Here is a 112,584-nt window from a genome sequence, read left to right as displayed (position 1 = left end):
ATCGGCAGGAACAGGATCGTGAGCATGGTCACGATGCCGGCCGCAAAGAAGGCGTCCGCCCCGAATCGGCGGGGGCTGGGCAGGCTAGCAGCTAACGTATCGGCCATGGGTCACCGGCAGAGGGTCCGCCCCGTAATCTGCCGCGCAAAGCTTACGCGAGGGTGGTGGCCGCCTCGCGGCTCAGAAGCCCCGCTCGATATGCGAATAGACCATCTCGGTGAAGGTGGAGAGATGGGCGCCGATGAACGAGCCGGAGACGGCGACGACCACGAGAATGACGATGATCTTCGGAACGAAGGTCAGCGTCACCTCCTGGATCTGGGTCAAGGCCTGCATCAATGCAATGATGGTGCCGACCAGCATTGCCGCGCCGACCGCAGGCCCGGAGGCGACGATGATGGTCCAGATCGCCGCCTGGACGATGTCGAGGGCGTCGCGCTCGTTCATGACTGGCTGATCGTGAGACCGGGCCCGACGGCGACCTTCGTGCCGTTCTCGAGGGTCGCGATGGAGCCGTCGCCGTTGATGGAGATGGACTTGACCTTGCCGGAGAAGGTCGCGCCGGTCGAGTCGGTGAAGCTGACGGTCTTTCCGATCAGTGCGTCGGCCTGCGACAACGACTGCGAGGACAGCAGCGCGTCCAGCTTCGTATTGGTCTGCATGGCCTGCTCGACCGTCGAAAGCTGGGCGAACTGGCTCATATATTGCGAGGTGTCCATCGGATTGGTCGGATCCTGGTTCTTCATCTCGGCGACGAGAAGCTGAAGAAAGGTATTGTAGTCGACGCTGTTGCTCGACGTGGTCGTCGTGGTGCTGGTCGACTTGCTGGTGCTGTCGGTCGCGCTGGTGACGTTCATGTGCCTCTCCGCTGTCAGGCAGCCTGGAATGGGGAAACGATCGTGGCGCCGGCCAGGATGGCCTGCTCCACCGGGAACAGCGCCCGGATCCGCTTGAGGGCCTCGAAATAGCGTGTCGCCTCGACCAGCTCGTCGACCGCGGCGAGCCCCTCCAGCATCTCGCGGCTTTCGCACACCGCGACCAGGGCCGCGTGGTGCTGCGCGTAGAGCGCCGAGGCGTCGCGGACATCAGTCGGGTTCATCAGCATGAGCTGAACGATGAAATAGAGCTGCCGCATCGCAGTAGTGGCGTCGGACGCTTGCATGATCTGCCCTTCGAGCAGGAACATGACGTCGTTGACGAGCTCGACGGAGACCTTGCGGTCCACGCGCAGCACCGCGCCGTTGATGTAGATCCGTTCGCCCGCCCGCAAGGATATCTTCATTAGAGCGCGTCTCGGATCAGGCGGTTGATTTCGATGAGCTGCGCGACGTCATCCGACCTCTCTTCGCGAAGGCGATCGGCCTCCTTGATGACCCACAAGCCGATCGAGATGATCTCCGCGCGCAGCTTCTCGGGAAGCCCGTTTTCCGGATGCGAGAGATCCTCGATGAAGATCGTCCACAGCCGCCGCACATAGAGCAGGCTCTGGACGTGATCCTCGAAACTGTAGCGTCCCTTCTGAAGCCGCTCGAGGCGATCGATGCCGAGACTGAGCGCCTGGCGCTCGCGGCCTCTCGCCTCATAGCCGCTCTCGTCGACGACCGATGCATAGGCTTCAAACGTCATCAGGACCACTCTGCGCAGGAAACGGAATAACAAGACAAGGGTCGTGAACCTCGAAAAAGCGAGCTTGGCTCAGAGATAGTTGATGAGGCTGATCTTCTGAAGCTGTGAGGTCAGCGCCAGCGCCGTCTGGATCTGGGTCTGCAGGGTGTTGACCCGGACCGAGGCTTCCGTCGGATCGACCTTCTCCATACCGACGATCTGATTGTTCAGAATGTCCTGCTGCGTCTTGAGCTTGTCGGTTGCGGAGGTGATCCGCTGCTGGACCGTGCCGACGCTGCCGCCGAGGGTCGCGAGATCAGAAATTGCGCTGCCGACGAGGCCGATGGCCTTGTCCACGACGACCTGGAACGTCTCCTGGCTCAGCTTCGCGTTACCGAGATCCGCCATCATGGTGTAGGCCTCGGCGAGCTTGCGGAAGCCGGGCTGGTTGGCGCTGACGGACGTATCTGCGATCTCGGTCGTGGAGATGCGGCTTTGCATGACCTGGTCGGTGGCCGATGACCAGTTGGTGTTCCAGGCCGGGCTCGCGAACTCGGCATCGAAGGTGGTGTTGAGGAACGTCTGCATCTGTGCGGGGGTTATGCCGCTCACGCTGGCCGAGGATTGCGAGAAGCCGAAGGTCGCAAGGAAATCGGCGTCGACCCGGTTCTTGCTGGCCGAGCCCGTGGCATAGGGCGTGACCGGCTGGTTCTGCGTGTTGACGCCCGAGAAGAGATACGAGCCGTTATAGGAGACGTTCAGCGCGCCAATCAGATCCTGCAGGTTGGCGGACGCAGGCGGCAGAACGATCCGGCCGCCGTTGTCGGTGCTGCGAGCCGCGATCAGGTCCTTGAGGAAGTCCGTTGCGGTCGTGCCGAGCTGGGTGATCCGGGCTTGCGTCACGTCGAGGCGTCCCGAGACGAGCTCGTTGGTATCGACGAGCTGATCGGCGAAGCTCCAGTCCGCCCGCAGGGTGAGGTCGCTTCCCGTCGTGGCCCCAAGCTCGAGGCCCACATCGTAGAAACGGCCGGTGGTCGCTTCCGTCGACGCCTTGCTCAGCGCGGCCTGGTTGTTCGTGATTGACGTCCTCAACGACGAAGACAGCATCAAGGTCGAGATGTAGTTCGCGCTCATCATGGCTTAATTCCCCACGGCAGCCAGCAGGCTCTGCAACATTTCGTCGACGGTCGAGATGATCTTCGACGAGGCCGAATAGGTGCGCTCGACCTGAAGCATCAAGGACATCTCGTCGTCCATGTTGACGCCGCTGACGTTCGACAGCGCCGCGGTGCTGCGGTCGAGCAGCGTTTTCTGGTAGGTGACGTTGGAGTCCGCGGTCTTCCGCTGGTTTTCGATCCAGCTCGTCGACGACGACGCATAGTCGATCAGGCTGCCGTTCGGCTTGCCTTGCGTGGTTGCATCGAACGGCTGCGCCGCATCCATGCCGCCGATGAGCTGCTGCAGCCGGGCCGAGTAGCCGCCATTGCCAGCGGTGTTGTATCTGTATGCAGGGTTGCCGCTGATCGCGCCGTCGCGCAGCAGATTGGGATTGCCGCCCAGCGCCGGATCGACTGACGCCGCGACGCTGATCAGGCCGGCAAGTCCGACCGAGACGGTGGCGCTCGCCGGCATCGCCGGCGCGCCGGGATAGGTGAAGAGACCGGGAACATCGGGCAGCGCCGCAGCGGTCTGATCGCTCTCCCTGAAGGTGTTGATCAGGCCGCGCGCGATTTCGTCGAGCTGACTCTGATAGGTGACGGTGTCCTGGTCACGCAGCTGAGCGAGACCAGCAAGCTTGCCCGACTTCAGCGGCATCACCGAATTGGCGCCGGTCACCGGGACGCCGTCGATGACGACCGCGTTGCCCGTGGTGCCGGGCGAATAGATGTTGGTCGCCGTGAAGCTGACCGTTCGCGCCGTCTTGTCGAACAGCACGACGCCGCTGTCGGTATAGAGCGCAGCATCGCCGTTGGTGCGGATCGACATCGAGACGCCGACCTCCTCCGACAGCTTCGAGACGATGCTGTCGCGCTGGTCGAGATAGTCGGTGACGTCGTCACCGGCAATCGTCCCCCTCACGATCGCATTGTTGACCTTGTCGAACTGGGAGAGGAGCTGGTTGATGTTGGCGACCGAGGTCGCCATGTCGGCATCCGCTCCCTCGCGAACCGATTGCACGGTCTTGGTCGCCTCGTTGAGCGAGGTCGCCATATCCTTGGCGGACGTGACCGCCGCCTGAGCCAACGTGGTGTTGTCCGGGGCGTTGGCATATTGCTGCAGCGCCTTCTTCAGCGCATTGAGCTGCGAGGTCGGCGACTGGTCGAGCTCCGGATCGTCCACCGTGGCAGTTGCGATCTTCTGGAGACCGTCATAGATCGCGCTTTGCTTGGCCGACGACGAGGTCGCGGTCAAGACGTTGTTGTAGAGACCCGAGCTGGCGGCGCGCTGGATCGCCGCCACATAGACGCCGGCCCCGGGCAGATTGTCCAGCACCGCGATCTTGCGCGAATAGCCGGTGGCGCTGGCACCGGCGATGTTGCGCGAGATCGTCGAGGACTGGATGCCCGACGCCATGAGTGAAGCGCGGGCGGAGTCGAGAGCGGCGGTAAGGGACATGATTTGCTCTTGCCCGGAACGGGCGCTGGAGAATTCAGCGCTTCAGGTTGACGACGACGTCGAGCAGGTCGGCGCCGGTCTGGAACGATTTCGAGTTGGCGGTGAAGCCGCGCTGGGCCTCGATCATCCCGGTGAGTTCGTCCGCGAGGTCGACGTTGGAGTCTTCCAGGGCGCCGGACTGGATCGTGCCGAGGCCGCCGGTACCAGCATTCCCGGCCTGCGCGTTGCCGGAATTCATGTTGGTGGAGTAGACGTTGCCCGGCTCGGGCGTCAGATTGTCGGGGCTCGCGACGTCGGCGAGCATGATGGTGTAGAGCGTCATCTGCTGCCCGTTCTTGAGCACAGCTGTCACGTACCCGTTCTCGTCGACGTCGACCTTGTCGATGGCCGATGGAGCGCTGCCATTGACGGTCGCCTTGAAGCTGAAGTCGGTTCCGGTCTGCGTCATGTTCGACAGATCCAGGGTCGTCGCCGCACCGCCGGGGACGGTGAAGGAGAGAGTCGTCGGGCTCGCCGCAGCCAGCGCGCCTTTGCCGGTTGCGGTCGTATCGAAGGTGAAAGTGGTGGCGGCGCCGACCGACGCACCCGTCGCGGAGTTGTAAGCCTGAATCTGCCAGGTGTCCGAGCCGGCGGCCGTCGCCGTGTGGGACATGTAGACGTCGAGCGTAACGGCCTGGCCGATATTGTTGTAGGCCACGATCGAGCTCTTCGACGAGTATGACGCCGGTCCGGGCGGACCGGCGATCACAGCCGCTTTCGGATCCAGATTGCCGGTCGTGAGTGTCCCCGCCGTCGTCGGCACGGGCACTTGCGAAACCTGGGCAATGTTGACGATCTGCATGCCAGACAGGCTGTTCTGCGAGAAATTGGTCACCTTACCGGGCCGACCCAGAAGGTAGTAGCCGGCCGCGTTGACCAGATTGCCCTGGGCGTCCGGCACGAACGAGCCGGCGCGCGTCAGATATTGCTGCGTGTTGTTGGCGTTCGACACCACGAAGAAGCCGTTGCCCTGGACGGCGAGGTCCGTGGTCGACGTGGTGAACTGCGTATGCCCGGCGTCGCTGATGGCGTAGCGCACCGTCGTCTCGACGGCGCCGGAATCGTAATTGCCCGAACCGCTCTTCAGGATCAGCGAGGAGAATTCGGTCGAAGCCCGCTTGTAGCCCGTCGTGTTGACGTTCGCGATGTTGTCCGAGACCGTCGACAGCTTGTTGGATTGCGCAGACATGCCGGAAACGCCGGTGCGCATAACACCATACAGGCTCATGAATTGGGCTCCTTTGGTAGGTTGCAGCTACAATGAGGGTTCTTGCTTGCGCGGGGCTGATGGTCGGGAACCATGCACAACTTCATGTTGTCAGGTCGTTTTCGGCTGACAGAACGAGCGCGCCTTGTCGGTCCAGGCCCCGAAGCCGCTCGATACGAGATGAGCGACGATGTGACAGACATAGCGCTTCTGCGCCGGCTGGTTGTTGGGGCCCGCATTGTAGCGGGCGACCGCCATGGTCCAGCTGCCCTCGCGCTGCTTCAGCTCCTTCAGGAAGCGCGCGGCGTATTCGACATTCTTGGCGGGATCGAACATCGCCTGCACGGAGGCGAACTTGTCGCCATGATAATAGTGGTTGATCTGCATGCAGCCGAGGTCGATCAGCTTGATGCCCTTGGCTCGCATCGCCTCGAAATTCGCGATCGCATCGGTCATGTCCTTGGCGAACACGGTCTGACCGTCGGCGCCGAGCGCATAAGGATGGAGCGCCCCGCGCCGTCCGGTCTCGGTGAGGCCGACGGCGTAGAGAATGCCGAGCGGAATGCCGTGCTGCTGGGCTGCACGCGCCATCTCGCGCTCGCAGGGGCGTGCGCTGTCGGCGGCAGCCTCCGCGGCGCCCGCGTTACAGATAAACAGGGCCGCGACGAATCTGCGGCGCCACGTCCTGGTCATGACGCGTCTCCTGGTTGGACTGGCGCTCCTGCCGGGCCTGTCTCGCATCGCCGTCCGATTGTCCCGACGACGTGCTGGCGCCGTCGAACGTGCCTTGCTGCTGTGAGGATGACTGCTGCTGGCCCGAGGGCTGTGGCTGCGGCTGCGACTGGCCGGAGCCGCTCTGAAAACCATCGAGCGAGCCGTGCTGGACGGGTGCGACGTCGGCGACGTAACCGGCCGACTGCATCAGATCGCGGATCGAGTCGCGCTGCTGGTCCAGCATCTGGCTCGTGTCCTTGCGTTCGGCCGCGAGGTGGATCGAGACCTCCGAGCCGACCAGGCGGAGGCGCACGGTGACATTGCCGAGCGCCGGCGGCTCCAGGTTGACGGTCAGGATCTTGAGCGGCTGGTCCGGCGCATTGTTCTGCGCCCCGGCGAGATCAGGGGTTGCGGACGACGCCGTCGGCACTGAGGATTCCTTCAGTTCCGCGACCACCGCATTGGCGACCTGTTGCGGGGCGTTGAACTGCGCCGGGGGCAGATGGGTCTCCTGCTGGACCACGGTGACCTTGGTGGCCTCGGGCAATGCGTCCCGGGCCGAGGCCTTGACGGCGCGTTCGACATTGGCCGTGACGGCCTCGAAGCCTGACGTTGCGGGCAATGCCTTTGACGGAGCCTCGTTGTCCTGCTGCGCGGCGACTGCCGCCTGCGAACGCGCGCCGATCGGGGCGGCGGCGGGCGGCGCGGGATCAGCGGCGGCAATCTTCGCCGCGCCCGCAGCCTGAACCTCGCGCTTCGACGTGGAGGAGCGCTCGTCGCGCGCGGAGGCGTCCTTCCCGTCACCCGCCTGCGATTGCACCTGCGACCTCACGGCTGGTACGGCGGCGAGCTCCTGTCCGACGATCGCGGGCATGCTCGACCGGTTCGAAACGTCCGTCTTCGCGGCATCATCGACCGGACCTTGGGTCTGCGACGCGTGGTCGGTCTTCTGTCCGGACGACTTGTGACCGGAGCTGGCCTCGTCGACCACCTCGGTGCGTTCCTGCCCCGTTTCGTCCTTCCCGGCCTGATGCGCCAGGCGCGCGCGCAGCGTTCCGGCTTTCACGGTCGTGCTGCTGGCCTCATCGTTGAGCGCCCGCTTTGCCAGGTTCGAGACGGTGTGAAGCAGATCGTTGAACGACGAATCCGCCTGCGATTTCGTCCCTGCTGCTTTTGCCGAGCGCGATGTACCGCGCATGTTGAGGCTCTCGGCGAGGCCTGAGAAGAGCTGTCCGGAGGTTCCGCTGAGTTTGGTCATGGGCGGCGATCCTTGGCGAGGAGTTCGAGTTCGCCGAGCTGCTTCTGCGCGCGCGCGAGTATCGCGTTCGATGATGCGAGATCGAGGCGCGCCGGCGTCACCGGAGGCTTGTCGGCGGTGGCGGCGGGGCCGCCTGCAAATGGTTTGCGAACGTCGAGCGCGAGCTGCAACGTCGCATTCAGGAGAGCAACATCGCGCTCGGGCAGCTTCGACCGATCGAGCGCCTTCAGCTCGGCGAGACCGCCGTCATATTCGTCGGTGAGCGCCCGCGAGGCGCCGCGGAAGAAATGTGCGCGCTCGCGCTCGGCGGAGGCATCGGCGCTGAGCGCCAGCGCACGCTCGGCCGCGAGCCGGGTCACGGGCATCAGTCCACGCAGCATCGCGTTGCGCGCGATCATGAGATGCAGCTTGATGCGGCTGGCGCGGTCGATCTGGTCCAGCAGGGTGACGATGCGCGCAAAGCGGCGCTCGTCGAGAGCCAGGCTCGATTGCGTCAGGCCCGTGGAGAAACGCTGCCAGAAATCGCCGGCATAGATCGAGTTGCGATAGTGACGGATGTAGGCCAGCGTAAGGAACTCGAACTTGTCGAAATCCTCGGCCTGCCCGACCAGCAGGATCTCGCGCCGCAGCGCCGCCTCTTCCACCAGCGTGCCGGGCAGGAGCAGACGCGCATCGTCCAGTCGCTCGATCGCAAGCGATGCCTCGGTGCGTGCGAACAGCGCGCCCTGCACCAGCGCGACCTGTCCGCCCAGGCCCGACGGAAGCGTGCGCGGCTTGACGTCCTTGAGCAGCTCGCGCGCTTCGTCCTGACGGCCCTCGACATAGGCGAGCGCGCCGTCGAACAACCGACCGTCGACGCTCATCTTGTCGCGTGGCAGCTTGCGGACCAGTTGCGGCGCGCCGCCGCTGAGCAGGTAGATGACGACGGCCTGACCGTTCTGCGGATTGCTCCACACATTCGCATCGGCGGCAAGAAACTTCTCGCCGATCTGCCGGATCAGCGCGATGTGACTGCCATGCGCCGCGGTGTCGCCGTTGGCGATGCCGTCCTGCACGGCCTGCAAGGCACGCACGAGCTCATACGGTTCGCTTGACGTCGCGGCAGCGACCGGCGCCGGATCGGCAAGCGCGGGCGCCGCCGTCGGCGGCAGCACCATCAACAGGGCAGCGCAGAGGAGCGGCCTGATCACGGACGCTTCTCCCGGATCAGGATCTCGATCCGGCGATTCTGTGCGGCTGCCGGGTCGCTGGGAAGTTTCGGCCGCCGGTCGGCATAACCTTCGACATGTTCGATTCGCAGTGCATCGACGCCGGAGCGGACCAGCATGTAGTAAGCCATCTGCGCACGGGCGGTCGACAGCCGCCAATTGTCGTAGTTCTCTGACTTGTACGGCCGATTGTCGGTGTGGCCGCGGACGATGATCATGCCGGGACGCTTCGCCAGCAGCGGCCCGATCTTGTCGATCACCCGGATGAGCTCGGGCCGCGGCTCGGCCGAGCCGACCGCGAACATGCCGAAGCTCGCATCGTCGGTCAGGCTGACCAGCAGGCCTTCCTCGACCTGACGCACCTCGGCGACCGGTCCCGCACCGGCCTTGATGTCCGACAGCGCATCCGCGATCGCGGACTGCAGCTGCTTGACGGTGGGCTGCTGTGTTTGCGCGGCCTCGCGCGGTTCGGAATCCTTCTTCGCGTCGTTGGGACGCGCCTGCGCGCCGGACTGCGCGTTCGCCTGGGCGCTGCCCTCGCGCGATGACTGCGACGGCGCGGGCCCCGGCGGCAGCAGGGGCGACAGGCTCGCGGACGATGCATCGGCGTTCGGAGCGATGCTTCCGCCGGCATCGTCCGTCTTGGCGCGGCGCGCCTGCGGCTCGCCTTGACCGGCGCCCGACATGTTGTCGCGCGCGGACGGATTGGGCTTCGGCTCGCTCTCGATGATGCGATCCGCGTCCTTCGATGCCTGCGGCGCCAGCTTCCAATAGCCGGGATCGAAGGGATCCCGATAAGCGTCGCCGCCCTTGAGACCGTCCTCCTCCGCGGAGGTCAGCGAGCCGGCGCGGCGCTGGCCCGAGGCCTCGTTCGCATTGTTTGCGATCTCGGCAAGCGTCGCATAGGGATCGCGGAACAGGACCTTCTCCTCGTAGAACGGCGGCTTCTCGGCCGTCGGGGAGTCACCGCGACGTTCCTCGCTCGGCCCCCCCGGCTGACGCCGGCCCTCCTGACCGTCGAACGTGGTCGGCTCCTTCTTGGTGAGATCCTTCAGACCTTTCGGTGCCGGCGCATTCTCGGCGAGCTTGATCGGGTTGAAGTAGCTCGCGACCACCTGCTTCTGGTCCTGGTTGAGCGCGTTGAGCAGCCACATGACCAGGAAGAACGCCATCATCGCGGTCATGAAATCCGCATAGGCAATCTTCCATACGCCGCCGTGATGCGCCTCCTCGGCGAAGGCGCTGCGCCGGCGGACGATCACGAGCTCCTGCTTAACCTCTTCCACCATGGCTGCTACCGGCGCGCTTCCTTCAGGCGTTCGCCCCAGGCTGTGATCTGCGTCTCGATCACGGTCTGGTCGGCGACGACGCGGACCTCAGAAGTCTCGGCAACCTCGTACTCGACTCCCGTGCGCCTGCTAGCCTCGAGCTGGGTCCTCACGAGGTCGAGCAGCTCGCTCGGGCCGGTGACCTTGAACACCGGGACCGGCGAATTGCCGGTCAGCGCAGCGATCTGCTCGACAAGCGATCCAACCGCCTTGTCGCGGACCGCATCGGCGAGGAAAGGCAGCAGGATGCGCGCGACGGAGCTCGCGATGTTGGTCTCGATCTCGCGGCAAGCCGCCTCGAAGCCGCCGACGATCGCGACCGCCTGCTGGTCGGACCACTTGGCCCGCTCCTCGCCGAGCCGGATCGCGCTGCGGACGCGCTCCTCGGCGACCCTGGCATCGCCCTCGGCAACGCCGGCGGCATGGCCGCGACGATAGGCATCGTCGAGAAGATTGACCGGTGGAGCTTCCGCCTCGGGCGCCGGCGGCGGCGACTGAAGCTGCGGCTGCGATTGGGGCTGACGCTGCGGCTGGGCCGGCGGTTGCGGCTCGCGCCGCGCCTCCTTTGGCCTCGTCAGCACGTCCTGGATCTTGGGCGGCGGTGGCGGCGGTGGCGACTTGATCCGGCCGTTCGCGTCGAACTGCGTCAGGAGTTTTCCGATTGCCGCGTTCATGCCGCCTCCTCGCGTCGCATCCAGTCTTTAAGGATCGCTGCCGCTTGCGTCTGATCGAGCCGGACGATCTGCTCGAGCCGCTTCTGCGGTGTTCGCTGCATCTTGCCTTCGAGATCTTCGACGAGGTTGAGCTCGGGATCCTGACTCTCGGCCAGCGCAAGGGCCGCGGCGGCTTCGAGCTCGGCAGCCTCGGCCGCCTCGGTCTGCTCCTGCGCCGCACGATGGGTCAGAATGCCGTTGACCGCGGGCCGAAGCCCGAACCAGACCAGCATCGAAGCGACCGCCAGGATCGTCACCGCGTTGATGACGCTGCCGAGCTGCTTGTTGATCATCTCGACGAAGCTGATCGGCGGCACCGGCGCGAGCTCGCGCGAGCCTTCGATGAAGTCGACGGCCGTGACCTGGATCTGGTCGCCGCGTGCCTTGTCCAGCCCGCCGGCCGTGGCGGCGAGCGCGCTGATCTCGGCGAGCTTGCTGTCGACGATGGCCTGGTTGCTCTTGTCGCCGAGATCGGCGACGAGCCGCGCACGGTTGACCAGCACGGCGATGAAGAGCTTCTTGACCGAATAGCCGTCGCTCACCGTTGTCGTGGTCTTGGACGAGACCTCGAAATTGGTGACGTCCTCGCGGCGGGTCTTGTCCTCGCTGGAGTTCTTGGTGCCGCCGGCGTTCACCTGCTGATCGGGCAGGTTCTGCTGCACCGTGGTCGGCTGCGAACGGTCGGCGTTCTGCGATGATTCCTTCTCGCGCACGTTTCGCACCGAACGCTCGGCGCGTCCCTCCGGATCGTAGACGGTCTCGTTGGTCTGGCGCTTGTCCGTGGAGAGCTGCGGGGCGACGCTGACCTCGAAATTGTCGAGGCCCAGATACGGCGTCAGCGCCTTGCGGATGTTCTCCTGCACCATCCCGCCGACCGTCTTCTGCAGGCTCGCCATCTTGGTCGGCGCGGCGCTCGCCTCGTCTTCCTCGGCGAGCAGCATCGAGCCGTCGGCATCCAGCACCGTCACCTTGTCGCGGCTCATGCCGGGGATGGCCGCCGCGACGAGATGACGGATCGACTGCGCCGTGCGCGCCTCGATCGCGCCGTCGGTGCGCAGCACGACCGATGCCGAAGGCGGCTGCTGGGTCGCGCGGAACGAGCCGCGCACCGGCAGCACGATGTGCACGCGCGCCGCCTTCACACCCTTCATCAGCTGAACGGTGCGCGCGATCTCGCCCTCGAGCGCGCGCAGCTTCGTGACTTCCTGCATGAACGAGGTCAGGCCGAGCGAGCCGATCTTGTCGAACAGCTCGTAACCGGAATTGGCGCTGGTCGGCAGGCCCTTCTCGGCAAGCAGCATCCGCGCCTGCATGGTCTGGCTCGGACGCACCGAGACGGCGTCACCGGCGGTATTGACGTCGAATGCGATGTTCTGCTCGCGCAGCGCAGCGCCCATCCGCGTCACGTCTTCGCGGGTGAGGCCGGTATAGAGCGTCTCGAACTCGGGCCTGCTCAAATAGTACGCACCGCCGACGACGGTGACGAGGACGGCAAAGCCGATCAACCCCAAGGCCATCAGCCGTCGTGGCCCAAGCTCCAGCAGATTGTTGAGCAGTTGCTGTATCTGCGCACGACTGAACAGCATGTGACCTCGTACCAATGCGAACGTAGAGGACACTCCGCTGCCAACCTTGTCTGAAGGTTGCGCGAGGCCACGAATGTGTCGGTTCGCGGGCGAGGCGTGGTAAATTTACAAGAAATCGGGGAGACGCTATCGCGCGTATCGGCAACAGATGCACAACCGGACTCATCGCGGCGCGATCGGCTGCGGCGTACTGCCCGATATCTGGCGTCAGGGGATCAATTGCAGGCACATCTTGTGCCGTCGTATCCGCCGTTCATGGCGGAGACCGTGCTCCCGTGGGAGCACGGTCGTTTCCAAAGCCGAGGCCTACTTGAACAGCGACAGGATGCTCTGGCTGTTCTGGTTGGCGATCGAGAGCGCCTGAACGCCGAGCTGCTGCTGGGTCTGAAGCGCCTGCAGGCGCGTCGATTCCGCGTTCATGTCGGCGTCGACGAGCTGGCCGATACCGCGATCCACGGAGTCCATCAGGTTCTTGACGAATTCGGTGTTGGTCGCGATACGGTTCTTGATGGCACCGAGATTGGCGGCGGCCGAGGCAACCGTGTTGATCGCTGCGGTGACCTGGTTGATGTAGCCGTCGAGCTTGGCCTGGTCAGTCGCCGAGTCAGTCAGCGAGCCGATGGCGAGCGTGGCGACCGATGCGAACCCGGTCGTGCTGTTGCCGGTCACCGTATCCAGGATGCCGGACGTGGTTGAGCCGCCGGTGGTGTAGAGGGCGAAGGTGGCGGTCGTCACCGTGATGGAGCCGATGGTGGGCGTACCACCGACACGCGAGTACGACGACACGAGGTTGAAGGTCGTCGGCGTGGCCGTGGACGACGAGGGCGTGATGTCGATGCTCAGCCAGTTGATGCCGTTGATCGTGGCCGAGCTGGCCTTCAGCTTCATATCCTGCTGGATCTGGGTGACTTCCGACTGGATCTTGGTGCGGTCGATACCGGCGGTCTTGGCTTCGACCAGCAGCGCCTGGAGCTTGGTCAGGCCGGAGTCCTTGTCGCCGATGACCGTGTTCAGAGCGGTGTATTCGGTGTCGACCATCGCGGCCGACAGACCGAGCGAGTCGGAGACCGCGGAGAGCGCGGCGTTGTCGGAGCGCATCGAGGTCGCGATCGACCAATAGGCGGAGTTATCCGAAGCGGTCGACACGCGCTGGCCGGTCGAGATCCGGTTCTGCGTGGTCGCAAGCTGCGAGCTGACGTTGCGGAGGGTCTGCAGCGCGGTCATTGCAGACGAGTTGGTGAGCAGACTTGAACTCATTCTTGACGCCCCTTTGACGATTGAATTGTTAGGGACATACCGGGCTTACACCGGTACGACAGGGCGGCATCATGCCTTTGGGCTGCGGAAAAGCGCTCAACCTGACGTAACCGTGGCGATAGCATGCGAAGTTTGTGCGAGGCTTGTGCCCCGTGACCGGACCGCAACAGGGTGCGTCAAATCGACGTACGAGGGGCGAGGTGCGAAAGTCATGGCAGGCGACCAACGCACACCAAATGAAAAAGGGCCGCGCTTCTCGCGAAGCGCGGCCCTCTGCGATGGCTTGAGGCTTAGCGGAACAGCGACAGGATGCTCTGGCTGTTCTGGTTGGCGATCGAGAGCGCCTGAACGCCGAGCTGCTGCTGGGTCTGAAGCGCCTGCAGGCGCGTCGATTCCGCGTTCATGTCGGCGTCGACGAGCTGGCCGATACCGCGATCCACGGAGTCCATCAGGTTCTTGACGAATTCGGTGTTGGTCGCGATACGGTTCTTGACGGCACCGAGATTGGCGGCGGCCGAGGCAACCGTGTTGATCGCTGCGGTGACCTGGTTGATGTAGCCGTCGAGCTTGGCCTGGTCAGTCGCCGAGTCAGTCAGCGAGCCGATGGCGAGCGTGGCGACCGATGCGAACCCGGTCGTGCTGTTGCCGGTCACCGTATCCAGGATGCCGGACGTGGTTGAGCCGCCGGTGGTGTAGAGCGCGAAGGTGGCGGTCGTCACCGTGATGGAGCCGATGGTGGGCGTGCCGCCGACGCGGGAGTACGACGACACGAGGTTGAAGGTCGTCGGCGTGGCCGTGGACGACGAGGGCGTAACGTCGATGCTCAGCCAGTTGATGCCGTTGATCGTGGCCGAGTTGGCCTTCAGCTTCATATCCTGCTGGATCTGGGTGACTTCCGACTGGATCTTGGTGCGGTCGATACCGGCGGTCTTGGCTTCGACCAGCAGCGCCTGGAGCTTGGTCAGGCCGGAGTCCTTGTCGCCGATGACCGTGTTCAGAGCGGTGTATTCGGTGTCGACCATCGCGGCCGACAGACCGAGCGAGTCGGAGACCGCGGAGAGCGCGGCGTTGTCGGAGCGCATCGAGGTCGCGATCGACCAATAGGCGGAGTTATCCGAAGCGGTCGACACGCGCTGGCCGGTCGAGATCCGGTTCTGCGTGGTCGCAAGCTGCGAGCTGACGTTACGGAGGGTCTGCAGCGCGGTCATTGCAGACGAGTTGGTGAGAAGGCTAGAACCCATTTTTGATGTCCCTTTGACGATTGAATTGAGTTTGGGGACATACCGGGCTTGCACCGGTACGGCAGGGCGGCGTCATGCCTTTGGGTCACCGAAATGCGGTGATGGACCCAACCTGTCGTAGCGGTGAGGCTACCCGTCGAAGCTTGTGCGAGGCTTGTGGCTCTGTGCCTCAGTTGCAACACCGAGCCTGGATCATGGCGCGGACGCGGCGTCACGCCAAAAAAAGGGCCGCGCTTCGCGAGAAGCGCGGCCCTCCTCCAGATGACTTGAAGTTTAGCGGAACAGCGACAGGATGCTCTGGCTGCTGTTGTTGGCGATCGAGAGCGCCTGAACACCGAGCTGCTGCTGGACCTGGAGCGCCGACAGACGGGTGGACTCCTGGTTCATGTCGGCGTCGACGAGCTGGCCGATACCACGATCCACCGAGTCCATCAGGTTCTTGACGAACTCCGTGTTGGTCGAGATGCGGTTCTTGACCGCACCGAGATTGGCGGCGGCCGAGGCAACCGTGCCGATTGCGGCGGTGACCTGCGCGATGTAGCCGTCGAGCTTGGCCTGGTCAGTCGCCGAGTCGGTCAGCGAGCCGATGTTGAGCGAGGAAACCGACGCGAACCCGGTCGTGCTGTTGCCGGTCACCGTATCCAGAATGCCGCTGGCCGTTGAGCCGCCGGTGGTGTAGAGCGCGTAGGTGGCGGTCGTCACGGTGATGGTACCGATGGTGGGCGTGCTGCCGACACGCGAGTACGACGACACGAGGTTGAAGCTCGTCGGCGTGGCCGTGGACGACGAGGGCGTGACGTCGATGCTCAGCCAGTTGATGCCGTTGATCGTTGCCGATTGGGCCGTCGACTTCAGCTGCGCCTGGATCTGGGTGACGTCGGCCTGGATCTTGGAGCGGTCGATACCGGCGGTCTTGGCTTCGACCAGCAGCGCCTGGAGCTTGACCAGGCCGGAGTCCTTGTCGCCGATGACCGTGTTCAGAGCGGTGTATTCGGTGTCGACGGTCGCGGCCGACAGACCGAGCGAGTCGGAGACCGCGGCGAGCGCGGCGTTGTCGGAGCGCATCGAGGTTGCGATCGACCAATAGGCAGCGTTGTCCGCAGCGGTCGACACGCGCTGGCCGGTGGAGATGCGGGTCTGCGTGGAGGCGAGCTGGCCGCTGACAGACCGCAGGGTCTGGAGCGCGGTCATGGCGGTCGAGTTCGTAAGCAGGCTTGACATTGCGAATGTCCCTTTATGTACGCGTTACATTTTCACGAGGGGACATACCGGGCTTTCACCGGTACGGAGGGGCGGCATCATGCCTTTGGACTGATGTGGGTGAGGTCCAACCCGCCGTGCCGCATTGCTAGCACGCGAAATCTTGCGCGCAGATTAAGATCGGCTTGAATTTCTCAGCAAAATCATATGGTTACCATTACCCTCCAGTAACCATAAGCCGGTACTTCTCGCTAACCATAACCTGCCGGCTGACGATCGCGTCGCTTACGAGAACGACCTCACCAGTCCGGAGGCCAGCAGGTTCCAGCCGTCGATCAGCACGAAGAACAGCATCTTGAACGGCAGTGCGAGGATCGTCGGCGGCATCATCATCATGCCCATCGACATGGTCAGCGTCGCCACGATCATGTCGATGACGAGGAACGGCAGCATGATGAGGAAGCCGATCTCGAACGAACGCCTGAGCTCGGAAATCATGAAGGCCGGAATGATCACGCGCAGATCGACGCGCTTGTCGTCGAACTTCTTGCGAAAGCTTTCGGCGGCAAGCGACTCGAAGGTCTGCAGATCCTTGTCGCGCACGTGCGCCAGCATGAACTCGCGGAACGGATCGGTGATCTTCAGATAGGCCTCCTCCTCCGATATCTCGTTCTTCATGAGAGGCTGGACGCCGGTCTCCCAGGCGCGGTCGAAGGTCGGCGCCATCACGTAGAAGGTCATGAACAGCGCGAGGCTGACCATCACCAGATTGGCCGGCGTGGTCTGGAGGCCGAGACCGGAGCGCAGGAACGACAGCGCCACCGCAAATCGCGTGAAGCTCGTCACCATGATGAGCAGCCCCGGCGCTACCGACAGCACCGTGATCAGCGCCATCAGCTGGATGATGCGGCCGCTGGTCGAGCCATTGCCGGGCGGCAGCAGCGAGTTGAGGTCCGGAATCTGGGCGAGCGCCACCTCGGGCAGCACGGCCAGAAGCAACGCAAGCAGCAGGACTTTCACTCTCACTGGATCACCAACGTCTCTATGATCAATTCGCGAACCTTGCCGGACGAGCGGATATTGGCGCGCTCGGTCAGGTCGTCGCGCAGGTGCTGGAGGCCGCGCGATCCCTCGAATTGCGTGACCGACGAGGAGCGCAGATAGGTCACGATGTCCTCGCTGATATGGGCGGCCAGGATGCCGGCATCCTCGTCGCTCATGCTCTCCGTCACCATGGAGGCTTCGACGCGGGCCCAGTTGTTGGCCGGCGCGGCCAGATTGGTCACGATCGGGGACAGTTTGCGAAGTCGGGCGCTGCCGGCGTAGCTCGACGCGATCGGCGGCTCCGAGGCGCTCTTCTTCGCGTCGGCGACGCGCTCGGCGGCCGCGAACAGATGCAGGCCCGCGAGTGCTCCCGCACCGATCGCGACCAGGGTCAGCGCCAGGATGGCCGCAATCAGGCGCATGGCGTCCCCTGCCCTCGCAGCGCGGTCATGCCGCCACGAACCTCAGAACGGTGCCACGGTGTCATAGATCCGATGCCCCCATCCAGGCTGCTGCACGTCAGACAGGTTTCCGCGACCGCCATAGGACACGCGCGCCTCCGCGATCTTGTCGTAGGAGATCGTGTTGGTCCGAGAAATATCGCGCGGACGCACGATGCCGCCGACATTGAGCACGCGCATCTCGGTGTTGACGCGGAATTCCTGCGAACCGCTGATCATCATATTGCCGTTCGGCAACACGTCGGTGACGATTGCGGCGATGGACAGCTTGATGTCCTCGGTGCGATCGATCTGACCGTTGCCCTTGATCTGCGTGTTGGTGCTGAGGTTGGCGCTGGTGGAGCCCTTGTCGCTCCATCCCGCGACGTCCATCAGCCAGTCCAGCCCGAACTTGATCTGCGAATCGCGCGAGCGATCGGTCTTGTTGTCGAGCTTGGCCTTGTCCTGCATCGAGATGATCACCGTCACGACGTCGCCGGTGCGCCGCGCGCGGGGATCGCGGTAGAGGTCGGTGCCATCGTCCCAGGTCGAGCGGTAGCTGACGGGCGTGCGCACGCGCGGCGTCACCGGGATCGGATCGGCCTGCGTCCTCAGACCACTGCCGACCGGCGACAATCGCGGACCGGTCAGGACCTCGGCCGGGTCACCGACGCATCCGGCAAGCATCAGGAGCGACAGGATGAGGATCAGATTCTTCATCTATTTGTTCTTTCCGTCATCCACGCGGCGCATTCCGCCGAGCACGTCGGCAAGGTGCGCGGCACGCGCCGTATCCATCTCGTTGAAAATTGCGCTCGAGCTCCTCGGGCTGAGCTTGGCAAGCACGGCTGCAGCGGTCTCGTCCGACATGCCGGCGATCTGGGTGGCCGCGGCGTCCGGCTTCATCCGCGAATAGATCTCGACGACCTGGGCCTCGGCCTTCTTCAGGAAGTCGTCGCGCAGCGCCATCCACTTCTCGTATTCGGCGCGCTTGGCCTCGACCTCGGCGATCCGCTCGCGGAGCTGTATCTCGGCCTTCTCCATTTCCTTGATCTGCCAGGCGAGCCTCGCATCGACGGCGGGATCGGCCACGTTGCTGCAGAAGAGGGCGACCTCGTTGTCGGCGGACACAGCGGCCTGCTGCGCTGCAGGCTTCGGCGGCGCCGTGACGCTGCCGGGCTTGGCCGGACGCGCGGGCGCGGCTGCTGGTGCGGGTGCCGCTGCACGGGCAGGAGCAGAAGCAGGAGGCTCGGGTGCCGGCACCGCGCCGGTAGTCGCGGGCCCGGAATCTTCGGCCGCCCACGCAGCCGCCCGGATTGATGCATTATCGCCTGGTATCGGCGACGCGGGGGCCGGCTTCTGCGGTCCTGGCGCGCGAGCACGCGCGAAGGAAAGCAGGTTGAGCGGCTTCGACGCCTTGGCTTCATCCAGCGCAAGCACGGGCGAAGCGCCCGTGAGCGCCACGGCCGCGACCAGCAGAAGGAGTTTGGCTTTGTGATCCAGCTTCAGCATCGGAGCGCGTGCGATTCTCGGTCGAGACCTGAGCATTGAGCGACCAAGCTTGCACGACGCTTATGCATCATTGGACGATGACATCGGCCTGCAGCGCGCCGGCCGTCTTGATCGCCTGGAGAATGGCGATGATGCCCGATGGCTTGAGGCCGATCTGGTTCAATCCGCGAACCAGGCGCTGGAGGTCGACGCCGCTCAGAATGGCCACCTGCGATCCGGCCTCGTTCGCCTCGACCACGGTCTGGGGGACGACCACCGTCTGGCCCCGCGAGAACGGTGCCGGCTGCGACACCACGGGCATCTCGGTGACGCGGACCGTCAGATTGCCGTGCGTCACCGCAACCGTCGATATCCGCACGTCGCGTCCGATCACCACCGTACCGGTGCGCTCGTTGATCACCACCCGCGCCGGAGTATCCGGTTCGACCGTCAGCTCGCCGATTTCCGCCAGGAAGCGGACCGGGCCGACATGGCGCGGCTTCGACAGCACGATAGTCCGATAGTCGCGCTCGAAGGCGATCTGCGAACGGTAGCGGCCGCCGGCGTAACGGTTGACGGCGTCCAGGATGCGCGTCGCGGTGACGAAGTCGGGGTTCTTGAGCTCCAGCACCAGGAATTCCATTTCATGGAGGCTTCCCTGCACCTCGCGCTCGACCAGCGCGCCGTTCGGAATGCGTCCGGCGGTCGGCGTGCCCTGGCTGACGCTCTGGGCCTGGCCGCCCACGCTGTAGCCGGCAACCGTGACCGCGCCTTGGGCCACCGCATAGACCGCACCGTCGGCGGCGCGCAGCGACGTCATCACCAGCGTGCCGCCGAGCAGCGAGGTCGCATCGCCGAGCGAGGACACGGTCACGTCCATGCGCTCGCCCGCGCCAATCGAGGGCTGCAGGTCCGCGGTCACCATCACGGCCGCGACGTTGCGCGTGCGCAGCGTCGTCGGGCGCGGAGGATTGTTGGTGCTGGTGGTCTCGTTCCTGACGTTGATGCCCATGTTCTCGAGCATCGATTGCAGGGACTGCTCCGTGAACGGGGCGTTGCGCAGCGTGTCGCCGGTGCCGTTCAGGCCGATGACGAGGCCATAGCCGACGATCTGGTTCTCGCGCAGCCCCTTGATGTCGGCAATGTCCTTGATGCGGACGGCGGCCTGGGCGCTGGCGGCGCAAAGGAGCAGGGCGAGCGCAAGCAGGACTCTGGTCATGATCCGTCCACGACCTTGACGGTGCCGTCCGGCTGGACGACGCCCCTGATGATCACGCCGGTATCGGTGTTGCGTACCGGGATGAGCGCGCCGGCCGCGCCCGACTGCATTGCCGAACCGTAAGTGACGATCGACAGCCCGCTGTCTTCGACGACGACCTTGACCATGGCGCCGCGGGCGACGGTCCAGGGATCCTCCACCGAGTTGGTCGGGATCGGCTGGCCCGGCAGCAGCGCGCGCCGGGCCATGCGACCGACCAGGACCTGGCGTCCTTCGATGAACATGGCGACGCCGAGCACGTTCGGCGCGAAGGCGCGCTCCGTGATCATGTCGTCCCGGATCAGCTCGCCGGCACGGATCGAGACGGCAGGCACGGGAAGCCGCTTCTCCTCGGCGACGGCGACGCGCACCGAGGCGAGAACCAGCAGCACGGCGGCCAACCCGCGCACGATCAGGCCCACCCTGTTCAACATGGATACACCGGAACTAGCGGAGGCCCTTCGATACGGTCGAGGCCATTTCATCCGAGGCCTGAATGACCTTGGCGTTCATTTCGTAGGCGCGCTGCGCCGAGATCAACTCGGTGATTTCCTTGACGGGATCGACGTTCGAGGCTTCAAGATATTTCTGATTGATCTTGCCGTAGCCGGCATCGCCCGGCAGCCCGACGACCGGCGTGCCGGACGCCGTGGTCTCGCGATAGAGATTGCTGCCCAGCGGCTCGAGGCCCGCTTCGTTGGCGAAATTGGCGAGGTTGAGCTGACCGATCTGCCGCGGGTTCACTTCCGTGTCCAGCTTGGCAAATACCTGGCCGGTAGCATTGACCGTGACTTCGACCGTCCCCTGCGGGATGGTGATTGCGGGATCCAGCAGATAGCCGTCGGTGGTGACGAGCTGACTGTTGGCGTTGACGTTAAACGAACCCGCGCGGGTGTACTGCACCTCGTTGTTGGGGCCCAGCACCTGGAACCAGCCGCGACCGTTGATCGCGAGGTCGTAAGGGTTTCCGGTCTGGGTGAGCGCACCCTGGATGTGCAGCTTGCGGATCGCCGCCGACTTGACGCCGAGACCGAGATTGGCGCCCTCCGGGATCGGCGACGAACCGTTGACGTTGGCGACGCCCTGCATGCGGTCCATCTGATAGAACAGATCGGTGAATTCGGCGCGCGCCCGCTTGTACGACGTCGAGTTGATGTTGGCGATGTTGTTCGCGATGACTTCGATATTGGTCTGCTGGGCATTCATGCCCGTGGCCGCAATGGCGAGCGATTTCACTTAACCCACTCCTTCAGATCAAATCGACATCCGGACGACTTCCTGGTAGGCCTGCACGACCTTGTCGCGAACCGCGACCGCCGTCTGCAGGGCCTGCTCGGCCGACATCAATGCTTCCACGACCTTCCGCGTCGATTCCTTGCCCTGCATCGCCGAGATCGACGCCGCTTCGCCGGCCTTCAGCGTGCCGATCGCGTCCGTCGTCACCTGCTTCATCACCGACTCGAATCCAACATCGTCGATCGACTGGATTGACGTCGGCGCAGCGGGCGCGATGGCCTGCGTTTCGGTGGCGCGGGATGCCGCTTGGCCTGCGGAAATCGCGGTGGATGAAATCGCCTCAAGCATTGTCAGCTCCTCAGAAGGTCGATGGTCATGCCCAGCATCGACCTCACCTGCTTCACCACCTGGAGATTGGCTTCATAGGATCGGTTGACTTCCCGCATGTCGGCCATCTCGATCATCATGTTGACGTTCGGCAGCTTGACGTAGCCGGCCTTGTCGGCGGCGGGATGCCCGGGGTCGTACTCGACGCGGTACGGTGTTGTATCGACGCCGATTTCCTTGACCTTCGCGAGCTGCGCGCCCGAGGCACGGTCCATCGCGGCATCGAACGTGATGGTCTTGCGCTGATACGGATCGGCGCCGGCAGTGCGGCCCGTCGAGGTCGCGTTGGCGAGATTTTCCGAGACGATGCGCATGCGCGTCGACTGCGCCTCGAGCCCGGAGCTCGCAACCGTCAGAGAGGCGCTCAGTGAGTCCAGCATGTCAGTTCACCTCAGGTCTTCACGCTCGACAGCAGCATGCGGTGGAACGAGCGCACGACCGCCGAATTCATCGAGTAGTCGCGATTGACGTCGTTGCCCTTGATCATCTCTTGCTCGAGGCTGACGGAATTGCCGGAGTGCACCACTTCCCAGCTGTCCTTCTTGGCCGTCGCGCGCGTGTCGGTTTCGGCCGCGGACAGCTGCAGGTGTGACGGCGATGTCGCCGCAAGCCTGACCGGCATCGTGTCGAGCACCTTGTTGAACGGCTCGACGTCGCGCGCCTTGAAGCCCGGCGTATTGGCATTGGCGACGTTGGTCGCGATGGTCGACTGGCGGAGCTCGAGGTACCGCGCCTGCGACGATGCCAGTTCGAAGAGATAAAGCGGTCCCACGACAGCCCCATTCTGGTCCATTCGGGAGAACCCTAGGGCGTTAAGCTTTCGTCAAGCTGTTGGGCGAAGCACCATCCTCGGAAATCTACTGAACCTTCTCGGGGCGCGGTGCCTGCTTCGACTGCAGGAAGTAGATGATCTCGGCGACCGGCCGGAAGAATTCCGCCGGAATCACCTGATCGACCTGAACCGCCTCGTAGAGCGCGCGCGCCAAGGCCTTGTTCTCGATCACCGGGATCCTGTTCTGCTCGGCGACCTCGCGGATCTTGAGCGCGATCACGTCCATGCCCTTGGCCACGACGAGCGGCGCCGGGTTTTCTTCACGCTTGTAGCGCAGCGCGATCGCGAAGTGCGTCGGGTTCGCGATCACGAGCGTCGCGCGCGCAGCGGAAGCGATCATCCGTTGCCGCGAGCGGTCGCGCGCCAGCGAGCGCAGGCGCGCCTTGACCAGCGGATCGCCCTCGGCCTGCTTGTGCTCGTCCTTGATCTCCTGCTTGGTCATGCGCAGCTCGCGCCGCCAGTGGAAGCGCGCCCAGGCGAGATCGATCGCGACCAGGACGATAGTCGCGATGCAGATGGCCGAGACGATCCGCATCGCGATGTTGAGGATCATCTCCGGCAGCGCAACCGGATCGGTATACATCGCCTCGAACGCCTTCGCTTCGGACGAGCGCAGCACGAAGGCGACGACGGCGCTCACTGAGCCGAGCTTGAACAGCGACTTGGCGAACTCGACGAGGCCCTGCGTTCCGAACAGCCGGCTCCAGCCGCCGATCGGGGAGATCCGCGACAGGTCCGGCGCGATACGCTGCAACACCAGGCGCGGCGCATTTTGCAACAGCGATGCAGCGAGTCCGAACACCACCAGGATGACGAGCAGCGGCACCAGGAATCGAAACGCCTGAAGCCCCACCACGGTGAGGAGGTTCAGCGCGTCGGCCCCGGTGCCGAGGGGAAAGCCTTCGGGATCGTCGAGCAACCCCTTCAGCGTCGGCACCAATTGCTGCACGCCCTGGCCGATCAGGAATGCCTGGATCACCATCAGCGCGGCCATCGAGGCGAAGATGGATGCCTCCCGAGAGACCGGAATTCTGCCCTGTTCGAGCGAATCGCGGACTTTCTTCTCGGTCGGCTCTTCTGTCTTGCTCTCCTGATCGGATGTTTCTGCCATGCCCGTTCAGCGGTCAGCGGAAGACCAGCTCATCCTCCTGGTCGGGGTTGAGCTCGATTTCGCCCTTCTCCGCAAGGTCGAGTGCGAGGTCGGTGATCACACGGCGCGCCTCAAGCACGTCGCGCTGGTTCGACGGCTCGCCGATCGCGAGCTCGGCCTCGACGACGCGGCGGACGCGCGAGGCGACCGCGGACAGGATCAGCTCGCGGAAGTGCCTGTCGGTGCCCTTCAGCGCGACCACGATGCGGTCGGTCGGAACCTGGTCGAAGATCATGGTGCGCGCCTTCGGCGCCAGGTTGATGACGTCGTCGAAGGTGAACAGCAGTTCCTTCAGCACCTCGGCCGACTTCGGTCGCTTCTCCGACAGGCTCTTCAGGATGTCCTCGATGTGGCCGCGCTCCATCTTGTTGATGATGTCGGCGACACGGGCATAGGTGTCCGCGCCGAGGTTGCGGGCGAAGTTCAGCGTCAGATCTTCGTGCAGCGTCTTCTCGAGGACCTTCATCGCGTCGTCGACAATCGGCTTGAGGCTGAGCACGCGCCGCATCAGCTCGTTGCGCAGGCTCGACGGCAGCTGGCTCATCACCTTGGCGGCGCAGGACGGCTTGACCTTGGACAGGATGAGCGCCGCGGTCTGCGGATGCTCCTTGGAGAGGTAGGTCGCCAGCGAATTTTCCGACACCGACGAGACGCGGTCCCACACCGACCGGCTCGAATTGCCGAGCAGGTCCGTCATGATCGCCGAGACCTGGTCGGCCGGAAGCACGTCGCCGAGCACGGCTTCCAGGCCGCCGAGGGTGCCGAGAATGTTCGCGCCCATCGAGAACTGCTGAGCGAACTCCTCGACGATTCCCTCGAGCTCCTGCGCGGTGATCGGCCGCAGCTCCGCCGCCGCCTTGGTGACGATGCGGATCTCCTGCGGCTCGAACTGCTGAAGCACGCTCGCGGCCGCCTGCCGGCCCATCGCCAGCAGGAGCGCGGCGACCTTTTCCGTGCCGCCCAGCGTGGTAACGCCTCGCTGCTTGACGGGAGCGATGCCGACCGGTGCCGCCATGGTCAGGTATCACCCTGCCCCAGCGGCCCGACGATCTCCGTGAGCGAGACGCCGAAGCGGGAATTGTCCTCTTCGACCACGACCACCTCGCCGCGGGCGACGATGCGGCCGTTGACGACGACGTCGACGGGCTCCCCGACCCGGTGATCGAGCGGAACCACCGCGCCACGGCCGAGCTTCATCAGGTTCGCCACCGGGATGGTCGCCGAGCCGAGCACCACCTGCATGGTGACGGGAATGCGCAGGATGGCGTCGACATTGGCGAACTTGCCAGTCTCCTCAGCCGTGCGCTGGGCGATCTCCGCCAGCCGCTCCAGCGGGGACGTCTCGGCCTCTCCCGATGCAGGTGCAGACTCATAGTCGAAGGATTGCGCCATTTGGTATCGCCTCTTGGGTATTTCCACTCCCGGAACGCCGCGACGTCCCGATCGTCATTGTTCCGCCAGTCCGGGCTTCAGTGCTTGTTCACGTCCGCGCCGCCGGCAGCTGTGACCGGTGCGAGCCCGCTTCTGGCATCGAGCGCCGCGATCGCCTCGTGAGCCTGGTCGATCTTCGCGCTGAGCACGTTGGCGAGTCGCCCGAGGTTTGCCGTGGAGTCATGTGCCGCGGTGATGACCGTGTCGAAGGCGCCCGCCGTCTCGTGGACGACGGTGGAGAATTCGCCCTGATAGCTGCGCAACCGCGCCAGCTCGCGGTGCATCTTGGTCACCCGCATGCTGGTGAAGGCCAGCGCAATCAGCAGCACGGCATCAACGAGATAGGATATCATCGACGAACTCCCGTTTCTGATCGACGGGATCGGACACCTGCATGGCGTAATAACCATCCAGCTGGCCGATCTGACACCAGAACAGCACCTGATTATTGCTTTCGAGACGAGCCAGCGTGCGTGGCGTGGCTTCGAGCTCGAGCACCTGCCCGACCTGGAACTTCACGACGTCGTCGAGGGTCACCATCTTCTCGTCGAGCACGGCAGTCAACGTCACTTCGGTCTTGTTGACCTCGCTCTCCATCTGCTCGCGCCAACGCGGATCCGACGCACGACCGTCGCTGACGACGACATGGGCGAGCTTCTGGCGCAGCGGGTTGAGCGCAGAGTGCGGAATGATCAGGAACATCTGGCCGCCGCGATAGAGCGCCTGCACCATCATGTTCGCGCAGATCGACATATTGCTGCTGCGGCCGATCGCCAGCGACGCCATCGCCGTCTCGACCCGCTCGACACGGAAGGTGACGTTGGACGTGCCGGCAAAGGCGCCCTGCAGCGCCTTGGCGAACCGCTCGAACAGGGCCTGGACCAGGCGGATCTCGATGTTCGAGAAAGTGCGCTCGACGTCGAGCGGCGGCTCGGCGCCGTCGGAGCCGAACATCGCCTCGACCATCGTGAACACGAAGTCGCGATCCAGCATGATGATGACGCGCGAGTCCCACTGCTCGGCATAGAGCACGGCGGCGACCGCGTTGCCCTCGTAGTCCTTGATGATATCGCCGAGGGGGTCGTTGGTGATGCCGTTGACCGAGAAATAGCAGGGAGTTCCCGCCATCGGCTGCAGGCTGTCCGTGCACGACGCCGCCATGCGATCGAAGATCACATTGAGCATCGGCATGCGTTCGATCGAGATACCCGCCGCATCCAGCAGATAGTTCGGCAGCTGCTTCCGCTGATCGACCTCGACGTCTTCCATCGTCATGCGCGGGCCGCCTTCGGTTCAGCTTCGGTCGGGACGGCCTTGGGACCTGCGATCGTCTCGTTCTCGACGACGTCGATCGAGGGACGCTCGTTGCTCGAGATCATCTTGCGGCCGTGCTCGACCGCGATCTGCGGCATGGCGCCGTTCATGAACGCCAGCAGCGTCTGCTTGACGATGATGTAGGGCCGGCACTTCTTCTCGCGCGTCATCTTGATCTTGATCGCGAACGGCGAAAGGACGCCATAGGATATGAAGATGCCGGCGAAGGTGCCGACCAGGGCCGCGCCGATGAAGCCGCCCAACAGCTTCGGCGACTGGTCGAGCGCGCCCATCGCCTTGATGACGCCGAGCACCGCGGCGACGATGCCGAGGGCCGGCATCGCCTCGGACACCGTCACCAGCGCATGGTAGGGCGCCAGCTTGCCCTTCACGATGGTGTGGATCTCCTCGTCCATCAGCGCCTCGATCTCGTGCGTGCGCGCGTTGCCCATGATGATAAGACGGACATAGTCGCAGATGAACTGCAGCAGCGAGGGGTCGCCGAGCACGCTGGGGAACGCCTTGAAGATCTCGGACGACGAGGGATCGTCGATATGCGCCTCCACCTCGTTGCGGCCCTTGCCCCTGAGCTCACGCATCAGGGCGTGCAGCGCGCCGAGCAGGTCGAGGTAATAGCGCTGCCCCGGCACCGCGTTTGTGATGGCCTGCATGCAGGCGACCCCGGTGTCGACGACCGTCTTCCATGGATTGGCCAGGATGAAGGTGCCGACCGCGGTGCCTATGATGATGACGAATTCCCACGGCTGCATCAGCACGGCCAGATGCCCGCCCATGGCGGCAAATCCGCCAAGCAGCGCCGCCACCGTGATGAAAATCCCCACGAAACTGAGCAACGCGCCACTCCATCGCCGATCCCACCGGAAATATCTAGTCGGCGAGCCTTGCGCGAAGCTGGCTTCCCGCATCGCCAGCCTCGCGCAAGCAATTCACGGCAGCTTGGGACGATGTCGCCATTGCGGCCAAAGGGACGCGTGTCATGCTATCCACCATCGCGGATTACACCAGACTGACCAAGGACCTGGGCAAGTCGATGACCCAGGTCGCGCAGGAGCCCGACGTCAGCCGCGAGACTGATTATTTTCTTAGCCATATCGGCAATGTGAAGACGATCGACGACTTCCTGAAGGACTACCGCCTCTACAGCTATGCGATGAAGGCCTACGGCCTCAGCGACATGACCTATGCCAAGGCGTTCATGCGCAAGGTGCTGACCGAGGGGGTCTCGGACAAGGACGCCTTCGCCAACAAGCTCACCGACACCCGCTACCGGCAGTTTGCGACCGCCTTCAACTTTGCCGCGCTCGGCGACCAGGCGACCCAGGCCGCGGCAGCCACGACCGGTACGGCGACCCAATACGTCACGCAGACGATGGAGGAGAAGGCCGGCGACCAGAACGAAGGTCTGCGGCTGGCGCTCTATTTCACCCGCAAGGCCTCCACGATCACCAACGCCTACCAGATCCTCGCCGACAAGGCGCTGACGCAGGTGGTGCAGACCGCGATGGGCTGGCCGGCGACGATCAGCTCGTCCGATATCGATGTCCAGGCCAAGATGATCACGGACAAGATCGATCTCACCGATTTCCAGGACCCGACCAAGGTCACCAAATTCGTGCAGCGCTTCGCGGCGATGTGGGATGCGACCCAGGCCCAGAGCGACACCTCGACCAATCCCGCGCTGGTCCTGATCGCCGGCGCAGCGACGTCGGTCAGCATGGATACCAACGTGCTCACGACGCTTCAGAACATCAAGTTCAACAGGTAAGTCATGCAATCCGCTCTCTATGTGGGATTGTCGGCGCAGGTCGCCCTCGAAAAGCGCCTCCAGACGATCGCCAACAACGTCGCCAACGTCAACACGGCGGCATTCCGCACCGACGTGGTGAAGTTCGAGACCGTGCTGTCCAAGGCCGGCGCGAACCCGGTCGCCTTCTCCTCGCCCGGCGACAACATCATCTCGCGCGAGCAAGGCAACATCACCGAGAGCGGCAATCCGCTCGACGTCGCCGTGGTGGGACAGGGCTGGCTCGCCTTCGCCGGTCCGAACGGCACGGTCTATACGCGTGACGGCCGCCTCCAGATCGCCGCCAACGGCGACCTTCAGACGGTGTCCGGCTTCCCCGTCGTCGATGCCGGCGGCGCGCAGATCACGCTCGACCCGAACGGCGGACCGGTCTCGATCTCGCGCAGCGGCGCGATCACCCAGGACAACAACGAGATCGGCACCATCGGCCTGTTCAACATTCCCGCCGACGCCAATCTCGAGCGCTACGGCAATTCCGGTGTCACGCCCGACCGGCCTGCGACCGCGATCGCCGATTTCTCCCGCGACGGCTTCAAGCAGGGCTATGTCGAGGGGTCCGGCGCCAATCCGATGATGGAATTGACCAAGCTGATGGCCGCCTCGCGCGCCTTCGACGGCACCAATTCGATGATCGAGGGCACCGAGAGCTCGCTGCAGAACGCAATCCGGACGCTGGGCGAGCCGGGCAAATAGACTTGCAAGTAGACTGCGCCGCGTGCGCAATGAGGGTGGACGGTTTCCTTGAACGCTCTTCGGCAACTCGAGTGGGCGCTGCTGGAGCTTCAGCAGAGCACTCCCCTGGCCAGCGTCAGCGGCGCGATCTCCGAGATCGCACCGACGCATTTCCGTGTCTCCGGCCTGTCGCGCTTCGTCAGGCTGGGTGAGCTGATCGGCGTCAATTCCGGCGGCAAGCCCCAGATCGGCGAAGTGGTCCGGATCGACAGCGACGGCATCATCGCCAAGCCGTTCGACCGGCAGTTCGGTGGCGGCCTCGGCTCGGTCGCCTATCGGATGCCGCCGCTGTCCTTCGCGCCCGATCCGAGCTGGAAGGGCCGCGTCATCAATGCGCTCGGCGCCCCCTTGGACGGACAGGGTCCGCTCACGCCGGGATCGCGTGCCGTCTCGGCGGAGGCCGAGGCGCCGTCGGCCATGAAGCGCGCGCGCGTCCACAAGCCGCTGCGCACCGGCGTACGCGTCATCGACCTGTTTTCCCCGATCTGCGCCGGCCAGCGCGTCGGCATCTTCGCCGGCTCCGGCGTCGGCAAATCGACGCTGCTCGCCATGCTCGCCCGCAGCCAGGGTTTTGACACCGTCGTGCTGGCCCTGGTCGGCGAGCGCGGCCGCGAGGTGCGCGAATTCATCGAGGACGTGCTCGGCAATAACCGCAGCCGCGCCGTCACCATCGTGTCGACGGGGGATGAAAGCCCGATGATGCGGCGACTGGCGCCGAAGACGGCCATGGCGGTTGCCGAATATTTCCGCGACCGCGGCGAATCGGTCCTGCTCATGGTCGATTCGATCACCCGCTTCGCCCACGCGGCGCGCGAGGTCGCGCTCGCCGCCGGCGAGCCCGCGGTGGCGCGCGGCTACGCACCGACGGTCTTCACCGACCTGCCGCGCCTCCTGGAGCGCGCCGGCCCCGGCGAGGAGGGATCCGGCACGATCACCGGCATCTTCTCCGTGCTGGTCGACGGCGACGACCACAACGAGCCGATCGCCGACACCATCCGCAGCACGCTCGACGGGCACATCGTGCTCTCCAGGCACATCGCCGATCAGGCCCGCTATCCGGCCGTGGACGTCCTCGCCTCGGTCTCCCGCCTCGCCCACAACGTCTGGGACCCCGAGGAACGCGAATTGGTGAGCAAGCTGCGCACCATGATCGCCAAATACGAGGACACCCGCGACCTGCGCCTGATGGGCGGATACCAGCCCGGACGCGATTCGGGCCTCGACCAGGCGGTCGACATGGTTCCGCGAATCTACAGCGCGATGCGGCAGGACGCCTCCGCGCCGCCGAGCGCCGACCCGTTCCGCGAACTCCGGGACATGCTCAAGGGCGACTGACGCGCGATGAGATTCGGATGAATCGTCATCGCGCTCTAGGCTGTTGTTTACGCATGATCTTTCCGGACAACCGCTTCGTATCTTGCGCTAACGCCGCCCTCCGGGGCCGGACCATGGCTTAGCAGGCCGGGACGGGGCGCGCGGCGCCCGCGATTTCGCCTTGCTCACGATCCCGACAGCCGTTCACGCATGCCGCCACGCTGTCGACGCATGCACACCCCATGCTGCCGCCCTTCCTCTCATGAGCGCTTCAACCGTTTGGAGGAGCATGGGCGGCCGCAAGGGCAGGCGAAGCGAATCGTCGATTCTCCGAATCGCGCCCACAACAACTGCCGCGTGCAATTCCTTCGGGTTCCCTCGGGCAATTCTCCCGCAGATCGCACAAGTTGTGGATGATTCATCAACACAGATCGCCTTTGTCATGCACAAGCTTCGATCAACCTGCATCAACGGCAGACATCAACATGCTGTGCAATCAAACCGTCGTATAGTTGCGCGCATGTTGCGCGCGGGACAGCGTATTGCGTTCACCATCATGTGTTCCTGAGAGCGAGATTGTCTTGAACGTTACATTCGCCTGCGACGACATCCAGTCTCCGAGAGCGTCTCTACTTGATTTTGTTGAGAAGCTCATTCATCGTTTCGGCGGAAGATAAGAAACGTGTGCGTGTGACTGAACTTCAGGGGCTTCGGTTGAACAACTCCGATCCATCATCCGCTGGTGACGGCAACCCGGGCTCCCGTGCGACGACGCGATTGGCATGCCATCGGCAACGTAGCCTCGCGCTCCGGACTGCACCTCGCTCACTGGTCCGTATCGGGCGCATTGCAGTCTCTGCCATCGAGCGGAGGCCGGGCACCACGTGCTCATCGGACGCCTCCAGAGGTCTGACGTTCCTCGAAGGATTCGCGAGCCAGGGCGCAAGGCGGCTTCGGGACGCCGCAGACGAAGTTCCGGGGGCGAGGTAGGAATCCATGCCATTGGCAAGAGAAGCCGTCGAGCTGCTGGTCCAGGCGGCGCGGGCTTGGTATTTCGAAGGCAATCAGCATGGATTGCGCGATCGGGAATGGATGGCGCTGCGGTTTCTCGGACGCGCCAACAGGTTTTCGCGCACACCGTCCGCGCTCGCCGGCTTCATCGGCGCCACCAGGGCGACGGCATCGCAGATCGTGAAGACGCTGGAGAGCAAGTCCTTCCTGGTGCGCAAGCCCTCGCATGAGGACAAGCGCTCCGTGGTGCTCCATGTCACCGCGCAGGGCGAGAAGTGCCTGAGCCAGCACGATCCGATCAACCACGTGGTGAATGCGGTCACGGCGCTCGGGACCGACGAGTGCATCCGCTTGCGCGACTCGCTGCGGGAGATCCTCAATCATCTCGACGCCGCTCATCAGCGACTCGACGCCAGCATCTGCAGGGACTGCATGTTTCTCGCCGAACGCAGCCCAGGCCTCGGACCAGCCGCGGCAAAGGGACGTACAACCGCCGAGTTCATGTGCCGGTTGTATCGCGCCCCTGTTTCGCTCGAGGAGACCGAGCTGCTCTGCACCAGCTTCGAGCGCACCCGCGACCGCCCCAAGATCGAGGAGCATCTCGATCGCGCGCGCGTGGCAAGCCAGGGCTGAGGCGCGCGCAATTTCCGGGCGACTCGCTTCATCATCGTCATTGCGAGCGCAGCGAAGCAATCCAGAGTCTTTCCGCGGAGGGATTCTGGATCGCTCCGCTGCGCTCGCAATGACGGAGTATGAGGCAGCAGCGTCGCTCTTTCCGCTCGCATTTCCAATTGCAGACACGCCTTCGCATCCTCGCGGCTGATTTCGCCCGAGCTTTGCGTCGTCGCTCCGTCCTCTTGTCCAAGAGGGCGCAGGAAAGGCCGGGTGCCGGCTGGCACCCGCGGTCCGCTGCGCGAATGGGACACGCAGAGAAACCGCACAGCAGCATACAGGTGTAGCCAATCACTCGGCCTTCCCTGCGCGATGGTCGGACGGCTTATGCCGCGCTCTCCCGGGAGCCGAATTCCTTCTGGCCTCCCTCACGCTCACGGAATTCACCAGCACCGCGCCGGTTGACGCGACGCCGCATCCGCAAGAGTTTGACCGTAGCAACGACGGCCAGGACCACACGGTTTAGCCGTACGCACGGCCCGCCATTTCGCCGCAGTTTTCGCAACTCCGTCGACGGAGCCGCAAACTTACAGACGAGACGAACCTGTCAGCGCCGTCCGTCCGCGCGAAGCCTTGGGCTCACGGAGAGCAATCCGCCCTGCCCTTGGCCATTCGCGCCCGACGCTGCCGCGTCCACCGCAAGCCCGACTCGCGAAAATGACGACCACATGATCGCCCCTCAAGGATGAGCCGGGATGGGCGACACATACGATATTTCCGAATTTCGGTAAAGCGGAATATTTTTGCGCGGGCGGATTGACAGCCGGGCGGGTGTTTTGCCCGTCGGGTCAACCAGCGTCCCGTAGCCCGGATGAGCGCAGCGACATCCGGGACCTTCGCGAGAATTCCCGGGTATCGCTGCGCTCACCCGGGCTACGGGACTTCGGCGCTCCCGGCCGCATCTGCACAACAAAAAACACCCGGCGGTTTCCCGCCGGGTACTCTTTCAGATCTTTCGACAGATCTTACCAGTTGCGCTGAGCGCGGAGGATCATCGCGATCGAGTCCTGATCCTTCAGCTCGTAGGTCGCGGCCGGCTTGGCGGTCGTGCTGGACGGCGCGATGGCAACCACGCCAGAATACTTCTGGTCGAGGTGGGTCCAGGAGAGGTCGGCCGAGAAGGTCAGATTCTTGACCGGGGTCCAGCGGGTGACGATACCGAGCTGGCCGATCGCGAAGTCCGGGTTACACGAGGTGACACCAGCCAGGCTGCCGAACGTGCCGCCAGCACCACCGGCGCCGCAGATCGAGGTCTTGGCCAGCGTGCCGAACTGGGCCTGAGCGTAGGCACCGTAGAGCGCCGAGTTCCAGTAGGGATCCCAGTTATGGGTGTAGGCGCCGCGGAAGCCCCAGGTCTTGACGGTTTCCTGCGAGCTGCCGGTCACGAAGACCGTGTCAGGAGCGTTGGCGAAGCCGACGCTGCCGTAGGCCGTGCTCGAGCTACCGAACAGCGCGTAGCTGCTGCCCGACAGGTTCTGGAAGTTGTAGCGGGTCGCACCGTCGGTGTAGACGCCCTGGATGTTGATCGTGTCACCCGCGCCGGTCGGGATGTTCTTGATCGACAGAGCGAGCTGAACCGCCCAGCCCCACTTGTCGTCGGGGTGGCCGGTGGTTTCGGTCGCGCCGTAATAGCCCACGTGGTTGTCATGCGCAGCCACCGACGCCTGGAACAGGCCCCAGGCCTGGTCGACACGCACCTGACCCACGAGGTTCGGCGAACGCGAGCCGCCGATTGCGTTGGTGCCGTACGAGCCGCCGAGGATGCCGGAGGCGGTCGCGCCGGTCATGTTGAGGTTGCCGGCCTGATAGTACGCGGTCGCATCTTCAGCCGAGAACGACGCCGTCACGCCCTGGCCGAAATCGGCCGTGTAGGTGAACTGGGTGACGCCGGTCACGGTGCCGCTGCCGCCGACGAGGTTGTCGGTGATGTTGCCGGGATAGTTGGTCCAGGGCGCGTCGAACTGCGACACGGCCTTACCCATCGTGAAGCCAGCGAACTGGATGAAGGCGTAGTACACGCCGAGCGCACCGGCCGAGGTGTTGCCGTCGGTGCCGTTGACGTTGCCGCTGCCCGAGCCGACGAGGCCGGTGCCAGCAGCGTTCAGACCGAGCGTACCGCTGTACTGGGTCGCACCCGTCGCCGAACCGGTGGGCGTATAGTTGCCGGTCGTCCAGGTGAACACGCCGTCGAAGAAGGTACGGACCACGCCGTATTCGGTGGCCGTGCGCGTGTCGATGTTCAGGTCTTCACGAGCGCGGAAGGTGTAGTAGTTCATCAGGCGGTTGCGCGCACCGGCAGTACCGCTCTGGTTCGGGTTGAAGTCCGAGTTGGAGCCCAGCACGGCGTCAGCGCGCAGGTAACCACCGAGCTTGATGCAGGTGTCGGTGCCCGGGATGTAGTAGAAGCCGGCGCCGTACAGCGAGCAGACCTTCACGTATTCGACCGCCTTGGCCTTCACGGGGAGATCGGCTGCGAACGCACCGGAGACGGCCATCAGGCCGGCTGCCGAGCCGAGAAAGAGTGTCTTCGTCAACTTCATTAGATAAACCTCCAGGTCGGTTCAGGGGGCTCGGCTCCTCGGTGGAGGCCGCTTGACCCTCTCAATTTCCGTTCAATTCAGGTCCGCACTGAAGGTCCGGACTGAAACGACAGCGAGGTGCCCCCCCTCCGTCGTGGATTCACATATAGTTTATAAAAACAATGGCCTCAATTCATTGATTTGCTGAAGCGCAAGTTCGGAAAAGGCTGTTGCCTGCAAGCAACAGGAGACGCGGGGCGCGGTGCAAGCAACTGAAATAAAAGAAAAAGCCCTCAGGGGGCATCCCGAGGGCTTTCTTGGAGGTCTCACATCGCCGTCCGTTGACAGAGGTCAAGAGCAGCAAATTCTGAGTGAAAGAGACGTAACTCAATTAATTGTTTTCTGCAAGTATTAAGTGCCGGCACGATTCCCAAATGAAGTGTTCCACGCAACGATAGGCGAGACGGCTTGCCAATATCCCGGTACAAGACCGATCAAGACAAAAAGAAAAATGATCGAGGCCAAGGGGGGGAAGCCACATGATCGAGAAGAAGCTCGACCGGGCGATCACGGACTTCATCTGGAATATCGTTGAAATCCACTCGCAGCTGGAGGACATCCACAGCAGCTGGGCCGGACTGCTGGGCATCACCGAGCCGCAATGGCTGATCCTGATGGCCATCACCGAGCTGGACGAGGGACGAGGCGTCGCCGGAATCGACATTGCGAACAAGCTGCGGATCCACCCCGCCTTCGTAACCAACCAGACCAAGAGTCTCGAGAAGGGCGGCTTCCTGTTGCGACGGCCGGCGGCCGACGACGCCCGCTTCGTTCTGATGTCGCTGACGGAAAAGGCGACAACGGACATCGAAAAACTGTCCAAGCGGAAGCTCGCCCTGAATTCGACCATGTTCAACGAGCTCGACGAGAAGACCCTTGCCGATCTGAATGCCGCGCTCGCGACCATCGCCAAGAATGCCCGGCTCGCTGCACGGCTGCTGGCCATCGACGTGTCGTGATCCGCGGCTCCTCCCGACGCAGCCAAGGCGCGACGGCATGGGAAAGAATCCTCGGCGCGCATCAGGCCGTTGTCCCCATATGACTGTGCCGCGTTCGCCGCGAGAAGACCGCGGCTCAGTCATGCCGCTCACGCGCTAGAGATAGGTGACGGGGTCGAGGCGACGGGCCGCTCCAAGTTTGGCGTCGAGCCACTCGAAAATGAAGTCATCCACCGTGACGAAGTTCTCGACCTCGCCCAGAGGATACGGGATGCGGTTCGGCACGACGACCGAGCAGTCGGCTCCGGCCTGACGATAGCCGGCTTGCAGTTCGAGCGCCTCCTGCTCGCGCATCATCGAGCGGCTGCCGACCACCATGAGAAGCGGGCAGGCCATCCGGCGCGACGACGGCAGCGGACGCATCGGGACTTCGCCCGCGGCAACCTGCTCAACGCCTGTCATCCAATGAACCGATGCACGCTGCGTGACCAGCCGCAAAAGGCCGCCGTCGCACACGGCGGCGGCTATCCTGCGATCCGAGAGGACGAGGCGGGAGGCATGACTGGCGCCCGCCCCTTCGCCGTAGATCGCGATCCGCTGCGCGTCGACATCCGGGCGAGCCTCCAGATAGTCCAGCCAGCATTGGAGGATATGCTCCTGTTTGAGCGGGCGACGAACAGGCGAATTGCCGGGATCGATGAGCAGAAGCGACATGTTCCGGCGCAGCGCGGCGGGCAACAGCCTGCTCACCATCGAGGCCAGGGTGATGTCCTCGTCGGCGACGCAGATGACCGCGGGCGCGGAAGGCCCGTGACGGAGCGCCGGCAGGAAGTAACCGGTCAACGCGCCCTGATCGAAGCCGTCAATCTCGACGCGCTCGATCGCGTGAACCGCATCGTCCGCGAAGCTTCTCAGGCTGAGACCGACCTTGTCCGCGAAGTCGGCGCTCGCCAGATCTCCCGGAGACGACAGGCTTCGCGCGACTTCGAACGCCATGAGCGCGCACATCCATGCTTCGCGCGCGATCCGGCCGGCACCATCTGCGCGCGCGGATTCGGCGGAGCTCCGATAGTCTTCCGCGAGCCTCAACCAGTCTGAAACCCACAGATGCCTGTGCGCCTCACGCGCAAGCTCCGCGACAGACAGACTTTCGAAGAATTCGGACGCGCGCTTTCGCAAGCGTACCAGGCCTCCGCCGGCGCCATCGCTGGCGCCGTGAGGCCAATAATGACCTTCCATTTCTTTCCCCGAACGGCGCCGTCAGCGATTGGCCAGACTTGCCGGCTGCGCCGTCAGCGCAACGCCGTGCACGCCTGCTCGATGCGATCCCAGGCGTACCTGGTCGCGTGCATCACGCTTGCGTCTGCTGATGCTGTCGGCCTCGTCGATGTGTTTCGCTGCCATTCCGCGCAGGGGCAGAGCACCCCCCGCGCGGGATCGAGCCTTAGGTGAAGCGAAATCCCATCCGATGTTCAGTTCGTCTTCGCTTCGCGCGGGCACTGGGCCACACGGTGTGCCGCCCCCATCAGTCGGTCTCAACACAAGTTGCACGCCGACTCCAACTCAATCGTCACGTCTCAGCTCCGTTGCTGATCTACAGTTATGGCCCCGCGCCACTTTGCCATTTTTGCAGCCTTCCGTTTGCAGTTTTTTGTTGCGGCTAACGACTAAAATTTGGATGTCGTTTGATGACAGAAGAGGCATGACCCGTATCGGCGTTTCATGAACTTCTTATGGGTGCATGCGGCGCGCCGCCAATCACGGCAGCGATGACGGATGCGGCCGATTGCCGCTTCGTCGCTGACGATCGTCTTCGCCCGGAATTCTGACTGTCGACGTGCCGGAAATCGACGAGTCGGCTCCCTGAGCGCGCTCATTCGCATACAAACGTTCCGAACGTCCGGGAATAAACTTGTTTCAAGCAACGAGCGAATCTGCAGCCGTCGCCGGGCCGATTCGTCCGCGCTTCGGTGGCCACGGCGGGACCGGGGCTTGCCCGCCCTGCCGTCCGGCGCCTTGTATGCATTATCCCAGTTGCCATTGCCGGCCACTTCGCTTTACATGCCCGGCAAACGCCCCCTCGGACGATGGCCGGGCGCAAAAATCACATGACATCTCCAAGGGACGAAACATGGCGCGTAACATTCTGATTCTCGGGGCTTCCTACGGCTCCCTGCTGGGCACGAAGCTGCTGATGGCAGGGCACAATGTGACCCTGGTCTGCCGCGCCAAGACTGCAGAGCTCATCAATCGCGACGGTACCGAGGTGCGCATCAAGTTGCGCGACGAGGCCGTGCACCGGGCAATCTTCTCGCGCAACCTGCCCGGCAAGCTCGATGCCGTGACGCCGGCCAACGTCGATCTCTCCCGTTACGATCTGGTTGGCCTGGCGATGCAGGAGCCGCAATACACCAACCACACGGTGCGCGTCCTCATGGTCAAGATCGCCGCGGCGAAGCTGCCGTGCCTGTCGATCATGAACATGCCGCCACTGCCCTACCTGAAGCGGATTCCGGCGCTGGCCGACATGGACCTCGAGGAGGCCTACACCAACGCGCAGGTGTGGGAGCGGTTCGAGCCGGGGCTGGTGACGCTGTGCTCGCCCGACCCGCAGGCCTTCCGCCCGCCGGAGGAAGCCGCGAACGTGCTTCATGTCGGCCTGCCCACCAATTTCAAGGCATCGGTCTTCGCGGACGAGAAGCACAACAAGCTGTTGCGCGAGCTCGAAGCCGACATCGACGCGGTGACGCTCGACGGCCATGACGTGCCGGTGAAGCTGAAGGTGTTCGATTCCCTGTTCGTGCCGCTGGCGAAATGGTCGATGCTGCTCACCGGCAATTACCGCTGCATCACCCCGAACGAGCCGCAATCGATCCGCGACGCCGTGCATGGCGACCTCGCACGGTCGCAGACGATCTACGACCATGTCGATGCCCTCGCCCGCCGCCTCGGCGCCGATCCGCAGGACCAGGTGCCGTTCGCGAAATACGCCAAGGCCGCCGAAAGCCTGCTCAAGCCGTCATCGGCCGCGCGCGCGGTCGCGAGCGGCGCGCCCTTCATCGAGCGCGTCGACCTCCTGGTGAAGCTGATCTCGCATCAGCTCGGCGTGCCCAATGCCGAGATCGACCGCACGGTGGAGACCGTCGACCTGAAGCTGAACGAGAAGATCGTGCAAGGCGGATCCGGCGCACAGTAGCGGACCGGCGTCCGCACTTGCCGACGTCGCCGGCATTCACGCGCTCAGGAAGGATTGAAGCCAGATCAGGCCGGTCACGGCGACGAGCGTGACCGCGCCGGTGCGCGTGATCAGGTCGGGCCGCCCGCGACGACGGGCACCATGGCCGAGCGTTGCACCCAGCGTCACCCACGCAGCGCCGGCCGTGACGATCAGAGACGCGATCATACCGAGCCGGGGCAGCAGCTCGATCAGCCCGGCCTGAAGCGGCAGCAGCAGGAAGGCGAACACCATCGCCTTCGGATTCAAGAGCGTCGTAAGCAGCACCTGGCGGAACGTCACCACCGCGCCACGGCGCAGCTCGCGCGCGTTGACGCGCCAGAGCATGACGGCAAGGCCAAGGATGTAGACGGTCACCGCCACGCGGAGCACGACAGCCGCGAGCGGGATGCCGCTCACGACGGGCCCAAGCGCCAGCCGGAGCAGCACGATCGCGGCGAGATAGCCGCACAGCTCCGCCGCGAGCAGATGGAGCGAGCGCGAGATACCGATCCCTGCCCCCGATGTCGCAAGCAAGGTGTTGGTCGGTCCCGGCATGGCGAGAAGGAAACAGGTCGCCGTGAAGAAGGTCAGGAAGTTCATCCCCTCGGCTAGCAGGCAACGCGCGGGCCGGCCTTGATCTGGGTCATGCGATGATGGGGTGTCCCTGTCGTGCCACGACAGACTGTTCCCAGTGTGATGCAGCAGCAACGCGGCGCGATGTCCCGGTCCGCCGCTCCTCATCACGCAAACGTGTCGCCTCGCGCGGCGCGAGCGTACGCACCGCGATATCACGACTGCGTGACGACAATGCGTGTCGCGCCTTCACTGCTTGCGCTGCGCGGCGCCGAAATGGCAGCGTTTGAAGGCGAATTGAGCCGGGCCGCCAGCGTTTCGCGTTTGCAACCGACATCGCAGGCGATCGTGACCGCCATGCCTGATCCCGCATTTGCGCAAGTGCAGCATGCGTGCGTGTCCGGCCCGGCTTGTTTGTTTGGCAAAAAGGAGAAAGATAGCTTTTGGAGTAAGCCATTACTTTCACAACCGGCAATCCGCCGCCTCTCCCGACACCCGGCCTGCGATGCCGGCGGCCGGGATCGCACCGACAACCACAAGAAAAGACGATGGACCAGGCGATGCTGAGCGTCGTCCGCGCGGTGGAAGCGGGCGCGACGACGATGAAGGGCCTGATCGACGCCACCGGGCTCTCCCGTCTCAAGATCGAACGTGCGTTGACCGCGCTGGAGAAGCAGAAGCTGCTGGTCCGCGACGGCCAGGGCTTTCGCGCGACCGGCCTGCCGAAGGCGGCGCCGCTGGCCCGACAATGCGGATCATGCAACGCGTGCTGCGACATCCTCGAAGTGGCCGGCGTCGACAAGCCGGTGAACCAGCTGTGCCGGCACTGGCAGGCCGGCACCGGATGCACGATCTACGAGCGCCGTCCGCAGATGTGCCGGTCGTTCGTCTGCGCCTGGCTGCAGGGCCATCTCGACGACGACTGGTTCCCGGCGAAGTCGGGCATCGTGGTGCATTTCAGCCAGGACGCCGTCAACGTCACCGTCGATGACGATTGTCCCGACCGCTGGCGCGAGGAGCCGTATTTCAGCAAGCTCGCCGAATGGTCGCTGAACGGGATCAGGCGGATCGGAAATCGCGGTTATGCAACCCTTGTCGTCTCCGGCGCCGAGCGGTTCCTGCTGCTCGGACGCACCGTCGTTCCCGAGCCGACATTGTTCGGAACGGCGTTCCTGCCGCTCACGGCCGACACATTCCGGTTCTGGCGGGCGCGGTCGCCTGAACATTTGCAACGGCTGCACGCGCGCATCGCCGAGATCGAGCGGATCAGGCAGGAATTCGGCTCGTGCGCGATTCCAGAGAACGAGGACGACGACCCGCAGGCGCCCTACCGGCCCGCACTTCTGCGGCTCTCGAATCACGCCTGAACGCCGCCGTGGGCAACGCGGCCTGATTCGCGCTGCAGCGCTCGACGCGCAGCGGCGGGATTGATAAGCCCCTGTCCGCGGATGATGGGGACTTGAGTCGGGGACATGACGGTTGCGATCGAGATGGGGCAGACCACGGCAGGCGCCGCGGCGGCCATGGACCTCGAGGAACTGCTGGCGACCCGCCTCCTGGTGCAGGGCAATTCGGGCTCCGGCAAGTCGCATCTGCTGCGGCGGCTGCTGGAGCAGAGCGCGCCCTGGGTGCAGCAGGCCATCATCGATCCCGAAGGCGATTTCGTCACGCTGGCCGAACGCTTCGGCCATCTCGTGATCGACGCCGAGGACCACACCGAGCGCGGCCTCCAGGTTGCGGGCGAGCGCGCGCGGCTGCATCGCGTGTCCACCGTGCTCAATCTCGAAGGGCTGGATGCCGAGAACCAGATGCGGCGCGCCGCAGCCTTTCTCGGCGGGATGTTCGACGTCGACCGCGATCATTGGTACCCGATGCTGGTGGTGGTGGACGAGGCGCAGCTGTTCGCGCCGGCCGTCGCGGGCGAAGTCTCGGACGAGGCGCGAAAGCTCTCGCTCGGTGCCATGACCAATTTGATGTGCCGCGGCCGCAAACGCGGCCTTGCCGGCATCATCGCGACCCAGCGCCTCGCCAAGCTCGCCAAGAACGTCGCGGCGGAAGCCTCCAACTTCCTGATGGGCCGGACCTTTCTCGACATCGACATGGCGCGCGCCGCCGATCTGCTCGGCATGGAGCGGCGACAGGCGGAGGCCTTTCGCGATCTCGAACGCGGCCAGTTCATGGCGCTGGGACCTGCGCTGTCGCGCCGTCCGCTGCGTCTGAACATCGGCGCGACCGACACCCAGCCGCGCAATTCCACGCCGCGGCTGATGCCGCTGCCGGAGGCGACGACGGAAGATATGCGCGCCGTGATCCTGGCCGCACCGCCGCCCGATGCCAGCCGGCCGCAGCGCCGGCCTGCGCCCGACCTGCTCGAGCAGCTCCGCGCTGCGAAGGCGGCTGCCGTGCCGGAAGCACGCGCGGAGCCCATCGAGTTGCCCGTCAGCGCCGAAGAACTCGCCGAGCGGCGCGAGCGCGTGGATCGCACGCTCAGGGCCGTACTGGCCGAGCCCGACGCCGGCTTCCGCGCCATCGGCGTGCTCTATCAGGAATTCGTGGTCCGTTGCCGCATCGAAGGCTTAGGGGCGGCCGTGCCCGATCTCAACGAATTCCGCCGCATGCTGACGCATGCGCGCGCCGGCGTCGGTACCGATCTCACTGAAGACGACGCCTGGCAGGACGTGTCGCTGCGCGCCTCGATCCTGCCCGACGACATGCAGGGCGTGTTCATGATGATCGCGCGCGCGGCCAAGGAAGGCTGGCCCTGCCCCGGCGACGCCGCGATCGCGCGCGCCTATGGCTCGCACTCGCTGCGCCGCGCGCAGCGCCTGCTCGGCTATATGGAGGAGCAAGGTCTCATCGTCGTCCAGCTCGACGGCGGCGGACGCAGGATCGTGACGCTGGTGGAATTGGCCTGGGCGACCGCACCCGGCGATCCCAATGGCGACGATCTGCCGGCGGAGCCGGCGCAGAGCGCAGCTTCCGCTTGAAACGTTAGGCGGCCTCGGAGCCGCCGAGATAGGCGTCGCGCACCCGCGGATCGTCCTTCAGCGCCCGCGCCGGGCCCGACAGCACGATCTTGCCGGTCTGCAGCACATAGGCTTCGTGCGCGATCTCCAGCGCGAGGCTGGCGTTCTGCTCGACCATGAACACCGACACGCCTTCCTGGTTGATGGTGCGGATCAGCTCCAGCACGCGATCGACATAGAGCGGCGACAGGCCCATGGTCGGCTCGTCCATCACGATCATCCTGGGCCGGCTCATCAGCGCGCGCGCCATCGCCACCATCTGCTGCTCGCCGCCGGACAGGGAGCCTGCGCGCTGCGACAGCCGCTGGCCGAGTTTTGGGAACAGCGTCAGCATCTTGTCGAGATCCTGCGCCACGGCATCGCGGTCGTTGCGCACGAAGGCGCCCATCAGGATGTTCTCGCGGACGCTCATGTCCGCGAACAGCCGCCGTGCCTCCGGCACCGAGGCGATGCCGCGGCGGACGATCTGCGGCGTGGAAAGGCCGATCAGCGAGGCACCATCGAAGGTCACATCGCCCGAGCGCGGCTTCACCAGCCCCAAAATGATCTTCATCGTCGTCGACTTGCCGCTGGCATTGCCGCCGAGCAGGCAGACGATGTGGCCGCGGGCGACCGTGATCGAGAGGTCGAAATGCACCTGGGCCTGGCCGTAGAAGGTGTTGACGCCAGATAGCGCCAGCAGCGCTTCGGGGACGTTCGCCGTCATGCCGCGCTCTCCTGCTCCGCCGTCCCTGATAGCCCGTGGCCGAGATAGGCCTCGATCACCTTTGGATCGGTTCGTACCTCTTCGCCCGGCCCTTCCGCGATCTTCTTGCCCTCGTCCATGACGATGACACGGTCGGACAGGCGCATCACCATCTCCAGCTTGTGCTCGATCAGGAGGATGGTCAGTCCCTCCGCCTTCAGCTCGGCGACGAGGGCCTGCATCTCCGCAGTCTCGGTCGGGTTCATGCCGGCGGTCGGCTCGTCGAGCAGCAAGAGGCGCGGCTTCAGCGCGAGCGCACGCGCAATCTCGACGCGGCGGCGGTTGGCGTAGGACAGGCTATAGGCAGGCTGGTCGATACGCGGCAGCAGCCGTTCGCCGAAGCGGGCGAGGATGGCCTTCACCTCCTCGCGCAACCGCTCCTCTTCCGCCTTGACACCGGCCGGGCGCACCAGCGCCAGGCCCAGTTCGAGCAGCGGGCCGATCACCGGCACCGCCGGCTTCACCGCGCGCAGCCGCGTGTGGGCACCGATCAGGACATTGTCCATGACGCTGAGATTGCCGAAGACGCGGCCGAGCTGGAAGGTGCGCGCGATGCCTTGGGCCGCGAGCCGTTCCGGCGACAGGCCGGTGATGTCCTGGCCTTCGAAGCTCACAGAACCTGCATCCGGCCGGTCGAGCCCGGTCACGAGATTGAACAGCGTCGTCTTGCCGGCGCCGTTGGGGCCGATGATGCTGATGAGCTCGCCCCTGGCGAGGTCGAGATCGATGGCGTCGACGGCGGTGAGGCCGCCGAAACGGCGCGTCAAGCCGCGCAGGGACAGCATGGGCGTGTACTCGGCCATCAGATCGTCCCCAACAGGCCCTGCGGCCTGAACCGCACCAGCAAGAGCAGCACGATGCCGTAGATCAGGATGCGATACTCCGCCGCGATCCGGAACACTTCGGGCAGCCCGACCAGCGCCACCGCCCCGACGATCGCGCCGACGACATTGCCGAGGCCGCCGAGGATCACGACCGTCAGTGCCAGGATCGATTGCTGCGTGTTGAAGGTCTCGTGGTTGATGTAGGAGTAGAGATGCGCGGCGATGCCGCCGCTGACGCCGGCGGCGAAGCCGCCGAAGATGAAGGCCAGCGACTTGTAGCGGTTCAGGCTGAGGCCATAGGCGCGCGCGGCAATGTCGTCGTCGCGGATGGCACGGAAGCTACGGCCGAGATGCGAGCCGAGCAGGCGTCCTTGCAGCAGCGCCAGCACGACCATCACCGCAAAGCTGAACCAGTAGATCGAGGATGGGCTGATCAGGTCGTAGCCGAACAGCGACAGCGGCGGGATGCCGGAGATGCCGATCGGACCGCGCGTGACGCTCTCCCAGTTCAGGATCACCAGCGAGACGATCTCGCCGATGGCGAGGGTGGCGATCGAAACATAATGCCCGCGCAGGCGGAAGGACGGCGAGATCAGCAGCGTGCCGAGCGCGGCGCTCATCAGGCCGCCGCCGATCACGGCCAGGCCGACAGGGACGGAGAGCGTCAGCGACAGCAGCGCCGACGTATAGGCGCCGATCGCGAGCAGCGCGGCATGTCCGAGCGAGACCTGCCCCACCGTGCCCGCAACCAGCGTCAGGCTGAGCGCGAGCATGCCGAGCAGCCAGGCATTGATCAGGGTCTGGAGCACGTAGAAGGACACCGGGAAAAACGGAAGAACCGCAAAGCCGGCGGCGGCGACAGCCAGGGCCCAGCGTGGAATGCGCACGGGGCGGCTCGGCGCGATGAAGGTGCCGGTGAGCGGCTCGGGCGGCGCCTGCCGCGCGCTGGCGAAGAGGCCGTTCGGCCGCAGCACCAGCACGACGACCAGCAGCAGGAACGCGAACAGGTTGCGATAGCTGGTGCCGAACACGGCGACGCCGTAGCTTTCGACCACCCCCAGCAGCAGGCTGCCGATCACGGCGCCCGGCACATTGCCGGCGCCGCCGACGACTTCGGCGACGACGCCCTTCAGCGTCGCCTGCAGGCTCATCGCGGTGTCGATCTGGTTGTAGTACATGCCGACCAGCATGCCGGAGACGCCGCCGAGCGCGGCGGCGATGCCGAACACCGCCTGATTGACGCGGTTGACGTCGACGCCCATCTGCATCGCGGCGTCGCGGTCCTGCGAAGCGGCACGCACCGCCCAGCCGAGCTTGCTATAGCGCAGGAATACGAACAGCAACAGCGCACTGGTGAGGCCGACGCTCGCGATCAAGAGATCGAGCGGACCGATGGTGCCGCCGCCGACCTGAAAGCGCACGTCCGGCAGCTGGCTCGGCAGCGCACGCGGATTGGGCGAGAAGGTCAGCATGACGAGCTGGTCGAGCACGAAGCTGATGCCGATCGTCGCCAGCAGCGGCGCGATGCGCACCGAGTTCTGCAGCGGACGCAGGCCGAACCGCTCGATGATCAGGCCGACCACCGCCGCGGCCGCCGCGACCACGATGATGGTGAGCGGCAGCGGCGTGTGCAGCTGCACCACCGCGACCCAGCCGATATAGGCGCCGACCAGATAGATCGAGCCTTGCGCGAAGTTGATCAGCCGGCTGACGCCGAAGATCAGCGCGAGCCCGACCGCCACGAGGGCGTAGACATTGCCGACGATCAGCCCGTTGATCGTGTAGTCGAGCCAGGAAGACACGCTGAGGTCCCAATCAAGAAGAAATGGCCGGAGCCCGAAAGCGCGATGAGACCATCGCGCTTTAGTTTGTTTTTACGCATGATCTCTCCGGAAAACCGCTTCGCACTTTTCCGGATCATGCTTTGGTCCGGCCATCAGGTCAGGTCGGCTTGCCGTCCCAGAGCGCGAACTGGCCCTTGCGCACGACGAGCTCGGCGTTCATGGCGCCCTTGACGCGGCGGGTCGCGACGTCGAACGTCGCCGTGCCGAAGATGACGCTCGGGATGTCCTTGACCTTGGTGAAGGCGTCGCGGATCGCCTTGCGATCGGTGCCGCCGATCCTCACCACCGCAGCCGCCATGTTCATCGCGTCGTAGGCGTAGGCGTTGAAGGCGTCAGGCTCCAGCCCGTTGTACTTCTTCTTGAAGCCGGAAATGAACTTCTGCACTTCCGGCCGCGGGTCTTCCGGAAAGTAGCGCGTGCCGACGTGGACGTCCTCGACCGCCTCGCCGCCGAGCTCCAGAAACTTCGGCGAATAAACCGAGCTGGCGGCGCAGATCACCTGCTTCAATCCAACCTGCCGCGCCTGGCGCGCGATCAATGCGCCGTCGGAATAATAGGAGATCAGGATCAGACCGTCCGGATTGGCGTCACGCACACGCACCAGGGTGGAGCGGAAGTCGCGCTCCTCCGCGATGTAGCCTTCGGTGACCGCAATCTCCGCGCCATACTCCTTGGCGGCGTTGACGAAGTAGTCGCGGCTGGTGCGGCCCCAATCGGTGTTGAGGTGCAGCACAGCAAGCTTCTTCAGGCCGAGGCGCCTCACCGCGTAGGACGCCAGCAGCGGCTGCTCGTCGGCCTGGCTGACCGAGGTGCTCCACATGAAGTCGCCGCCCTTGGTGAAATCAGGATGCGAATTGGTGAAGCCGAACTGCACGAGGCCGGCGCGCTGGTAGATCGGCGAAGCCGCCATCGACGCGGGGCTGGAAAAATCGCCGAGCTCCAGCACGATGGCGGGATTGGAAACGAACTTTTGGGCGATCGCCACCGACTGGCGCGGATCGCTCTGGCTGTCCTCGAACTGGTAGGCGAGCTTGCGGCCGTTGACGCCGCCGGCAGCCGTGATCTCGTCGAGCGCGAGGTCAAAGCCCTGCTTCCACTGCGTGCCATATTGCGCATTCGGTCCCGTCAGGGGGCCGCTGACGCCGAGCAGGATCGGCTCGGAGGATTGCGCGAAGGCGGCGCGCGAGAAGGTAGTACCCGCCATCATGGCGGCGAGCGAGCCCTTGACCAGGGTACGACGATCGATGTTGCTCATGCACGGCTCCATCCACTTTAGTTGTTACAGGCAGCAATTCTTGTGCCGGTGAGATTGCCTATTTCGAGAGCTCGCCGAGCGACAGCATCAGCCGGTTCGCCCAGTTGAAGAACGAGGCGCCGTTGATGACGTCGACAATCTCGGCGTCGTCGAGCCCGGCGCGGCGCAGCTCCGCGATATTGTCAGGCCCGAACGCGATCGGCGTTTCGGCCAGCGCCACGGAGGCCTTGACCACGGCATTCCAGCGCTCGCCGAGATCGGCGCCGACACCCTCGTCGAGCAGGCGCTGCACGTCGTCGCGGCGCTTGGAATAGGTGCTGGCGAAACGCGCATGCACGGAGGCGCAATAGATGCAGCCGTTGTAGCGCGAGGTCGCAGCGGCTGCGAGCTCGCGCTCGGCACGCGGCAGGCCGTCGGCAACGTTATAGAAGATGTCCTTGTCGGTCTTGGTACGCGCCTCCAGGACCTCAGGGTCGCGCACCAAGAGACGAAAATATTCCGACTTGGCGCGGGCACGATCGACGAGACCGGCGAAATGCCGCTCGGTCAGCTCGGCCTCGGGCAGCGGGTCGATCCACGACACCCAGCCGAGCTCGTCCTGGCTGAAGACGACGGGCGGATTGATGGTGCTCATGATTGCTGCCTCCTACGCGCTTGTCGCTGCGAGCGTGCGCAAGCCGCTGACGACGCGGACCTGAAACGACAGGAACGCAACGAGCTGCGAGAACGTGACGATGCCGGTGGTCGACCAGCCGGCAGCCAGCAGCGCCTTCATGTCGGCGGATGCGGCATCGCGCGGGCGGAAGACCAGCAGATGCGCATGTTCAAGCGCCGCAACCAGCCGGTTGCCGAGCTGCGGTTTGCGTTCGGCACTCACGCGGTAGATCAAGCCAGCCTTGTTCTCGGCCGACAGCGGTCCGGCCGGAAAGGCGCCATAGGGACCCGTGGTTTTTCCGCGCTCAATCTCGATCTGGATCGGCTCGACCAGCGCCGCCCCATCCGCATTCGCTCCAAGCTTGTCGCGATAGAAGGCGGCGACGGGGGACTCGCCATGCAGCCCTGTCACGAAGGCCGCGACCGCGGCGCGTTCGGCAAGCGAGAAATCGCCGGCGTCGATCGGCTCGAACAGCGAGAGATAGCCCTTCTGCGCATTCTCGCGCGCCTGCAGGCGGCGCGCGCGGATGGCGTCGAGGGTGGAGCCGGGCTCGATGCCGGCGAGTGTGTCGATGATATCCTTCGGTGCCATCATTCAGCCTCGTGTCGCGCGATCACATTCATCCCGGCTAGCCTGCGAGAGCAACGTCTTTGGCCGCCGTCCGGGTCCAGCCCAGCGCGGGCGCCACCTTCTCCGCGACCAGCTCGATCGAGCGCAGGACGTAGGGATGCGGCGCATCGACCGAATGCACCTGGAAGACGAGATCGGTCACCCGCTCCAGCGTGGCATCGGTGCGGAGCGAGGCGATCACCTCGTCGGCGGCGCCGACATGGGTGTCGAACGCCTCGATCATCTCCTCCAGTGTCTCGCCCGGCGGAAGGTGACCGCCCTTCATGAATTGCGGCAGCGCGCGGCGCAGTCCGATATCGGCAAGCCGCATCGCCTCGCGATGGTCGTCGGCAACGAAGACGCTGCGCGAGGCCATGATGCGCGGCTCGCAGCCCGGCGGCAGCGCTTCGAGATAGGCGTCGATGATCGGGTTCTGGATCTCGGCGAGCGTCGCGTTCGGCGCGTCCTTGGATCGCGGCTGGGTGCGCGACAGCAGGAGGCCGTCGCCGGCCTTGCCCGCCCGCGCGCCGCCGGCGACGGAGAATGTCGCCTGCCAGATGCGCTTGTCCAGTTGCGGCCGCTGCGGATAGAGCGTGTCGCCGCCGTCGAGCTGCTTGCCGGTCAGTGCCTTGCGGACGATGTCCAGATTGCGTGCAAAGATCTCGTTGCGCTGGGCGCCGTCGAGGCCGAAGGCGGCAAAGGCCGACGGATTGCCGCCGGTGCCGACGCCGAGCTCGAAGCGGCCGTTGCAGAGGAGATCGAGCACCGCGGCGTCCTCCGCAACCCTCACTGCACTCTCCAGCGGCAGCGTCACGATGCCGGTGCCGAGGCGGATGCGCGAGGTTTGGGCTGCGACATAGCCGAGGAAGGTGAAGGGCGACGGCAGGCCGCCCTCGCGCTCGTGAAAGTGATGCTGCGCGATCCACGCGGAATCGAGCCCGGCCTTCTCGGCGCGCACGATCTGCTCGGCCGCAAAGCGGTAGCGGTCCGCCGCCGGCGCCTCGTCGAGCAGCCGCGTGAAGAAGCCCAGGCGTTTCAGGTTTGCAAAGCGTTTCATACGATCCCTGTCGGGCGAGGATGGGCCCCGATGATGTCGGTTGCCGCAGCTCCAGACAAGCGGGCATTGCGCAAGGCTGCCCGCCGGATCATCCCTCCTGCGCTGGACTCTGGCTGGGCAGACTGCCTACCAGCTCGGCAGCACCGCGCCCTTGAACTTGGTCAGGACGAACTCCTTCACCTCGGGCGTGTGATAGCTGTCCACGAGGATCTTGACCCAGGGCTTGTCCTTGTCGGCGGTGCGCACGGCGATCAGGTTGACATAGGGCCCCTTCGGGTCCTCGCGCAGGATTGGATCCTTGACCGGATCGAGGCCCGCCTGGGTTGCATAATTGGTGTTGATCGCGGCTGCGTCGACGTCGTCGAGCGCGCGCGGGGCCTGCGCCGCATCGACCTCGATGAACTTCAGCTTCTTGGGATTCTCGGTGATGTCGAGCACGGTCGGCTTGAAGCCCGTGCCGTCCTTCAGCTTGATCACGCCCTTGTCGCGGAGCAGCAGCAGCACGCGGCCGCCATTGGTCGGATCGTTCGGGATCGAGACCTTGCCGCCCTCGGGGATATCAGCGAAGGCCTTGTGCTTCTTCGAATAGACGCCAATCGGGAAGTTCACGGTGAGACCGACGGCCTCGATCTTGTAGCCGCGGTCGGCCTTCTGGTTGTCGAGATAGGGCTGGTTCTGGAACGAATTGGCCTGGATCTCGCCGGCATCGAGCGCGGCGTTCGGCACCACGTAATCGGAGAACTCGAGCAGCTGGATGTCGAGGCCCTGCTTGGCGGCGATCGGCTTCACCGCCTCGAGGATCTGCGCATGCGGCCCCGGCGTCACGCCGATCTTGATGGTCTCGGCCGCGGCTGCGGCGGACCATGCGGCGAGCACGGTCGCGAGGATCAGGGGAAGGCGAAACGACATCTTGGTCTCCATCACTCAACGACAATCATTGGAACCGTATTCGCTTCTCCGCGAGGCGAAATCAATGAAATGGAAATCCAAATTGGCGGCCTGCGTGGGCAGCCTTTCTCCATTCGGCACGAAACAGGAAACGATTTCGCGGCGACGACAACGTCTCGCGCTGTCAGCCGGCGGTGAGACGGACGAGCCGACGACATCGTCAGCCCGACGCTATTTCGCCGTTCCGCTTCTGCTGGAGGCGTCCGATCGTCGATCGCCGGCAAGGCCGAGCACCATGTCCGAGAAGCGCTCGCCCTGCACGAGAACGTGGTCGTGAAGCCGCGTCGCGGCGAGCTGCTCGTCGCCGGCGCGGATCGCTTCGAGAATCCCGGCATGCTCCTGGAGCGATTGCAGCAGACGATTGCGCGCCCGAAGCTGGATGCGGCGATAGGCGCTCAGGCGCTTGTGCAGGGCGAAGGCCTGATCGGCCAGGAAGCTGTTGCGGCTTGCGCGATAGATCGCTTCGTGAAAATTGCGGTTGTCCGCGTAGTACTGCTCGCTGTCGCCCTCGCGCGCGGCGATCTCGCAGGCACGGTGAGCCGCCTCCATCGCCGCGTCATTGTCCGGCGTCAGCCGACGCGCGGCCAGCCGCCCGCACGCGCTTTCGATCTCGGCCATGGTCTCGAACATCTCGAACAGCCGGGTCGGTGACGGGACGCTGACGATCGCGCCCCGGCGCGGGCGGACATCGATGAAGCCTTCGGCGCCGAGCTGAAGCAGCGCCTCCCGGATGGGGGTGCGCGACACCCCGAATCGCTCCGCGAGCGAGGCCTCGTCCAGGCGGTCGCCCGGCAGGAATTCCCCTGCAATCACAGCGTCTTCGATCGACTGCTTCAGTCTGAAGGCCTGGCTCATTGTATGCACCTTATAGGCCAATTCCATACCACAAGCTTGACAAAACATACAGCATGCAGTTGATGTGCTAATTGTATGCAAGATTAGAAATAAAAAATGCAATCCAGCAGCGGGAGGTATGGAATGAGGATTTCGAGACGCCAAGCCCTGGCTTTGGGGATCGCGGCCCCGGCCCTGCTCCGGTTCGGAGAGGCGCGCGCGGCAACGGCCCTGAAGATCTCGCACCAGTTTCCAGGAGGCACCGCAACCGAGGGGGACTTCCGCGACCGGCTCTGCCGGCGCTTTGCGGCGCTGATCCAGGAGCGCAGCAAGGGCGCGATGACCGCCGAGATCTATCCGGGCTCGTCGCTGATGAAGACCAACGCGCAGGTCTCGGCGATGCGCAAAGGCGCGCTCGACATGAGCCTCATCCCGATCTCCTACGCCGGCGGCGACCTTCCCGAACTGAACATCGGCCTGATGCCGGGCCTCGTCACCGGCTACGACGAAGGCCTCGGCTGGAAGAACAAGCCGATCGGCCAGGAGTTCAGCAAATTCCTCGCCGCCAAGGGCCTCGTGATCGTCACCTGGATCTGGCAGGCCGGCGGCGTCGCCAGCCGTGCGCGTCCGCTGGTCGAGGTCGGCGACGCCAAGGGCATGAAGATCCGCGGCGGTTCGCGCGAGATGGATCTCGTGCTGCAGGCTGCCGGCGCCTCGGTGCTGTCGCTGCCCTCCAACGAACTCTATGCGGCGATGCAGACCGGCGCGTGCGATGCCGCCCTCACCTCGTCCACCAGCCTGACCTCCTTCCGCCTCGAAGAGCTCGCCAAGCATCTGACGACCGGGCGAGCGAAGAGCTACTGGTTCATGCTCGAGCCACTCGTGATGTCGAAGGCTGTGTTCGACCGGCTTTCCAGCGAGGAGCGCGACATCATCGTCTCGGTCGGCGCCGAGCTCGAAGCGTTCGGCCGCGCTGCGGCGGTGGAGGACGACGTCCGCGTGGCCAAGGTCTACCAGGCCGCCGGCGCGACCGTGCACGATCTCGACGAAAAGACGGTTCAGGCGTGGCGCGAGCTTGCGCGCGACACGGCCTGGAAGGACTACGCCAACAAGAACGAGAACTGCGCCCGCCTGATCAAGCTTGCCATGGAGGCCGGCTCATGAGCGCGCACGGCATCGATCTCGGCCATTCAGCCACAGTGACGGCAGCGCGCCCCGGTTCTCCGGTGGGACGGATCGCTCGCGCGATGACCGTGCTCAACAGGGCGATCGTCGTGCTCTGCTCGATCGCGCTCATCGTCGCGAGCACGATCCTGAGCTACAGCGTCGCCGCGCGCTACTTCTTCAACGCGGCAACCTATTGGCAGGACGAGGCCGCGGTGTTCCTGCTGGTCGGCGCCACGTTCCTGTCCACCGCGTTCGTGCAGGCCGGGCGCGGCCATATCGGCATCGAGGCCCTCACCGGCTACCTGTCGAAACGCGGCAATGCGATCCGCATGCTCGTGGTCGACACCGCGAGCCTGCTGTTCTGCTGCTTCTTCGCCTGGAAATCCTGGACGCTGTTCCACGAAGCCTGGGTCGACGGCCAGGTGTCCGGGTCGACCTGGGCCCCGCCGCTGTGGATTCCCTACAGCATGATGTCGCTGGGCATGACGCTGATGACGCTGCAGATCGCGCTTCAGCTCGCCGCGAGCGTCGACGCATGGAGGAGCAAATGAGCACGCTTGCCGTCGGACTGATGTATGGTGGTGCGACCCTCGCCGTCATGGCCTCGGGCATGCCGATCGCGCTGGCGCTCGGCGCGGTTGCCGTCGTCTTCATGTATTACTTCATGCCCGCCGCATCGCTCGATACGGTGACGCAGAACGTCTACGAGGAGATGGCCTCGATCACGCTGCTGGCGATCCCGCTCTTCATCCTGAAGGGCGCCGCGATCGGCAAGTCGAAGGCGGGACAGGATCTCTATAGCGCGCTGCATGTCTGGATGGGCCGCATTCCCGGCGGCCTCGGCATCGCCAACGTCTTCGCCTGCGCGCTGTTCGCCGCGATGGCAGGATCGTCTCCGGCCACCTGCTCGGCGATCGGCTCCGCCGGCATTCCCGAGATGCGCAAGCGCGGCTATTCCGGCGGCTTCGCCGCGGGCGTGATCGCAGCCGGCGGCACACTGGGCATCCTGCTGCCGCCTTCGATCACCATGATCCTCTATGCGGTCGCCGCCGAGCAGTCGCTCGGCCGTCTCTTCCTCGCCGGCATCGGACCAGGCTTGCTCCTGGTGCTGCTGTTTGCAACCTACGCCGTGCTGAGGTTCAGGTCCGAATACGCCGCGGCGCAGCGCGCCTATGCGGCCGATCCGGCGCAGCATCCGATCCTGTCGAACGAGCGCTTCACCATGGCGATGCGGTTCGGCGCGCTGCCGCGCGTGCTGCCCTTCGTCGTGCTGCTCAGCGGTGTCATGATCGCGCTCTATGGCGGCTATGCCACGCCGTCGGAAACCGCCGGGCTCGGCGGCATCCTGGCGCTGGTCCTGATCGCCTCGATCTACGGCGTATGGCGCCCGCGGGATCTCGGTCCGATCCTGGAATCGACGCTGAAGGAATCGACCATGCTGATGCTGATCATCGGCATGTCGCTGCTCTACTCCTACGTGATGAGCTATCTCCACATCAGCCAGGCGGCGGCGCAGGCGATCGTCGCGATGCAGCTGTCGCGATGGGTGCTGCTGGGCGCGATCCTGGTGCTGGTGGTCGTGCTCGGCTTCTTCCTGCCGCCGGTCTCGATCATCCTGATGACCGCCCCGATCATCCTGCCGCCGCTCAAGGACGCCGGCTTCGACCTGATCTGGTTCGGCGTGGTGATGACGATCGTGATGGAGATGGGCCTCATCCATCCGCCCGTCGGCCTCAACATCTTCGTCATCAGGAACATCGCACCCGACATCCCGTTACGGGACGTGATCTGGGGCACGCTGCCCTTCGTCCTGCTGATGGCGTTCGCGGTCGTCCTGCTGTGCCTGGTGCCGTCGATCTCCACCCTTCTGCCCAACCTCGTGATGGGTCCGCCATCGCGATAACCCGAGGAGGCACGAACCATGCTGAACGACATCCGATCCGGACGCATCGCCGCGCCCGAATTCCTGCAAGGGCTGATCGACACGTTGACGCAACGCGGCCGCGCGGTCCTGGGCATGAAGGCGGAACGGGACGGGAGCGAGGATCGCGACCTCGAGCTGCTCGGCGAGGCACTGCTGTCGCGGCGCGGCGAGGCCTCCGGCGTTGCGATCGCGCAATCGCTGCTTGCGGCCTTCGAGCGGGCGGCCGAGCCGCAGCGGCTCAAATTCCTCTCCTCCCTCGCCGACCGGTTCGGGCCGGACCGTCGCGCGATCGAGCTTGCGATCGCCGCCTACCAGCGCAAGGAGGGCGGCGACGGCGCCAGGCTCGAGGCGCTCCATGCCGCCGCGGAGCCGCGCCGGCAGGAGCTGATCCGGCGCCTCAACCTCGCGCCCGGCGGAACGTCGTCGCTGGTGCGGATGCGTGAGGTGCTGCTCTCGCTGCTGCGCGAACATCCCGAGCTTCAGGCCGTCGACGACGATTTCGTCCATCTGTTCTCGTCCTGGTTCAACCGGGGTTTTCTCGTGCTGCGGCCGATCGACTGGACCACCTCGGCGAATATCCTGGAGAAGATCATCAGGTATGAGGCCGTCCACGCGATCCAGGACTGGGACGATTTGCGCAACCGGCTCGAGCCGCCGGACCGCCGCTGCTACGCGTTCTTTCATCCGCAGCTGGTCGACGAGCCGCTGATCTTCGTCGAGGTCGCGCTCACGAAGGAGATTCCCGGCGCGATCGGACCGCTGCTGGACAGATCGCGCCAGGCGATCGCCGCGCGCGAGGCGACGACCGCCGTGTTCTACTCGATCTCGAACACGCAAAAGGGCCTTGCCGGCGTCTCATTCGGCAATTTCCTGATCAAGCAGGTGGTGCAGGATCTCGCCCGCGAGCTGCCGAACCTAAAGACCTTCGTCACCCTGTCGCCGGTGCCCGGCTTTGCCGGCTGGGCGAGGCGCGAGCTCAAGACCGAGGCCTCCGCGGCGATCGACGAGGATACAAGGCGGGCGATGGCCGCACTCGATGAGGGCGGCGACATCGCGCAGGCGAAAGAGCCGATCACGGCGCTTGCCGCCTATTACTTCCTCAAGGCAAAGCTGCCGTCGGGCAAGCCGGTCGACCCGGTCGCCCGCTTCCATCTCGGCAACGGCGCGCGCCTGGAACGGCTGAATTTCCTGGGCGACAGCTCCGCCAAGGGCGTGAAGCAGTCGTACGGGCTGATGGTGAACTATCTCTACGCGCTCGAGCACATCGAGGCGAACCATGAAGCGTTTGCCGAACACGGCACCGTCGTGGCGTCCGACAAGGTGAAGAAGGCGCTTCGCGCGAAATTGTCATCGCGCGACCTCGTACCCAGTCCTCACACCAACTCGCAACGGAAGATCTCGTCATGACCTCGAACCTGTATGATCGCCTGCTCGCCGGCGCGGAGTCCGACCAGTCCATCTGCATCGAGAAGGACGACGGCACGACCTTGAGCTATGCCGACCTTGCTGCGCTGAGCGGCAGGTGCGCGAATTTCCTCGCCAAGATCGGCATCGGCCCGAACCACCGCGTCGCAGCCAAGGTCGAGAAATCCGTCGAGGCCGTCGCGCTCTATCTTGCGACGCTGCGCGCCGGCGCCGTTTATCTGCCGCTCAACACCGCCTATACGCCGACTGAGACCGAGTATTTCATCCGCGACGCGCAGCCGACATTGATCGTGTGCGATCCCAGGGAAGAGGCCGATTTGCGCGCCATCGCCGCCAAGGCAGGCGGACGGGTCGAGACGCTCGATCACCGCGGCAAGGGCTCGCTCGCCGATGCCGCGGCAGACTTCCCGGCGGGATTCGACACCGTCGCCAGGACGCATGAGGATCTCGCAGCCATCCTCTACACCTCGGGCACGACCGGCCGCTCGAAGGGAGCCATGCTGACACACGGCAATCTTTCTTCGAACGCCCTGACGCTCGTCCAGGAGTGGCGCTATGCGAGCAAGGACGTGCTGATCCATGCCCTGCCGATCTATCACGTTCACGGGCTCTTCGTGGCCTGCAACGTCTCCTTCGCCGCACGCGCGCGCATCCTGTTCATGCAGAAGTTCGACGCCGAACGCATTCTGGCAACGATGGCGCGCAGCACCGTTCTGATGGGCGTGCCGACTTTCTATGTCCGCCTGCTCGAGAGCGCGAACCTGAGCAAGCAAGCCACCGCCAACATGAGGCTGTTCGTCGCCGGCTCGGCGCCGCTGCTGGCCGAGACCCACCGGGCCTGGAAGGAGCGGACCGGGCACGCGATTCTGGAACGCTACGGCATGACCGAGACCGGCATGATCGCCTCAAATCCCTACGAGGGCGCGCGCATTGCCGGCTCGGTCGGCTGGCCGCTTCCCGCCGTCGAGGTTCGCGTCACCGATCCCGAGACCGGCGCAATCCTCCCCGTTGGCGACGTCGGCATGATCGAGGTGAAGGGGCCGAATGTGTTCGCCGGCTACTGGAACATGCCGGACAAGACCGCGGCCGAATTCCGCAGCGACGGCTTCTTCATCACCGGCGACCTCGGCAAGCTCGACGCGCGGGGCTATCTCCACATCGTCGGCCGCGGCAAGGATCTCATCATCACCGGCGGCTTCAATGTCTATCCGAAGGAGATCGAGACCGAGATCGACGCCATTGACGGGGTGTCCGAAAGCGCCGTCGTCGGCGTGCCGCACGCCGACTTCGGCGAAGGCGTCACCGCCGCCGTAGTCCGCTCGCCCAATTCGTCGGTGGACGAACGCGTCATTCTCGATGCGCTGTCGGGGCGCCTTGCGAAATTCAAGCAGCCCAAGCGCGTCATCTTCGTGGACACCTTGCCGCGCAACACCATGGGCAAGGTGCAGAAGAATCTGCTGCGCGAGCGCTTCGCCACGATTTACACGACCAAGGCCGGCTAGACCGAGCAGCGCCGGAAGGAGCAGGCTGCCTGCTGCAAGTGTGGCCATTTCCGGGCTGCGGCAACGAATCTGTCGTCGGAGCAACACTACGAAACTTGATGCGTTTGCACGGGACGGGTTAGCGTTGTCTCGCGGCCTTAGAACTTCCCCAAGTTCCTCTAGATCGCACTGGACCGCCGCCTGAACGTTTCAGTCGGCGGTCCAGTCCAGCCGCATCAGCTAGATGATGCCGCTCTGCCGAAGTGCTGCGATTGCAGCCGTGTCATAGCCGAGCTCGGCGAGGACGCGATCGGTATGCTCACCGAGCGTGGGTGGACGCGCCGAAATCTCTCCCGGCGTCTCCGACAGCCGCACGGCGGCACGCATCACCGGCGCGGGTTTCGGCAAGCCGGGATAGTCGACCTCCTGCATGAAACCGGCGGCGCGGATGTGCGGATGATCGAGCGCCTGTTGCGGGCTCAGCACGGGCCCGGTCGGGATCATCGCCTTGCCCAAGGTGTCGACGGCCTCCTGCGTGGTGCGCTCCGCGCACCAGCGCGCCATCCGTTCGCTGATGACGGCGCCGTTGTTGCCGCGGCTGATGTCGTCGGCAAAGCGCGGATCGTTCAGCCATTTGTCTTCCTCGCCCATCAGCTTGGCCCAGCGCTTGAACAGTGGATGTCCCGTGACCTGGCACAGCACCCAGCCGTCTTTGGTGCGGTAGATGTCGGCGGGCGCCGCGGTCTGACCGAGATTTCCGGTCGGCACGCGGTTGACGTTGATGACGGCCTGCTCGATCAGCGTGGCATTGGTGAAGGACAGCGCGGTGGCCAGCAGGGCACCCTCGACGATCTGCCCGCGGCCGGATTTGCCGCGCTCGATCAGCGCGGCGAGCGTCCCGAACGCGCAATGCAGCGCGGTACCGAAATCGACCCAGTTCACCGCGGCCCGGTAGGGCGGATCGCCGGCGCCGGTCATGTAGACCGAGCCCGACATGACCTGGCCGACACCGTCGAAGCCGACGCGATCGGACCATGGCCCGGGCCCGCCGAATGCCGTTGCCGTGGTCAGGATGATGTCCGGCTTGATCGCTCGAAGCGAGTCGTAATCGAGCTTCATCGCGCGCAGGGTCTGCGGCGGCAGATTGGCAACGACCACGTCGGCGGTCGCGATCAGGCGGCGCATCACCTCCTGCCCCTCCACCGTCATCGGATCGAGCGTGATGCACTTCTTGTTGCGGTTGATCTGGAGGAACAGCGCCCCTTCGCCGCCCTCGCCGACCGGCGCGACGAAGCGGTCCTCGCTGCCGTCGCGCTTCTCCACGCGAATGACCTCGGCGCCGAATTCGGCCAGCAGGGTCGCGCAATACGGCCCCGCGATATAGCGCCCGAAATCGAGGACGCGCACGCCTTCCAGAACTCCCCCCATCGGTCCTTTCCTTGATGTCTTTGGCCCAGATTACAGGGACTGGTTGCCGCGGCAAGGTGGCGAAAGGCGTGAATCCCGCCCTCAAGATGTGATCGCCGAACCGTTTCGGCTGGCGGAAATTGTGCTCTAGTATGGCTTTTCCGTCCTCCCACCCAGAGCGCATAGCCATGCCGCAACAATTCGATCGATCCGCAGAAGATCTCGGCAACGCGATTCATTTCGAGCACGTCAACATCCAGGTCCCGGACCAGCGCCTGGCGACATTATTCTACGTCACGGGGCTGGGGCTCACCCGCGATCCCTATCTGATGGTGTCCGACACCAACATGTGGATCAATGCCGGACGGAGCCAGTTCCACCTGCCGAGCGGCAGGCCGCAGGTGCTGCGCGGCCATACCGGGCTCGTCATCGAAGGACGCGAGGCGCTGCTGGCGCGACTGGCATCGGTCGCGAAGAAGCTCGAAGGCACGGCGTTCACCTTCACTGAGCACAATGACCATGTCGAGGCCGTCTGCCCGTGGGGCAACCGCATGCGCGTTTACGAGCCGGACGCGGCGCGCTTCGGCCGCATCACGCTCGGCATCCCCTATGTCGAGTTCGACGTGCCGATCGGAACGGCGCCGGCGATCTGCGCCTTCTATCCGGAGGTCATGGGAATGCCCGCTGGTTTGCGCAATGGCGACGGCACCGTTGCGGCGGTGAATACGGGCCGCGACCAGCATCTGTTGTTTCGCGAGACCGACCGGCCGCAGGGCGACTATGACGGGCACCATGTGCAGATGTACATCACCGACTTCTCCGGCCCGTACCGCAAGCTGCTCGCGCGCAATTTGATCTCGCGCGAGGACAACCAGTATCAATATCGGTTCTGCGACATCGTCGATCTCGACAGCGGCAAGCCGCTGTTCACGGTCGAGCACGAGGTACGTAGCGCCACCCACCCGATGTTCATGCGGCCGATGGTCAATCGCAACCCTGTGGTCAACAACCGCAATTACGCGTACGGCCACGATCAGACGTCGTGGGCGATGGGGCCGGATCAGTACGACGGATAGGAAGCGGCCTTACGCTTCGCGGTAGTCCAGCAGGATCAGCCCGACCAGTATGAAGGCGACGGGCCAGATCCAGGCTGCGGCACGGCTGACGCGGCCGTCGAGCCGCAATTCGAGCCAGCGCGCCCAGCCGGCGGCGACACCGCAGAGCGCGAGCGGGGTGTGGCTCATCTCGATGAGCAGCTGGTCCTTGATGTTGGCGATCGCATGGGAATGCGTGAGCAGCAGCGCGCCGCCGAGCGCCGTGGTCAGGGGAAACACCAGGGCCGCTCGCCCGGCCCTGCTGCCGCGTGAGCGCACGCGCCATTCGAACACGCCGAACACGGCGATCAGCAGCACGAAGATGCGATGCTGCGCCACTTCGGGATCGCGCAGCGACTCGAAGAAGCCGGCAGGACCAAGTGGCCAGGCCTGCTCGTCGGCGCGGAAGAACAGGAAGGCCGCCATCACAAGGAAGAGCAGCGGCCAGTGCCTCGCCCAGCGGCCCCAGCGAAAATGCTCGAGCAGCGCCAACAGCCCGATCAGCACCACGAAGACGCCGGCCCAGTGATGGTTGTACTCGGACCAGGCGATGTCCTCGGCATTGCGCGGCAGGATCGTGCCCTCGCCGGGAACGTAGGCCGCCTGTGCGTTGGCGCGCCCGGCGTCCGCAAGCGTGATCCTGGCCTGCAGCTGCGCGACGGTGAGCTTGTCGTAATCCGGGCTGGTCAGGCGCGGCGGCCATTGCGGCGTCGCGCGCTCGACGATCTCATGCCAGGCGAGGCGATCGTGCGGGAGATCCACCCCCGGCGGCAATGAGGTCAGGGAGGCCGCAGCAAGCAGCACGGTGAGGCCGATGCCGATCTCAACCTCGGCGAAACGCTTGAGGCGGAGGATCGGCGTCGTGGGGTCGCGGCGCAGCCGCTCGACCAGGAAGTAATTGCCCGCACCAAGCATCAGCAGCATCAAGAGCAGGCCGAGCTTGGCCAGAGTCATGACGCCATAGGCGGTGCCGTAGATCGCGGCGACCGAGCCGATATAGTTCGCCGCCATGACCAGGCCGCCGCAGACGATCGCTGCGACCGCGACCATCGACATCAACGAATAGCGGCGCGCGATGAGGCGCCAGTCGCCGGCGTCCTTGCAGCCATTCAGCGCGATCAGGAAATAGGGCAGACCGCCGATCCAGACCGCCGCCCCCGCCATGTGGCCTGCGTCGGACAGCAGCAGCGGCCAGCGCACGTCCGGCCGGCTGGCTGCATGCGTAAGCCGGGTCTGCATCGCCAGCGCCAGCACCGACAGGGCAAGAAGCGCGGCCGACCGCAGCCGGTGCGCGGGACCGTTGGCCAGGATTGCGATGCCCAATGCACAGGCCGCGATGACGATATCCGCGCGGCCAAAATCGGCACTGACCGCCTCGCTCCAGGGCACCTGGAGCGTCCCGACCAGCGCGGCCGCATTGAGCGCCAGCGAGGCGACTGTGAGGAGCGCCCATGCGAAGGCGCTGAACCGCAGGAACGCGCGGCATCGCTCCTCGATCGTGAGGCCGAAGACGGAAAGCTGCGGCTGCAACGGCCCCCACAGCAGCAACTGAAACGCGAGACCGCCGAGGGTGAACGACTGGGCGATCAGGATCAGGCCCCGCAGGACCACCGACAGATAGCCGAAAATGTCGAGGAGCAGGTACACGTCAGTGGACAGTGAACGGAATGTCGCCGCGGGTGATGTGGCCGTCGACGCTCAGCACCTGCCAGCGCAGGTGCCATGCACCCGCCGGGAGCCGCGTCGCGTCGGCATTGAGCTCGTCCGCGGGCGCGTCGGAAGCCGGCGTCAGGGCGCGCGCCGCACCGTCCGGCGCCAGCAGCGTCAATTTGGAGCGCGCGCGATCGATCCGGCTGTTGAAGTGAAGGCGGATCGCGACGGTGTCGCCGGATACGGTCGCGCCGGCGGCCGGCGAGGATGAGACGATGATGGCGTGGGCCTGGGATGCGTTCGGATGAGCAAGAAACCACAGGGCGGATAGAACGAACGCGATTCGGAAGAACGCGCGCATGATGCTCACTCGCTGTCGACAGCCGTCTGTTTCACCCGCCCCCTGGCGTGTGATCTTTACCGGACGCTATGTTGGCGCGAGTTGGTTGTTCGCAAGGGCGCGAGGAATTTTGTTCTGACCACGGATCGCGGAAAGTCGCCGATTGTTGCCGTTGCGACACACTGAGGTGCGATCAGCCCGGCGCGGCGTCCCTGCTCAACTCGTCAGGATCGACCATGCGCCGCCGGCCGCTCGGAGCCATGCGGCGATAGAGCACGACCGAGAGCAGCCATGCGATCACGAACAACGTGATCACGGCAAAGCCGACATTGGCGAGCGAATCGTTGAGGGCCTCGACCAGCGACCACGGCCCGCCCGACAGGCCGAGCCGGTCCGCGATCAGACCCAGCGCCTCGATGCCGCCGACCAGCAGCGCGACCGCGACGGAGGCGCCGGTAATCGTGAGGTTGTACCAGAGCTTGCGATAGGGATCGACGAAGGCCCATCGATAGGCGCTCACCATCAGCGCGGAATCGGCGGTGTCGACCAGCGCCATGCCGGCGGCGAACAGCGCGGGGAAGACCAGTACCTGCGCAAGCGAGACGCCGCGCGCAGCTTCCGTGGCGGAGATGCCGAGCAGGCCGATCTCGGTCGCGGTGTCGAAGCCGAGCCCGAACAACAGGCCGAGCGGATACATGTGCCAGGGTTTTGTGACGAGGCGGAACATCGGGGCGAGCAGCCGCGCCAGGAAGCCGCGCGACGCGAGCAGCGCCTCGAGCTGCGCAGCATCGTGAATGCCCTGCTCGCGCACCTCGCGCAGGATCCGCCACAGCCCGGCGAAGATGGCGAGATTGATTGCCGCGATCACCAGCAGGAACAGCGCCGACACCGAGGTGCCGATCAGGGAGCCGATCTCCTTGAGCAGGCTGTCGCCGCCGAGGCTCACGACGCCGAGCGCGAGCAGCATGGTCGCGACCAGGACGACGGTGGAATGGCCGAGCGCGAAATGGAGACCGGCGCTGCGCGGCGTATCGCCCGCCTGCATCAGCTTGCGCACGACATTGTCGATCGCGGCGATGTGGTCGGCATCGACGGCATGGCGCAGGCCGAACACCCAGGCCAGCAGCGCGGTCGCCATCACTGTCGGCCGGTCACCGAACGCTGCGAAGGCGAAAGCCCATGCGGCGATGTTGGCGGCGATCAGCCCGCCGAACAGCACGCCAGGCTCGAACGCCTGCCTCAAGACACCACCTGACCGAACCACGCCACCTCCAAGTATGATGTTTATACATATCCATCATACTGCCCGGCAAGAGCCGGGCCATGTTGCTGCGGCGCGGCCGATCGCCCGGGAACGCGCATCTGGGCGCGTTCGTCATTTCGCCGCAGGGTATCCCTTTGACTCCACGACATCAGGCGTCCCAAGCTAGAGTGCACGTAACTTGCATGCCGTTGGCGACTTTTCTTTGTGAAGGTGGAGGTCATCTGATGAACGAGAACGACATCCGGGGTCTGATCGCGGAGGTGAAGCAAGGCACGCTGTCGCGACGCTCGTTCATCCGGTCCATGGCTGCGGTCGGGATCGCAGCGCCGGTCGCAAGCCAGATCCTGCTCTGGAACGACGTGGCGATGGCGGATGCGACGCTCGCATACAAGCCGACCAAGGCCGGCGGCGGCGGCGCGCTCAAGATGCTGCTCTGGCAGGCGCCCACTTTGCTCAATCCGCATTTCGCGCTCGGCACCAAGGACCAGATCGCCTCGCGCATCTTCTTCGAGCCGCTTGCCGGCTGGGACAAGGACGGCAATCTCATCCCCTGCCTTGCCGCAGAGGTTCCGACCAAGGCGAACGGCGGCCTTGCGGCCGACGGCATGAGCGTGATCTGGAAGCTGAAGCAGGGCGTCAGATGGCATGACGGCAAGCCCTTCACCGCCGACGACGTCGTCTTCACCTGGCAATACGCCGCGGATCTCGCAACCGCGGCCTACACCACGGGCTCCTACAAGGACATCAAGGTCGAGAAGATCGACGACCACGCCGTCAAAGTGATCTTCAGAGCGCCGACGCCGTTTTGGGCCGACCCGTTCGTCGGCGGCCAGGTCGGCCAGATCCTGCCGAAGCATCATTTCGGCGATTATATCGGCGCAAAGTCACGCGAGGCTCCCGGCAATCTGAAGCCGGTCGGCACCGGCCCATACAAATTCGTCGAGTTCAAGCCGGGCGATTTGATCCGCGCCGAACGCAATCCCGACTATCACATCAAGAACCAGCCGTATTTCGACACGATCGAGGTCAAGGGCGGCGGCGATGCGGTCTCTGCGGCGCGCGCCGTGCTGCAGACCGGCGAATACGACTTCGCCTGGAACATGCAGGTGGAGGAGGAGGTCCTCAAGCGCATGGAGGCGGGCGGCAAAGGAAAGCTCGACATCACGCCCTCCGGCAATGTCGAGTTCATCATCCTCAACACGACGGACCCCTGGACCGAGGTCGACGGCGAGCGTTCAAGCGTCAAGACCAAGCACCCGACGCTGTCCGATCCCGCCGTTCGCCGCGCGATCAATCTCTTGATCGACCGCGACTCGGTCCAGAAGTTCATCTACGGACGCGGCGCCATCGCAACCGCGAGCTTCGTCAATGCGCCCACGCAGTTCAAGTCGCCCAAGCTGAAATACGAGTTCGACATCGACAAGGCCAACAAGATCCTCGACGAGGCCGGCTGGACCAGGGGCGCGGATGGCATCCGCGAGAAGGACGGCAAGAAGCTCAAATACGTGTTCCAGACCTCGACCAACGCCCCGCGGCAGAAGACGCAGGCCATCATCAAGCAGGCCTGCCAGAAAGCCGGCATCGAGATCGAGGTCAAGGCGGTCACCGCATCGGTGTTCTTCTCCTCTGATGTCGGCAACCCCGACACCTATTCGAAATTCTACGCCGACATGGAGATGTACAACACGACGCAACCGCAGCCCGATCCGGAGCGCTTGTTGAACCAGTGCGTCTCCTGGGAGATCGCCACCAAGGATAACAAATGGCTCGGCCGCAACAATTCGCGCTATTCCGATCCCGAAGCCGACAAGGCCTACAAGGCCGCACAGAACGAGCTCGACCCGGTCAAGCGCGCCGCGCTGCTGATGAAGGTCGACGAAATCTTCTGCGAGGCCCACGTGTTCCTGCCGCTGCTCTCGCGCCACATCGTCAACGCCGGCGTCAACAGCCTGATGGCCGACATCTCGGGCTGGGACACCATCACGTGGAATCTGGCGAGTTGGTACCGGAGTTCGTAGCTCGCAGAGGACGTAGAATGCGTAGCGTCGCGGTCCGTTTATCGTGGCGCTTCGAAATTCAGCTCGGATGGCTGAACAGGTCCGTCGTGGCGTGATCGACTGCGATATCGACCAGCGCGGGACCGTTTGAAACCAGCGCTTCCGCCAGGATGCGGTCCACATCGCCGGCATCGGTGACGCGCTGCCCCGCGCAACCCATTCCCCTGGCGAGCGCGATGAAGTCGAGCCCGGGCAGGTCGATCCCGGGCGGGCGATGTGCCTGCATGAGCTGGCTGAAGGCGCGCATTGCGCCATAGCCGGAATTGTTCATGATCACGAAGGTGATCGGCAGCTGGCGTTGCGCGGCGGTCCAGATCGCCTGGATGCAGTACATCGCCGATCCGTCGCCAATGAGGGCGACGATGCGGCGGCCGGGCCGTGCCAATGCAACGCCGACCGAGGCCGGCAGGCTGTAACCAAGTCCGCCGCTCGCCATGGTGTAGAAGCTGTCCGCGCCGCGCATGGGCAGGAATTGCTGGATCGCGGGACGATGCGATGGCGCCTCCTCGACCACGACCGCATCGCGCGGCATCAGCGCCGACAACCGGCTCAGCGCATAGGCGGGCGGAATCGGATTTCTCGCGGCGGGAGCAGCAGGCCGCGTGCGCGCGGCCGGCACCTCGCGCGTCGCAATGTCGGGCAGCGCCGACTGAAGCGCGCCGAGCGCCTTGGGGAGCGTGCTGATGATGGTGTCGCCCACGGCCGCGGACGCCGCTTCGGTCGGATCGTCGGTGATCTGCCAGACCGGCGTTCCGTCATCGAGCAGTTCGCATTGCCCCTCGACGTGGAAGGTGAACACCGGAGCTCCGACCACGACGATCAGATCGGCGCCGCGCAGGGCACGGGCGAGACCGCCCGGAGCTGCGGGAAGGAAGCCTGCAAATTGCGGATGCAATTCCGGAAAGCTCGACCGGCTCGACATCGGGCTTGCCCAGACGGCCGCCCGCGCCTGTTCGGCGACCGCAACCATTGCGTCGACACTGCCATTGCGATCGATCTCAGGGCCAACAACGAAGACAGGTCGCTTGGCCGCTCCGATCGCTGCGCCGAGCCGAACGATCGCCGCCGGATCCGGCGCAAATTCGGTCGCGATGTGGCGGACCGGCGGAGCCACGGCAGGCCGCGCCCAATCATCCGACGGCACGGACACGAAGGTCGGGCCGCGCGGATGCTGCATGGCCGTGTGGAAAGCCTGCGCAATGGCCGCAGGAACATCCTCAGGCCGCGCCGGCTCCGCACTCCATTTCACATAGGGTTTTGGAAACTGCTCGGCGTCTTCGGCGAAGAGGTAGGGGCGCATCCGCAGCAGGCTGCGCGCCTGCTGCCCTGACGTCACGACCATCGGCGTCTTGTTGCGAAAGGCCGTGAAGAGATTGCCAAGGGCATGGCCGAGCCCGGCGGCCGAATGCAGATTGACGAAGGACGGACGTCCGGTCGCCTGAGCATAGCCGTCGGCCATGCCCACCACGCAGCCTTCCTGCAGCCCCAGCACGTAGTCGATGTCGTCGGGCCAGTCGCCCAGGAAGGCAAGCTCGGTCGAGCCGGGATTGCCGAAGACGCGATCGATGCCGAAGGAGCGAAGCACATCGAGGGTCGCTTCCCGAACCGTAAGAACTTTCGAATTCATGAACAGACGTCCTGGTGGGCTTCGTTTGCGGCGTAGTTAGAACGGATAGTGCTGCGGCTGCGTCTCGATGGTGATCCAGCGCAGATCGGTGAATTCGGCGATCCCGGCCTGACCGCCGAAGCGGCCGTAGCCCGATCCCTTCACGCCGCCGAACGGCATCTGCGCCTCGTCATGCACGGTCGGGCCGTTGACATGGCAGATGCCGCTTTCGATGCGCTGCGCCACCGTCAGCGCACGCGCGACGTCGCGGCCGAACACGGCGGCCGAGAGGCCGTACTCGGTGTCGTTGGCGAGCCGCACGGCCTCGTCGACGCCGCGTGCGCGGATCACGGAGACGACCGGACCAAAGCTCTCCTCGGTGTAGATACGCATGCCTGGCGCGACGCAGTCGAGCACCGTTGCCGGAACGACCGTGCCGGTGCGCTCTCCGCCCGCGACCTTGACGGCGCCCTTGGCGATGGCGTCGTCGATCAGGGCAACGACCTGCCTGGCGGGAGCTTCATCAATCATCGAGCCGACAACCACCGGGCCGGAGCGCGGGTCGCCGGCGGGAAGCGCGCTCGCCTTCTTCGCGAGCTTCTCGACAAAGGACGCAGCCACCGCCTCGTCGACGATTACCCGCTCGGTCGACATGCAGACCTGGCCCTGGTTGATGAAGGCGCCGAATGCCACGGCCGCGACGGCGGCATCGAGGTCTGCATCGTCGAGCACGACCAGCGGCGCCTTGCCACCGAGCTCGAGCAGCACCGGCTTGAGGTGACGTCCGGCGAGCTCGGCGATGACGCGGCCGACGCGGGTCGAGCCGGTGAAGTTGATCCGCCGTACCGCGGGATTGGCGATGAGACGTTCGACCACAGCCGGCGCATCGGTGGGCGCGTTGGTGAGGACGTTGACGACGCCGGGCGGGAAGCCTGCGTCCTTGAACACCTCGCCGACCAGCCGGTGCGTGCCCGGGCAGATCTCGGAGGCCTTGAGCACCACCGTGTTGCCGCAGGCGAGCGGCGTCGCCACGGCGCGGACGCCGAGAATGATCGGCGCATTCCACGGCGCGATGCCGAGGCACACGCCCGCCGGCTGGCGCACGGACATCGCGAGGCATCCCGGCTTGTCGGACGGGATCACCTCGCCCGCAATCTGCGTGGTCAGCGATGCCGCCTCGCGCAGCATGCCGGATGCGAGCTTGACGTTGAAGGCCGACCAGACCTCGGTCGTGCCGATCTCGGCCATCATGATCCTGATGAAGGCATCGCGCTTGGCATCGAGCGCGTCGGCGGCCTTCAGCAGCAGCGCCCGCCTCGCGTTGGGGCCGAGCGCCGACCATGCGGGAAGCGCGGCGGAAGCTGCGGCCACCGCGGTGTCCGCATCCGAAACCGTCGCAGCAGCCGCCCGGCTTGCGACCTCCTGCGACAGTGGATTGCGCCGCTCGAATATCTTGCCGGTCGACGCGGCCTGATCCTGGCCGTTGATGAGAAGACTGACGTCCATGAGAACCTCCCTGATGTCTTGCTGATGTCTTGGCTGGGCTCAGCCGAGTAGCCGCGATTTGCTGGTTTCGTGCGCGAAGCCGAGCGCGATCATCGCTGCGAGCGCGAGCGCGACGTAGTATCCCGTGATCGCGTAGGTGGAGCCCGTTTGCGCAAACAGGCTGGTGGCGACGAGCGGCGCGATGCCGCCGCCGAGCACCGTGCCGAGCTGCTTGCCGATCGACACGCCGGTGAAGCGGATGCGGGTCGGAAACAGCTCCGGGAAATAGCTTCCCTCGGTGCTGAACATCAGCGGATGGATGATGCCCGCAGCAAGGATCACCGCGCCCATTATCAAAAGTGTGTCACGGCTTGCGACCACGCCGTAGAACGCAAACATCGAGGCCGCCGCGAGCACGACGCCCGCCAGGAACAAGCGCTTGCGTCCGATCCGGTCGGACCAGGCGCCGATCAGCGGCATGGCCACGAGCCCGACGAGATTGGCAAACAGCACGGTCTGCGTGATCACGTCCTTCTGGACGCCGAGCTGACGCGTCGCGAAGGAGATGGTGAAGATGGCGGTCAGGTAGAAATAGGACGTTTGCGCCATCTCGGCGAAGAACACGATGAGGATCGGCCGCCAGTGTCCCCTCATAGCTTCGACGGCCGGCACCGCTTCGGACTCTTCGGCGTCGCGGAACGTCGCGCTCTCCTCGATGCGCCAGCGCATGTAGACGCCGAGCGCGACCAGCACGGCGCTGATCAGAAACGGAACGCGCCAGCCCCATGACAAAAGGTCCGCCTCCGGCAGCCGCGAGATCGCGAGTGCCGCGAACGAGGCGAGCACGACACCGACGGGACCCGCGGCCTGGATCACCGCGGCTGAGAAACCGCGCTTATTGGCGGGCGCCGTTTCGATCGCCATGAGGATCGCCGCGGTGGACTCGCCGCCGAGCGCAAAGCCCTGAAGGAAGCGCAGCACGACCAGCGCGACGGTCGCGCCCACACCCGCGCTGGCGTAGGTCGGCAACAGCCCGATCGACATCGTCGCAAGCCCCATCAGGAGCAGCGTGCACAGCAGGACAGATTTGCGCCCCAGGCGATCGCCGAAATGGCCGAACACGAGACCGCCGAGCGGACGTGCCAGAAATCCGACGGCGAACGTCGCGAACACCGCGATGGTTGCGGTGAGCTGGTCGAACTTCGGAAAGAACAGCTGGTCGAACACCAGCGGCGCGATCAGGCCGTAGATGAAGAAGTCGTACCATTCGATCGCGGTGCCGATGGTACCGGCGATCAGAATGCGCCGGCGGCTGCTCGCGGTCTGGCCGGCGCCGGCGGTAGCGGCATGATCGTCGTAATCCTCGAATGCTCTTGTGGTCATGTTTCCTCCTCCGGTGTTGTTGTCGTCTTGTTATTGTTGGCCGTACTGGCGCAGATTGAATGCGGGGCGAAGCTCTGCTCAGCTTGCCAGTCGCGCGCTGTCGCTCACGCCATGCCCGAGCGCGCGTGCAAGGATGTGTCCGATCGTCCCGGCTTGTGACGCGCTGCCGCGCCAGGCGACGATCTGGTCGGGACGTATCAATGCGAGGTCCGCCTCATAGAGGTCGCGCAACGATGCCGGCAGCGTCACCAGCTTCACGTCGACCCCGAGCTTGCGGACGGCATCCGTGACCGCTGCGCGAGCCGGCGCGACCTCGCCGAACTGCAGCAGCGTCCATTCGAACCCGAACAGGTCGTACAAGGACCCGCCGTCCTCCAGCCAGGCATGCGGTGCGCGGCCGCCCGGACAGGCGCTCGGGATGTAGACGTTGGCAGCATCCGGCGGCGGCTGGCTGCCATCGGAGACGATGATCGGCGAGCCGTCGTAACGTCCGCCGAAGGTGACGCCGGGGATGTTGAACTCGGCACGAGCATGCTGCTCGAGATAGACGCCCGCGATCCGCCGCGCCTCGCTGCCCTCGTCCGTGGCGTCCTCGATGTCAGGCGCGGGCGCGAAGAGACCGAGGGAGTCGGCGAAGCGCCGCGCATAATCGGTGTTGCGGAGCGCCACCGGCCGCCGCTCGACCTCGTAGCTGTCGAGCAGTGTCACCGGGCTCACGCCCTTGACGACGCTTGCGAGCTTCCAGCCGAGATTGACCGCATCCTCGATCGCTGTGTTGTAGCCGAGCCCGCCGGTCGGCGTGAACAGATGCGCCGCATCGCCGCCGAGGAGCACCCTGCCCCGCTGCATCCCGTTCGCGACCAGCGCGTGACCGGCGGTCCAGGTCAGGAACGACAGCACCTCACACGGGATGGGCGCGCCGCAGGCACGCTGGAACGCAGCCCTGGCCTCGTTGAGCGTGATCGCGCCCTCGTCCTCGCCCGGCCGAAGCTGCGTGTGAAAGGCGAATTCGTCCCGCCCGTTCACGGAGGCCATGAAAGCGCGGCGGTCGCCGTTGAAGCAATTGTACATCCACGCCTTGGCGTGCGGGACGCTGGCGTAGAACTCCGGCGCGCGAAGATAGACCGCCAGCATGCGGCCGCCCATGAAGTCACGCTGCGCCCCGGTCTCGCCGCCGTAAACTATACCCAGCGATTGCCGGACCATCGAGCGCGGCCCGTCGGCGCCGACCAGGAAGTCGGCCCGGACCTGGAAGCGGCTGCCATCGTCGAGACGTTCGACCTCGCCGACGATGCCGTCATCGCTTTCGGTGTAGCCGATCAGCCGGTGACCGTAGTTGAGCTTGATTCCGGGGAGCCGTTCGGCATGGCGGCGCAGCACCGCCTCGACATATTTCTGCGAGACCCGATGCGGCAGCTCCGCCGCGCTCCAGGAGCCGGACATGCCCTTGATCAGCTCGCCCGCGCGTGACGATGACGGCAATGCAAAGCGCGCCAGCTCGTAAGCCGCATAGCGCGTGAAATAGGCAACGTCGGTCGGATAATCGGCGGGCAACCCTTCGCGCCTGATCTCGTCGGCAAAACCAAGCCGCCGGTAGTGCTCCATCGAGCGCGCCTGCGTCGCATTGGCCTGCGGATTGAATGCCGTGCCCGGCTTTTCATCGACCAGGATCGCGGACACGCCGCGCCGGCCGAGCTCGTTGGCCAGCATCAGCCCGCAGGGCCCCCCGCCGACGATGAGCACCGCGGCCGTCAGACGTGTTTCCAAGACGCTTCTCCCTACCAGCATTATTCTGCATGGTAAGGTAGCCTGACGATATCGTCAAGTCGCCTGACTAATTGGCATCCTCGAGCGTGTCGAACCTCTCACCATAGACCGCCAGCCCCTTCAGGATCGCGTCCATGGTGGCCTTGCCAAGCTCGGCGCGCATCTCCTGCTCGGCGATGTCGACGGCATCGCGAAACGCATCCAGCCATTTGCGCCCGGCCGGCGTGAACATGACGATGCGCGCGCGCCGGTCGGTCGGGTCAGCGATGCGATCGACGAGGCCGAGCTCGGCACATTGATCGACCAGCTCGCCCATCGCCTGCTTGCTCATGGAGGCGCGGCGGGCGAGTTCGGTGAGCCGCGTCCCCTCCACGTCGAGATTGCGGGTCAGGCTGACATGGGCGATTCGCGTCTCGTCGTGTCCGCGCTCGCTCATCAATTCGAGCACGCGGCCTTCGAAGCGCCGCACGGCGTTGTTGAGCAGGCGACCGATATTGGCATGCCGCCACGCGGTGCCGGATATCCTGGCTTTCACGAAATCTGCTTTCCGAATCGACCAATCGAGATCGTGCCACGCTAACACAACAGGCAGCGCGGCGCGCTCGTACGGCCGATCAGCGCAGGTGCGTTGGCGGCGGGCGGCGTCGAGCAAGCAGCCCGCCATCTCGTGTTTCGGCCGTTGGCGGTAGCGGACCGCGTCTTACTGCGAGCGATCCGAGGTCCAGCCCTTGTACTCGGCGACGTTGTCCCGGGTCACGAGCTTGGACGGCAGGAGCTCGACGGTCGAGGCCGGCTTCTGGCCGTTGAGAATGCCGACACCGACCTGGACGGCCCGCCGCGCCATGAAGAACGGGTCCTGCGAAGCCGAGGCCTGGATCTGCGGCGACTGCGGATCCTTCAGCGCCGCCTCGATATCGGGCGCGCCGTCCACTGCGGTGATGACAATGCCCGTGCGGTTTTGCTGGCGAGCCGCAAGGTCGGTACCGATCGCCTGCGGATCGTTGATGGCGAAGATGGCGTCGATCTTGGGGAAGCGAGTCAGATAACCCTGCGCGACGGTGAGACCGCCCTCGCGCGAGCCCTTGCCGTCCTGGTCGTTCGACAGCACCTTGATGCCGGGATTCTTCGCGAAGACATTCTTGCAGCCGACGACCCGGTCGATCACGGCGGAGACCTGCGGCCCGTTCTCGATGATGACGTCACCCTTGCCGCCCAGTTTGTCGACGATGTACTGGCACGAGATCTCGCCGGCCTGCACGTTGTTCGTGGTCACGGTGGCGTCGGCGCCTTCGGCCGCGGTGTCGACCGCGACGACGACGATGCCCGCCGCCTGCGCCTTCTTGATGGCCGGCCCGATCGCCTTGGGATCGCCGGGGTTGAGCAGGATCAGGTCGACGCCGGCGGCGATGAAATTGTCGATCTGGGTGACCTGCTTGCCGAGATCGTATTCGAAGCCGACCGCGGTGATCTTCACATTGGGATTGGTCTTCTTCGCCTCGAACTCGGCGCCCTTCGACAGCGCGACGAAGAACGGGTTGCCCATCGATCCCAGCGAGACGCCGATCGACTTGAGCTCCTTGGCGAAGGTCGGCGCGGTGGTCAGGGCGAGCGCCATCGCGGCGCCGGCAAGCGTGATCGTCTTCAACATGGACTTCCTCCCTGGTCTGTCTTCGTCCCCGGCGCGGCAGACCAGTTGCCGCAACGGAATTTCGCATCAGCCTTGCACTGACAGGTGCGCACCGAACCTTCAGGTTCTGGCTGAGCCCCTTAGGTTCTGGCTGAGCCTTGCAGCCGGTAACGGTCCAGCGCCACGGCGCCGATGATCACCAGGCCCTTGATCACATATTGCCAGATGTCGGAGACACCGATGAGGATGAGGCCGTTCGAGAGCACGGCGATGATCAGCGCGCCAACCAGCGTACCCCAGATCGAGCCGATGCCGCCGACGAAGGAGGTGCCGCCGAGGATCACGGCGGTGATCGCGTCGAGCTCATAGGACTGACCGAGCTGCAGGCCATTGGCCGCATAGAGGCGCGCCGCCTGCATGGCGCCGCCGAGCCCGGCAAAAAGGCCGGAGACACCGTACACGAAGATCAGCACGGCCCAGACCTTGATTCCGGCAAGCCGCGCCGCGCTTTCATTGCCGCCCACCGCATAGATGTGCACGCCGAGCACGGTCCGGCGCAGCACCAGCCACGAGACGAAGATGACGAGCAGGGCAATCACGGAGAGCCACGGGATCGACGCGACGCCGGGAATGAGCGTCAGCGAGCCGTTACCGATGAAAGCATAGGGAATCGATGGATTGAACACGGTGGTGTCGGCGCCGAGCAGTCGCGCCAGGCCGCGCACCGCGGTGAGCGAGCCGAGCGTGACGATGAAGGGTGGCAGGCGGAGCAGCGCAATCAGCGCGCCGTTGACGACGCCAAAGCCGAGGCCCGTGAGCAGCGCGGCCGGCAGCCACAGCATCCCGAGCTCCGGCATCTTGGAGAGTGTCAACCCGGCCATCGCGGAGGCCGCCAGGATCGAGCCGACCGAGAGGTCGATGCCGCCGGTGAGGATGACGAAGGTCATGCCGGCGGCGAGCACGGTGTTCACCGCGGCCTGCTGCAACACGATGCCGAGATTTTGCCCGGTGAAGAAGCGGCCCTCTGACAGCACGTGGAAGCCGATGCAGAGGATCAGCAGCACCGGCAGCATGCCGAGTGCGCTGATCAGCATCCGCATCCGCTGGCGCCTTGTCTCTGCGGCGGCGCCGTTGGTCGTCGTCGGGGCTGGCTTGGCCTCCGAAGCAGCATTGTCAGGCATCGAGATGCTCCATCCCCGTGGCAAGCGCCATAATGTCTTCCTGATTCAACGGCGCCGTCTCGGTTCGCCTGACCTCGCCGGCGATGTGCCCGCTACGCATGACGACGACGCGGTCGCAGATGCCGATGATCTCGGGCAGATCGGACGAGATGACGAGGATCGCGGTGCCGGCCTTGGCGAGATTGTCGATGATCGAATAGATCTCGGACTTGGCACCGACGTCGACGCCGCGCGTCGGCTCGTCGAGGATGAGGACCTTTGGCGCAATGGCGAGCAGCCGCGACAGCAGGACCTTCTGCTGGTTGCCGCCGGACAGGCCTCCAGCGGCAACGCCGACATTGGCGGCGCGGATGCTGAGCCCTGCGAAGGCCCGGTCGGCGCGCTCACGCGCCTTGTCGCGATCCAGGACCCAACCGAGCTTCGCATCGCGCCCGAGCACGGCGAGATTGATGTTGTCGAGGCACGACATATCGAGAAACAGGCCGAGCGCCTTTCTGTCTTCCGTCAGGTAGGCGATGCCAGCCTCGAGCGCCTCGCCCGGCGTGCGGATCTCGACCGGACGTCCCTCCAACTCGAGCCGGCCGGAGGTTTTCGACGCCGCGCCGATGATGAGATGCGCAAGCTCGGTGCGGCCGGCGCCGATCAGGCCGGCAAGCCCGACCACCTCGCCCGCATGCACGGTGAGCGAGCAACCCTTGACGCGCTGGCCGTCGGCCATATCGATCGCTGCGAGCACGGGATGTCCCCGCCCCGCCTCGGGATCGTGATCCTTCTTGTAGAACGAGGAAACGTCACGCCCGACCATCAGCCGGACGATGGTGTCGGCGCGAATCTCAGGCTTGTCGAGCGACCCGACCAGCCGACCGTCGCGCAGCACGGTGACGCGGTCGCCGAGCGCGTAGACCTCGTCCATGCGATGCGAGATGTAGATGATGGCAAGCCCCTCGGCGCGAAGCTGGCGGACCAGCGCGAACAGCCGCTCGCTTTCGGCGGCCGACAATGAGGTGGTTGGCTCATCCATGATCAGGATCTTTGATCTGGCGTGCAGCGCTCGGGCGATCTCGACCAATTGCCGCTGGCCCATGGACAGATGCGCCACCAGCGTCGATGGCAGGAAATCCGCGCCCAGCCGCTTCAGGATCGGCCCGACACCCTCTCGCATCTCGCCGCGGGCCAGCAAACCCGCATGCGATATCTCCCGGCCCAGATAGATGTTCTCGGCAACGCTGAGATTGGGAGCCAGCGACAGCTCCTGGTAGATGATGGAGATACCCGCGGCGCGGCCGCCGAGCGGACCTTCGATCCGCACCGGGCTGCCCTCGATGCGGATCTCGCCACCGGGATCGGGCCTGTATGCGCCGGACAGGATCTTCATCAGCGTCGACTTGCCGGCGCCATTCTCCCCCATCAGGGCATGGATTTCGCCGGCATAGACCGTGAGATCAACCGTGCGCAGCGCCTTGATCCCAAAGAAGGTCTTTGAGACCCCGCGCATCTCGAGGATCGGATCGTTCATCGTGCCTCCCGGCGCACAATGCGTTTCCCACCCGCGTCTCGTTAGCGCGGTTTGGTTATTAAACAAAAGCGAGTGACGCAGGGCAATACCGAAGGCGAGTATACTGAAGTATGCAAACCAGATTGGGCCAGCTAGTGGCGCGGCCGATACAGTTCGCGCCAGGCGGGAAGCCGCTCGGCATAGGCATCGGTCAGGCCAGCGTCAGGTTCAAGCGTTTCGACGCGCTGCGGCCTCGTGCACACGGCGGCGATCGCCTCACCCGTGACAGCAAGCCGCCCCAATCTTGCCGCACCGAACGCCGCGCCGGTCTCGCCTCCTGCGAAGCGATGGATTGGAACATTCAAGACATTGGCCAGCACCGCAAGCCAGAATGAAGACCTTGAACCGCCGCCAATGACATCGGCATCCGCAATGGCAATGCCGGCATACGCAAGCGCGTCGCGGCAATCGGCAAGCGCGAAGGCAACGCCCTCGAGCACCGCCTGCACGATCGCACCGCGATCGGTGCCATGGCTCAAACCGTCGAGCATGCCGCGCACGGCGGGATCGTCATGGGGCGTCCGCTCACCCGCAAGATAAGGCAGGAAGCTCACCGGCGACGGCGCCTGCGGACGCGCTCCAAGCGGCGCCAGCAACTCGGCCTCCGCGACGCCGAACAGGCGCGCGACCCAGGCGAGGCAGGAGGCGGCCGCGAGGATCGCGCCGGCCTGAATCCACATGCCGGGAATGGCGTGGCAGAACGTGTGCACGACGCGATCGGGGTTGGCGGCTATTTTGTTGGTCGGTGCCAGCAAGGCACCGGAGGTTCCCAGCGATATGAACGCGGTTCCCGGCTCGATCGCGCCGATGCCGACGGCGCCAGCCGGATTGTCGCCGGCGCCGCCCGCGATGATCGGCGGCCTCGCCATACCCCAGCGCCGCGCGAGTTCGCTGCGCAGCGTCGTTGCAGGCGCGCATCCCTCGACCAGACGCGGCATGTGATCGCGCGACAGGCCAGTCGCTGCCAAGGCCGCATCCGACCAATCCCGGCGCGCGGCGTCGAGCCACAGCGATCCCGATGCGTCCGAGACATCCTCGATGGCCTCGCCTGATAGCACCAGGCGCAAATACGCCTTTGGCAGCAGGACGAGTTTCGTCGCCGCAAAAATCTCGGGCTCGTGCGTCGCGATCCAGAGCAGTTTTGGCGCGGTGAATCCAGCCATCGCCTTGTTACCCGTCACCGCTCGCAACGCGGGCCAGCGCTGCTCCAGAACGCGGCACTCCTCGCCGGAGCGGCCGTCGTTCCAGAGGATGCAAGGCCGTAGCGGCTTCGAACTTGCATCGAGCAGGGTGGCGCCATGCATCTGGCCGGACAGTCCGATGCCTTCGACCGCCGCCATCGCCCCGGCATGCGACGCCTTCAGGGCGTCCAGCGTGGCAAAGGTCGCATCGATCCACTGTGCGGGGTCCTGCTCGTAATAGCCTGGCTGCGGCGAGGCGGTCGCGAGCGCCCGGCTCTCGCTTGCAATCACGCGCTGGGCATCATCGACGAGAACGGTCTTGACCGCCGAGGTGCCGAGATCGATGCCGAGATACATGGATGCTTCCCGTTTACTTCGTCGCGTCGATCCAGATCCCGGGCTCGGAGTGCTCGCGGATGTGAGTGACCAGGAAGTCGGAAAAGACCCTGATCTTGGCGGGAAGCCGAACGCGGTTTTGATAGGCGATGTTCATGGTGAGCAGCGGCAGCTCCCAGCCCCTCAAGACGGGCACCAGCCGGCCGGCTGCGATATCGCTCTGCACGATGTAGAGCGGCTGGATCAGGATGCCGAGCCCGGCGCGCGCCGCGCCGCAGATGATCTGGCCGTCATTGCTGTCGAGCGTCGGCGCGATCCGGACGGTCTGCGTCGTGCTGCCCTTGCTCAGCCGCAGCGAATAGGGATCGTTCGCGAGGTTGTAGATCAGCATGTTGTGGCGGGCGAGATCGGCGGGGTGCTCCGGCCGGCCGTGCTTCTCCAGATATGACGGTGCGGCCGCCAGCACGCGGTGCATCTGGCCGATGCGGCGGACGACGATGTTGGAATCAGGCTCGTGCTCCCGCGTGCGGATTGCGACGTCGATGCCGGCCTCGATGAAGTCCAGATAGCGGTTCGCGCTGATGATCTGCACGCTGAGATCGGGATAGAGCGCGCGGAAGGCGGGCAGCATCGGCGCGAGATAGATCATCGCGAAAGACAACGAGCTCGTCACGCGCAGCATCCCCTTCGGCGACAGCGCGCGGTCGGAGACGGCGTCTTCGGCTTCGGCGAGCTCGTTCAGCAGCGTGCTGCAGCGCTGCAATAGCTCCTGCCCTGCCTCGGTCAGCCATTGCCGGCGCGTGTTGCGCTCGATCAGCCGGACCGCAAGGCGCTCCTCCAGTGCACTGAGATGGCGGCTGGCGGCCGCGTTCGACATCCGCAGCATTTCGGCGGCCTTGGACAGGCTGCCGAGCTCGGCTGTTTTGGAAAAGACTTCGAGTTGGAGCAGCCGGTCCATTTTTGCGAAAACAGGAAAAGAGACTTACAAATTTTGACCTTTATTTCCGATTTCTGCAAGGCAAAATGGCGTCAACAAAGCACAATGGCAGGCGAGGAAATCAGGAAATGTCGGGCCCGATCAGGCACATCGTGATGTGGCGGCTGCGCGGGGAGACCGCCGAGGAGCGCTCCGCCGCCCGGATCAAGGTCAAGACCCTGTTCGAGGGCCTCAAGGGCCGGATCGACGGCCTCACCCATATCGAGGTCGGCATGGACGTCAGCGCCGTCGACTACGCCTGCGACGTGGTGCTGTTCTCCGAATTCAGCGATCAGGCCGCGCTCGCGGCCTATGCAAATCATCCGGAGCATCTGCGCGTACGCGAGGCGCTCGGCGACTTGCGGATCGGACGCTTCCAGGTCGATTATCCCATCAAAGAGACCGGCGCATGATCGGTTCGTTCACCTTTGAAAACCTGCCCTACCGCGTCGTGTTCGGCAGCGGAACGCTTGCCTCGGCCAAGGCCGAGGTCGAACGGCTCGGCGGCAAGCGCGCGCTGGTACTGACGACGCCGCAGCAGGAGGCTCAGGGCAAAAGCCTTGGCGCCGCGCTCGGCCCGCTCTATGCCGGCATCTTTCCCGGCGCCACCATGCATACCCCGGTCGAGGTCACGGAGCGCGCGCTCGCGGCGATGAAGGCATGCGAAGCCGACTGCGTCGTCTCGCTCGGCGGAGGCTCGACCACCGGCCTCGGCAAGGCGCTGGCCTTGCGCACCGGAATCAACCAGCTCTGCATTCCCACCACCTATGCCGGCTCGGAGATGACCCCGATCGTCGGCCAGACCGAGAACGGTCTGAAGACCACGGTGCGCGATGCGGCGATCCTACCGGAGACCGTGATCTACGATGTCGATCTCACTCTGACGCTGCCGGCGAGCCTGGCCGCGACCTCCGGCATCAATGCGATCGCCCATGCCGTCGAAGCGCTCTATGCGCGCGACGCCAATCCCGTGACGTCGCTGATGGCGGAAGAAGGGATCCGCGCACTGGCACGCGCCCTGCCGGCCATCGCTGTAAAAAGCGACGACCGCGAGGCCCGCACCGAGGCGCTTTATGGCGCCTGGCTCTGCGGCGTCTGCCTCGGCACCGTCGGCATGGCCCTGCATCACAAGCTCTGCCACACGCTCGGCGGCACTTTTGATCTGCCGCATGCCGAGACCCACACCATCGTGCTGCCGCATGCGCTCGCCTACAACGCGCCGGCTGTGCCTGATGCGATGGCGCGGATCTCCCGCGCGATCGGCGCGGCCGACGCATCGCAAGGACTCTACGGCCTCGCCAAGCGGCTGGGTGCGAAGCTGGCGCTGCGCGATGTCGGCATGCCCGAAAGCGGCATCGACAAGGCGGCCGATCTCGCCGTCACCAACGCCTATTGGAACCCGCGCCCGCTCGAGCGCAATGCCATCCGCGACCTGATCGCGCGCGCCTGGGCCGGCGAGCCGCCGGGCGCCGTCAAAGCGGCGTGACGCGATGCGGCGCACGCTGATCAGATCGGCCACCGTCATCAGCATGGATGACGCGATCGGCGACCTCGGCACCGGCGATGTGCTGGTCGAGGGCAGCCGCATCGCCAGCGTGCGGCCATCGATCGACGTTGCGGCCGACACGGAGATCATTGACGGCAAGGGCCGCATCGTCATCCCCGGCCTGATCAACGCGCACATGCACACCTGGCAGACGGGCTTGCGCGGCTTTGCCGCGAACTGGACGCTGCTGGAATATTTCCGCCGCATGCATGCCGGCCTCGCGACCGTGTTCCGGCCCGACGACATCTACATCGCGACGCTCGTCGGCGCGCTGAACCAGATCAACCACGGCGTCACCACGCTGGTCGACTGGTGCCACAACAACCCGACGCCTGATCACACCGACGCCGCGGTCCGCGGACTGATCGAGAGCGGCATCCGCGCCGCCTTCTTCCACGGCTCGCCCAAACCCGAGCCGAAGCCGGGCGAGCCGCATTTCTCGGAAGTGCCGCATCCGCGCCGCGAGGTCGAGCGGCTGCTGGCAGGCCCCCTCGCCGACCGCGACGGCCTCGTTACCCTCGGGCTAGCCATTCTCGGTCCGCACTACTCGACGCTCGACGTCGCCATGCACGATTTCCGCCTGGCGCGGGTGCTGAAGCTGATCGCCTCGATGCATCAGGGCGGCGGACCGGCCAAGACGCCCGGCGGCTGGGAGAAGCTGATCGAGGCCGGCCTCGTCGGCGCGGGCGTCAACATCGTCCATGGCAATGATCTGCCCGACGATCTGCTGGATCGGATGGTCGATCTCGGCGTGTCGTTCTCGGTGACGCCCGAGAACGAAATGATCCAGGGCCACGGTCTTCCGATCACCGGGCGGCTCCTGAAGCGCGGCGTGCGGCCGACCATCGGCATTGACCTCGAATCCGTGCTGGCCGGCGATCTCTTCTCTGCCACGCGCGTCGCGCTCTCGATGCAGCGGGCGCTCGACAATGCGGAGGCTCGCAAAGTAAGCGGCGCCATTCCGGCGACGACCACGATACCCGTGCGCGAGGCGCTGCGCTGGATCACGACGGAAGGCGCCCGCATGATCGGCCGCGAACACCAGATCGGCTCGCTGACACCGGGCAAGCTTGCCGATCTCGTCATCATCAACGCCTCCGATCTCAACCTTGTCCCGATGCACGATCCCGTCGCGACCGTGGTGATGCAGACGAGTCTCGCCAATATCGAAGCCGTCATGATCGGCGGCGCCTGGAAGAAGCAGAACGGCCGGCTGCTGGTCGAGGCGCTGGACGCGAAGAAAGAGCTGCTGGCGCAATCCGGCCGGCGGCTCGTTGAGGACATCGAACGACAGGGACGCGCCGCCTGAAGGCGCCAATGGACAACAACAATGACTGACACCTCAAAAAAAGTCGCGTTCATCGGAATTGGCAAGATGGGCCTGCCGATGTCGGTGCTCGTTGCCAAGGCCGGCTATGCGGTTACGGCCTTCGACCGGAGCGCGGCGCGGCTCGATGAGGCTCGCGCGCAGGGCATCTCGATTGCTGCTTCGACGGCCGAAGCCGTGAGCGGCAAGGCGGCAGTGATCACGTCTCTGCCCGACGACGCCGCCTTGCGCGGCGCGTTGCTCGGTCCTACCGGCCTGATTGCGGCGATGGCCCCCGGAGCCGTTCTGATCGAGACCAGCACCGTGAGCGTCGAAGCCTCCACTGAGGTTGCCGCCGCAGCGCAGGCACGCGGCATCGCCTATCTGCGTGCGCCGGTCTCCGGCAATGCCAGCATCGTTCATACTGGCGCCTTGACCTGCTTCGTCTCGGGGCCGAAGGACGCCTTCGAGAACGCAAAGCCGTTGTTCGCAGCTTTCACCCGCGCCCAGACCTATCTCGGGTTCGCCGAGGAAGCGCGCTACGCAAAGCTCTCGGTCAACCTGATGATCGCGGTGTCGGCGGCGATGATGGCGGAGAGCCTGGCGCTGGCGCGCAAGGGCGGCATCGCCTGGCAGGATATCTTGAAGGTGCTCGACGACAGCGCGGTCGCTTCCCCCATGGTCAAGTACAAGACTGCGCCGCTTCGCACGCGCGATTTCGAATCCACCTTCTCCTGCAAGCAGATGGCCAAGGATCTCGATTTGATCCTTGGCGCCGGCCACGCCGTCGGCGTGCCGCTTCAGCTCGCAGCCCAAGTGCGCGAGACCTACGGCTCGCTTGTCGCACAGGGCGACGGCGACACCGACTTCATCGCGACCGTCAGGCATCTCGAGCGGCTGTCCGGCCTCGGCGAACCGAAACTGTGATCAACGGAGATGGTCATGCGTAACTTCAACGAGAACACGATCACGGATGCGGTGCTGGAGCGGATCGCAGGCGCAACCGACCCACGCATCAAAGAGGTCAGCGAGGCGCTGGTGCGGCACCTTCACGCCTTCGTCCGCGAGGTGCGGCCCACCCAGAAGGAGTGGGAATACGGCATCGACTTCCTGACCCGCACCGGCCACATGTGCGACGACAAGCGCCAGGAGTTCATCCTGCTGTCGGATACGCTGGGCGTCTCCATGCTGGTCGACGCCATCAACCATCCTGTGCCGGAAGGCGCGACCGAGACCACGGTGCTCGGCCCCTTCTTCGTCCAGGCCGCGCCGGAGAAGGACAGCGGTGCCGATATCTCCGGCCCGATGGAAGGCGATCCGATGCTGGTCACCGGCTCGGTCTCGACCGTCGATGGCAAGCCGCTCGCGGGCGCAGTCGTCGACGTCTGGCACTCCGACGATGACGGCTATTACGACGTGCAGCAGCTCGACGATATCGGGGATCTCGCCATGCGCGCGCGCTTCCATACCGACGGCAACGGCCGCTTCCATTTCTGGTCGATCAAGCCGGCCGCCTATCCCATTCCGCATGACGGCCCGGTTGGCGACATGCTGGAGGCCCAGGGACGCCATCCCTGGCGTCCTGCACATGTGCATTTCATGATCTCTGCGCCGGGCTTCGAGCAGCTGGTGACGCATGTGTTCGTCGCCGGTGACGAATATCTCGACAGCGACGTGGTGTTCGGCGTCAAGGACAGCCTGATCCGCGAATTCGTCCGTCAGCCGGCCGGTCGTGCGCCGGATGGTCGCATGGTGGACAGCGACTATTTTCATCTGAACTATGATTTCGGTTTGAAGCAGGTTGCGAGCAGCGCAAGAGCCGCCTAAGCCGAACGACAACTCAGCGGACCGGCAAGAGTCCGTGGATCGGAGCGAACAGGGAGCAAGGATGGGACCACGGGTCACCACGAGCATATTGGCCGATCGCCTCACCGGCATGATCGGCCCGCGCGCGAGCGTTGCGCGCGGCGTGCTCGATCAGCATGGGCAGAGCGAGTCGCATTATCGCAATTTGCCGCCTGACATCGTTGTCTTCCCGGAAACGACGCAAGAGGTCGCCGAGATCGTGAAGCTGTGCGCGAGCGCGGGCATGCCGATCGTTCCGTTCGGCGCCGGGACCTCGCTCGAAGGCAATGCTGCGGCGATCGCGGGTGGCGTCTGCTTCGACTTCGCGCGCATGAACAAAGTGCTGGCGGTGCACGACAGCGACATGGACGTCGTGGTGCAGCCCGGCATCACCCGCAAGCAGCTCAATGCCGAACTGCGCAATACCGGCCTGTTCTTCCCGATCGATCCCGGCGCCGATGCCTCGATCGGCGGCATGACGTCGACGCGCGCCTCCGGCACCATGGCCGTGCGCTACGGCACCATGAAGGACAACGTCATGGCACTGGAGGTGGTGCTCGCGGACGGGCGCGTGATCCGGACCGCGAAGCGCGCGCGGAAGTCGGCTGCCGGCTATGATTTGACACGCATGTTCGTCGGCGCCGAAGGGACGCTCGGCGTGATCACCGAGATCACGTTGAAGGTGCACCCCGTGCCGCAGGCGATCTCGGCTGCGGTGTGCAGCTTCGACACTCTGCACGATGCCGTCGACACCGCGATCTCCGTGATCCAGTCCGCGATTCCCGTGGCACGGATCGAGCTGCTCGATGACGTCATGATGCGCGGCATCAATACCTACGCCAAGCTCGGCTACCGCGAGGCGCCCACCCTGTTCCTCGAATTCCACGGCTCGGAAGCCTCGGTCGGCGAGCAGGCCGAGGCCGCGCAGGCCATCGCCGCCGACCAAGGCGGCCATGGCTTTGCCTGGGCGAAGGCACAGGAAGACCGCAGCCGGCTCTGGCATGCCCGCGACAACACGCTCTATGCCGGCCTTGGCCTACGTCCCGGCGCACGCGCGGTGATTACTGACGTCTGCGTGCCGATCTCGCGGCTGGCGGAATGCCTGACCGAGACAAGGCGCGATGCGGATGAGCACGGTTTTACCGCGCCGATCGTCGGCCATGTCGGCGACGGCAATTTCCACATGCTGATCCTGATCGACCCGGCCAAACCCGAGGAGGCCGAAGGCGCCAAGGCGCTGCAGGCCCGCATGGTCGCCCGCGCCATCGCCATGGACGGCACTTGCACCGGCGAGCACGGTATCGGGCTCGGCAAGATCGACTATCTGGCCGACGAGCTCGGCGAAGCCGTCGATGTGATGCGGCAGATCAAGACCGCGCTCGATCCGAATGGGCTGATGAACCCTGGAAAGATCTTTGCGAGCGGAGCCAAAGCATGAGCGACGCGCTCCCGATCGAAGTCACCTCGCCTGTCCCACTGCTGGAGCTGCGCGGCATCAGCAAGGAGTTTCCCGGCGTCAAGGCGCTGGATGACGTGTCCTTTGCCGTCTACCCCGGCGAAGTCCACATGCTGCTGGGCGAGAACGGCGCCGGCAAGTCGAGCCTCATGAAGGTGCTGTGCGGTGCCTACCGCGCCGATGCCGGGGAGTTCTATCACAAGGGCGAGAAGGTCGCGATATCATCCACCGCCGATGCGCAGAAGCTCGGCATTGCCGTGATCTTCCAGGAATTCTCGCTCGTCCCCTACCTCGACATCGCGCAGAACATCTTCCTCGGGCGCGAGCCGAAGGGCCGCATCCCCGGCACCATCGACCGCCGCAGGATACTGGCGGACGCAAAGCGCGTGCTCGATACGATCGGCTTCGACATCGATCCCTCCACCATCGTCGACAAGCTCGGCGTCGCACAGCAGCAGATGGTCGAGATCGCCAAGGCGATCAGCCAGAACGCCCGCATCCTCGTCATGGACGAGCCGACCGCGGCGCTGTCCGACCGCGAGACCGAGCTGTTGTTCGCGCTGATCGCGCGGTTGAAGGCCGACGGCGTCTCCATCGTCTATATCTCGCACCGCATGGCCGAGGTGTTCGCGCTCGGCGACCGCATCACGGTGCTGCGCGACGGCCGCCGCATCGACGGCGTCAGACCCGCCGACGTCTCGCCGGACCAGCTCGTTCGCATGATGGTCGGCCGCAACGTCGACATGACCTACCCGCGTAACTTTGCCGACAAGCCCGGCGAGCTGCTGCTCGAGGTCAAGGGCCTGACCGCGCCGTCCGGCATCTCCGACATCAACATAGAGGTGCGCCGCGGCGAGATCGTCGGCCTGTGCGGCCTGGTCGGCTCCGGCCGCAGCGAGGTCGCGCGCGCGATTTTCGGGGCAGATCCCGTGACGTCGGGCGAGATCGTCTTCGACGGCAAGACCATCTCCGGCGAGCCGGATCTCGCCGCCCGCCGCGGCATCGCGCTGATCCCGGAGAGCCGCAAGAGCGAAGGCCTCGCGCTGCTCCGTTCGGTCGGCGACAATCTCGTGGTGTCCGCGCTGAAGAAGCTCTTTCCGAGCGGCCTGTTCGACCAGCGCAGTGCGCAGCGAACCTCCGACGGTCTGATCCGGCAGTTGCGCATCGCAACGCCGAGCGCGCGGCAGACCGTCGGCCTGCTCTCGGGCGGCAACCAGCAGAAGGTCGTGATCGGCAAGTGGCTGGCGGCCGGCTCGAAGCTCTTCATCTTCGACGAGCCGACCCGGGGCATCGACATCGGCGCCAAGTCCGAGATCTTCGCCCTGATCGATCGGCTCGTCGCTGAAGGCGCGGCTGCCCTGATGATCTCGTCCGAACAGGTCGAGATCTGCCATGTCTGCGATCGCGCCTATGTGATGCGCGAGGGGCGCATCGCCGGGCACCTGCCCCGTAACGAACTGACCGAGGAGAACATCGTGCGACTGGGGATGCATCATGCGTGAAGCCGCGGTCGTCGCAGAGCCCAATCCGCTGCAGCGGATTCCCGGCGTTGCCATCGTGCTGGTGCTGCTGATCGCGCTGTTCAGCGCGATCGCGCCCGGCTTCCTGTCGGTCGCCAATCTCTCCAACGTGCTGGTGCAGTCGACCATCCTGACCATGCTGGCGCTGCCGATGACCTTGATCATCATGACCGAGGGGCTGGACCTGTCGATGGGCGCGGTGCTGACGCTGACCTCGCTCTGCGTCGCCATCGTCTCGCTCGCGACCAAGTCGATGCTGCTGGGCCTTGGCGCCGGCCTGCTGGTCGGCGCGGCTTTCGGCGTCGCCAACGGCTGGCTGGTCGCGATCCTCGGCATCCCGCCCTTCGTCGCGACGCTCGGCACGCTCGGCATGGCGCAGGGCCTGTCGCTGATCGTCAGCGACGGCCAGAGCGTGGTCGGCATCCCCCACAGCGTGCGCGACATCTATTCGGCGACGCTGCTCGGCATTCCCGTGCCGATCGTGATGGCGCTCGTGACCTATGCGGCGTTTCACGGCCTGCTCTATCACACCCGTTTCGGCACCTACATCTTCGCGCTCGGCGGCAACCGCGAGGCGCTGCGCTATGCTGGCCTCTCGCCGAACCGGCTGCTGATCGCGGTCTACGCGATCGGCGGCGCCATGGCCGGCATCGCCGGACTGTTGATGACCGCGCGGATGAACTCCGGTCACCCGACGGCGGGTCTTGGCCTCGAATTCGATGCCATCGCGGCCGTTGCCGTCGGCGGCACCTCGTTCGAACGCGGCAATGGCTGGCTGCTCGGCACGCTGCTCGGCGTTCTCTCGGTCGGCGTGCTACGCAACGGGCTGAACCTGATCTCGCTGCCGTCCTCGGTGCAGGTCGCAAGCGTCGGCGTCCTCGTCATCGTCGCCCTGTTCCTCGACGGCCTCAGGAGCCGTGCATGACCGACATCACCAAAGAGACGATGATGCCATCCCGCTCGTTCCTGTCGCAGGACGCCGTCCAAGTGTTCTATCGCCTGCTCGCAGCGCTGCTGATCTGTGCAGTGCTGGCGGTGTTGAGCGACTCCTTCCTCAGCCTCGGCAACATCCTCAATGTGCTCCGGCAGGCCAGCCTGACCTTCTTCATCGCCTCCGGCCTGACGCTGGTCGTGCTCACTGCGGGCCTCGATCTTTCCGTCGGCGCCAATGTCGCGCTGTCCGCCTGCATCGCCGGCACCGTGATCCACAAGACCGGCTCGCCGGCGCTCGGCATCCTCACCGGGCTTGCCTGCGGCGGCATCGTCGGCCTGCTCAACGGCATCATGGTCACCGCGCTCCGCATCCCCTCCTTCATCGCCACCTACGGCATGCTGTGGGTGCTGAACGGCCTCACCTATTGGTACATGGCGGGCGAGACCCTGCACGGCTTCCCGGCAGGCTTCCGCCAGATCGGCAGCGGCTATCTGTTCGGTCTGCCCATCCCGGTCTATCTGCTGCTGGTGTTCCTCGGCATCGGAACGCTGTTCGCGCAACGCACGATCTGGGGCCAGGAGATCTATGCGATCGGCGCCAACCCGGTCGCGGCCCGTCTCTCCGGCATCCCGGTCGCCCGGCGCCTGTTGCTGGTCTACGCGGTATCAGGGACCATGGCGGGCCTCGCCTCGATCATCTTCCTGTCGCGGCTCAATTCGGCGGAAGCCGACATCGGCGAAAGCCTGACGCTGCCCGCAATCGCGGCCGTGCTGATCGGCGGCACCTCGCTGTTCGGCGGCGTCGGCACCGTGTTCGGCACCTTCATCGGCGCGCTGATCCTGACGCTGGTGCTGAACGGCATGAACCTCTTGTCGGTCAGCGCCAACTGGCAGCCGCTGGTGACAGGCATCATCGTCATTCTCGCGGTCTGGCTCGACATGAAGACCCGCCGCCGCGCGCAATGAGTTCTCGGAAATCCAACAAGCAAAATCAGGGATGGAGGCAATATGAAATTGAGACTGGACTATCTGGCGCTGCCGCTGCTGATGGCAGCCGCGTTCACCACTGGGGCGCGCGCTGACGGCGAGACCATCGCCGTGTTCACCAAGAACCAGACCAACCCGTTCTTCCAGACGGTGCGGGTCGGCGCAGACAACATGGCGAAGGCGCTGAACGCGAAGACGCTGCAGTACATCCCGACCAAGCCGGACTCGATCCCCGAGCAGCTCAGCCAGATCGAGGACGTGGTCGTGAAGAAGCCGAGCGCGATCGTGTTCACGCCGGTCGACTACAAGGCGATGGTGCCCGGCGTCGAGAAGATCAACGAAGCAAAAATCCCCGTCGTGAACATCACCGACCGTTCCGCGGGCGGAAAATTCCTGTCCTTCGTCGGTGCCGACGATTACAGCCTCGGGCTCGAGACCGCGCGCTTCCTGCTCAAGACGCTCGGCGGCAAGGGCAACATCGTCATCATCGAGGGCGTCAAGGGCTCGCTGACCAATGTCGATCGCGTGCGCGGGTTCAACGACGCGCTGAAGGAGACCCCAGGCGCCAAGCTGCTGGCTTCGCAACCCGGCAACTATCAGCGGCTGCAGGCGCTTCAGGTGATGGAGAACCTGATGCAGTCGAATTCGCAGATCGACGGCGTGTTAGCGGCCAACGACGCCATGGCGGTCGGCGCGATCGAGGCGCTCGACGGCGCCAACCGCAAGGCTCAGGTGATCGGCATCAACGGCACCAAGGAGGCGATCGACGCGATCAAGTCCGGCAAGCTGCTCGCGAGCGGCGATTACAACGGATTCGCGCAAGGCTGCCTCGGCACCATGATGGCTGTCCGCGCCTTGCGCAATCAGCCCGTCATCAGCGAGATCGTGCTGAAGCCGACCGTCATCACCAGGGACAATTTTGGGCCGTTCGACGTCCCGCTGGAGCAGCGCACTTGCCCGACCTTCGAGGACGCCGGCAAGCTCGGCGCCAAGTAGATCAACAGATCGCGACAAACCTGGACGGCCGCCCCTCGCGGCCGTCCCAAGAACCAGCCAAGAAAACGGAGACACCATGCTGTTCGCCATTCACGCCCTCGACCGCGCCGGCGCGCTGCCGACCCGGCTTGCCAATTACGACGCCCATAAGACCTTCCTGAGCGACACCTCGCGTTTCGGCATCAAGATTGTGATGTCGGGGCCGCTCGTCTCCGACGACGGCGGGACCATGATCGGCAGCCTGTTCCTGGTCGAAGCCCCCAGCCGTGCGGAAGTCGAGGCCTTTAACCGCGCGGATCCCTTCGCAGCGGCCGGCATCTGGGAGAAGGTCACGATCAGCGGTTTCGTGCGGCGACAAGGATAGATCGCCAGGCCTCGACTGGAGCCATGGATGACCAAACGCGGGCCCGGGCTGGCGGTCCGCATCCCCTTGCGCGATCCCAAGCGCAGCCTTTGTCCGCGGCCAGCGGTCCTGTATAATGCTCGCGAGGAGGGATCGCGATGAAGGCTTTCATCCTTGCCTGTGTTGCGACGATCGTCATCACGATGGCTGGAGTTGCCGTGCTCGACAGCGTACAGCTCCCCGTTGCAGAGGCCTTTTCGACGACGGGCGTCCGGCTTTAGGCAATATTCCGTCAGCTCTATTCGGCCGCGGACGCAGCATGGCGAGGCTGCGGCTGAGAATCGTTCGGGCCGGTCCGTGCCATCTCCTGGTCGAGCCACAGGCTATGGTGCTCGCGCGCCCAGTTGACATCCACCTCGCCTGATCCCATCGCCTCGAAGGCACCTTCCATCCCGATCGTGCCGATGTAGATGTGAGCGAGCATCGCGGCGATGAACAGCACGGCCACGACGGAGTGAACGATCTGGGCCATCTGCATGCCCTCGATCCCCGTCACGTAGAACGGGAACATCAGCACATAGCCCGTCGCGACCACTAGTCCACCGCCGATCACAACGATCCAGTAGATCCCCTTTTGACCCGCGTTGAAACGGCGAGCCGGCGGATGATCGTGACCGATCAGGCCGCCTCCGCGCTTGATCCACTCCAGATCCACCTTGCTCGGGATGTTGCCGGCGATCCACATCAGAAAGATCAGCACGACGCCAATCGTGAAGGGAAAGCTCAGGTAGTTGTGCGCGAATTTCGCCCATTGCGACCATTCCGAGAAGGCGTCAAATCCAATCAGCGGAAGCAGCAGCGGCCGCCCGAACGTGATGTTCAATCCCGAGATCGCCAGGATGATGAAGCAGGTCGCGGTCATCCAGTGCACGAAACGCTCGAAGGTGTTGAACCGCACGATGGTGCGGCCGGATCTTCCGCTTTCGAGGCGGACCATGCCGCGTGTCAAATAGAAGATGACCAGCACCGCCAGCATGCCAAGCATGGCAACGCCGCCGATCCACCGCAGCGCCACGTTGCGGAATTCACGCCATTCGCGGCCAGCAGGTTGCATCAGCACGCCGGAGCGCTGGTCGGGGATGCTGACGCGTCCCTGGATCCGATCCATCTCCTGCAGCAACTTCTGCTCATTGACCGAGCTCGCCGTCGGATTGATCTGCTGGGCCGGCGACGGTACCGGAGCTGCCATGATCAACAGAAGCAACGCCCACGCGCCGATGGCTGGTCGAATGAACCTTGCAAATGAGGACATCTGCTCCTCCCGGCATTTGTGCCCCGGCGCGCGGCGCCTTCAGGACTCGATTGTTTCGCGATAGGCGGTCTTCCAGCCCCATGCGCCCGAACCATAGCCGCGCTTCAACACGCGCTCCTTATAGATCTGGGCGATGATCTCGCCGTCGCCGGCGAGCAGAGACTTGGTCGAGCACATCTCTGCACACAGCGGCAGCTTACCCTCGGCCAGGCGGTTCGCACCGTATTTCTCGTATTCCTCCTTGCTGCCGTCGGCTTCGGGACCGCCGGCGCAATAGGTACACTTGTCCATTTTTCCGCGCGAGCCGAAATTGCCGACTTTCGGATATTGCGGCGCGCCAAATGGACAAGCGTAGAAGCAATAGCCGCAGCCGATGCAGAGATCCTTGGAGTGCAGGACCACGCCATCGGCGGTGGTATAGAAGCAGTTCACCGGACACACTGCCGCGCACGGCGCATCCGTGCAGTGCATGCAAGCCATCGAGACCGATCGTTCGCCCGGCTTGCCATCGGCGATGGTGACGACCCTGCGGCGGTTGATGCCCCAGGGGACTTCGTGCTCGTTCTTGCAAGCCGTGACGCAGGCGTTGCACTCGATGCAACGGTCGGCGTCGCAGAGAAACTTCATACGTGCCATCGTCGTTGCTCCTTATGCCGCCGCGATCTGGCAGAGAGTGACCTTGGTTTCCTGCATGTTCGTCGCGGGATCGTATCCGTAGGTGGTGATCGTGTTGGCGCTTTCGCCGAGCACGATCGGGTCGGTGCCCTTCGGGTAGTTACCGCGGAGGTCTTTGCCCGCAAGCCAGCCACCGAAGTGGAAGGGCATCCAGGCAACTCCCTTGCCGACGCGCTCGGTGACGAGCGCCTTCATCCTTGCCCGGGAATTGTTCTCGGCTCCCGTGACCCAGACCCAGCCGCCATCCTTGACGCCGCGCTCGGCGGCGTCGGCAGGGTTGATCTCGATGAACATGTCCTGCTGCAATTCGGCGAGCCACGGGTTGGTCCGGGTCTCCTCGCCGCCGCCCTCATATTCGACCAGGCGGCCGGACGACAGGATGAGCGGGAACTGTTTTGCAATTCCCTTCTCGACCGCAGCCTTCTGCACGGAGAAGCCGATATTGGGCATCCGGAATTGCTTGGCGTCGGGCAGCGTCGGGTATTTGGCGACGAGATCGACGCGCGGCGTGTAGATCGGCTCGCGGTGAACCGGGATGGGATCGGGCAGGCCGAAGGCATGCATTCGCGCCTTGCCGTTGCCGTAGGGAACGCAGCCATGCGCCAGCGCGACGCGCTGGATGCCGCCCGACAGGTCGAGCGCCCACGATACCGCATCCGGAGTGGCGGGGTTGACCTTGTTGATCACCGCCATTTCCGCTTCGGTGAGCTCGCTATCCCAGCCGAGCTTCTTCAAGCTCGCGAGCGTAAATTCCGGATAGCCGTCCTGGATGCCCGACCCCAACGAGTACGAGCCATCCGCCAGCAGGCTCACCTTGCGTGTCGTGCCGTCCGGCAGCTTCTCTTCACGCTCGACGCCGAACCGCGGCCGGAACGTGCCGCCGCCATCCATCACGTGCAGATTGGTATTGTAGAGCAGCGGCGTGCCGGGATGCTTGACCTCCGGCGATCCCCAGCATGGCCAGGGCAGGCCGTAATAGTCGCCGCCGACCTCGGGATCGTCCTTCGGCGCGCGCATCGTCAGCATGTCGAACTTGGCCTGGTTCTTCATGTGCGCCTTGAGGCGCTCGGGCGATTGCCCGCAATAGCCGGTCGACCAGCTGCCGCGGTTCATCTCGCGCAGCACATCCTCTGCTTCAGGAAGATTGTTCTCGACCTTGATCTTCTTGAACATCTGGTCGGCGAATCCGAGCTTCTTCGCCATCAGATAGATGATCTCGAGATCATCCTTCGACTCGAAGATCGGCTTCACGATCTGCTCGCCCCATTGCAGCGAGCGGTTGGAGGCGACGCGCGAGCCCTTGCACTCGAATTGCGTGGCGACCGGCAGAATGTAGACGCCATCCTTGCGCCCCGCTTCGATCGCCAGCGAGGCCCAGGTCGTCGGATGCGGGTCGGCGATGACGAGCAGATCGAGTGCCTTCAGACCGTTGAGGGATTCGGGAATACGGGTGATGCTGTTGGAGGCGTGTCCCTGCACGAACACCGCCCTGACATTGTCCTTCTGCGCGACCTGATCCTTCGGCAGCGTCGCCGCTTCGAACCAGCGGGTCAGCGGGATGCCTGGCGTTTCCATGATCTGCTTGGAGTCGAAGCGCGACTTCAGGAAGTCATAGTCGACCTCCCAGACCCGCGACCAATGCTTCCAGGCGCCCTCGGCGAGGCCGTAATAGAACGGCAGCGTGACGATATCGAGCCCGACGTCGGTCGCGCCTTGCACGTTGTCGTGGCCGCGGAAGATGTTGGCTCCCTTGCCCTCTCCGCCGACATTGCCGGTCATCAGCAGCAGGATGCAGCTGGCGCGCACGTTGGCGGTGCCGACGGTCTTCTGGGTCTGGCCCATGGCCCAGATCAGCGTTGCCGGCTTCTCGGTAGCAAACATCTTGGCGACGCGCTTGAGCTGCTCGCCGGGAATGCCGGTGACGCGCTCGACTTCTTCCGGAGTCCACTTCTCGACCTCCTTCTTGAGGTCGTCGAATCCGTAGACCCGCTGCCGGATGAACTCCTTGTCCTCCCAGCCGTTCTGAAGGATGTGCCACATCATGCCGTAGAGTATGGGGATGTCGGTGCCCGGCCGCATCCGCACATATTCGGTCGCATGCGCGGCGGTGCGCGTCAGGCGCGGATCGATGACGATGAAGTTGGCCTTTTGCAGCTCCTTTCCCTCGAGCAGGTGCTGCAGCGAAACCGGATGCGCCTCTGCCGGATTGCCGCCCAGGATCATCTGCGTCTTCGCATTGCGGATGTCATTGTAGCTGTTGGTCATCGCGCCGTAGCCCCAGGTGTTGGCGACGCCGGTGACGGTGGTCGAATGGCAGATGCGAGCCTGGTGATCGGTGTTGTTGGTTCCCCAGAAGGCGCCGAGCTTGCGGAACAGGTAGGCGCCTTCATTGGTCATCTTGGCCGAGCCGAGCCAATAAACGGAGTCGGGGCCCGACTTCTCGCGCACAGCCTGAATCTTGTCTCCAATCTCGTTGATCGCGGTATCCCAGGAGACGCGGGTCCACTGACCACCCACCAGCTTCATCGGATAGCGCAGCCGCCGCTCGCTATGCACGAGCTCACGCACCGAGGCGCCCTTGGCGCAATGCGAACCGCGATTGATCGGCGAATCCCAACTCGGCTCCTGGCCGATCCATACCTCGTTCAGGACCTCGGCCGTAACCGTGCACCCCACCGAGCAATGCGTGCAGATGCTCTTGCGCACGGTCGCGCCTGCGGTGAGTGGACCTGCCATCGCCGCTTCCGCCTGGCGCACGCCGCCGACCGGCAGCGTGCCGAGCGCGGCGAGCGCACCACCGGCAAGACCGGATTTACGCAAGAAGCTGCGGCGGTCAAGACCGCCGGCCTGCCCCGCAAGGGACTCGGCAACGGAACCATGGCGCAGGGAATGCTGGTTTGTTCGCTTGATCAGCACGGTCAACCTCCCTTGGCCGGATAACGATTGACGCGATAGAACGCCTTGACGTGATCGGTTTCCTTGTAGCGCGCCTTGCGCTTCTCATCGTTGGTTTCGCTATCAGCCTGCGCGGACCCGACCAGCGGTGTCGCAAGCGTCGCGCCGGCGCCCACCGTGCCGACGCCGACCTTGCGCAGGAAGGCGCGGCGCCCGACTGTGGTTTTCTTGTCTTCACTCATCGCATCTCTCCTGGACCTGCCGGTGCAGGTCAGTTGGCGAACGTGAATGCTTCCGTCTCGATCTCGACAAAGGCGCGACCGAGCGCGCCGACCGCACGATAGAAGATGGCGCTCTCCGCACTCTCGATGTCGGCAAACAGCCGCCCCATCCAGGGCGCGATGTGCTTCTCGAAGAAGGCGCGCTGCGCGTCGGACGTCGCTGCGAAGCGGCCTCCCGCGAACCCTGCCATGACCTCGCACAGGATGGCCGCGTGATCCTCCGGCTCCGAATTGTTCGCGACGCGCTCGATCCCAAGCGCAGCGAGATCCGCGCGCAAGCGCGACAGCGGCCGCTCGTTGAGAAATCCTGTCAGATAGTAGGAGGCATAGGGCAAGAGCTCGCCGCGGCCGAGACCTGTGAACAGATCGAAATATTCGCGTTCGACCTTCGCGGCGACTGCATTGGCGGCGGCTGCGGCCAGCGCGGCATGCGCGCGCCCGAGCGGCGTCGCATCACCGCTCAATGCGGACAGTTGATCGAGCAGCTTCTCTGACGGTGCTGCAGACAAGAGCGTCGCGAGCAGCAGATACTCCTGCGCACGCGCCGCATCGACGGGATCGATCGGCTCTTCGGACAGAAGCGGCTCGCTGTACAGATCAGGCCGCAGATCATTGCGCGATACGCCGGTGGCCGCTTCGACCGCAATCACCCGTTGTGCAGGCACCTTGGTCCAGTTCGAAACGGAGGGTTGGCTAATGCCGATTTTGCGCGCAAGCCCGGCAACGCCGCCGGCGGCGCAAATCGCTCGTTCAAGGCCATCATCACGCACGTGGACCTCCATCCAAGTCCCGGGTGCTGATTTTTCTTTTGCTACAAAGCGCTAGGCGAAGCGTAGTCCCGGCGGAACCGAGGGTCAATCGCCTCCCATAGTCTGCGGCTATGGCCTTTCGTCGGGGAGCCCTAGCGGGGCAGCGCGCCGCCATGCGTGCGGCGAGGAATCGACAGCTGCTCGCCTCCGGTGCTTTCGGCGACCGCTCGTTGCGTTGCAGCAGGAGCAGGTGCTAACTCGGGTCGCACTTCTTCTTCGGCGACGATCTCGTCACCTGGTCCCTCGACCTGACGCAATTCCCGCGAAGAATCCGCGACTTCAACCGGGATCTCGGACAGCGCCTCGGCTGACTTGCTGATGCCGCCGATGATCCTGTCCACGAACGCAGCCAATTCTGCTTCCGAGCAATCCAGCGGCCCAAATCCCGGCATTGCGGAGGGATCGTTGAAGTCCCATGCGTTTTCGGCAAGTCCTACGAAGTCACGTATGGCGGGATCAGCGCTCCAGGCGCGACGAAGCGCCGCACGTGTCAGCTCCTGCGGAATCCCCTTGCGCAAGAACGCCTTGATATCGGTCGCTGATGTGATCGAGTCGATCGAAGGCAGGCTCGCAAGGTCGAACTCCACGTCGTCGTCTTTCGCAGCTGGCGGCGGGGCCGACTGGATGTCGTCGTGCATTGCCGGATCCGGCTGCGCGGCGTTCGCCTTTGCCTCGTGCTTGAGCCGGGACCAGCGCGCCAGGAACTTATCCTCGCTCATTCGTGTCCGCCTTCATGCTGCCGGCGCGCCAGCGCCTCCGGATCGGCCTGCCGCCGCTTGCGTTTGAAGAACTCCCTTTCGACGTGGTGCTCGGCAACGAAGCTTTCAATCTGCTCGCGCAGAACTTCCGGCATGGGAACGGCCTCGACCAGATTGGCACCGGCCTCCGTGAACGCTTCGCCTTCCGCAGGATCGGCGGTGGCGGCAGCCACCGAATAGGGCCAGGCGCCTTCGGCGGGCGACAACACCGTCCAAATGCTCGGACTCCCCGACGCGAGATTGTCGCGATAGCGCGCCGTCTCGGAACTGTAGAGATCGACCATAGCGCTGCCGGCATAAAACAGTGTCCCGCCTCGTTCTTGACGGAGCACCGTCCAGGGTCTTGTGTCCGGCTCGTCCGGCAGCAAGGCGACAGCGCGCCAGACAAAGTCCGTCCACGGCGAGTCCGCCTTGTGCCGCTCGACCACGACGCCGACGGGAATGCGCACGAGCGGCAGCGCAGCCGGGCTCATGTCACCATCTCCAGATGTTTGATCGGCAACCCCGTCAGCAAATTCTGCGGCTTCATCCGGAGCTTCTGATCGGAATTCATCGTCAGAATGAGATAGATCGGCTCACCCTGCATCTCGTCCGCGGCCGCACTCTTGTCGACAAATGTCACGCGGAACAATGAAAGCACGCGGCCGGCGCTGCGGTCATCAAGTTGCTCCCCGTGCCAGAGACGGTCGCCCAGCCTGGTCGCATCAGCGTCGAGCCCGACATACCAGGTGAGCCGCGCATCACGCAATTCGCGCAGCGGCTCGATGTCGACGTCGATCCCGAGCAGATGGGAGATCCAGCGCGACATCGCCTGCGCCAGCGCCCCCGGTCCGCGGCCGCTTGCGGTGAGGTCGAACGCCATGTCGAAATCGTCGCTGCGGTGCCAATAGTCGTCGGCATTGTCCTCACTCAGGACGTCGAGCTGGGCATCGGTCGCGGCCCCCAGCATCGACATCAGCGACAGCACCGGGGTCGGGCTCTGCCCACCGACGACCTCCTCATCTCCGAGCAGCAAGGCCTGCTCATGCGGCAGGATGCGCTGCGGGCGGAAGAACAGCTCGGCCGCGCGCAGCACGAAGGGATCATCGCAGCCATCGAGCGCATTGCGCAGGATCACATGGACGAGCTGATTGACGAACAGCGGCGGCAAATCGTTGGCCCGCGACCGGACCGCGGCAAGATAGGCGGCCTCGAGCGTCGGATGCCGCACCAGGAGATCGCGAAAGGCCAGCACGAACCGCCAGTTCTCCCGGGCATCCGCATCGACAATCGCTGCGACCTCGTCAGCGCCGACCGGCCGGCGGGGAGCGGCAAGCAGCGCGCGGTGCAGCCGCCGCTCGACCGGACATGCTTCGTCCGGCGGAATCAGCTCGGGACGGGCAAAATAGGCCTTCAGGAACTCGTCGGTAACGCAAAGCCCGCCGCTCTCGTTGCGATCGAGCAGATGGTGGCCGCACGCGATCCAGAAATCGTTCATCGGTGCTGCCGCTCCCGGCTCATATCGGCAAGCCTGAGATTGCTGTCGGGTTCGACGTCATCCTCGGCTTCCATGAACGAGAACGCCTTGCCGTGCCCCTGCCCTTGCCGCAGCTGCAGCCTGCGGAACGACTCGCGGACCTCGCCGCCGCTCACCGAGCGGTGAACGGCAATGAGCGAACTGATCGGATGGGTGCAGAGCGACTGCACAAAGGCAACCTCCTCTTCGGCCGCCGTCCGCGCGGTTGCCGGATCCGGCGCGCCGAAACGATCGATGAGTTGGCCGGCAAGGAGCTCGATCAACGCCCGGCAGTCGCTCTCCGTTGCCGGCACAATCTGCGCCAGCGTCGACCAGCCCCAGGATTGCACCCCGAGGAAGCCGCTGCGAAACGCCGCGCGCGCCTTGCCGCTCAGCGTCGCGGGATCCTGGTCGCAGAAGCGGAACGCGCCGGAGACGGCCCATTCGCCGGGCTCCGCCGCCGCATCGAACACGAAGGTGTCGGAGGGATCGAGCGCGATGGTGCGCAGCAGCTTCATAGCCGCGGTCCCCCGAGTTTCGGATCGAGCCAGGACGGGGTCGCGAGCGCCTTGACGAGCTCGCGCCGCTCGACCCTGTCGGTGCCGACGCGGCGCGTGAAGAGATCTCCGTTCTCGTCGATGTTCAGGACAGTCCGCCGCTCACGGGGAACCCGACTGAGATAATCGCGTGCGACACTGTCAAAGCCATCGACCTGCCAACAATCGATCACCCGCATCAGGTGCCGTGCAAAACTCTCGGTCACCTCTGCGGCTCCCGCTTCGCCAAACCCCTCCTCATCCAGCGCGGACGCGAGCGGATGAATGCCGGGCCCCCGGTCGGCCATTGCGACCGTCCGGATCATGGCGCCGAACACCAGCCAGGCGGGCGGCTCGTCCTCGCGCGCGGACGACGGCCATCCCATGCGCGCACCGCCGACCAGCCCGCCATCGATCTCGACGGCGTCGGGCCAGCCGATTGCGACGGTCTTGTTCGGCGGCGCGTAGGCGCGAAGAGCGTCGGTGAGCGCGACCATGCCGGCGTAGAAGGCGCGCCGCGCGGTGCGCAAGGGTTCGCCCGGCTCGAGCACCACGGCGAATTCAGCAAGATCGAACCGCCCGACATACACCAGCGTGCCGGCGCCGCTCTTGGGTGCGATGCGGCAAGCGTCGGCAAAAGCGTCTCTGCTCTCACGCAACCGGACGAGCGTGAAAGGCGGCGGCAGCTGGACCGGCTCCGCCAGGGAGACGTGGCTAATTGGGGTCGACCGCAAGGCCGTCCTCCACTTTCCTTTTCTTCCCGATAGTGAATATCTATACGAGGTGCAGGAATGGCGCGAGTCCGCAAATCGGCGCCGCACTGGCGGAGGGATTGACCTGAAGCAGCCAGCGAAAACCGTCCTGATCTGCTCGTGTGAAGACACGATGCGCCTCGACGTGGCCACGATCCGGCGTGGATGCCCCAACTGCGAGATCAGGAGCTATCGTCATCTCTGCGGCGCGGAGCTCGATCATTTCCGCAGCGCGGCAAAGGCGGATGGCCCGCTGACGGTCGCCTGTACGCAGCAGGCTGCGCAGTTCACTGGTGAAATCGACGAACGCCCCGGCGGGATCAGCTTCGTCAACATCCGCGAGACGGCGGGCTGGTCACGCGACGGCGCGAATGCGGGCGCGAAGATGGCGGCGCTGCTTGCTGCGGCCGAGATTCCGGCGCCGGACTATCCGCTGGTCACATTGTCGAGTGACGGCGTCATCCTGATCTATGGACAGGACGAGGCTGCGATCGAAGCCGGGCGGCTGCTTGCCGATCATCTCAACGTAACGGTCATGGTCAAGCAGCCGGCAGGCGTGACGCCGCCTGCCGCGGCGGTGTTCCCGATCGTGAAGGGCACGATCCGCAACGCGCGGGGCCATTTTGGCGCATTCGAGCTCACGATCGACGATTATGCGCAGCCGCGCCCGTCTTCGCGCGACCGCTTCGTGTTCGAGGCCCCGCGCAATGGGGCGAGCTCACGCTGCGATCTCGTGCTCGACCTCTCCGGCGGTGCGCCGCTGTTCCCTGCGCACGACCTGCGGGACGGCTATCTCCGTGCGGATCCGCGCGATCCCGCGGCAGTGCTGCGCGCCGTGCTGACCGCTCGCGATCTCGTCGGGAGTTTCGACAAGCCGAGATACGTCGACTTCACACCCAGCCTCTGCGCGCATTCGCGCTCGAAGCTGACCGGATGCCATCGCTGCCTCGATTTATGCCCGACCGGCGCGATCACGCCGGACGGCGACCATGTCGCCGTCAACGCAGACATCTGCGCAGGTTGCGGGCAATGCGCGGCCGCCTGCCCGACGGGAGCCGCGTCCTACGCGCTGCCGCCCGCCGACACCCAGTTGCAGATGCTTCGCGCCATGCTGCTTGCCTATCGCGACGCCGGCGGTGCGGATCCGGTCCTGCTGCTGCATGACAGCGGGCACGGCACGCCGCTGATCGATGCGCTCGCCCGTCATGGCGACGGATTGCCGGCCAACGTGCTTCCTCTCGTCGTCAACGAGTTGACGCAGGTCGGCCTGGAGGCCGTCATCGGCGTGTTCGCGTATGGCGTGGCGGCCGTGCGGTTCCTCCTGCGCGCCAAGCCGCGACACGGCGTGACCGGGTTGTTGCAGACGATCGCCATGGCCGAGACCATTCTTGCCGGGCTCGGATTTGACGGCCGCCGCGTGGCCACGATCGAAACCGACGATCCCGACATTCTGGCTGACCAGCTGACAGGGATTGGTCCCCTCGCCGGCCTCGAAACTCCCGCAACTTTCCGGACGGTCGGCAAGCGCGGCGATCTGCTTCGCTTTGGCCTCAGTGAATTGCATCGCCTTGCGCCCAAGCCTGTCGACGTGATCGCCTTGCCCGCGGGCGCACCGATTGGTGCGGTCACCGTTGACGCCGGCGGTTGCACGCTGTGCCTGTCCTGCGTGTCGGCCTGCCCGACCGGCGCGCTTCGCGCCGATCCCGAGCGCCCCGTCCTGAAATTCGTGGAGGACGCCTGCGTGCAGTGCGGCCTGTGCCAGAGCACCTGCCCCGAGAAGGTCATCACGCTCACCCCGCAGATCGACTTCCGGGCAAGGCGCGCGCCGGCACGGGTGATCAAGGAGGAAGAGCCGGCCCTGTGTGTTCGCTGCGGCACGCCCTTCGGCGTCAAGAGCACGATCGATCGGATCGCGACAAAGCTCGAGGGGCGCCATTGGATGTATCCCACCGGGGACCGCCGGACCGAGGCCTTGCGGATGTGCGCCGATTGTCGCGTCATCGTCATGAGCGAACAGCAGTTCGATCCGATCCAGGACGTTCCGGAACGCGCGCCGCCACGGACGACGGACGACTATCTGCGCCAACGCGAGAACAAGGACTAACCGCATGCCTCGTTTCATGATGGGTTTTTCGACGTGCCTTGCCATCACGGTTCTCGCCGGCACGGCCGCCGAGGCCGCCGCCCTCACCAGGGCTGAAAAGGTCGCGCTCAAACAGGCGATCGTCGCCTGCAAGGCCGAGGCCAAGGGCAAGAAGATCAAGTGGCCGTCACGCCGGAAATACGTCAACCAGTGTGTCGTGACGGCGCTCAAGGAGCATCCCAGCATCGACGTCGCTCGCATGCTCCAGGAGAAGCCGGAGCTGACGAACATTCCGGTGGAGCAATGGCCGGCCTATTAGAGCGTTGTTGCCAGCTATTTCGACGTCGCACGGGCCAGAAAGTCCGTGAGCGCGCGGCGATCCGCGGCCGAGCCGATGTGCTGCTCCGGCATCTTGGTGCCGGGCGTGTAGGCGTTCGGCCCGATCTCGAACAGTTTTGAGACGGTCTCCGGCGTCCAGACGATATCCATGGCCTTGAGCGCGTCGGAGAAGCGATAACCCGGCAGCGAGGCGATCTTCCGGCCGAACAGTCCCGCAAGCGTCGGCCCGGCACGCTGGACCTCGGTTTCCGACAATGTATGGCAGGCCACGCAGGCCCTGAAGATTTCGGCGCCGTGATCGCCGGCATAGGCCGCGAGCGGATCCGCCGGCGTGCCCAGCACGTTCGACCCGACCGCCGCGCCGGTCAGCGCATTCCAGCGCCTGATCTTGCCGTCACTCCCGCCAGTCAGCAGCGTCGCGCCATCGGGTAAGAACGCGACGGACCAGACCGGCGCGCCAGGCCCGGCGAGCGTGCGCATCACACTCCTCGCTTTGCGATCGACAATTGCGACAGTGCCGTCTATGGCCCCCGTGGCAAGCAAGGCGCCGTCTTGCGAGATCGCCAGGGCGACGATCGGCCTGGCGCCAACCATGACCTCGCCGGTCTGACCGCCATCGGCGGTCATCATGCGCAGCTTGCCGTCTGCCGCGCCGGTGATGATTTCGCCATCAGGCGAGATGGCAACGACGTTCAGCGGTGCCGGCATCACGATGGTCTCGGGGCTGCCGTCCGGCAGCGGCCAGATCCGCACCGTCAGGTCGTAGCCAACGCTCACCAGCGATTGTCCATCGGGAGCAAAGGCCACGCCGTTCACACCTTGTGAGTGGCCATGCAGCACGCGCGTCCCGCCGTCAGAGAGCGATGAGATCCGCACCGTGTTGTCCCATGAGGCCGATGCGAGCTTTGACCTATCGGAAGAGACGGCGAGCGCGACAATGGGTCCCGTATGACCTTCGACAACCTGGTCCGGTTGCGGCTGGCCCGGCCTCCAGATCGCAATCTGGCCGTCCGCACCGGCCGTCGCCATGCGTCCGTCTCCGAGGAAGGCTGCCGCGTTCACCGCACCCGAATGGAAGCGCAGGACCTGCTCGGCGGTCTCGGTAGCGAGGGACCACCGGATGGCTGCCGTGTCGAAGCTGCCCGACAAGAGGGTCTTGCCATCGACCGAAACGGCGATCGCGCGGACAGGCCCGCCGTGCCCCGCCAATTGCGCCTGCGTGGGCCGCAGCGGGAGAAGCAGCGATGCCGTCAGAAGGACGGTGGCAAGACGCAGGCGCCTCGACATTGGCCTTTTGGGCAAAAACGTCCCCCTTTGATCCAGCTCAACGAGCGCAGCTCGTATCCGGTTCCAGGTGCGACAAGCGGCGCCTTGAATGGCGATCAACCTGGTCGCAGTCTCGCCAACGGCGCCTCAGAGACCGAGGCCGAACATGCAACTGCACCCGAGAGCCTATCTGCAATTCATCTCGCGGTTGTGGCACTCTCTCGCGCTGCCGCCGCGAAATCGCGATCCCGACACGCAGGGCGCATCGCCACTGCTCATCTACATCGTCGTCGTGTTGGCGCTGTTCCTGATTATCCTTCAAGCCGACGTCTACCAGCTTACATCCCTGGGGCTGCCCGGCAATCCCAACGGGATCAACCCGATTTTCCTCAGTCCTTGAGACCGAGCGTGCATCAATTGCGGGGCACGCGCGACCCGACCAGTCGCATGGCGAACTGTTCGAAGACATGCGAGCCGCCCAGAACGTCCAGCTCGATGATTGAATGAGGCGCGACAGCAGGATTGTCTCTACGGCTGCGTTCCCCCTGGAAACACAAGAGATCGATCTGCGAACTCTTGAACCGGAAGCCCGCCCTGTTGCGCCTGCCTTTGCATCTCTTGCACCGAAGGCATCCCTGCCGCCGTTGTGCTATTCACCGGTAACGGATGCAATCGCGGCATATTCGACGCGGCCACGACAGCTGTCAGCGCGGCCAGGGCAGAGATCATCAGGAGCTTCATGCGAACCTCCGTTGGTTCGAAAAGAGTCAAAGCCCTGACTAGTGCAGGACTCGAGTTCCCCGTGTGAGATCCCTCACATCTCTCGTTCTCTTGATCGTCGCTGGTGCGGCCTGCGCCGCGCTCGCGAGACGCAGCTCTGCATTCTCGCGGCTGATGTCACCCGAGTCTTGCTTGATCGCTCCACCCTCGAAGCCAAGAGGGCGCAGGGAAGACAGGGTGCTGACCTCGCACCCGCGGTCCGCTGCGCGAAAGGTAGCGCAAAGGAGACCGCACAGCAGCATACAGGTGGTGCCAATCACTCGGCCTTCCCTGCGCGATGGTCGGACGGCTTATGCCGTGCTCTCCCGGGAGCCGAATTCCTTCTGGCCTCCCTCGCCCTGCGAATTGAGGATGCCGTCTGCCCGGTTGGGTTCGCGCGCATCTTCGCAAGAGGCTTGACCGTAGCAACGACGGCCAGGACCACACGGTTTTGCCGTACGCACGGCCCGCCATTTCGCCGCAGTATTTCCAGCCCTGTCGACGGAGCCGAAAACTTACAGACGAGACGAAGCCTAGCAGCGCCGCTCGTCCGCACGCGGTAACGAGCTCACAGGGACTACCCGCCCTGCCCGCACCCTCTCGTGCCGACGCTGCCGCGTCCACCGCAAGCCCGACTCGCGAAAATGACGACCACATGATCGCCCCTCAAGGATGAGCCGGGATGAGAGGTAAATACGACAAATCAGAATTTCGGTAAAGTGGAATATTTTTGCGGAGAGGGGTTGACGGGTATCGGGTGTTTTGCCCGACGGGAGGATCCAGTTCCCATTGTGTGAAGCAGGTCACTGCAAGATCGAGTATTTCCCCCTACAAAGACCGAGCATGGCCGCAAACAAGGTAACGGCGGTACGCACGAGACTGTAGAGCGATCGACAGCTATGGACTATTCGAAGCCGCCAGCGTGAAGAGCCCGGCGGCTTTCTTCTCGCATGCAAGGTCACATGCGATTGGTAGCGGGGCAGCGCTACCGCTTTTCCCCACACGAACCTGCGACACCTTCTGCATCTTCCATATGACGCAGGTCGCAGCAGCCTGAGCCGGCTGAGACTTTAGGCCGCGAAGACGTACGAGTTCGTCTGCGCATGACGGGTTAGTCGCTTCAGAACATCCCGTTCGGGTTTGCAGCAGGTACATTCGGGGCATACCAATTGGCTGCGCTTTCTGGAGTGCCCACGACCTGCAACGCATCCCAATGCTCGATAGCCTTTCCGTCGGAGTCCATCTTGAAGATATCGACCCCGGCGATGCCGGTGTCTTGCGGATCGTCATTGAACAAATTGCGGAAATTGACGTGCGACCAGACGTAATCGCCTACAGCGATGATCTTGTGGACATCGACCCGCGCTCGGGTGCGCCCATTGATAACTTGACCGAAGAACTTTCCGAGTGAGTCTGCGCCATCCGGAATGAGCGGATTGTGCTGGACGTAGGCTGGTGCCATGAACCTTGCTGCCGCTTCCTCCGGTTTTCCCTGATTGATCATCAGATCATACATTCCGAGAATGTTGTCCTTGTTCCTGATGGCGCGGGCATCTTTGGGATCGATAAGAACGAGCACGGCCAAGCTCCTCTCTTTCATGTTTCGGGATGGCTGCGATATCGCTCTGGCGAGCGGATCAATTTGCTAAAGGCCGACGATTTGAAGACGACGGGCGTCCTGTTCAGCGTCCGAGTGTTCGCGGACGAAGCGCAGTATGTCTTCGGCATCCGGCCCCACGCCCGCCTTGCTCGGCGCAGGAACTTGTTCGGCGATCTCAATGACGCGCCTGGCCGCCGCAACTGACTCCAGCCCGCTCTCCTGCATGCTATTCAGTTTGTCCGCAAACATACCGAAGGTCGGCCCGTACAATCGTTTATGTTCGGGAGTCATGCCGTCAGCGATGCGCTTGAGCGCGGCGGTGGTCTTGGCCGGCCCGCCCGTTTTCATGTTGCCGGCTGCTGCGACCACCACATCGATACCAAACGGCTTGAGTTCTGCGCGGTACACGGCCGCAAACGCCTCCATGGCCGCTTTCGATGCGCCGGACGGTCCGTTGAAAGGCAGCGGCAAGCTCGCCGTCCACGTGCTGACCTGAACGATGCGGCCGCGCGCCTTCCGTAAGGCCGGCAGAAGCGCATTGATGACCGACAGGGCTCCGTAGACGTTCACCTCAAATTCGCGATGGATAGCGCCTAGCGACAGCACCTCCAGAGGCCCTGGCGTCAGGATCCCGGCATTGTTGATCAGAAGATCGAGCCCTTCTGTCCGGCTCTCGACTTCGCGAGCCCAGCCGTTGACGGCGGCTTCGTCCGTCATGTCGCAGACTGTTAGGCTGACGGTACCGTTCGAAGCCTGCTTGAGATCGGCGACCTCGTCCGCGGAAAGGGCCGTTCCAAACACGCGGTAGTTCTTCGCCGCAAGACCCAGTGCGATGTCGCGACCCAGGCCACTGCCGGCTCCGGTCACCGCAGCCGAACCTCTGCTTTGGATAGCTGAACGAGACATGAGACATTCTCCTCACAGAAACGACGGACGAATGGGCTCACGCCGGGACGGGGACGGACTTGCGGCGATTGTCCAGGCTGAACGCACCAGCGCCGAAGGCGACCACTTGTAGAAGCCCGCCCGTGATCGCGATGTTCTTCAGGAAATGGATCATCTGGTTTTGATCGGCCATGTTGTTGTGGAACAGCACAGCGGCCGCCAGTGTGAAGATTGCCAACATGGTGGCCGCAAGGCGGGTTTGAAAACCAAGCAGCAGCGCAAGCCCACCTCCCAACTCCACGAGCACCGCGATCGCGAAAGCGGCTGGAGCAAATGGCGCGCCGGCCGACTGGATGTACGCCATCGTGTTGGCTGGCGCGGCAATCTTTGACAGGCCAGACATGACGAAGATCAACGCGATCAACAGGCGACCCAGCGCAGGAAGGTAGGCAGGCGTGGACATCGAAGAATTCTCTCTGTTTTGAGACACGGGGATTGATGAGGATTTCCGACGATGAAGGTGGGCGCGATGGGGCACGTCAGATCTCTCCCATCCGGCCCGCGTGATAGTCACGGACCGCCCGTTCAAGCTCGGCAATGGTGTTCATGACGAAAGGACCGTGGCGTACGACGGGAGCGTCGAGCGGATCGCCGCCGACCACCAGCAACTCGCTATTGTCCTCCACTGCGACCTGAAGCGTGTCGCCCGATGTAAGGCGGGCAAGCTGCCCGGCCTCCATGGCCTGCCCATCGATTGCAACCCCGCCGGTCATGACATAGAGGGCAAGCTCACGAGGATGCGACACATCCATGTGCAGCGTACCGCCGGCGTTCAAGCTGGCGTGGACGAGGAAGGGATCGCCGGAGGTCCGGACGGGACCGGCGACATCGCCGATCTGCCCTGCAACCAGGCGAACTGTCCCCGTGTGCGGGAGTAGCGGAATTTCTTGCGCCCTCACGTGCCTATAGGCAGGCTCGGCATGCTTGGCGCCTTTCGGCATGTTGATCCACAACTGCACCCCGTGCAGATGGCCACCTTCGCGACGCAGGATCTCGGCCGGCGATTCATCGTGGATGACGCCGCGTCCGGCGCGCATCCATTGCACCTCGCCCGGCCCCATTGTGCTGGTGTTGCCGAGGCTGTCCTTGTGAACCGTCCGGCCTTCGAGCAGCAGGCTCAGCGTCTCGATACCGGCGTGAGGGTGGGCCGACGCGCCTTTGGCTTCGCCCGGTCGCACCTCGATCGGACCAAAATGATCAAGGAAGATGAACGGCCCGATGGCTTCAAAGGCAGACGACGGGATCGCGCGGCGAACCTCGAGGCCATCCCCCTCGATGGCATGGAAGGCGGCATGGAGTGTCGCGATTTTGCGCTCGCGGGCGCGCGTGAGGGTATTCATGGGCAGTCTCGTTTGAACAGCAACCGAGCGATACCCGCCTTCCACATTTCAGAAAATACGGATAATATAGAATAGGCTATTCAGGATAATAGAAATGAGAGTTGGCACCCCCACGGTCGATCAGCTGCAGATCCTGGCCACAGTGGTCGAGTGCGGCAGCTTCGCAGCGGCCGGCAGGCGGCTGAGCCGCGCCACCTCCGCGATCGCTTACGGGGTCGACAATCTCGAGGAGCAGCTCGGTGTCACTGTCTTCGACCGCTCTGGAACCAAGAAGCCTGAATTGACCGAGGCAGGGCGCGCGCTGCTCGCCCACGCACGCTCAGTCCTTCAAGGCGTCGAGAAGATGCGCGCGAAGGCTGCGAGCCTGCGCGAGGGCGAGGAAGCCGAAGTCTCGCTGGTTACCGACGTGATGCTCCCGACGGCCCGCCTCGTCGACGCTTTGCAAGGATATCCGACGGTTCAGTTGCGATTGCACGCAGAGGCGCTTGGCGCGGTGACCCAGCTCGTAGCTGACGGTACCGCGCGATTGGGGATCAACTGCGCGATGCATCCGCTTCCGGATGACATGGAGAGACAGCTGATCGGCCATGTCAGGCTGATCCCGGTGGGGTCGCCTTCGCATCCGCTGGCACGCGCGCGGCGGCATTCGCCAGGTGATCTGCGAGACCATATCCAGCTCGTTCTGAGCGATCGCTCGCCACTCACGCGAGGCCAGGATTTCGGTGTCTTCAGCAAGAAGACGTGGCGGCTGGCGGATCTCGGCGTGAAGCATGCGTTGTTGCTGGCCACCGTCGGCTGGGGCCTGATGCCTGAATTCATGGTCCGCGGCGATCTGGAGGCAGGGCGGCTGATCGAACTGGACATACCGGGCTCGAAGGATGCGCTGTATCCGTTACAGGCAATTTGGCGCGTGCAAACGCCGCCGGGTCCCGCAACTCAATGGCTGATCGATCGATTGGCAGGTCAGGTTTGAGTTTTGGGATCCCCGTTTTGAAGCGTGACTGATCTCAGATTGAGATATCAGCCGGGCCTCAGCTCGTAGGATGGGTAGAGCAAAGCGAAACCCATCCTCCTTGCCGAACACCGTTCGTACGGCGTGTTCGAAGGATACGCGCCAAGGACTGCGCCGCCACAGGGATCGCGGCGGCTAACAAGGTCGATCTCGCGAACGCGCGGCACCTTCCACCCCACCATCATTCCCATCGTGTGATTCAAGTCACAGCAGAATCGGCTACCCCGCCTACACTGACCGAGCATGGCCGCAAACAAGGTAACGGCGGTACGCACGAGGCTGCGGAGGCGATCAACAGCTTAAGGACTTTTCGAAAGCCGCCAGGTGAAGAACCCGGCGGCTTTTTCTTTCTCGCGAGCAAGCGGGCGACCGCAGCGACGCTGCTTGCGGCGGACGGAGGTACCGCCTGCGCCGGCACCCGATTGCCTATGAAGCGCCCGAGCCCTTCCTCTCCTCGCGTTCCGCCTCGATCTCCCGCTCCGCTTCGAGCCAGAAGTCCAGGTCACGATCGGTCGGTCGGCCGGCCTGCTCCCAGAGCTCGTACGCACGCGCGCGTACCTCGCCGCGCCGCATCATGCGAAAAAGCTTTCGCTTCAGCTCCTCCGCGAAGCTTCTGAAGCGCTGTCCCGTGGTCTCGTCCTTGACGAGCGCGGCCGCTCGCGTTGCGAATTCGATCTGGCGCTCGATCTTCTGCTGCTCGTCCACTGCGAACACTGCCGTAGGAACCGGTTGTTTCAGAACCCGTGCTGTTCAAACACCAAATCTTTTCCGCCGAGTTCTGTTCCTTGAGATGCAGTTCGCAGGACGGATGGGGCGAAGCGAAACTCAAGCCTCGGCAATGGAGCAGCATGGAAGCGGCGGGCGCCGCCTAGTGCCACGTCGTGTCGGCTTCGACGATCACCACCCTTGTTTCGGGATCTTCGGTCGTGTTGCAGGTGCAAGGCATGCCCTCGCCGCAGCGGCAGCCGCCGAGCTTTTCGCTCCAGACCCGGAGCGGATGGTTTTCGCAGACCCATCCCAGACCCTGGCAGAATGGGCAGGTCTTGCCGGTCACAGCGTATCCGGCGTCCGCTGCGTGTTGGACTTGTCCTCGTTGCGCAGCTCCTGCTGGGCCGCGCGCCAAAACTCCTCCTCGCGGCCTTCGGGCTTACCGGCCTGCTCCCACAGGCGGTGCGCGCGTTCTCTGATCTCTTGCTCGGTCGGCTCGGACAATTGCATCTCCTCCTGTGAGCACGGCCCGCCCTTGGGTATGGGGGGGCTTGGAGGCAGGCCGTGCAGGCCAGCGCTCGGCAGCGAATCTGGCCCGCGGAGTCAAGCATTGACGGTTCGCAAGAGTTCCTAGTCGATCGTACCGACGCGGCACGCCCCGGGGCCGACGCGCTGTCCCGCGCAACCCGTCCCCCTGGCGAGCGCGACGCATCCGAGCCCGGGCAGCCCGATCAACGACTGCATCGATGCATAACGCGCGATGCCGCCGGCGGCGAACCTGCAGAAGCTGAGAGTGACGCGACCGTAGAAGACGCCTGCTCCGGGCTCCGAGGATGCGAAACGATAGGAGGCGCCGAGACCGCGGGCGATCGCCAATAGTCCCATGATCTCGTGGTGCGTCAGGGCCGAGTGAATGCCGAGCAGTGAAAGCAACAGGGCTTGAATGCCGAGGCTGCTCATGACGGCCTCGCCTCGATGCGCGGCATCGGCAGGAATTGCGCGAGATGGGCGCTCCTCCACTGATATGGCGTATCGCCGGCGAAGCGCTTGAACACCGTCGTGAAATGAGCCTGCGTCTGGAACCCGACGGTCAAGGCGATGTCGACGAGCGAGGCGTCGGCCCGCTGCAGCAATTCCTGGGCTCGCTCGATCCGCCGCTTCAGCAAATAATCGTGCGGCCGCATGCCGACGGCCGCCCGGAACTGCGCGGCGAAATGCATCCGGCTCAGGCCGGCTACGGCGGCCAGATGCTGCAAGGTGACCTTCGCGTCCAGATTGTCGTCGATGTACTGCATGACGCGCTTGAGACGCCATTTCTGCAGCGACCGCACCGTGCGGCAGGCCTGGCCTTCGCGGTCGTCCTCGGCCGGCTCGGACTGGCCACTGACCACCGTCCGCCGGCTGGCCTTGCAGGTCAGCATGGCCAGACGCAACGCGTCGACCAGGATGGCGGAATGGGGATGGTGCATGGCCTTGGTGGCCGCGAGTGCATCCGAGAGGCGCCGCATCACGGGGTCCGTGACCTCCTCGGCACCTGCCTCGCGGTCGGAGTCGGCGGACGCGCGTGCAAGACGTTTCGCGGAGACCCTGAAGCTCGGCCCCCCGTCGGCCGATCCTCGCACCTCCGCCGCTGGCGCCTCGATGGCCAGCGCGACATCCAGATGCACGAGGGAGAGCGTCATCGCCTCCTCGCCGGAGCGCGGCGAACGTTTCGATGGCCGCAGCGGGCCGTCGATCGACGAGACGTCGAGTGCGGCGGCGACATGATCCTTGGCGGCTTGCGGGTATGACATCATCAGCGACATCGTCGAAACTCCTTGTCCCAGTTCGCAGCGGCAATGCCTGGCAGGCGATCCGGATGCGATGGGAGCAGAGTAGTTCGGCGATCCGCGCGCTCCATTCTACGCGCGGGTGCATGGATAAGGTCTCGGGTTAACCGCGTCATACCTAGGTATGATCGCAGCGCGGCCACGGGACGATGGCGCGAGCGGAACTCCTCGTCCGCATCCACGGACGTGCGAGTCCGATGGTGCGGCGCGCCTGCGATAGTTTGACGCGCCCGCGTTCGGCGGGATCGCCGATCAGCCTTGTTCTGCCCGAGAATCCCTTGTCGGAACTCACGCCGGATTCAACTTCACACGAGGTCTTCCAAGAGAGCACGAAAATCACCGGGCTGGATATTGTGGACGCGATCAAATCGCGGCATCAACGCGGCTGCGATGAGAAGAAACACCGCCTGCGACGATGACGAACCTTGATCGGCCTACGGGTTCATCCATGAGCCGCGCCGGCTTGCGGTTCTGGTCCGCCGTCCTCGCCTTCGCGGTCTTCATGGTCGACGTGCTGACGCCGCTCGAGGGCGCGGTCGCGGTGCTCTATGTCGTCGCGATCCTGCTCGCGGCGAGGACGAACCGGCGCAACGACATCATCATTGCCGCAGCCGGCTGCATCGTCCTGACCATAAGCGCCTATCTGACGTCGCACGGTCTGCAGACGATCGCCTCGCCTGCCCTTCGCGCGCTGGTGAGCCTCGCGGCCATCGGGATCACGACCCTGCTGGTGCTGCAGAATCACGCGGCGCACAGCGCGCTGGTGCAGAGCGAGCAGCGATACCGCCGGATGTTCGACGCAACCCGGATCGGCGTCGTCGAGGAAGACTGGAGCGGACTCCGGGCCGCGCTGGATTCGCTACCGAGCCGCGGGGCGGACCTGCGCGATTATCTGGCACGACATCCCGATTTCATCCGGCATGCCCGCGGGCTCGCCAGGATCGTCGACGTCAATCCGGCCCTGCAGAAGATGGCGGGCGCCAGCAGCTCTGCGGCCTTCATCGAGAACGTGGACAAGCTGCTGGGCGAGAACGATCGCAGCTTCCTCGACGCCCTGGTCGCATTCGCGCAAGGAGAGCGGTTTCACGAAGGCGAGACCGAGCTCGTGCGGCTCGACGGACGCAAGGTCCCCGTGCTGTTCACGATCACCTTCTCGCCCCGATCCGGCGAAGATCATGACGTGCTCGTCTTCGTCGTCGACATCACCGAGCGCAAGCAGGCGCAAGACGCGCTGCTCGCGGCGCAGGTCGAGCTCGCCCATGCGGCCCGCGTTGCCACCCTCGGCGAGCTCAGCGCCTCCATTGCGCACGAGGTGAACCAGCCGCTGGCGGCGATCGTCACCAGCGGCGAGGCCGGCTTGCGCTGGCTGCGGCGCGACGTCCCCGATCTCAAGGAGGTTGCGACCACGATCGGCCATGTCGTGGCTCAAGGCCGCCGTGCCAGCGAGGTCGTGACCCGCATCCGGACCTTCCTGAAGAAGGCTTCGCCCCAAAAGGACATGCTCCACGTCGGCGAGATCATCGACGAGGCGACGGCGCTGGTCGCGCGCGAGGTCGCCAAGGACGACGTCGCCCTCATCGTCGAGACGGAGCCTGACCTGCCGTCGGTTCGCGGCGACCGGATCCAGCTGCAACAGGTCCTGGTCAATCTCCTGATCAACGCCGGCCAGGCCATGTCGGGCCGCCCTGGTTCCCGCACCATCACGCTGCGCGTCAGCACCGCGAACAGCGAGACCCTCGCGATCACGGTGCAGGACAGCGGCCCGGGTATCCACCCTGACGACCTGCCGCGCCTGTTCGATCCGTTCTTCACGACGAAGGACGGCGGGATGGGCATGGGACTTGCGATCTGCCGAACGACGGTGGAAGCTCACGGCGGCCGATTGTCGGTGGCGAGCACCCCGGGTTCGGGCGCGACATTCCACCTGACACTGCCATTTAGCCAAGAACACGCCCTGCCATGACACGACAAAACCAGGCCCAACCGCCGGCGCCTCCCTCCAGCGCGATCGTCATCATCGTCGATGACGATGCGGGCATCCGCGCCTCACTCGACAGCCTGTTCCGATCCGTCGGCCTCGAGACGCGGCTGTTCGGCTCGCCCGCCGAACTGCTCGGCAGCTCGCTGCCCGACCGCCCC

Annotated in this window: 115 protein-coding genes (2 of these 115 running past the window's edge); 35 read left to right on the top strand and 80 right to left on the bottom strand. The window is 64.9% G+C overall.

What is annotated here, in order from left to right; all coding sequences use genetic code 11:
- The 33 genes from flhA to motA all read right to left on the bottom strand — a co-directional run.
- Window positions 1-107, bottom strand: the 5' end (the start) of a protein-coding gene (gene flhA, locus N2603_RS10750) for a flagellar biosynthesis protein FlhA (protein WP_260388702.1). Its footprint begins 1,975 nt before the window's first position; only the first 107 of its 2,082 coding nucleotides appear in the window; the start codon lies at window positions 105-107; the stop codon falls past the left edge of the window.
- 73 nt (window positions 108-180) lie between these two features.
- Entirely contained in the window at window positions 181-447 is a 267-nt protein-coding gene (gene fliQ, locus N2603_RS10745) for a flagellar biosynthesis protein FliQ (RefSeq protein WP_018641238.1), read from the bottom strand.
- Complete coding sequence (gene flgD / locus N2603_RS10740) at window positions 444-857, bottom strand: flagellar hook assembly protein FlgD (protein ID WP_260388701.1); 414 nt, start codon at window positions 855-857, stop codon at window positions 444-446. The genes fliQ and flgD overlap by 4 nt, the downstream gene beginning before the upstream one ends.
- A 14-nt stretch (window positions 858-871) precedes the next feature.
- Complete coding sequence (gene flbT / locus N2603_RS10735) at window positions 872-1,282, bottom strand: flagellar biosynthesis repressor FlbT (RefSeq protein ID WP_018641240.1); 411 nt, start codon at window positions 1,280-1,282, stop codon at window positions 872-874.
- Complete coding sequence (flaF, locus tag N2603_RS10730) at window positions 1,282-1,626, bottom strand: flagellar biosynthesis regulator FlaF (RefSeq protein ID WP_260388700.1); 345 nt, start codon at window positions 1,624-1,626, stop codon at window positions 1,282-1,284. Before flaF ends, flbT begins: the two co-directional genes overlap by 1 nt.
- Window positions 1,627-1,695: 69 nt before the next feature.
- Complete coding sequence (locus tag N2603_RS10725; protein WP_260388699.1) at window positions 1,696-2,742, bottom strand: flagellar hook-associated family protein; 1,047 nt, start codon at window positions 2,740-2,742, stop codon at window positions 1,696-1,698.
- A gap of 3 nt (window positions 2,743-2,745) precedes the next feature.
- Window positions 2,746-4,221, bottom strand: coding sequence for a flagellar hook-associated protein FlgK (gene flgK / locus N2603_RS10720; protein WP_260388698.1), 1,476 nt, complete (start codon window positions 4,219-4,221; stop codon window positions 2,746-2,748).
- A 34-nt stretch (window positions 4,222-4,255) separates the two neighbouring features.
- Window positions 4,256-5,488: a flagellar hook protein FlgE gene (locus N2603_RS10715; RefSeq protein WP_260388697.1), complete on the bottom strand. Its 1,233-nt coding sequence runs from the start codon at window positions 5,486-5,488 to the stop codon at window positions 4,256-4,258.
- 90 nt (window positions 5,489-5,578) lie between these two features.
- Window positions 5,579-6,160, bottom strand: coding sequence for a transglycosylase SLT domain-containing protein (locus tag N2603_RS10710; RefSeq protein ID WP_260388696.1), 582 nt, complete (start codon window positions 6,158-6,160; stop codon window positions 5,579-5,581).
- Window positions 6,111-7,439, bottom strand: a complete 1,329-nt coding sequence (gene fliK, locus N2603_RS10705; RefSeq protein WP_260388695.1) for a flagellar hook-length control protein FliK — start codon at window positions 7,437-7,439, stop codon at window positions 6,111-6,113. Before fliK ends, N2603_RS10710 begins: the two co-directional genes overlap by 50 nt.
- A complete protein-coding gene (locus N2603_RS10700; protein ID WP_260388694.1) occupies window positions 7,436-8,629 on the bottom strand; it encodes a chemotaxis protein in 1,194 nt (397 codons plus the stop codon). The genes fliK and N2603_RS10700 overlap by 4 nt, the downstream gene beginning before the upstream one ends.
- Window positions 8,626-9,933, bottom strand: coding sequence for a MotB family protein (locus N2603_RS10695; RefSeq protein ID WP_026311732.1), 1,308 nt, complete (start codon window positions 9,931-9,933; stop codon window positions 8,626-8,628). The genes N2603_RS10700 and N2603_RS10695 overlap by 4 nt, the downstream gene beginning before the upstream one ends.
- An 8-nt stretch (window positions 9,934-9,941) precedes the next feature.
- Entirely contained in the window at window positions 9,942-10,649 is a 708-nt protein-coding gene (locus N2603_RS10690; RefSeq protein WP_260388693.1) for a hypothetical protein, read from the bottom strand.
- On the bottom strand, window positions 10,646-12,274 hold the full coding sequence (fliF, locus tag N2603_RS10685; protein WP_260388692.1) for a flagellar basal-body MS-ring/collar protein FliF: 1,629 nt from the start codon (window positions 12,272-12,274) through the stop codon (window positions 10,646-10,648). The genes N2603_RS10690 and fliF overlap by 4 nt, the downstream gene beginning before the upstream one ends.
- A 306-nt stretch (window positions 12,275-12,580) precedes the next feature.
- The gene (locus N2603_RS10680) at window positions 12,581-13,531 is read right to left on the bottom strand and encodes a flagellin (RefSeq protein ID WP_260388691.1); all 951 of its coding nucleotides are present in this window, start codon (window positions 13,529-13,531) and stop codon (window positions 12,581-12,583) included.
- Between the two features lie 290 nt (window positions 13,532-13,821).
- The gene (locus N2603_RS10675; protein WP_260388690.1) at window positions 13,822-14,772 is read right to left on the bottom strand and encodes a flagellin; all 951 of its coding nucleotides are present in this window, start codon (window positions 14,770-14,772) and stop codon (window positions 13,822-13,824) included.
- A 273-nt stretch (window positions 14,773-15,045) separates the two neighbouring features.
- Entirely contained in the window at window positions 15,046-15,993 is a 948-nt protein-coding gene (locus N2603_RS10670; RefSeq protein WP_260388689.1) for a flagellin N-terminal helical domain-containing protein, read from the bottom strand.
- 264 nt (window positions 15,994-16,257) lie between these two features.
- Window positions 16,258-16,998: a flagellar type III secretion system pore protein FliP gene (gene fliP / locus N2603_RS10665; RefSeq protein WP_018641253.1), complete on the bottom strand. Its 741-nt coding sequence runs from the start codon at window positions 16,996-16,998 to the stop codon at window positions 16,258-16,260.
- Entirely contained in the window at window positions 16,995-17,438 is a 444-nt protein-coding gene (locus N2603_RS10660) for a flagellar basal body-associated FliL family protein (protein WP_018641254.1), read from the bottom strand. Before N2603_RS10660 ends, fliP begins: the two co-directional genes overlap by 4 nt.
- A gap of 42 nt (window positions 17,439-17,480) precedes the next feature.
- The gene (gene flgH, locus N2603_RS10655) at window positions 17,481-18,176 is read right to left on the bottom strand and encodes a flagellar basal body L-ring protein FlgH (protein ID WP_018641255.1); all 696 of its coding nucleotides are present in this window, start codon (window positions 18,174-18,176) and stop codon (window positions 17,481-17,483) included.
- The gene (locus N2603_RS10650) at window positions 18,177-18,968 is read right to left on the bottom strand and encodes a MotE family protein (protein WP_260388688.1); all 792 of its coding nucleotides are present in this window, start codon (window positions 18,966-18,968) and stop codon (window positions 18,177-18,179) included.
- Between the two features lie 67 nt (window positions 18,969-19,035).
- Complete coding sequence (gene flgI / locus N2603_RS10645; protein WP_018641257.1) at window positions 19,036-20,166, bottom strand: flagellar basal body P-ring protein FlgI; 1,131 nt, start codon at window positions 20,164-20,166, stop codon at window positions 19,036-19,038.
- Window positions 20,163-20,639 carry a flagellar basal body P-ring formation chaperone FlgA gene (flgA, locus tag N2603_RS10640; RefSeq protein ID WP_080648016.1) on the bottom strand — a complete coding sequence of 159 codons (477 nt, stop codon included), beginning with the start codon at window positions 20,637-20,639 and terminating at the stop codon, window positions 20,163-20,165. The genes flgI and flgA overlap by 4 nt, the downstream gene beginning before the upstream one ends.
- Window positions 20,640-20,652: 13 nt before the next feature.
- Window positions 20,653-21,441 (bottom strand): flagellar basal-body rod protein FlgG, encoded by a 789-nt coding sequence (gene flgG, locus N2603_RS10635; RefSeq protein ID WP_018641259.1) that lies wholly within the window; start codon window positions 21,439-21,441, stop codon window positions 20,653-20,655.
- An 18-nt stretch (window positions 21,442-21,459) separates the two neighbouring features.
- Window positions 21,460-21,789, bottom strand: coding sequence for a flagellar hook-basal body complex protein FliE (fliE, locus tag N2603_RS10630; RefSeq protein ID WP_018641260.1), 330 nt, complete (start codon window positions 21,787-21,789; stop codon window positions 21,460-21,462).
- Window positions 21,790-21,791: 2 nt separating this feature from the next.
- On the bottom strand, window positions 21,792-22,208 hold the full coding sequence (gene flgC, locus N2603_RS10625; protein ID WP_018641261.1) for a flagellar basal body rod protein FlgC: 417 nt from the start codon (window positions 22,206-22,208) through the stop codon (window positions 21,792-21,794).
- Between the two features lie 11 nt (window positions 22,209-22,219).
- Window positions 22,220-22,621: a flagellar basal body rod protein FlgB gene (flgB, locus tag N2603_RS10620; RefSeq protein ID WP_018641262.1), complete on the bottom strand. Its 402-nt coding sequence runs from the start codon at window positions 22,619-22,621 to the stop codon at window positions 22,220-22,222.
- Window positions 22,622-22,685: 64 nt separating this feature from the next.
- Window positions 22,686-23,771 carry a flagellar biosynthesis protein FlhB gene (gene flhB, locus N2603_RS10615; RefSeq protein WP_260388687.1) on the bottom strand — a complete coding sequence of 362 codons (1,086 nt, stop codon included), beginning with the start codon at window positions 23,769-23,771 and terminating at the stop codon, window positions 22,686-22,688.
- A 13-nt stretch (window positions 23,772-23,784) separates the two neighbouring features.
- Window positions 23,785-24,825, bottom strand: a complete 1,041-nt coding sequence (locus tag N2603_RS10610) for a flagellar motor switch protein FliG (protein ID WP_018641264.1) — start codon at window positions 24,823-24,825, stop codon at window positions 23,785-23,787.
- 2 nt (window positions 24,826-24,827) lie between these two features.
- Entirely contained in the window at window positions 24,828-25,202 is a 375-nt protein-coding gene (gene fliN, locus N2603_RS10605; RefSeq protein ID WP_018641265.1) for a flagellar motor switch protein FliN, read from the bottom strand.
- A gap of 77 nt (window positions 25,203-25,279) precedes the next feature.
- Window positions 25,280-25,594, bottom strand: coding sequence for a hypothetical protein (locus N2603_RS10600; RefSeq protein ID WP_260388686.1), 315 nt, complete (start codon window positions 25,592-25,594; stop codon window positions 25,280-25,282).
- A complete protein-coding gene (locus tag N2603_RS10595) occupies window positions 25,575-26,516 on the bottom strand; it encodes a flagellar motor switch protein FliM (RefSeq protein WP_018641267.1) in 942 nt (313 codons plus the stop codon). The genes N2603_RS10600 and N2603_RS10595 overlap by 20 nt, the downstream gene beginning before the upstream one ends.
- Window positions 26,513-27,409 carry a flagellar motor stator protein MotA gene (motA, locus tag N2603_RS10590; RefSeq protein ID WP_018641268.1) on the bottom strand — a complete coding sequence of 299 codons (897 nt, stop codon included), beginning with the start codon at window positions 27,407-27,409 and terminating at the stop codon, window positions 26,513-26,515. Before motA ends, N2603_RS10595 begins: the two co-directional genes overlap by 4 nt.
- 197 nt (window positions 27,410-27,606) lie before the next feature.
- On the opposite strand from motA, the gene N2603_RS10585 reads away from it, so the two are divergent.
- The 4 genes from N2603_RS10585 to N2603_RS10570 all read left to right on the top strand — a co-directional run bounded on the left by N2603_RS10585 (window position 27,607) and on the right by N2603_RS10570 (window position 32,070).
- Entirely contained in the window at window positions 27,607-28,341 is a 735-nt protein-coding gene (locus tag N2603_RS10585) for a DUF1217 domain-containing protein (protein WP_425249003.1), read from the top strand.
- 3 nt (window positions 28,342-28,344) lie between these two features.
- Window positions 28,345-29,073, top strand: coding sequence for a flagellar basal-body rod protein FlgF (gene flgF, locus N2603_RS10580; RefSeq protein WP_018641270.1), 729 nt, complete (start codon window positions 28,345-28,347; stop codon window positions 29,071-29,073).
- Window positions 29,074-29,121: 48 nt separating this feature from the next.
- Window positions 29,122-30,447 (top strand): flagellar protein export ATPase FliI, encoded by a 1,326-nt coding sequence (gene fliI / locus N2603_RS10575; protein WP_018641271.1) that lies wholly within the window; start codon window positions 29,122-29,124, stop codon window positions 30,445-30,447.
- Window positions 30,448-31,422: 975 nt separating this feature from the next.
- The gene (locus N2603_RS10570) at window positions 31,423-32,070 is read left to right on the top strand and encodes a MarR family winged helix-turn-helix transcriptional regulator (RefSeq protein ID WP_018641272.1); all 648 of its coding nucleotides are present in this window, start codon (window positions 31,423-31,425) and stop codon (window positions 32,068-32,070) included.
- Between the two features lie 1,004 nt (window positions 32,071-33,074).
- On the opposite strand, the gene N2603_RS10565 is transcribed toward N2603_RS10570, so the two are convergent.
- On the bottom strand, window positions 33,075-34,649 hold the full coding sequence (locus tag N2603_RS10565) for a porin (protein WP_018641273.1): 1,575 nt from the start codon (window positions 34,647-34,649) through the stop codon (window positions 33,075-33,077).
- 518 nt (window positions 34,650-35,167) lie between these two features.
- Here N2603_RS10565 and N2603_RS10560 point away from each other — a divergent pair.
- Entirely contained in the window at window positions 35,168-35,647 is a 480-nt protein-coding gene (locus N2603_RS10560) for a MarR family winged helix-turn-helix transcriptional regulator (RefSeq protein WP_018641274.1), read from the top strand.
- Window positions 35,648-35,782: 135 nt separating this feature from the next.
- Here N2603_RS10560 and N2603_RS10555 read toward each other — a convergent pair whose 3' ends face one another.
- Window positions 35,783-36,865, bottom strand: a complete 1,083-nt coding sequence (locus N2603_RS10555; RefSeq protein ID WP_260388685.1) for an alpha/beta hydrolase family protein — start codon at window positions 36,863-36,865, stop codon at window positions 35,783-35,785.
- 892 nt (window positions 36,866-37,757) lie between these two features.
- Here N2603_RS10555 and N2603_RS10550 point away from each other — a divergent pair.
- Window positions 37,758-38,822 carry a ketopantoate reductase family protein gene (locus N2603_RS10550; protein WP_260388684.1) on the top strand — a complete coding sequence of 355 codons (1,065 nt, stop codon included), beginning with the start codon at window positions 37,758-37,760 and terminating at the stop codon, window positions 38,820-38,822.
- A 36-nt stretch (window positions 38,823-38,858) separates the two neighbouring features.
- Here N2603_RS10550 and N2603_RS10545 read toward each other — a convergent pair whose 3' ends face one another.
- A complete protein-coding gene (locus tag N2603_RS10545; protein ID WP_026311735.1) occupies window positions 38,859-39,443 on the bottom strand; it encodes a LysE family translocator in 585 nt (194 codons plus the stop codon).
- Between the two features lie 207 nt (window positions 39,444-39,650).
- On the opposite strand from N2603_RS10545, the gene N2603_RS10540 reads away from it, so the two are divergent.
- From N2603_RS10540 to N2603_RS10530, 3 genes are all read left to right on the top strand, one after another.
- Window positions 39,651-39,983 carry a hypothetical protein gene (locus N2603_RS10540; RefSeq protein WP_260388683.1) on the top strand — a complete coding sequence of 111 codons (333 nt, stop codon included), beginning with the start codon at window positions 39,651-39,653 and terminating at the stop codon, window positions 39,981-39,983.
- Window positions 39,965-40,783 carry a CxxCxxCC domain-containing protein gene (locus N2603_RS10535; protein WP_260388682.1) on the top strand — a complete coding sequence of 273 codons (819 nt, stop codon included), beginning with the start codon at window positions 39,965-39,967 and terminating at the stop codon, window positions 40,781-40,783. The genes N2603_RS10540 and N2603_RS10535 overlap by 19 nt, the downstream gene beginning before the upstream one ends.
- A 105-nt stretch (window positions 40,784-40,888) precedes the next feature.
- Entirely contained in the window at window positions 40,889-42,403 is a 1,515-nt protein-coding gene (locus N2603_RS10530; protein ID WP_260388681.1) for a helicase HerA domain-containing protein, read from the top strand.
- 4 nt (window positions 42,404-42,407) lie between these two features.
- On the opposite strand, the gene N2603_RS10525 is transcribed toward N2603_RS10530, so the two are convergent.
- The 9 genes from N2603_RS10525 to N2603_RS10485 all read right to left on the bottom strand — a co-directional run bounded on the left by N2603_RS10525 (window position 42,408) and on the right by N2603_RS10485 (window position 51,234).
- Entirely contained in the window at window positions 42,408-43,148 is a 741-nt protein-coding gene (locus tag N2603_RS10525; RefSeq protein ID WP_260388680.1) for an ABC transporter ATP-binding protein, read from the bottom strand.
- Window positions 43,145-43,990: an ABC transporter ATP-binding protein gene (locus tag N2603_RS10520; protein WP_260388679.1), complete on the bottom strand. Its 846-nt coding sequence runs from the start codon at window positions 43,988-43,990 to the stop codon at window positions 43,145-43,147. Before N2603_RS10520 ends, N2603_RS10525 begins: the two co-directional genes overlap by 4 nt.
- Window positions 43,990-45,813 carry an ABC transporter permease gene (locus N2603_RS10515; protein ID WP_260388678.1) on the bottom strand — a complete coding sequence of 608 codons (1,824 nt, stop codon included), beginning with the start codon at window positions 45,811-45,813 and terminating at the stop codon, window positions 43,990-43,992. Before N2603_RS10515 ends, N2603_RS10520 begins: the two co-directional genes overlap by 1 nt.
- Before the next feature lie 139 nt (window positions 45,814-45,952).
- On the bottom strand, window positions 45,953-47,110 hold the full coding sequence (locus N2603_RS10510; RefSeq protein WP_260388677.1) for an ABC transporter substrate-binding protein: 1,158 nt from the start codon (window positions 47,108-47,110) through the stop codon (window positions 45,953-45,955).
- A 58-nt stretch (window positions 47,111-47,168) separates the two neighbouring features.
- Window positions 47,169-47,744: an alkylhydroperoxidase domain protein gene (locus tag N2603_RS10505; protein WP_260388676.1), complete on the bottom strand. Its 576-nt coding sequence runs from the start codon at window positions 47,742-47,744 to the stop codon at window positions 47,169-47,171.
- A gap of 12 nt (window positions 47,745-47,756) precedes the next feature.
- Complete coding sequence (locus N2603_RS10500; RefSeq protein WP_425249002.1) at window positions 47,757-48,356, bottom strand: CMD domain protein; 600 nt, start codon at window positions 48,354-48,356, stop codon at window positions 47,757-47,759.
- A gap of 37 nt (window positions 48,357-48,393) precedes the next feature.
- Window positions 48,394-49,431, bottom strand: coding sequence for a putative FMN-dependent luciferase-like monooxygenase (locus N2603_RS10495; RefSeq protein WP_260388674.1), 1,038 nt, complete (start codon window positions 49,429-49,431; stop codon window positions 48,394-48,396).
- Window positions 49,432-49,557: 126 nt separating this feature from the next.
- Window positions 49,558-50,352: a MetQ/NlpA family ABC transporter substrate-binding protein gene (locus tag N2603_RS10490; protein ID WP_260424178.1), complete on the bottom strand. Its 795-nt coding sequence runs from the start codon at window positions 50,350-50,352 to the stop codon at window positions 49,558-49,560.
- Window positions 50,353-50,550: 198 nt separating this feature from the next.
- Complete coding sequence (locus N2603_RS10485; RefSeq protein ID WP_260388673.1) at window positions 50,551-51,234, bottom strand: GntR family transcriptional regulator; 684 nt, start codon at window positions 51,232-51,234, stop codon at window positions 50,551-50,553.
- A gap of 123 nt (window positions 51,235-51,357) precedes the next feature.
- Here N2603_RS10485 and dctP point away from each other — a divergent pair, with 123 nt between their 5' ends.
- From dctP to N2603_RS10460, 5 genes are read left to right on the top strand one after another with little or no spacing between them, the layout of a single operon-like run.
- Complete coding sequence (dctP, locus tag N2603_RS10480; RefSeq protein WP_260388672.1) at window positions 51,358-52,377, top strand: TRAP transporter substrate-binding protein DctP; 1,020 nt, start codon at window positions 51,358-51,360, stop codon at window positions 52,375-52,377.
- On the top strand, window positions 52,374-52,931 hold the full coding sequence (locus N2603_RS10475; RefSeq protein WP_018641299.1) for a TRAP transporter small permease: 558 nt from the start codon (window positions 52,374-52,376) through the stop codon (window positions 52,929-52,931). Before dctP ends, N2603_RS10475 begins: the two co-directional genes overlap by 4 nt.
- On the top strand, window positions 52,928-54,283 hold the full coding sequence (locus N2603_RS10470; protein WP_260388671.1) for a TRAP transporter large permease: 1,356 nt from the start codon (window positions 52,928-52,930) through the stop codon (window positions 54,281-54,283). The genes N2603_RS10475 and N2603_RS10470 overlap by 4 nt, the downstream gene beginning before the upstream one ends.
- A gap of 18 nt (window positions 54,284-54,301) precedes the next feature.
- On the top strand, window positions 54,302-55,711 hold the full coding sequence (locus N2603_RS10465; protein WP_260388670.1) for a malonyl-CoA decarboxylase: 1,410 nt from the start codon (window positions 54,302-54,304) through the stop codon (window positions 55,709-55,711).
- Window positions 55,708-57,231 (top strand): malonate--CoA ligase, encoded by a 1,524-nt coding sequence (locus N2603_RS10460; RefSeq protein ID WP_260388669.1) that lies wholly within the window; start codon window positions 55,708-55,710, stop codon window positions 57,229-57,231. The genes N2603_RS10465 and N2603_RS10460 overlap by 4 nt, the downstream gene beginning before the upstream one ends.
- A gap of 219 nt (window positions 57,232-57,450) precedes the next feature.
- Here the strand turns inward: N2603_RS10460 and N2603_RS10455 are convergent, their stop codons facing one another.
- Window positions 57,451-58,638 carry a CaiB/BaiF CoA transferase family protein gene (locus tag N2603_RS10455; RefSeq protein ID WP_260388668.1) on the bottom strand — a complete coding sequence of 396 codons (1,188 nt, stop codon included), beginning with the start codon at window positions 58,636-58,638 and terminating at the stop codon, window positions 57,451-57,453.
- A 167-nt stretch (window positions 58,639-58,805) separates the two neighbouring features.
- Here N2603_RS10455 and N2603_RS10450 point away from each other — a divergent pair, with 167 nt between their 5' ends.
- A complete protein-coding gene (locus N2603_RS10450; protein WP_260388667.1) occupies window positions 58,806-59,693 on the top strand; it encodes a VOC family protein in 888 nt (295 codons plus the stop codon).
- A 9-nt stretch (window positions 59,694-59,702) separates the two neighbouring features.
- Here the strand turns inward: N2603_RS10450 and N2603_RS10445 are convergent, their stop codons facing one another.
- The 3 genes from N2603_RS10445 to N2603_RS10435 all read right to left on the bottom strand — a co-directional run bounded on the left by N2603_RS10445 (window position 59,703) and on the right by N2603_RS10435 (window position 62,944).
- Window positions 59,703-61,358 (bottom strand): copper resistance D family protein, encoded by a 1,656-nt coding sequence (locus N2603_RS10445; protein WP_260388666.1) that lies wholly within the window; start codon window positions 61,356-61,358, stop codon window positions 59,703-59,705.
- A gap of 1 nt (window position 61,359) precedes the next feature.
- On the bottom strand, window positions 61,360-61,722 hold the full coding sequence (locus N2603_RS10440; RefSeq protein WP_026311739.1) for a copper resistance CopC family protein: 363 nt from the start codon (window positions 61,720-61,722) through the stop codon (window positions 61,360-61,362).
- Between the two features lie 172 nt (window positions 61,723-61,894).
- Window positions 61,895-62,944 carry a HoxN/HupN/NixA family nickel/cobalt transporter gene (locus N2603_RS10435; RefSeq protein ID WP_018641307.1) on the bottom strand — a complete coding sequence of 350 codons (1,050 nt, stop codon included), beginning with the start codon at window positions 62,942-62,944 and terminating at the stop codon, window positions 61,895-61,897.
- Window positions 62,945-63,189: 245 nt separating this feature from the next.
- On the opposite strand from N2603_RS10435, the gene N2603_RS10430 reads away from it, so the two are divergent.
- Window positions 63,190-64,983: a peptide ABC transporter substrate-binding protein gene (locus N2603_RS10430; RefSeq protein ID WP_018641308.1), complete on the top strand. Its 1,794-nt coding sequence runs from the start codon at window positions 63,190-63,192 to the stop codon at window positions 64,981-64,983.
- Between the two features lie 58 nt (window positions 64,984-65,041).
- Here the strand turns inward: N2603_RS10430 and mdlC are convergent, their stop codons facing one another.
- From mdlC to N2603_RS10380, 10 genes are all read right to left on the bottom strand, one after another.
- Window positions 65,042-66,649 carry a benzoylformate decarboxylase gene (gene mdlC, locus N2603_RS10425; RefSeq protein ID WP_260388665.1) on the bottom strand — a complete coding sequence of 536 codons (1,608 nt, stop codon included), beginning with the start codon at window positions 66,647-66,649 and terminating at the stop codon, window positions 65,042-65,044.
- Window positions 66,650-66,685: 36 nt separating this feature from the next.
- Complete coding sequence (locus tag N2603_RS10420; RefSeq protein WP_260388664.1) at window positions 66,686-68,134, bottom strand: aldehyde dehydrogenase; 1,449 nt, start codon at window positions 68,132-68,134, stop codon at window positions 66,686-66,688.
- Between the two features lie 39 nt (window positions 68,135-68,173).
- On the bottom strand, window positions 68,174-69,496 hold the full coding sequence (locus N2603_RS10415; RefSeq protein WP_260388663.1) for an MFS transporter: 1,323 nt from the start codon (window positions 69,494-69,496) through the stop codon (window positions 68,174-68,176).
- A gap of 78 nt (window positions 69,497-69,574) precedes the next feature.
- Window positions 69,575-71,284 carry an FAD-dependent oxidoreductase gene (locus N2603_RS10410; RefSeq protein WP_260388662.1) on the bottom strand — a complete coding sequence of 570 codons (1,710 nt, stop codon included), beginning with the start codon at window positions 71,282-71,284 and terminating at the stop codon, window positions 69,575-69,577.
- A 46-nt stretch (window positions 71,285-71,330) separates the two neighbouring features.
- Window positions 71,331-71,798, bottom strand: coding sequence for a MarR family winged helix-turn-helix transcriptional regulator (locus tag N2603_RS10405; protein ID WP_260424177.1), 468 nt, complete (start codon window positions 71,796-71,798; stop codon window positions 71,331-71,333).
- A 165-nt stretch (window positions 71,799-71,963) separates the two neighbouring features.
- The gene (locus tag N2603_RS10400; RefSeq protein WP_260388661.1) at window positions 71,964-72,911 is read right to left on the bottom strand and encodes an ABC transporter substrate-binding protein; all 948 of its coding nucleotides are present in this window, start codon (window positions 72,909-72,911) and stop codon (window positions 71,964-71,966) included.
- A 119-nt stretch (window positions 72,912-73,030) separates the two neighbouring features.
- On the bottom strand, window positions 73,031-74,071 hold the full coding sequence (locus N2603_RS10395) for an ABC transporter permease subunit (protein ID WP_260388660.1): 1,041 nt from the start codon (window positions 74,069-74,071) through the stop codon (window positions 73,031-73,033).
- Window positions 74,064-75,587 (bottom strand): sugar ABC transporter ATP-binding protein, encoded by a 1,524-nt coding sequence (locus tag N2603_RS10390; protein ID WP_260388659.1) that lies wholly within the window; start codon window positions 75,585-75,587, stop codon window positions 74,064-74,066. The genes N2603_RS10395 and N2603_RS10390 overlap by 8 nt, the downstream gene beginning before the upstream one ends.
- Before the next feature lie 131 nt (window positions 75,588-75,718).
- Window positions 75,719-77,164: a xylulokinase gene (xylB, locus tag N2603_RS10385; protein WP_260388658.1), complete on the bottom strand. Its 1,446-nt coding sequence runs from the start codon at window positions 77,162-77,164 to the stop codon at window positions 75,719-75,721.
- A gap of 13 nt (window positions 77,165-77,177) precedes the next feature.
- Window positions 77,178-78,101, bottom strand: coding sequence for a LysR family transcriptional regulator (locus N2603_RS10380; RefSeq protein WP_260388657.1), 924 nt, complete (start codon window positions 78,099-78,101; stop codon window positions 77,178-77,180).
- 107 nt (window positions 78,102-78,208) lie between these two features.
- On the opposite strand from N2603_RS10380, the gene N2603_RS10375 reads away from it, so the two are divergent.
- The 12 genes from N2603_RS10375 (at window position 78,209) to N2603_RS10320 (ending at window position 89,332) form a co-directional block, all read left to right on the top strand.
- Window positions 78,209-78,532 carry a Dabb family protein gene (locus tag N2603_RS10375; protein ID WP_260388656.1) on the top strand — a complete coding sequence of 108 codons (324 nt, stop codon included), beginning with the start codon at window positions 78,209-78,211 and terminating at the stop codon, window positions 78,530-78,532.
- A complete protein-coding gene (locus tag N2603_RS10370) occupies window positions 78,529-79,605 on the top strand; it encodes a maleylacetate reductase (RefSeq protein WP_260388655.1) in 1,077 nt (358 codons plus the stop codon). Before N2603_RS10375 ends, N2603_RS10370 begins: the two co-directional genes overlap by 4 nt.
- Window positions 79,606-79,609: 4 nt before the next feature.
- Window positions 79,610-80,974 (top strand): amidohydrolase family protein, encoded by a 1,365-nt coding sequence (locus tag N2603_RS10365; protein ID WP_260388654.1) that lies wholly within the window; start codon window positions 79,610-79,612, stop codon window positions 80,972-80,974.
- A 21-nt stretch (window positions 80,975-80,995) separates the two neighbouring features.
- Window positions 80,996-81,898 (top strand): NAD(P)-dependent oxidoreductase, encoded by a 903-nt coding sequence (locus tag N2603_RS10360; RefSeq protein WP_260388653.1) that lies wholly within the window; start codon window positions 80,996-80,998, stop codon window positions 81,896-81,898.
- 15 nt (window positions 81,899-81,913) lie between these two features.
- The gene (locus N2603_RS10355; RefSeq protein WP_260388652.1) at window positions 81,914-82,798 is read left to right on the top strand and encodes an intradiol ring-cleavage dioxygenase; all 885 of its coding nucleotides are present in this window, start codon (window positions 81,914-81,916) and stop codon (window positions 82,796-82,798) included.
- Between the two features lie 61 nt (window positions 82,799-82,859).
- The gene (locus N2603_RS10350; RefSeq protein WP_260388651.1) at window positions 82,860-84,254 is read left to right on the top strand and encodes an FAD-linked oxidase C-terminal domain-containing protein; all 1,395 of its coding nucleotides are present in this window, start codon (window positions 82,860-82,862) and stop codon (window positions 84,252-84,254) included.
- On the top strand, window positions 84,251-85,774 hold the full coding sequence (locus tag N2603_RS10345) for a sugar ABC transporter ATP-binding protein (RefSeq protein WP_260388650.1): 1,524 nt from the start codon (window positions 84,251-84,253) through the stop codon (window positions 85,772-85,774). Before N2603_RS10350 ends, N2603_RS10345 begins: the two co-directional genes overlap by 4 nt.
- Window positions 85,767-86,717 (top strand): ABC transporter permease, encoded by a 951-nt coding sequence (locus N2603_RS10340; protein ID WP_260388649.1) that lies wholly within the window; start codon window positions 85,767-85,769, stop codon window positions 86,715-86,717. The genes N2603_RS10345 and N2603_RS10340 overlap by 8 nt, the downstream gene beginning before the upstream one ends.
- Complete coding sequence (locus N2603_RS10335; RefSeq protein WP_260388648.1) at window positions 86,714-87,691, top strand: ABC transporter permease; 978 nt, start codon at window positions 86,714-86,716, stop codon at window positions 87,689-87,691. The genes N2603_RS10340 and N2603_RS10335 overlap by 4 nt, the downstream gene beginning before the upstream one ends.
- Before the next feature lie 42 nt (window positions 87,692-87,733).
- Window positions 87,734-88,708 (top strand): sugar ABC transporter substrate-binding protein, encoded by a 975-nt coding sequence (locus tag N2603_RS10330; protein ID WP_260388647.1) that lies wholly within the window; start codon window positions 87,734-87,736, stop codon window positions 88,706-88,708.
- Between the two features lie 76 nt (window positions 88,709-88,784).
- Complete coding sequence (locus tag N2603_RS10325; protein WP_260388646.1) at window positions 88,785-89,072, top strand: YciI family protein; 288 nt, start codon at window positions 88,785-88,787, stop codon at window positions 89,070-89,072.
- A 137-nt stretch (window positions 89,073-89,209) separates the two neighbouring features.
- Entirely contained in the window at window positions 89,210-89,332 is a 123-nt protein-coding gene (locus tag N2603_RS10320) for a hypothetical protein (RefSeq protein ID WP_018641330.1), read from the top strand.
- A 17-nt stretch (window positions 89,333-89,349) separates the two neighbouring features.
- On the opposite strand, the gene N2603_RS10315 is transcribed toward N2603_RS10320, so the two are convergent.
- From N2603_RS10315 to N2603_RS10270, 10 genes are all read right to left on the bottom strand, one after another.
- Window positions 89,350-90,363, bottom strand: coding sequence for a formate dehydrogenase subunit gamma (locus N2603_RS10315; RefSeq protein ID WP_260388645.1), 1,014 nt, complete (start codon window positions 90,361-90,363; stop codon window positions 89,350-89,352).
- Window positions 90,364-90,402: 39 nt separating this feature from the next.
- Window positions 90,403-90,999, bottom strand: a complete 597-nt coding sequence (fdh3B, locus tag N2603_RS10310) for a formate dehydrogenase FDH3 subunit beta (protein ID WP_011088224.1) — start codon at window positions 90,997-90,999, stop codon at window positions 90,403-90,405.
- 12 nt (window positions 91,000-91,011) lie between these two features.
- Window positions 91,012-93,954: a formate dehydrogenase subunit alpha gene (locus N2603_RS10305; protein WP_260388644.1), complete on the bottom strand. Its 2,943-nt coding sequence runs from the start codon at window positions 93,952-93,954 to the stop codon at window positions 91,012-91,014.
- Window positions 93,955-93,956: 2 nt separating this feature from the next.
- Window positions 93,957-94,175: a twin-arginine translocation signal domain-containing protein gene (locus tag N2603_RS10300; protein WP_260388643.1), complete on the bottom strand. Its 219-nt coding sequence runs from the start codon at window positions 94,173-94,175 to the stop codon at window positions 93,957-93,959.
- 29 nt (window positions 94,176-94,204) lie between these two features.
- A complete protein-coding gene (locus N2603_RS10295) occupies window positions 94,205-94,984 on the bottom strand; it encodes a molecular chaperone TorD family protein (protein ID WP_260388642.1) in 780 nt (259 codons plus the stop codon).
- Window positions 94,985-95,115: 131 nt separating this feature from the next.
- Entirely contained in the window at window positions 95,116-95,742 is a 627-nt protein-coding gene (locus N2603_RS10290; RefSeq protein ID WP_260388641.1) for a DUF3306 domain-containing protein, read from the bottom strand.
- A complete protein-coding gene (locus N2603_RS10285; RefSeq protein WP_260388640.1) occupies window positions 95,739-96,254 on the bottom strand; it encodes a DUF3305 domain-containing protein in 516 nt (171 codons plus the stop codon). The genes N2603_RS10290 and N2603_RS10285 overlap by 4 nt, the downstream gene beginning before the upstream one ends.
- Window positions 96,251-97,258, bottom strand: a complete 1,008-nt coding sequence (locus N2603_RS10280) for a DUF6352 family protein (RefSeq protein ID WP_260388639.1) — start codon at window positions 97,256-97,258, stop codon at window positions 96,251-96,253. Before N2603_RS10280 ends, N2603_RS10285 begins: the two co-directional genes overlap by 4 nt.
- Window positions 97,255-97,794, bottom strand: coding sequence for a DUF6505 family protein (locus N2603_RS10275; protein ID WP_260388638.1), 540 nt, complete (start codon window positions 97,792-97,794; stop codon window positions 97,255-97,257). Before N2603_RS10275 ends, N2603_RS10280 begins: the two co-directional genes overlap by 4 nt.
- Window positions 97,791-98,546: a biotin/lipoate--protein ligase family protein gene (locus N2603_RS10270; protein ID WP_260388637.1), complete on the bottom strand. Its 756-nt coding sequence runs from the start codon at window positions 98,544-98,546 to the stop codon at window positions 97,791-97,793. Before N2603_RS10270 ends, N2603_RS10275 begins: the two co-directional genes overlap by 4 nt.
- Window positions 98,547-98,697: 151 nt before the next feature.
- On the opposite strand from N2603_RS10270, the gene N2603_RS10265 reads away from it, so the two are divergent.
- Together N2603_RS10265 and N2603_RS10260 are read left to right on the top strand one after the other, a co-directional pair.
- A complete protein-coding gene (locus N2603_RS10265; protein WP_260388636.1) occupies window positions 98,698-100,668 on the top strand; it encodes a 4Fe-4S binding protein in 1,971 nt (656 codons plus the stop codon).
- Between the two features lie 4 nt (window positions 100,669-100,672).
- A complete protein-coding gene (locus tag N2603_RS10260; protein WP_260388635.1) occupies window positions 100,673-100,966 on the top strand; it encodes a hypothetical protein in 294 nt (97 codons plus the stop codon).
- A gap of 14 nt (window positions 100,967-100,980) precedes the next feature.
- Here N2603_RS10260 and N2603_RS10255 read toward each other — a convergent pair whose 3' ends face one another.
- Complete coding sequence (locus N2603_RS10255) at window positions 100,981-102,273, bottom strand: c-type cytochrome (RefSeq protein ID WP_260388634.1); 1,293 nt, start codon at window positions 102,271-102,273, stop codon at window positions 100,981-100,983.
- A 145-nt stretch (window positions 102,274-102,418) separates the two neighbouring features.
- On the opposite strand from N2603_RS10255, the gene N2603_RS10250 reads away from it, so the two are divergent.
- Complete coding sequence (locus tag N2603_RS10250; RefSeq protein ID WP_145831483.1) at window positions 102,419-102,652, top strand: hypothetical protein; 234 nt, start codon at window positions 102,419-102,421, stop codon at window positions 102,650-102,652.
- A gap of 128 nt (window positions 102,653-102,780) precedes the next feature.
- Here N2603_RS10250 and N2603_RS10245 read toward each other — a convergent pair whose 3' ends face one another.
- The 5 genes from N2603_RS10245 to N2603_RS10225 form a co-directional block, all read right to left on the bottom strand.
- Window positions 102,781-102,993 (bottom strand): hypothetical protein, encoded by a 213-nt coding sequence (locus N2603_RS10245; protein WP_260388633.1) that lies wholly within the window; start codon window positions 102,991-102,993, stop codon window positions 102,781-102,783.
- Between the two features lie 1,138 nt (window positions 102,994-104,131).
- On the bottom strand, window positions 104,132-104,590 hold the full coding sequence (locus N2603_RS10240; protein ID WP_260424176.1) for a nuclear transport factor 2 family protein: 459 nt from the start codon (window positions 104,588-104,590) through the stop codon (window positions 104,132-104,134).
- 66 nt (window positions 104,591-104,656) lie between these two features.
- Window positions 104,657-105,517 carry an SDR family NAD(P)-dependent oxidoreductase gene (locus N2603_RS10235; protein WP_260388632.1) on the bottom strand — a complete coding sequence of 287 codons (861 nt, stop codon included), beginning with the start codon at window positions 105,515-105,517 and terminating at the stop codon, window positions 104,657-104,659.
- Between the two features lie 37 nt (window positions 105,518-105,554).
- Window positions 105,555-105,959, bottom strand: coding sequence for a DoxX family protein (locus N2603_RS10230; RefSeq protein WP_260388631.1), 405 nt, complete (start codon window positions 105,957-105,959; stop codon window positions 105,555-105,557).
- Between the two features lie 76 nt (window positions 105,960-106,035).
- The gene (locus N2603_RS10225) at window positions 106,036-106,896 is read right to left on the bottom strand and encodes a pirin family protein (protein WP_260388630.1); all 861 of its coding nucleotides are present in this window, start codon (window positions 106,894-106,896) and stop codon (window positions 106,036-106,038) included.
- Window positions 106,897-106,990: 94 nt separating this feature from the next.
- Between N2603_RS10225 and N2603_RS10220 the strand changes: the two genes are divergently transcribed.
- Window positions 106,991-107,869, top strand: coding sequence for a LysR family transcriptional regulator (locus N2603_RS10220; RefSeq protein WP_260388629.1), 879 nt, complete (start codon window positions 106,991-106,993; stop codon window positions 107,867-107,869).
- 465 nt (window positions 107,870-108,334) lie between these two features.
- Here N2603_RS10220 and N2603_RS10215 read toward each other — a convergent pair whose 3' ends face one another.
- The 5 genes from N2603_RS10215 to N2603_RS10195 form a co-directional block, all read right to left on the bottom strand.
- Window positions 108,335-108,613 (bottom strand): DUF2934 domain-containing protein, encoded by a 279-nt coding sequence (locus N2603_RS10215; RefSeq protein WP_260388628.1) that lies wholly within the window; start codon window positions 108,611-108,613, stop codon window positions 108,335-108,337.
- A 163-nt stretch (window positions 108,614-108,776) separates the two neighbouring features.
- On the bottom strand, window positions 108,777-108,962 hold the full coding sequence (locus N2603_RS10210; RefSeq protein ID WP_018641366.1) for a hypothetical protein: 186 nt from the start codon (window positions 108,960-108,962) through the stop codon (window positions 108,777-108,779).
- The gene (locus tag N2603_RS10205; protein ID WP_080648017.1) at window positions 108,959-109,120 is read right to left on the bottom strand and encodes a DUF2934 domain-containing protein; all 162 of its coding nucleotides are present in this window, start codon (window positions 109,118-109,120) and stop codon (window positions 108,959-108,961) included. Before N2603_RS10205 ends, N2603_RS10210 begins: the two co-directional genes overlap by 4 nt.
- 126 nt (window positions 109,121-109,246) lie before the next feature.
- On the bottom strand, window positions 109,247-109,576 hold the full coding sequence (locus N2603_RS10200) for a hypothetical protein (RefSeq protein ID WP_260388627.1): 330 nt from the start codon (window positions 109,574-109,576) through the stop codon (window positions 109,247-109,249).
- Window positions 109,573-110,421 (bottom strand): helix-turn-helix domain-containing protein, encoded by an 849-nt coding sequence (locus N2603_RS10195; RefSeq protein WP_260388626.1) that lies wholly within the window; start codon window positions 110,419-110,421, stop codon window positions 109,573-109,575. The genes N2603_RS10200 and N2603_RS10195 overlap by 4 nt, the downstream gene beginning before the upstream one ends.
- A gap of 221 nt (window positions 110,422-110,642) precedes the next feature.
- Between N2603_RS10195 and N2603_RS10190 the strand changes: the two genes are divergently transcribed.
- The 3 genes in view from N2603_RS10190 to N2603_RS10180 are tightly spaced (at most 29 nt apart) and all read left to right on the top strand, a layout consistent with a single transcriptional unit that may run on beyond the window.
- A complete protein-coding gene (locus N2603_RS10190) occupies window positions 110,643-110,864 on the top strand; it encodes a hypothetical protein (protein ID WP_260388625.1) in 222 nt (73 codons plus the stop codon).
- Window positions 110,865-110,893: 29 nt separating this feature from the next.
- Window positions 110,894-112,408 carry a two-component system sensor histidine kinase NtrB gene (locus tag N2603_RS10185; protein ID WP_260388624.1) on the top strand — a complete coding sequence of 505 codons (1,515 nt, stop codon included), beginning with the start codon at window positions 110,894-110,896 and terminating at the stop codon, window positions 112,406-112,408.
- Window positions 112,405-112,584, top strand: partial view of a response regulator transcription factor gene (locus N2603_RS10180; RefSeq protein WP_260388623.1) — the 5' portion only. The gene runs 492 nt beyond the window's last position; 180 of the gene's 672 nt are visible here — the first part of the coding sequence; its start codon is at window positions 112,405-112,407; its stop codon lies off the right edge, out of view. Before N2603_RS10185 ends, N2603_RS10180 begins: the two co-directional genes overlap by 4 nt.

It is taken from the genome of Bradyrhizobium huanghuaihaiense, from assembly GCF_025200885.1.
GTDB lineage: Bacteria > Pseudomonadota > Alphaproteobacteria > Rhizobiales > Xanthobacteraceae > Bradyrhizobium > Bradyrhizobium huanghuaihaiense.
This window is presented reverse-complemented; position numbering and strand designations above follow the sequence as displayed.

Coding starts and splice junctions, on each gene's coding strand:
- N2603_RS10555 (WP_260388685.1), bottom strand. CDS start 36,865: ATGGAAGGTCATTATTGGCCTCACGGCGCCAGCGATGGCGCCGGCGGA.
- N2603_RS10455 (WP_260388668.1), bottom strand. CDS start 58,638: ATGGGGGGAGTTCTGGAAGGCGTGCGCGTCCTCGATTTCGGGCGCTAT.
- N2603_RS10690 (WP_260388693.1), bottom strand. CDS start 10,649: ATGAACGCGGCAATCGGAAAACTCCTGACGCAGTTCGACGCGAACGGC.
- N2603_RS10355 (WP_260388652.1), top strand. CDS start 81,914: ATGCGTAACTTCAACGAGAACACGATCACGGATGCGGTGCTGGAGCGG.
- flgB (WP_018641262.1), bottom strand. CDS start 22,621: ATGGACCAGAATGGGGCTGTCGTGGGACCGCTTTATCTCTTCGAACTG.
- fliE (WP_018641260.1), bottom strand. CDS start 21,789: ATGCTTGAGGCGATTTCATCCACCGCGATTTCCGCAGGCCAAGCGGCA.
- mdlC (WP_260388665.1), bottom strand. CDS start 66,649: ATGAATTCGAAAGTTCTTACGGTTCGGGAAGCGACCCTCGATGTGCTT.
- N2603_RS10600 (WP_260388686.1), bottom strand. CDS start 25,594: ATGATATCCTATCTCGTTGATGCCGTGCTGCTGATTGCGCTGGCCTTC.
- N2603_RS10400 (WP_260388661.1), bottom strand. CDS start 72,911: ATGTTGAAGACGATCACGCTTGCCGGCGCCGCGATGGCGCTCGCCCTG.
- N2603_RS10315 (WP_260388645.1), bottom strand. CDS start 90,363: ATGTCCTCATTTGCAAGGTTCATTCGACCAGCCATCGGCGCGTGGGCG.
- N2603_RS10710 (WP_260388696.1), bottom strand. CDS start 6,160: ATGACCAGGACGTGGCGCCGCAGATTCGTCGCGGCCCTGTTTATCTGT.
- N2603_RS10460 (WP_260388669.1), top strand. CDS start 55,708: ATGACCTCGAACCTGTATGATCGCCTGCTCGCCGGCGCGGAGTCCGAC.
- N2603_RS10220 (WP_260388629.1), top strand. CDS start 106,991: ATGAGAGTTGGCACCCCCACGGTCGATCAGCTGCAGATCCTGGCCACA.
- N2603_RS10570 (WP_018641272.1), top strand. CDS start 31,423: ATGCCATTGGCAAGAGAAGCCGTCGAGCTGCTGGTCCAGGCGGCGCGG.
- N2603_RS10530 (WP_260388681.1), top strand. CDS start 40,889: ATGACGGTTGCGATCGAGATGGGGCAGACCACGGCAGGCGCCGCGGCG.
- N2603_RS10320 (WP_018641330.1), top strand. CDS start 89,210: ATGAAGGCTTTCATCCTTGCCTGTGTTGCGACGATCGTCATCACGATG.
- N2603_RS10260 (WP_260388635.1), top strand. CDS start 100,673: ATGCCTCGTTTCATGATGGGTTTTTCGACGTGCCTTGCCATCACGGTT.
- flbT (WP_018641240.1), bottom strand. CDS start 1,282: ATGAAGATATCCTTGCGGGCGGGCGAACGGATCTACATCAACGGCGCG.
- flgA (WP_080648016.1), bottom strand. CDS start 20,639: ATGTTGAACAGGGTGGGCCTGATCGTGCGCGGGTTGGCCGCCGTGCTG.
- N2603_RS10440 (WP_026311739.1), bottom strand. CDS start 61,722: ATGCGCGCGTTCTTCCGAATCGCGTTCGTTCTATCCGCCCTGTGGTTT.
- N2603_RS10490 (WP_260424178.1), bottom strand. CDS start 50,352: ATGGAGACCAAGATGTCGTTTCGCCTTCCCCTGATCCTCGCGACCGTG.
- N2603_RS10610 (WP_018641264.1), bottom strand. CDS start 24,825: ATGGCGGCACCGGTCGGCATCGCTCCCGTCAAGCAGCGAGGCGTTACC.
- dctP (WP_260388672.1), top strand. CDS start 51,358: ATGAGGATTTCGAGACGCCAAGCCCTGGCTTTGGGGATCGCGGCCCCG.
- N2603_RS10200 (WP_260388627.1), bottom strand. CDS start 109,576: ATGAGCAGCCTCGGCATTCAAGCCCTGTTGCTTTCACTGCTCGGCATT.
- N2603_RS10505 (WP_260388676.1), bottom strand. CDS start 47,744: ATGAGCACCATCAATCCGCCCGTCGTCTTCAGCCAGGACGAGCTCGGC.
- flgK (WP_260388698.1), bottom strand. CDS start 4,221: ATGTCCCTTACCGCCGCTCTCGACTCCGCCCGCGCTTCACTCATGGCG.
- N2603_RS10595 (WP_018641267.1), bottom strand. CDS start 26,516: ATGACGATGGAAGACGTCGAGGTCGATCAGCGGAAGCAGCTGCCGAAC.
- N2603_RS10520 (WP_260388679.1), bottom strand. CDS start 43,990: ATGGCCGAGTACACGCCCATGCTGTCCCTGCGCGGCTTGACGCGCCGT.
- N2603_RS10500 (WP_425249002.1), bottom strand. CDS start 48,356: ATGGCACCGAAGGATATCATCGACACACTCGCCGGCATCGAGCCCGGC.
- N2603_RS10300 (WP_260388643.1), bottom strand. CDS start 94,175: ATGAGTGAAGACAAGAAAACCACAGTCGGGCGCCGCGCCTTCCTGCGC.
- N2603_RS10185 (WP_260388624.1), top strand. CDS start 110,894: ATGAGCCGCGCCGGCTTGCGGTTCTGGTCCGCCGTCCTCGCCTTCGCG.
- N2603_RS10235 (WP_260388632.1), bottom strand. CDS start 105,517: ATGTCTCGTTCAGCTATCCAAAGCAGAGGTTCGGCTGCGGTGACCGGA.
- N2603_RS10680 (WP_260388691.1), bottom strand. CDS start 13,531: ATGAGTTCAAGTCTGCTCACCAACTCGTCTGCAATGACCGCGCTGCAG.
- fliQ (WP_018641238.1), bottom strand. CDS start 447: ATGAACGAGCGCGACGCCCTCGACATCGTCCAGGCGGCGATCTGGACC.
- N2603_RS10410 (WP_260388662.1), bottom strand. CDS start 71,284: ATGCTGGTAGGGAGAAGCGTCTTGGAAACACGTCTGACGGCCGCGGTG.
- N2603_RS10330 (WP_260388647.1), top strand. CDS start 87,734: ATGAAATTGAGACTGGACTATCTGGCGCTGCCGCTGCTGATGGCAGCC.
- flaF (WP_260388700.1), bottom strand. CDS start 1,626: ATGACGTTTGAAGCCTATGCATCGGTCGTCGACGAGAGCGGCTATGAG.
- N2603_RS10265 (WP_260388636.1), top strand. CDS start 98,698: ATGCGCCTCGACGTGGCCACGATCCGGCGTGGATGCCCCAACTGCGAG.
- N2603_RS10285 (WP_260388640.1), bottom strand. CDS start 96,254: ATGAGCCCGGCTGCGCTGCCGCTCGTGCGCATTCCCGTCGGCGTCGTG.
- N2603_RS10415 (WP_260388663.1), bottom strand. CDS start 69,496: ATGACCACAAGAGCATTCGAGGATTACGACGATCATGCCGCTACCGCC.
- N2603_RS10725 (WP_260388699.1), bottom strand. CDS start 2,742: ATGATGAGCGCGAACTACATCTCGACCTTGATGCTGTCTTCGTCGTTG.
- N2603_RS10475 (WP_018641299.1), top strand. CDS start 52,374: ATGAGCGCGCACGGCATCGATCTCGGCCATTCAGCCACAGTGACGGCA.
- N2603_RS10420 (WP_260388664.1), bottom strand. CDS start 68,134: ATGGACGTCAGTCTTCTCATCAACGGCCAGGATCAGGCCGCGTCGACC.
- N2603_RS10470 (WP_260388671.1), top strand. CDS start 52,928: ATGAGCACGCTTGCCGTCGGACTGATGTATGGTGGTGCGACCCTCGCC.
- N2603_RS10650 (WP_260388688.1), bottom strand. CDS start 18,968: ATGCTGAAGCTGGATCACAAAGCCAAACTCCTTCTGCTGGTCGCGGCC.
- N2603_RS10560 (WP_018641274.1), top strand. CDS start 35,168: ATGATCGAGAAGAAGCTCGACCGGGCGATCACGGACTTCATCTGGAAT.
- N2603_RS10340 (WP_260388649.1), top strand. CDS start 85,767: ATGCGTGAAGCCGCGGTCGTCGCAGAGCCCAATCCGCTGCAGCGGATT.
- N2603_RS10585 (WP_425249003.1), top strand. CDS start 27,607: ATGACCCAGGTCGCGCAGGAGCCCGACGTCAGCCGCGAGACTGATTAT.
- flgD (WP_260388701.1), bottom strand. CDS start 857: ATGAACGTCACCAGCGCGACCGACAGCACCAGCAAGTCGACCAGCACC.
- N2603_RS10250 (WP_145831483.1), top strand. CDS start 102,419: ATGCAACTGCACCCGAGAGCCTATCTGCAATTCATCTCGCGGTTGTGG.
- flgH (WP_018641255.1), bottom strand. CDS start 18,176: ATGAAGAATCTGATCCTCATCCTGTCGCTCCTGATGCTTGCCGGATGC.
- N2603_RS10375 (WP_260388656.1), top strand. CDS start 78,209: ATGTCGGGCCCGATCAGGCACATCGTGATGTGGCGGCTGCGCGGGGAG.
- flhB (WP_260388687.1), bottom strand. CDS start 23,771: ATGGCAGAAACATCCGATCAGGAGAGCAAGACAGAAGAGCCGACCGAG.
- flgC (WP_018641261.1), bottom strand. CDS start 22,208: ATGCTGGACTCACTGAGCGCCTCTCTGACGGTTGCGAGCTCCGGGCTC.
- N2603_RS10565 (WP_018641273.1), bottom strand. CDS start 34,649: ATGAAGTTGACGAAGACACTCTTTCTCGGCTCGGCAGCCGGCCTGATG.
- N2603_RS10225 (WP_260388630.1), bottom strand. CDS start 106,896: ATGAATACCCTCACGCGCGCCCGCGAGCGCAAAATCGCGACACTCCAT.
- N2603_RS10550 (WP_260388684.1), top strand. CDS start 37,758: ATGGCGCGTAACATTCTGATTCTCGGGGCTTCCTACGGCTCCCTGCTG.
- N2603_RS10525 (WP_260388680.1), bottom strand. CDS start 43,148: ATGACGGCGAACGTCCCCGAAGCGCTGCTGGCGCTATCTGGCGTCAAC.
- N2603_RS10660 (WP_018641254.1), bottom strand. CDS start 17,438: ATGCGCCTGATTGCGGCCATCCTGGCGCTGACCCTGGTCGCGATCGGT.
- N2603_RS10675 (WP_260388690.1), bottom strand. CDS start 14,772: ATGGGTTCTAGCCTTCTCACCAACTCGTCTGCAATGACCGCGCTGCAG.
- N2603_RS10495 (WP_260388674.1), bottom strand. CDS start 49,431: ATGAAACGCTTTGCAAACCTGAAACGCCTGGGCTTCTTCACGCGGCTG.
- N2603_RS10380 (WP_260388657.1), bottom strand. CDS start 78,101: ATGGACCGGCTGCTCCAACTCGAAGTCTTTTCCAAAACAGCCGAGCTC.
- N2603_RS10370 (WP_260388655.1), top strand. CDS start 78,529: ATGATCGGTTCGTTCACCTTTGAAAACCTGCCCTACCGCGTCGTGTTC.
- N2603_RS10290 (WP_260388641.1), bottom strand. CDS start 95,742: ATGAGCGAGGATAAGTTCCTGGCGCGCTGGTCCCGGCTCAAGCACGAG.
- flgI (WP_018641257.1), bottom strand. CDS start 20,166: ATGACCAGAGTCCTGCTTGCGCTCGCCCTGCTCCTTTGCGCCGCCAGC.
- N2603_RS10335 (WP_260388648.1), top strand. CDS start 86,714: ATGACCGACATCACCAAAGAGACGATGATGCCATCCCGCTCGTTCCTG.
- N2603_RS10245 (WP_260388633.1), bottom strand. CDS start 102,993: ATGAAGCTCCTGATGATCTCTGCCCTGGCCGCGCTGACAGCTGTCGTG.
- fliF (WP_260388692.1), bottom strand. CDS start 12,274: ATGCTGTTCAGTCGTGCGCAGATACAGCAACTGCTCAACAATCTGCTG.
- N2603_RS10485 (WP_260388673.1), bottom strand. CDS start 51,234: ATGAGCCAGGCCTTCAGACTGAAGCAGTCGATCGAAGACGCTGTGATT.
- N2603_RS10390 (WP_260388659.1), bottom strand. CDS start 75,587: ATGAACGATCCGATCCTCGAGATGCGCGGGGTCTCAAAGACCTTCTTT.
- N2603_RS10430 (WP_018641308.1), top strand. CDS start 63,190: ATGAACGAGAACGACATCCGGGGTCTGATCGCGGAGGTGAAGCAAGGC.
- fliK (WP_260388695.1), bottom strand. CDS start 7,439: ATGACCAAACTCAGCGGAACCTCCGGACAGCTCTTCTCAGGCCTCGCC.
- N2603_RS10360 (WP_260388653.1), top strand. CDS start 80,996: ATGACTGACACCTCAAAAAAAGTCGCGTTCATCGGAATTGGCAAGATG.
- N2603_RS10195 (WP_260388626.1), bottom strand. CDS start 110,421: ATGTCGCTGATGATGTCATACCCGCAAGCCGCCAAGGATCATGTCGCC.
- N2603_RS10190 (WP_260388625.1), top strand. CDS start 110,643: ATGGTGCGGCGCGCCTGCGATAGTTTGACGCGCCCGCGTTCGGCGGGA.
- N2603_RS10280 (WP_260388639.1), bottom strand. CDS start 97,258: ATGAACGATTTCTGGATCGCGTGCGGCCACCATCTGCTCGATCGCAAC.
- N2603_RS10395 (WP_260388660.1), bottom strand. CDS start 74,071: ATGCCTGACAATGCTGCTTCGGAGGCCAAGCCAGCCCCGACGACGACC.
- N2603_RS10325 (WP_260388646.1), top strand. CDS start 88,785: ATGCTGTTCGCCATTCACGCCCTCGACCGCGCCGGCGCGCTGCCGACC.
- fliN (WP_018641265.1), bottom strand. CDS start 25,202: ATGGCGCAATCCTTCGACTATGAGTCTGCACCTGCATCGGGAGAGGCC.
- N2603_RS10535 (WP_260388682.1), top strand. CDS start 39,965: ATGGACCAGGCGATGCTGAGCGTCGTCCGCGCGGTGGAAGCGGGCGCG.
- N2603_RS10540 (WP_260388683.1), top strand. CDS start 39,651: ATGCGTGTCGCGCCTTCACTGCTTGCGCTGCGCGGCGCCGAAATGGCA.
- N2603_RS10230 (WP_260388631.1), bottom strand. CDS start 105,959: ATGTCCACGCCTGCCTACCTTCCTGCGCTGGGTCGCCTGTTGATCGCG.
- N2603_RS10670 (WP_260388689.1), bottom strand. CDS start 15,993: ATGTCAAGCCTGCTTACGAACTCGACCGCCATGACCGCGCTCCAGACC.
- N2603_RS10715 (WP_260388697.1), bottom strand. CDS start 5,488: ATGAGCCTGTATGGTGTTATGCGCACCGGCGTTTCCGGCATGTCTGCG.
- xylB (WP_260388658.1), bottom strand. CDS start 77,164: ATGTATCTCGGCATCGATCTCGGCACCTCGGCGGTCAAGACCGTTCTC.
- N2603_RS10255 (WP_260388634.1), bottom strand. CDS start 102,273: ATGTCGAGGCGCCTGCGTCTTGCCACCGTCCTTCTGACGGCATCGCTG.
- N2603_RS10450 (WP_260388667.1), top strand. CDS start 58,806: ATGCCGCAACAATTCGATCGATCCGCAGAAGATCTCGGCAACGCGATT.
- flgF (WP_018641270.1), top strand. CDS start 28,345: ATGCAATCCGCTCTCTATGTGGGATTGTCGGCGCAGGTCGCCCTCGAA.
- N2603_RS10510 (WP_260388677.1), bottom strand. CDS start 47,110: ATGAGCAACATCGATCGTCGTACCCTGGTCAAGGGCTCGCTCGCCGCC.
- N2603_RS10275 (WP_260388638.1), bottom strand. CDS start 97,794: ATGAAGCTGCTGCGCACCATCGCGCTCGATCCCTCCGACACCTTCGTG.
- fdh3B (WP_011088224.1), bottom strand. CDS start 90,999: ATGGCACGTATGAAGTTTCTCTGCGACGCCGACCGTTGCATCGAGTGC.
- N2603_RS10465 (WP_260388670.1), top strand. CDS start 54,302: ATGCTGAACGACATCCGATCCGGACGCATCGCCGCGCCCGAATTCCTG.
- N2603_RS10350 (WP_260388651.1), top strand. CDS start 82,860: ATGGGACCACGGGTCACCACGAGCATATTGGCCGATCGCCTCACCGGC.
- N2603_RS10545 (WP_026311735.1), bottom strand. CDS start 39,443: ATGAACTTCCTGACCTTCTTCACGGCGACCTGTTTCCTTCTCGCCATG.
- N2603_RS10365 (WP_260388654.1), top strand. CDS start 79,610: ATGCGGCGCACGCTGATCAGATCGGCCACCGTCATCAGCATGGATGAC.
- N2603_RS10345 (WP_260388650.1), top strand. CDS start 84,251: ATGAGCGACGCGCTCCCGATCGAAGTCACCTCGCCTGTCCCACTGCTG.